Source organism: Actibacterium lipolyticum (assembly GCF_900184935.1).
Classification (GTDB): domain Bacteria; phylum Pseudomonadota; class Alphaproteobacteria; order Rhodobacterales; family Rhodobacteraceae; genus Actibacterium_A; species Actibacterium_A lipolyticum.
Window position 1 is genome coordinate 1,242,219 of record NZ_FXYE01000001.1, and the last position, 113,302, is coordinate 1,355,520.

General features: G+C 57.8%; 109 protein-coding genes (2 of these 109 only partly in view). 45 read left to right on the forward strand and 64 right to left on the reverse strand.

Features of this window, described 5'->3' with window-relative positions:
- The 15 genes from COL8621_RS06215 to COL8621_RS06285 form a co-directional block, all read right to left on the reverse strand.
- A protein-coding gene (locus tag COL8621_RS06215; RefSeq protein ID WP_093966402.1) for a protein tyrosine phosphatase family protein crosses the window boundary here: on the reverse strand, window positions 1-19 show its 5' portion. The gene continues 410 nt to the left of window position 1, outside the view; only the first 19 of its 429 coding nucleotides appear in the window; it begins with the start codon at window positions 17-19; its stop codon lies beyond the left edge, outside the window.
- 120 nt (window positions 20-139) lie between these two features.
- The gene (locus COL8621_RS06220) at window positions 140-823 is read right to left on the reverse strand and encodes an HAD-IA family hydrolase (protein ID WP_093966403.1); all 684 of its coding nucleotides are present in this window, start codon (window positions 821-823) and stop codon (window positions 140-142) included.
- A complete protein-coding gene (gene gph / locus COL8621_RS06225; RefSeq protein ID WP_093966950.1) occupies window positions 820-1,479 on the reverse strand; it encodes a phosphoglycolate phosphatase in 660 nt (219 codons plus the stop codon). Before gph ends, COL8621_RS06220 begins: the two co-directional genes overlap by 4 nt.
- Window positions 1,476-2,033 (reverse strand): thioredoxin family protein, encoded by a 558-nt coding sequence (locus COL8621_RS06230; protein ID WP_093966404.1) that lies wholly within the window; start codon window positions 2,031-2,033, stop codon window positions 1,476-1,478. Before COL8621_RS06230 ends, gph begins: the two co-directional genes overlap by 4 nt.
- On the reverse strand, window positions 2,033-2,977 hold the full coding sequence (locus COL8621_RS06235; RefSeq protein WP_176438439.1) for an MBL fold metallo-hydrolase: 945 nt from the start codon (window positions 2,975-2,977) through the stop codon (window positions 2,033-2,035). Before COL8621_RS06235 ends, COL8621_RS06230 begins: the two co-directional genes overlap by 1 nt.
- Window positions 2,978-3,046: 69 nt before the next feature.
- On the reverse strand, window positions 3,047-3,745 hold the full coding sequence (rpe, locus tag COL8621_RS06240) for a ribulose-phosphate 3-epimerase (RefSeq protein ID WP_093966405.1): 699 nt from the start codon (window positions 3,743-3,745) through the stop codon (window positions 3,047-3,049).
- Entirely contained in the window at window positions 3,742-4,671 is a 930-nt protein-coding gene (cbbX, locus tag COL8621_RS06245; RefSeq protein WP_093966406.1) for a CbbX protein, read from the reverse strand. The genes rpe and cbbX overlap by 4 nt, the downstream gene beginning before the upstream one ends.
- A gap of 68 nt (window positions 4,672-4,739) precedes the next feature.
- Window positions 4,740-5,159: a ribulose bisphosphate carboxylase small subunit gene (locus COL8621_RS06250; RefSeq protein WP_093966407.1), complete on the reverse strand. Its 420-nt coding sequence runs from the start codon at window positions 5,157-5,159 to the stop codon at window positions 4,740-4,742.
- Window positions 5,160-5,183: 24 nt separating this feature from the next.
- The gene (locus tag COL8621_RS06255; protein ID WP_093966408.1) at window positions 5,184-6,641 is read right to left on the reverse strand and encodes a form I ribulose bisphosphate carboxylase large subunit; all 1,458 of its coding nucleotides are present in this window, start codon (window positions 6,639-6,641) and stop codon (window positions 5,184-5,186) included.
- 26 nt (window positions 6,642-6,667) lie between these two features.
- A complete protein-coding gene (gene fba / locus COL8621_RS06260) occupies window positions 6,668-7,747 on the reverse strand; it encodes a class II fructose-bisphosphate aldolase (RefSeq protein WP_093966409.1) in 1,080 nt (359 codons plus the stop codon).
- An 11-nt stretch (window positions 7,748-7,758) separates the two neighbouring features.
- Entirely contained in the window at window positions 7,759-8,964 is a 1,206-nt protein-coding gene (locus COL8621_RS06265; RefSeq protein ID WP_093966410.1) for a phosphoglycerate kinase, read from the reverse strand.
- The gene (gene gap / locus COL8621_RS06270) at window positions 8,964-9,965 is read right to left on the reverse strand and encodes a type I glyceraldehyde-3-phosphate dehydrogenase (protein WP_093966411.1); all 1,002 of its coding nucleotides are present in this window, start codon (window positions 9,963-9,965) and stop codon (window positions 8,964-8,966) included. The genes COL8621_RS06265 and gap overlap by 1 nt, the downstream gene beginning before the upstream one ends.
- Before the next feature lie 21 nt (window positions 9,966-9,986).
- A complete protein-coding gene (tkt, locus tag COL8621_RS06275; RefSeq protein ID WP_093966412.1) occupies window positions 9,987-11,972 on the reverse strand; it encodes a transketolase in 1,986 nt (661 codons plus the stop codon).
- 12 nt (window positions 11,973-11,984) lie between these two features.
- A complete protein-coding gene (locus COL8621_RS06280) occupies window positions 11,985-12,857 on the reverse strand; it encodes a phosphoribulokinase (RefSeq protein ID WP_093966413.1) in 873 nt (290 codons plus the stop codon).
- 15 nt (window positions 12,858-12,872) lie between these two features.
- Entirely contained in the window at window positions 12,873-13,880 is a 1,008-nt protein-coding gene (locus COL8621_RS06285; RefSeq protein WP_093966414.1) for a class 1 fructose-bisphosphatase, read from the reverse strand.
- A gap of 104 nt (window positions 13,881-13,984) precedes the next feature.
- Here COL8621_RS06285 and cbbR point away from each other — a divergent pair, with 104 nt between their 5' ends.
- Complete coding sequence (gene cbbR, locus COL8621_RS06290) at window positions 13,985-14,905, forward strand: LysR family regulator CbbR (RefSeq protein WP_093966415.1); 921 nt, start codon at window positions 13,985-13,987, stop codon at window positions 14,903-14,905.
- Window positions 14,906-14,908: 3 nt separating this feature from the next.
- On the opposite strand, the gene COL8621_RS06295 is transcribed toward cbbR, so the two are convergent.
- The 8 genes from COL8621_RS06295 to COL8621_RS06335 all read right to left on the reverse strand — a co-directional run bounded on the left by COL8621_RS06295 (window position 14,909) and on the right by COL8621_RS06335 (window position 20,579).
- Window positions 14,909-15,397 (reverse strand): hypothetical protein, encoded by a 489-nt coding sequence (locus COL8621_RS06295; RefSeq protein WP_093966416.1) that lies wholly within the window; start codon window positions 15,395-15,397, stop codon window positions 14,909-14,911.
- Complete coding sequence (locus tag COL8621_RS06300) at window positions 15,394-15,945, reverse strand: permease (RefSeq protein ID WP_093966417.1); 552 nt, start codon at window positions 15,943-15,945, stop codon at window positions 15,394-15,396. The genes COL8621_RS06295 and COL8621_RS06300 overlap by 4 nt, the downstream gene beginning before the upstream one ends.
- 46 nt (window positions 15,946-15,991) lie before the next feature.
- Window positions 15,992-16,885: a LysR family transcriptional regulator gene (locus COL8621_RS06305; RefSeq protein ID WP_093966418.1), complete on the reverse strand. Its 894-nt coding sequence runs from the start codon at window positions 16,883-16,885 to the stop codon at window positions 15,992-15,994.
- Between the two features lie 625 nt (window positions 16,886-17,510).
- Window positions 17,511-18,119, reverse strand: coding sequence for a hypothetical protein (locus COL8621_RS06310; RefSeq protein ID WP_141137845.1), 609 nt, complete (start codon window positions 18,117-18,119; stop codon window positions 17,511-17,513).
- 11 nt (window positions 18,120-18,130) lie between these two features.
- Window positions 18,131-19,003 (reverse strand): DUF4747 family protein, encoded by an 873-nt coding sequence (locus COL8621_RS06315; RefSeq protein ID WP_093966420.1) that lies wholly within the window; start codon window positions 19,001-19,003, stop codon window positions 18,131-18,133.
- Between the two features lie 548 nt (window positions 19,004-19,551).
- On the reverse strand, window positions 19,552-19,809 hold the full coding sequence (locus COL8621_RS06325; protein WP_141137846.1) for an ATP-dependent DNA helicase RecQ: 258 nt from the start codon (window positions 19,807-19,809) through the stop codon (window positions 19,552-19,554).
- Window positions 19,810-19,819: 10 nt separating this feature from the next.
- Complete coding sequence (locus COL8621_RS06330; RefSeq protein ID WP_093966423.1) at window positions 19,820-20,056, reverse strand: pyocin activator PrtN family protein; 237 nt, start codon at window positions 20,054-20,056, stop codon at window positions 19,820-19,822.
- Window positions 20,057-20,216: 160 nt separating this feature from the next.
- Entirely contained in the window at window positions 20,217-20,579 is a 363-nt protein-coding gene (locus tag COL8621_RS06335) for a hypothetical protein (RefSeq protein ID WP_093966424.1), read from the reverse strand.
- Window positions 20,580-21,334: 755 nt separating this feature from the next.
- Here COL8621_RS06335 and COL8621_RS06340 point away from each other — a divergent pair.
- On the forward strand, window positions 21,335-22,969 hold the full coding sequence (locus COL8621_RS06340; protein WP_141137847.1) for a plasmid recombination protein: 1,635 nt from the start codon (window positions 21,335-21,337) through the stop codon (window positions 22,967-22,969).
- A gap of 21 nt (window positions 22,970-22,990) precedes the next feature.
- Here the strand turns inward: COL8621_RS06340 and COL8621_RS06345 are convergent, their stop codons facing one another.
- Entirely contained in the window at window positions 22,991-23,623 is a 633-nt protein-coding gene (locus tag COL8621_RS06345; RefSeq protein ID WP_093966426.1) for a DNA-binding protein, read from the reverse strand.
- Between the two features lie 189 nt (window positions 23,624-23,812).
- The gene (locus tag COL8621_RS06350; protein WP_093966427.1) at window positions 23,813-24,631 is read right to left on the reverse strand and encodes a hypothetical protein; all 819 of its coding nucleotides are present in this window, start codon (window positions 24,629-24,631) and stop codon (window positions 23,813-23,815) included.
- 478 nt (window positions 24,632-25,109) lie between these two features.
- On the opposite strand from COL8621_RS06350, the gene COL8621_RS06355 reads away from it, so the two are divergent.
- From COL8621_RS06355 to COL8621_RS06365, 3 genes are read left to right on the forward strand one after another with little or no spacing between them, the layout of a single operon-like run.
- On the forward strand, window positions 25,110-26,666 hold the full coding sequence (locus COL8621_RS06355; RefSeq protein ID WP_093966428.1) for a type I restriction-modification system subunit M: 1,557 nt from the start codon (window positions 25,110-25,112) through the stop codon (window positions 26,664-26,666).
- Entirely contained in the window at window positions 26,663-27,847 is a 1,185-nt protein-coding gene (locus COL8621_RS06360; protein ID WP_093966429.1) for a restriction endonuclease subunit S, read from the forward strand. Before COL8621_RS06355 ends, COL8621_RS06360 begins: the two co-directional genes overlap by 4 nt.
- Before the next feature lie 9 nt (window positions 27,848-27,856).
- Window positions 27,857-30,742 carry a type I restriction endonuclease subunit R gene (locus COL8621_RS06365; protein WP_093966430.1) on the forward strand — a complete coding sequence of 962 codons (2,886 nt, stop codon included), beginning with the start codon at window positions 27,857-27,859 and terminating at the stop codon, window positions 30,740-30,742.
- 118 nt (window positions 30,743-30,860) lie between these two features.
- On the opposite strand, the gene COL8621_RS06370 is transcribed toward COL8621_RS06365, so the two are convergent.
- Window positions 30,861-32,015, reverse strand: a complete 1,155-nt coding sequence (locus COL8621_RS06370; RefSeq protein WP_093966431.1) for a tyrosine-type recombinase/integrase — start codon at window positions 32,013-32,015, stop codon at window positions 30,861-30,863.
- A 264-nt stretch (window positions 32,016-32,279) separates the two neighbouring features.
- Here COL8621_RS06370 and dusA point away from each other — a divergent pair, with 264 nt between their 5' ends.
- Window positions 32,280-33,308 carry a tRNA dihydrouridine(20/20a) synthase DusA gene (gene dusA, locus COL8621_RS06375; protein ID WP_093966432.1) on the forward strand — a complete coding sequence of 343 codons (1,029 nt, stop codon included), beginning with the start codon at window positions 32,280-32,282 and terminating at the stop codon, window positions 33,306-33,308.
- Window positions 33,309-33,310: 2 nt separating this feature from the next.
- Here the strand turns inward: dusA and COL8621_RS06380 are convergent, their stop codons facing one another.
- Window positions 33,311-34,504, reverse strand: a complete 1,194-nt coding sequence (locus tag COL8621_RS06380) for a multidrug effflux MFS transporter (RefSeq protein ID WP_093966433.1) — start codon at window positions 34,502-34,504, stop codon at window positions 33,311-33,313.
- A gap of 177 nt (window positions 34,505-34,681) precedes the next feature.
- Between COL8621_RS06380 and COL8621_RS06385 the strand changes: the two genes are divergently transcribed.
- A complete protein-coding gene (locus tag COL8621_RS06385; RefSeq protein WP_093966434.1) occupies window positions 34,682-35,506 on the forward strand; it encodes a sulfite exporter TauE/SafE family protein in 825 nt (274 codons plus the stop codon).
- Here COL8621_RS06385 and COL8621_RS06390 read toward each other — a convergent pair.
- From COL8621_RS06390 to ccmI, 3 genes are read right to left on the reverse strand one after another with little or no spacing between them, the layout of a single operon-like run.
- Window positions 35,503-35,736 (reverse strand): DUF1289 domain-containing protein, encoded by a 234-nt coding sequence (locus COL8621_RS06390; protein ID WP_093966435.1) that lies wholly within the window; start codon window positions 35,734-35,736, stop codon window positions 35,503-35,505. The two genes, COL8621_RS06385 and COL8621_RS06390, sit on opposite strands and share 4 nt — an antisense overlap.
- Entirely contained in the window at window positions 35,733-36,212 is a 480-nt protein-coding gene (ruvX, locus tag COL8621_RS06395; RefSeq protein WP_093966436.1) for a Holliday junction resolvase RuvX, read from the reverse strand. The genes COL8621_RS06390 and ruvX overlap by 4 nt, the downstream gene beginning before the upstream one ends.
- Window positions 36,209-37,444, reverse strand: a complete 1,236-nt coding sequence (gene ccmI, locus COL8621_RS06400) for a c-type cytochrome biogenesis protein CcmI (RefSeq protein WP_093966437.1) — start codon at window positions 37,442-37,444, stop codon at window positions 36,209-36,211. The genes ruvX and ccmI overlap by 4 nt, the downstream gene beginning before the upstream one ends.
- Before the next feature lie 203 nt (window positions 37,445-37,647).
- Here ccmI and COL8621_RS06405 point away from each other — a divergent pair, with 203 nt between their 5' ends.
- Window positions 37,648-38,895 carry a sarcosine oxidase subunit beta family protein gene (locus tag COL8621_RS06405; protein WP_093966952.1) on the forward strand — a complete coding sequence of 416 codons (1,248 nt, stop codon included), beginning with the start codon at window positions 37,648-37,650 and terminating at the stop codon, window positions 38,893-38,895.
- 101 nt (window positions 38,896-38,996) lie between these two features.
- Here the strand turns inward: COL8621_RS06405 and COL8621_RS19105 are convergent, their stop codons facing one another.
- Complete coding sequence (locus COL8621_RS19105; RefSeq protein WP_176438441.1) at window positions 38,997-39,173, reverse strand: hypothetical protein; 177 nt, start codon at window positions 39,171-39,173, stop codon at window positions 38,997-38,999.
- A 32-nt stretch (window positions 39,174-39,205) separates the two neighbouring features.
- Between COL8621_RS19105 and COL8621_RS06410 the strand changes: the two genes are divergently transcribed.
- From COL8621_RS06410 to rarD, 7 genes are all read left to right on the forward strand, one after another.
- A complete protein-coding gene (locus tag COL8621_RS06410; protein ID WP_093966438.1) occupies window positions 39,206-39,535 on the forward strand; it encodes a sarcosine oxidase subunit delta in 330 nt (109 codons plus the stop codon).
- Window positions 39,532-42,543 (forward strand): sarcosine oxidase subunit alpha family protein, encoded by a 3,012-nt coding sequence (locus COL8621_RS06415; RefSeq protein WP_093966439.1) that lies wholly within the window; start codon window positions 39,532-39,534, stop codon window positions 42,541-42,543. Before COL8621_RS06410 ends, COL8621_RS06415 begins: the two co-directional genes overlap by 4 nt.
- Window positions 42,536-43,102, forward strand: a complete 567-nt coding sequence (locus COL8621_RS06420) for a sarcosine oxidase subunit gamma (RefSeq protein ID WP_093966440.1) — start codon at window positions 42,536-42,538, stop codon at window positions 43,100-43,102. Before COL8621_RS06415 ends, COL8621_RS06420 begins: the two co-directional genes overlap by 8 nt.
- A 74-nt stretch (window positions 43,103-43,176) precedes the next feature.
- Window positions 43,177-43,887 (forward strand): methyltransferase domain-containing protein, encoded by a 711-nt coding sequence (locus tag COL8621_RS06425; RefSeq protein WP_093966441.1) that lies wholly within the window; start codon window positions 43,177-43,179, stop codon window positions 43,885-43,887.
- 175 nt (window positions 43,888-44,062) lie between these two features.
- Window positions 44,063-44,671: a superoxide dismutase gene (locus COL8621_RS06430; protein ID WP_093966442.1), complete on the forward strand. Its 609-nt coding sequence runs from the start codon at window positions 44,063-44,065 to the stop codon at window positions 44,669-44,671.
- A 69-nt stretch (window positions 44,672-44,740) separates the two neighbouring features.
- Window positions 44,741-45,559, forward strand: coding sequence for a hypothetical protein (locus COL8621_RS06435; protein ID WP_093966443.1), 819 nt, complete (start codon window positions 44,741-44,743; stop codon window positions 45,557-45,559).
- Window positions 45,560-45,665: 106 nt separating this feature from the next.
- Complete coding sequence (gene rarD, locus COL8621_RS06440; protein ID WP_093966444.1) at window positions 45,666-46,610, forward strand: EamA family transporter RarD; 945 nt, start codon at window positions 45,666-45,668, stop codon at window positions 46,608-46,610.
- Here the strand turns inward: rarD and COL8621_RS06445 are convergent.
- A complete protein-coding gene (locus tag COL8621_RS06445) occupies window positions 46,547-47,104 on the reverse strand; it encodes an LOG family protein (RefSeq protein WP_093966445.1) in 558 nt (185 codons plus the stop codon). The two genes, rarD and COL8621_RS06445, sit on opposite strands and share 64 nt — an antisense overlap.
- 99 nt (window positions 47,105-47,203) lie before the next feature.
- On the opposite strand from COL8621_RS06445, the gene COL8621_RS06450 reads away from it, so the two are divergent.
- Together COL8621_RS06450 and COL8621_RS06455 are read left to right on the forward strand one after the other, a co-directional pair.
- Entirely contained in the window at window positions 47,204-48,568 is a 1,365-nt protein-coding gene (locus COL8621_RS06450) for a LysM peptidoglycan-binding domain-containing protein (protein ID WP_141137848.1), read from the forward strand.
- A gap of 62 nt (window positions 48,569-48,630) precedes the next feature.
- A complete protein-coding gene (locus tag COL8621_RS06455) occupies window positions 48,631-50,463 on the forward strand; it encodes an ABCB family ABC transporter ATP-binding protein/permease (RefSeq protein WP_093966447.1) in 1,833 nt (610 codons plus the stop codon).
- Window positions 50,464-50,478: 15 nt separating this feature from the next.
- Here the strand turns inward: COL8621_RS06455 and COL8621_RS06460 are convergent, their stop codons facing one another.
- Complete coding sequence (locus COL8621_RS06460) at window positions 50,479-54,066, reverse strand: efflux RND transporter permease subunit (RefSeq protein WP_093966448.1); 3,588 nt, start codon at window positions 54,064-54,066, stop codon at window positions 50,479-50,481.
- On the reverse strand, window positions 54,063-55,295 hold the full coding sequence (locus COL8621_RS06465; RefSeq protein ID WP_093966449.1) for an efflux RND transporter periplasmic adaptor subunit: 1,233 nt from the start codon (window positions 55,293-55,295) through the stop codon (window positions 54,063-54,065). The genes COL8621_RS06460 and COL8621_RS06465 overlap by 4 nt, the downstream gene beginning before the upstream one ends.
- Before the next feature lie 234 nt (window positions 55,296-55,529).
- Here COL8621_RS06465 and COL8621_RS06470 point away from each other — a divergent pair, with 234 nt between their 5' ends.
- From COL8621_RS06470 to der, 3 genes are all read left to right on the forward strand, one after another.
- Window positions 55,530-56,183: a tetratricopeptide repeat protein gene (locus tag COL8621_RS06470; RefSeq protein ID WP_093966450.1), complete on the forward strand. Its 654-nt coding sequence runs from the start codon at window positions 55,530-55,532 to the stop codon at window positions 56,181-56,183.
- Between the two features lie 79 nt (window positions 56,184-56,262).
- A complete protein-coding gene (locus COL8621_RS06475; protein ID WP_093966451.1) occupies window positions 56,263-57,588 on the forward strand; it encodes a PQQ-like beta-propeller repeat protein in 1,326 nt (441 codons plus the stop codon).
- A 48-nt stretch (window positions 57,589-57,636) separates the two neighbouring features.
- Window positions 57,637-59,091 (forward strand): ribosome biogenesis GTPase Der, encoded by a 1,455-nt coding sequence (gene der, locus COL8621_RS06480; RefSeq protein ID WP_093966452.1) that lies wholly within the window; start codon window positions 57,637-57,639, stop codon window positions 59,089-59,091.
- Between the two features lie 180 nt (window positions 59,092-59,271).
- On the opposite strand, the gene edd is transcribed toward der, so the two are convergent.
- Window positions 59,272-61,077 (reverse strand): phosphogluconate dehydratase, encoded by a 1,806-nt coding sequence (gene edd / locus COL8621_RS06485; RefSeq protein WP_093966453.1) that lies wholly within the window; start codon window positions 61,075-61,077, stop codon window positions 59,272-59,274.
- 343 nt (window positions 61,078-61,420) lie between these two features.
- Between edd and COL8621_RS06490 the strand changes: the two genes are divergently transcribed.
- The 3 genes from COL8621_RS06490 to COL8621_RS06500 all read left to right on the forward strand — a co-directional run bounded on the left by COL8621_RS06490 (window position 61,421) and on the right by COL8621_RS06500 (window position 63,853).
- Complete coding sequence (locus tag COL8621_RS06490; RefSeq protein ID WP_141137849.1) at window positions 61,421-62,014, forward strand: DUF6778 family protein; 594 nt, start codon at window positions 61,421-61,423, stop codon at window positions 62,012-62,014.
- A gap of 103 nt (window positions 62,015-62,117) precedes the next feature.
- Window positions 62,118-63,317, forward strand: coding sequence for an RSP_2647 family RNA methyltransferase (locus COL8621_RS06495; protein ID WP_093966455.1), 1,200 nt, complete (start codon window positions 62,118-62,120; stop codon window positions 63,315-63,317).
- Entirely contained in the window at window positions 63,314-63,853 is a 540-nt protein-coding gene (locus COL8621_RS06500; protein ID WP_093966456.1) for an RSP_2648 family PIN domain-containing protein, read from the forward strand. The genes COL8621_RS06495 and COL8621_RS06500 overlap by 4 nt, the downstream gene beginning before the upstream one ends.
- Here the strand turns inward: COL8621_RS06500 and COL8621_RS06505 are convergent.
- The 7 genes from COL8621_RS06505 to COL8621_RS06535 all read right to left on the reverse strand — a co-directional run bounded on the left by COL8621_RS06505 (window position 63,850) and on the right by COL8621_RS06535 (window position 69,381).
- Window positions 63,850-64,539, reverse strand: coding sequence for a M48 family metallopeptidase (locus tag COL8621_RS06505; RefSeq protein ID WP_093966457.1), 690 nt, complete (start codon window positions 64,537-64,539; stop codon window positions 63,850-63,852). The genes COL8621_RS06500 and COL8621_RS06505 overlap by 4 nt on opposite strands.
- A 105-nt stretch (window positions 64,540-64,644) precedes the next feature.
- The gene (locus tag COL8621_RS06510; RefSeq protein WP_093966458.1) at window positions 64,645-65,181 is read right to left on the reverse strand and encodes a DUF3592 domain-containing protein; all 537 of its coding nucleotides are present in this window, start codon (window positions 65,179-65,181) and stop codon (window positions 64,645-64,647) included.
- Between the two features lie 96 nt (window positions 65,182-65,277).
- Window positions 65,278-66,462: a vWA domain-containing protein gene (locus COL8621_RS06515; protein WP_093966459.1), complete on the reverse strand. Its 1,185-nt coding sequence runs from the start codon at window positions 66,460-66,462 to the stop codon at window positions 65,278-65,280.
- A gap of 4 nt (window positions 66,463-66,466) precedes the next feature.
- Window positions 66,467-66,631 (reverse strand): apolipoprotein acyltransferase, encoded by a 165-nt coding sequence (locus COL8621_RS06520; RefSeq protein ID WP_093966460.1) that lies wholly within the window; start codon window positions 66,629-66,631, stop codon window positions 66,467-66,469.
- The gene (locus COL8621_RS06525) at window positions 66,628-67,992 is read right to left on the reverse strand and encodes a DUF2927 domain-containing protein (protein ID WP_093966461.1); all 1,365 of its coding nucleotides are present in this window, start codon (window positions 67,990-67,992) and stop codon (window positions 66,628-66,630) included. The genes COL8621_RS06520 and COL8621_RS06525 overlap by 4 nt, the downstream gene beginning before the upstream one ends.
- A 4-nt stretch (window positions 67,993-67,996) precedes the next feature.
- The gene (locus COL8621_RS06530) at window positions 67,997-68,443 is read right to left on the reverse strand and encodes a GNAT family N-acetyltransferase (RefSeq protein ID WP_093966462.1); all 447 of its coding nucleotides are present in this window, start codon (window positions 68,441-68,443) and stop codon (window positions 67,997-67,999) included.
- 95 nt (window positions 68,444-68,538) lie between these two features.
- A complete protein-coding gene (locus tag COL8621_RS06535; RefSeq protein ID WP_093966953.1) occupies window positions 68,539-69,381 on the reverse strand; it encodes an AAA family ATPase in 843 nt (280 codons plus the stop codon).
- Between the two features lie 178 nt (window positions 69,382-69,559).
- Here COL8621_RS06535 and dksA point away from each other — a divergent pair, with 178 nt between their 5' ends.
- The 7 genes from dksA (at window position 69,560) to COL8621_RS06570 (ending at window position 75,668) form a co-directional block, all read left to right on the forward strand.
- Window positions 69,560-69,982, forward strand: coding sequence for an RNA polymerase-binding protein DksA (gene dksA, locus COL8621_RS06540; RefSeq protein ID WP_093966463.1), 423 nt, complete (start codon window positions 69,560-69,562; stop codon window positions 69,980-69,982).
- A 70-nt stretch (window positions 69,983-70,052) separates the two neighbouring features.
- Window positions 70,053-71,228, forward strand: a complete 1,176-nt coding sequence (locus COL8621_RS06545; RefSeq protein WP_093966464.1) for an FAD-dependent monooxygenase — start codon at window positions 70,053-70,055, stop codon at window positions 71,226-71,228.
- A gap of 102 nt (window positions 71,229-71,330) precedes the next feature.
- Complete coding sequence (speB, locus tag COL8621_RS06550; protein WP_093966465.1) at window positions 71,331-72,320, forward strand: agmatinase; 990 nt, start codon at window positions 71,331-71,333, stop codon at window positions 72,318-72,320.
- A gap of 62 nt (window positions 72,321-72,382) precedes the next feature.
- Window positions 72,383-72,847, forward strand: coding sequence for a DUF1499 domain-containing protein (locus COL8621_RS06555; RefSeq protein ID WP_093966466.1), 465 nt, complete (start codon window positions 72,383-72,385; stop codon window positions 72,845-72,847).
- A 112-nt stretch (window positions 72,848-72,959) separates the two neighbouring features.
- Window positions 72,960-74,012 carry a peptide chain release factor 1 gene (gene prfA, locus COL8621_RS06560; RefSeq protein ID WP_093966467.1) on the forward strand — a complete coding sequence of 351 codons (1,053 nt, stop codon included), beginning with the start codon at window positions 72,960-72,962 and terminating at the stop codon, window positions 74,010-74,012.
- Window positions 74,009-74,845 carry a peptide chain release factor N(5)-glutamine methyltransferase gene (prmC, locus tag COL8621_RS06565; RefSeq protein WP_093966468.1) on the forward strand — a complete coding sequence of 279 codons (837 nt, stop codon included), beginning with the start codon at window positions 74,009-74,011 and terminating at the stop codon, window positions 74,843-74,845. The genes prfA and prmC overlap by 4 nt, the downstream gene beginning before the upstream one ends.
- 226 nt (window positions 74,846-75,071) lie before the next feature.
- Entirely contained in the window at window positions 75,072-75,668 is a 597-nt protein-coding gene (locus COL8621_RS06570) for a DUF4167 domain-containing protein (protein WP_093966469.1), read from the forward strand.
- Between the two features lie 12 nt (window positions 75,669-75,680).
- On the opposite strand, the gene rsmA is transcribed toward COL8621_RS06570, so the two are convergent.
- The 6 genes from rsmA to lptF are packed head-to-tail and all read right to left on the reverse strand — an operon-like array spanning window position 75,681 to window position 83,108.
- A complete protein-coding gene (gene rsmA / locus COL8621_RS06575) occupies window positions 75,681-76,526 on the reverse strand; it encodes a 16S rRNA (adenine(1518)-N(6)/adenine(1519)-N(6))-dimethyltransferase RsmA (protein ID WP_093966470.1) in 846 nt (281 codons plus the stop codon).
- A 40-nt stretch (window positions 76,527-76,566) separates the two neighbouring features.
- A complete protein-coding gene (gene pdxA / locus COL8621_RS06580) occupies window positions 76,567-77,541 on the reverse strand; it encodes a 4-hydroxythreonine-4-phosphate dehydrogenase PdxA (RefSeq protein WP_093966471.1) in 975 nt (324 codons plus the stop codon).
- Complete coding sequence (locus COL8621_RS06585; RefSeq protein ID WP_093966472.1) at window positions 77,538-78,746, reverse strand: peptidylprolyl isomerase; 1,209 nt, start codon at window positions 78,744-78,746, stop codon at window positions 77,538-77,540. The genes pdxA and COL8621_RS06585 overlap by 4 nt, the downstream gene beginning before the upstream one ends.
- A gap of 26 nt (window positions 78,747-78,772) precedes the next feature.
- Window positions 78,773-80,890 (reverse strand): LPS-assembly protein LptD, encoded by a 2,118-nt coding sequence (locus tag COL8621_RS06590; protein ID WP_093966473.1) that lies wholly within the window; start codon window positions 80,888-80,890, stop codon window positions 78,773-78,775.
- A complete protein-coding gene (gene lptG / locus COL8621_RS06595; protein WP_093966474.1) occupies window positions 80,890-81,990 on the reverse strand; it encodes an LPS export ABC transporter permease LptG in 1,101 nt (366 codons plus the stop codon). Before lptG ends, COL8621_RS06590 begins: the two co-directional genes overlap by 1 nt.
- On the reverse strand, window positions 81,987-83,108 hold the full coding sequence (gene lptF, locus COL8621_RS06600; RefSeq protein ID WP_093966475.1) for an LPS export ABC transporter permease LptF: 1,122 nt from the start codon (window positions 83,106-83,108) through the stop codon (window positions 81,987-81,989). Before lptF ends, lptG begins: the two co-directional genes overlap by 4 nt.
- 128 nt (window positions 83,109-83,236) lie before the next feature.
- On the opposite strand from lptF, the gene COL8621_RS06605 reads away from it, so the two are divergent.
- Window positions 83,237-84,706 carry a leucyl aminopeptidase gene (locus COL8621_RS06605; RefSeq protein ID WP_093966476.1) on the forward strand — a complete coding sequence of 490 codons (1,470 nt, stop codon included), beginning with the start codon at window positions 83,237-83,239 and terminating at the stop codon, window positions 84,704-84,706.
- Window positions 84,706-85,179 (forward strand): DNA polymerase III subunit chi, encoded by a 474-nt coding sequence (locus tag COL8621_RS06610; RefSeq protein WP_093966477.1) that lies wholly within the window; start codon window positions 84,706-84,708, stop codon window positions 85,177-85,179. The genes COL8621_RS06605 and COL8621_RS06610 overlap by 1 nt, the downstream gene beginning before the upstream one ends.
- Here the strand turns inward: COL8621_RS06610 and COL8621_RS06615 are convergent.
- The 3 genes from COL8621_RS06615 to COL8621_RS06625 are packed head-to-tail and all read right to left on the reverse strand — an operon-like array spanning window position 85,168 to window position 88,281.
- Window positions 85,168-85,749, reverse strand: coding sequence for a retropepsin-like aspartic protease family protein (locus COL8621_RS06615; protein WP_093966478.1), 582 nt, complete (start codon window positions 85,747-85,749; stop codon window positions 85,168-85,170). The two genes, COL8621_RS06610 and COL8621_RS06615, sit on opposite strands and share 12 nt — an antisense overlap.
- Window positions 85,750-85,809: 60 nt before the next feature.
- A complete protein-coding gene (locus COL8621_RS06620; RefSeq protein WP_093966479.1) occupies window positions 85,810-86,430 on the reverse strand; it encodes a MarC family protein in 621 nt (206 codons plus the stop codon).
- Between the two features lie 3 nt (window positions 86,431-86,433).
- Window positions 86,434-88,281 carry an ABC-F family ATP-binding cassette domain-containing protein gene (locus COL8621_RS06625; RefSeq protein ID WP_093966954.1) on the reverse strand — a complete coding sequence of 616 codons (1,848 nt, stop codon included), beginning with the start codon at window positions 88,279-88,281 and terminating at the stop codon, window positions 86,434-86,436.
- 118 nt (window positions 88,282-88,399) lie between these two features.
- On the opposite strand from COL8621_RS06625, the gene ndk reads away from it, so the two are divergent.
- Complete coding sequence (gene ndk / locus COL8621_RS06630; RefSeq protein ID WP_093966955.1) at window positions 88,400-88,822, forward strand: nucleoside-diphosphate kinase; 423 nt, start codon at window positions 88,400-88,402, stop codon at window positions 88,820-88,822.
- Here the strand turns inward: ndk and COL8621_RS06635 are convergent.
- Window positions 88,819-89,217: a DUF4112 domain-containing protein gene (locus tag COL8621_RS06635; protein ID WP_093966480.1), complete on the reverse strand. Its 399-nt coding sequence runs from the start codon at window positions 89,215-89,217 to the stop codon at window positions 88,819-88,821. The two genes, ndk and COL8621_RS06635, sit on opposite strands and share 4 nt — an antisense overlap.
- A gap of 192 nt (window positions 89,218-89,409) precedes the next feature.
- On the opposite strand from COL8621_RS06635, the gene COL8621_RS06640 reads away from it, so the two are divergent.
- Entirely contained in the window at window positions 89,410-89,820 is a 411-nt protein-coding gene (locus tag COL8621_RS06640) for a hypothetical protein (protein WP_093966481.1), read from the forward strand.
- 76 nt (window positions 89,821-89,896) lie between these two features.
- Here the strand turns inward: COL8621_RS06640 and COL8621_RS06645 are convergent, their stop codons facing one another.
- Window positions 89,897-90,220, reverse strand: coding sequence for a TfoX/Sxy family DNA transformation protein (locus tag COL8621_RS06645; RefSeq protein WP_093966482.1), 324 nt, complete (start codon window positions 90,218-90,220; stop codon window positions 89,897-89,899).
- A gap of 63 nt (window positions 90,221-90,283) precedes the next feature.
- Window positions 90,284-90,424 (reverse strand): hypothetical protein, encoded by a 141-nt coding sequence (locus COL8621_RS19110; RefSeq protein ID WP_176438442.1) that lies wholly within the window; start codon window positions 90,422-90,424, stop codon window positions 90,284-90,286.
- Between the two features lie 284 nt (window positions 90,425-90,708).
- Here COL8621_RS19110 and COL8621_RS06650 point away from each other — a divergent pair, with 284 nt between their 5' ends.
- From COL8621_RS06650 to arsJ, 3 genes are read left to right on the forward strand one after another with little or no spacing between them, the layout of a single operon-like run.
- A complete protein-coding gene (locus COL8621_RS06650) occupies window positions 90,709-91,557 on the forward strand; it encodes an arsenate reductase/protein-tyrosine-phosphatase family protein (RefSeq protein WP_093966483.1) in 849 nt (282 codons plus the stop codon).
- A gap of 25 nt (window positions 91,558-91,582) precedes the next feature.
- Window positions 91,583-92,593 carry an ArsJ-associated glyceraldehyde-3-phosphate dehydrogenase gene (locus COL8621_RS06655; protein ID WP_093966484.1) on the forward strand — a complete coding sequence of 337 codons (1,011 nt, stop codon included), beginning with the start codon at window positions 91,583-91,585 and terminating at the stop codon, window positions 92,591-92,593.
- Entirely contained in the window at window positions 92,593-93,846 is a 1,254-nt protein-coding gene (gene arsJ / locus COL8621_RS06660) for an organoarsenical effux MFS transporter ArsJ (RefSeq protein ID WP_093966485.1), read from the forward strand. Before COL8621_RS06655 ends, arsJ begins: the two co-directional genes overlap by 1 nt.
- Here arsJ and COL8621_RS06665 read toward each other — a convergent pair.
- Window positions 93,843-94,814: an MBL fold metallo-hydrolase gene (locus COL8621_RS06665; protein WP_093966486.1), complete on the reverse strand. Its 972-nt coding sequence runs from the start codon at window positions 94,812-94,814 to the stop codon at window positions 93,843-93,845. The two genes, arsJ and COL8621_RS06665, sit on opposite strands and share 4 nt — an antisense overlap.
- 189 nt (window positions 94,815-95,003) lie before the next feature.
- Between COL8621_RS06665 and COL8621_RS06670 the strand changes: the two genes are divergently transcribed.
- Genes COL8621_RS06670 through COL8621_RS19405 form a run of 4 tightly spaced genes read left to right on the forward strand, consistent with a single transcriptional unit; the run spans window position 95,004 to window position 99,755 of the window.
- On the forward strand, window positions 95,004-95,915 hold the full coding sequence (locus COL8621_RS06670) for an AAA family ATPase (RefSeq protein ID WP_093966487.1): 912 nt from the start codon (window positions 95,004-95,006) through the stop codon (window positions 95,913-95,915).
- On the forward strand, window positions 95,915-97,168 hold the full coding sequence (locus COL8621_RS06675) for a vWA domain-containing protein (RefSeq protein ID WP_093966488.1): 1,254 nt from the start codon (window positions 95,915-95,917) through the stop codon (window positions 97,166-97,168). The genes COL8621_RS06670 and COL8621_RS06675 overlap by 1 nt, the downstream gene beginning before the upstream one ends.
- The gene (locus COL8621_RS06680; protein WP_093966489.1) at window positions 97,165-98,157 is read left to right on the forward strand and encodes an XdhC family protein; all 993 of its coding nucleotides are present in this window, start codon (window positions 97,165-97,167) and stop codon (window positions 98,155-98,157) included. Before COL8621_RS06675 ends, COL8621_RS06680 begins: the two co-directional genes overlap by 4 nt.
- Window positions 98,154-99,755 carry an NTP transferase domain-containing protein gene (locus COL8621_RS19405; RefSeq protein WP_093966490.1) on the forward strand — a complete coding sequence of 534 codons (1,602 nt, stop codon included), beginning with the start codon at window positions 98,154-98,156 and terminating at the stop codon, window positions 99,753-99,755. The genes COL8621_RS06680 and COL8621_RS19405 overlap by 4 nt, the downstream gene beginning before the upstream one ends.
- A 30-nt stretch (window positions 99,756-99,785) precedes the next feature.
- Here the strand turns inward: COL8621_RS19405 and COL8621_RS06690 are convergent, their stop codons facing one another.
- From COL8621_RS06690 to COL8621_RS06705, 4 genes are all read right to left on the reverse strand, one after another.
- A complete protein-coding gene (locus COL8621_RS06690) occupies window positions 99,786-101,993 on the reverse strand; it encodes a hybrid sensor histidine kinase/response regulator (RefSeq protein WP_093966491.1) in 2,208 nt (735 codons plus the stop codon).
- Window position 101,994: 1 nt separating this feature from the next.
- A complete protein-coding gene (locus tag COL8621_RS06695) occupies window positions 101,995-103,167 on the reverse strand; it encodes an FIST N-terminal domain-containing protein (protein ID WP_093966492.1) in 1,173 nt (390 codons plus the stop codon).
- A 42-nt stretch (window positions 103,168-103,209) separates the two neighbouring features.
- Window positions 103,210-103,905 (reverse strand): response regulator, encoded by a 696-nt coding sequence (locus COL8621_RS06700; protein WP_093966493.1) that lies wholly within the window; start codon window positions 103,903-103,905, stop codon window positions 103,210-103,212.
- Window positions 103,906-104,046: 141 nt separating this feature from the next.
- Window positions 104,047-105,813 (reverse strand): PQQ-dependent methanol/ethanol family dehydrogenase, encoded by a 1,767-nt coding sequence (locus COL8621_RS06705; protein WP_093966494.1) that lies wholly within the window; start codon window positions 105,811-105,813, stop codon window positions 104,047-104,049.
- Between the two features lie 263 nt (window positions 105,814-106,076).
- On the opposite strand from COL8621_RS06705, the gene COL8621_RS06710 reads away from it, so the two are divergent.
- A complete protein-coding gene (locus COL8621_RS06710; protein ID WP_093966495.1) occupies window positions 106,077-107,051 on the forward strand; it encodes an ABC transporter substrate-binding protein in 975 nt (324 codons plus the stop codon).
- An 8-nt stretch (window positions 107,052-107,059) separates the two neighbouring features.
- Window positions 107,060-107,761 (forward strand): ATP-binding cassette domain-containing protein, encoded by a 702-nt coding sequence (locus COL8621_RS06715; RefSeq protein WP_093966496.1) that lies wholly within the window; start codon window positions 107,060-107,062, stop codon window positions 107,759-107,761.
- Here COL8621_RS06715 and COL8621_RS06720 read toward each other — a convergent pair.
- The 5 genes from COL8621_RS06720 to COL8621_RS06740 form a co-directional block, all read right to left on the reverse strand.
- On the reverse strand, window positions 107,701-108,231 hold the full coding sequence (locus COL8621_RS06720; RefSeq protein WP_093966497.1) for a tetratricopeptide repeat protein: 531 nt from the start codon (window positions 108,229-108,231) through the stop codon (window positions 107,701-107,703). The genes COL8621_RS06715 and COL8621_RS06720 overlap by 61 nt on opposite strands.
- A 73-nt stretch (window positions 108,232-108,304) precedes the next feature.
- Window positions 108,305-109,096, reverse strand: coding sequence for a lanthanide ABC transporter permease protein PedC (locus COL8621_RS06725; protein ID WP_093966498.1), 792 nt, complete (start codon window positions 109,094-109,096; stop codon window positions 108,305-108,307).
- Window positions 109,093-109,812, reverse strand: a complete 720-nt coding sequence (locus COL8621_RS06730) for a lanthanide ABC transporter ATP-binding protein PedB/LutE (protein ID WP_093966956.1) — start codon at window positions 109,810-109,812, stop codon at window positions 109,093-109,095. The genes COL8621_RS06725 and COL8621_RS06730 overlap by 4 nt, the downstream gene beginning before the upstream one ends.
- 109 nt (window positions 109,813-109,921) lie before the next feature.
- A complete protein-coding gene (locus tag COL8621_RS06735) occupies window positions 109,922-110,878 on the reverse strand; it encodes a YVTN family beta-propeller repeat protein (RefSeq protein ID WP_093966499.1) in 957 nt (318 codons plus the stop codon).
- A 2-nt stretch (window positions 110,879-110,880) separates the two neighbouring features.
- Window positions 110,881-112,056: a lanthanide ABC transporter ABC transporter substrate-binding protein PedA1 gene (locus COL8621_RS06740; RefSeq protein ID WP_306345712.1), complete on the reverse strand. Its 1,176-nt coding sequence runs from the start codon at window positions 112,054-112,056 to the stop codon at window positions 110,881-110,883.
- Between the two features lie 154 nt (window positions 112,057-112,210).
- Here COL8621_RS06740 and pedF point away from each other — a divergent pair, with 154 nt between their 5' ends.
- The gene (gene pedF / locus COL8621_RS06745; protein WP_093966500.1) at window positions 112,211-112,897 is read left to right on the forward strand and encodes a cytochrome c-550 PedF; all 687 of its coding nucleotides are present in this window, start codon (window positions 112,211-112,213) and stop codon (window positions 112,895-112,897) included.
- 15 nt (window positions 112,898-112,912) lie between these two features.
- Window positions 112,913-113,302: the beginning of a substrate-binding periplasmic protein gene (locus tag COL8621_RS06750; protein ID WP_093966501.1), read on the forward strand. It continues 513 nt past the right edge of the window; 390 of the gene's 903 nt are visible here — the first part of the coding sequence; the start codon lies at window positions 112,913-112,915; its stop codon lies beyond the right edge, outside the window.

Genomic DNA, 113,302 nt, shown 5'->3' on the forward strand with positions numbered 1-113,302 from the left:
TGATCTGGCGTATTTCCATTTTATCCTCCAACGGAAGCCGTTTGGCGGCGCAGAAGCGGGGCGTCGCAAAACATACATATTAAATTATGAATGCATTGCAAGCCGATGCGCGCACCGGGCATCGATATCATTTACCGTCTTACGGCGTTAGCGCGTCTTTTAGAAGCGTTGGAAGACATTGAAATCGCAAAGAGGGACATTCCCAGTCGGCCGTGCTGTGATCTTCGTCGTCGGTATAGGCGCTGGCGGTCATAAGAACGCGCAACCCGGCGGCTTTTGCTGACTTCAAACCGTTAAGGCTGTCTTCGAAGGCAAGGCATTGTTCTGCCTTTAAATTCAGCCGTTTAAGGGCCAGTTGAAATACATCCGGCGCGGGCTTCTTGGCGGCAACCTCATCCCCTGCGGCGATCACGTCGAAGATGGCATCGGCTGTTTTGCCCCAACAGGCTTGGGCCAACGCTTCGACATTTGGGCGGTTGGTGGTTGTGGCCACGGCAAGTTTCAGGCCAGCGGCGCGTGCGTCAGAAATCAGGTCGCGCACACCGGGGCGCAGCACCAAATCGTTCAGCTTTTCGGCGTAGAGCGCGGTTTTTTCGCGATGCAGCTGCGCGATTTCATCGGGGCTTAGCCGTGGTGCGCCGGCTTGCCAAACGGCGATGCGTTCCTTGCCGCCAGTAGTTTTCAGCAATTGGCGATAGGTGTCTTGCGTCCAATGCCAATCCAGCCCCCACCGCGCGAAACTTTCGTTAAACGCGGCGCGGTGGGCCTCTTCGGTTTCGGCTAGTGTGCCGTCGACGTCGAAAATCAGGGCAGACAGGGTCATGCGGGCAGGGCGGCCAAACGGTTCACGATGCCGGGCAGCTCTGCGAAATCGGCGAATTTGGCGTCATGGGCCAAGGCTGACACTGGCGATTTTCGGTACCCTTCGGTGAACAGGGCAAAGGGCAGGCCCGCGCGTGTGGCGGTTTCGGCGTCTACCTCGCTATCGCCGACATAGATCGTGATGCTTTGATCAAGGGCCTTTACGGCCGCGTTAAGTGGCGCCGGGTCGGGCTTTTTCACGGGCAGGGTGTCGCCACCGATGACAACATCGAACATGCCATCGATGCCGAAGGCCGCAAGGATGGCACGTGTCGGGGCTTCGGGCTTATTGGTGCAGATGCCCATTCGAAACCCTTCGGCCGCGAAATCGGTGATCACCTTTTCCGCGTTCGGATACAGCGTGGTCAGTGTGGCCGGATCGGCATCATAGTGGCGCATGAACATCGCCAGAAGGGTGGCGTGATCGTCCATCGCCAACCCATGGGCGCCGATTACCCGTTCGATCAGCTTGGGCACGCCGTTGCCAATGAAAGAGCGGACAGTGTCCAGCGTCAGTTCGCTTTGCCCCACCTCGGCAAGCATTTTGTTGACGGCGGCGTGGATGTCTGGCGCGCTGTCGATAAGCGTTCCGTCCAAATCAAAAATAATCGCTTTCACGCCGCATCCTTCCATTTGATAGAGCATCCCATCGATGGGATTTGTTCCGCTGGCCCGTTGCCGGTTTCAGCCACCTGTTTCATCGCCTCGAACAGATCGCGGCGCAGATCAGTTGGCCCGGCTTCTTTGCGTGATCCATCTAGGCGACCGCGATATTGCAGGCCCAGATCAGCGTCGAAGCCAAAGAAATCGGGTGTGCAGACCGCGTCATAGGCGCGGGCGACGGTTTGGGTCTCGTCGTATAGATAAGGGAAGGGCAGCGCGAATTGGGCCGCCACTTCCGTCATCTTGTCGAACCCATCCTGCGGATAGGCGGTTGCGTCGTTCGAACTGATCGCGACCACCCCGATGCCCATTTCCATCAGCTCTTTTGCGTCGCGGATGATCCGGTCGCGCACAGCGATGACATAGGGGCAGTGATTACAGATGAACATCACCAGCGTTCCTTTGGGCCCGGCGATATCAGCAAGCGTATAGGTCTTGCCGTCCGTGCCGGGCAGGGAAAAGTCAGGTGCCTTCCATCCGAAATCACAAACGGGGGGTGTAACTGCCATTATTCAAACTCCATCTCCGCGAAAACAACGCCAGCGTTTTTGGTTGCCAGCTCTTCAAAAGTATCCAGATGCGCATAGGGCGACTGGTCTACGTAATAGGCATCGTCCAAGGTGCCGCCGTTTTCCAGATGTTCGCCAATCTTGCCGCGCAAATAAGTCAGGTAGTCGTGGGTATAGCGGCGGACCTGATCCATATTTGTCGGGTGCCCGTGGCCGGGGATGACATAAAGCGCGCCCATGGGTTCAAACTTGTTTTCCCATGTCTCCACCCAGCAGCTTGTGCAGGTTTCGGTGAAGATTGGCGGCATGCGTTCGTGAAAGGCCAAGTCGCCCGCCAGCATCAGTTTCTGTTCGGGCAGCCACACCTGAATGTCGCCGGGGCTGTGGGCGGGGCCAAGGTGCAGCACCTCGATATGCATGTCGCCCATGTCGATGATGTATTCGTCTTCAAACGTGATCGTCGGGCCTTGTGCCACCGTGCCTTCGCTGTTTTCGCGGGCGTAGCGTTTCATGCCTTCGAGGATCTGATAGGAGTATTCTTCGAACTCTTCCGCGGCGTCCACATGGGCCAGCACGTCGATGCCTTGTTCCACCCAATAGGAATTGCCAAGCATGGCGTGGCCTTGGCCGTTTTCATTGATCACCAGCTTTACCGGCTGGTCGGTCACGGCCTTGATTTCATCATGCAGGGCACGGGACAGGGCGACATTCGCGCCCGCGTTAACAACGATCACCCCATCGCCCGTAATAATGAACGACAAGTTATTGTTATGCCCGGCGTTTTCGTAAGTGGGCGGGGCCGTGGCGCCGATGGCCGAAAAGACGTTGGGGATCACCTCAACCGGTTTTTCATAAAGGACCGATTGAGGGTATTGATCGGGGATATCCTCGCTGGCCACGGCGGGCGCGGCCAGAAGGGTGCAAAGAATGGCTGAACGGATCATATGTGTTTCCTCCCAAATGGAATATGAAAGCATATTCACATTTGAATATGATCCGCCAGCGCCATAGCGTCACGCCGCCTTTGCGACTGCTTCGGCAGCGGAACGGATGGCGCGGATGTTTTCGCCGTAAGGGGCGGGGTTTTGAACCGAACCACCTTTGAACACGGCAGAACCTGCCACCAGAACGTCGGCACCAGCGGCCGCAACCAAAGGTGCGGTTTCAGGCGTTACGCCACCGTCGATTTCAATGTGGATCGGGCGGTCGCCGATCATGGCGCGCAGCTTGGCGACCTTTTCGATCTGGCTGTGAATGAACTTTTGTCCGCCAAAGCCGGGGTTCACCGTCATCACACAGATCAGATCGACCATATCCAGAAGGTATTCCACATCATCAACGCCGGTGCCGGGGTTGATCGCCAGCCCAGCTTTGGCACCGCTTGCACGGATTGCCTGCATGGTGCGGTGCGTGTGATTACCAGCCTCAAGATGCGCGGTGATGTAATCCGCGCCGGCCTCGGCATAGGCTTCGATATACTGATCAACGGGCGAGATCATCAGATGCACATCCATCACCGTCTTGATGTGCGGACGGATGGCGGCGCAAAGGGGCGGGCCGAATGTCAGGTTCGGCACGAAATGCCCATCCATCACGTCAACATGGACCCAGTCACAGCCCTGAGCCTCAATGGCCTGAATTTCTTGGCCGAAATTGGCGAAATCGGCGGAAAGGATCGATGGGGCGATCTTGATGGAACGGTCAAAGCTCATGCTCTGTCTCCTTCGGGGCGGCGGTCCACATCCAGCCCTCCACGGAACACGCGGCTGGGGCGAATGTCTTCCTCGCCGATTGTGCTAAGCTGCTCTGCGTTGAGCGGCCCTTTGGCGGTTTTAAACAGGCGGTTCGCCTGACGTAGCCGCGCACGGTCCAACGCATTGCGGATCGAGCGGGCATTGGCGAAATGCGGCTGTTTGCGTCTGAGGTCAATATATTCCTTCAGCGCAGCCTTGGCACCCTTGCTAAGAACGTAATTTTGATCGTCCAGCATCTTTTCGGAAATCTGCACAAGTTCGTCGTCTGAATAGTCGGGAAATTCGATGTGGTGGGCGATGCGGGAACGGAAACCGGGGTTCGACTGAAAGAACCTGTCCATGCGGTCGCCATACCCGGCAAGGATCACGACAAGGTCGTCGCGGTTGTTTTCCATCACCTGTAGCAAAATCTCGATCGCTTCTTGACCATAGTCGCGTTCGTTTTCGGGACGGTAAAGGTAATAGGCCTCGTCGATGAACAGCACGCCGCCCATCGCTTTTTTCAGCACCTCTTTGGTTTTAGGCGCGGTGTGGCCGATGTATTGGCCCACAAGGTCATCCCGCGTGACCGTCACCAGATGCCCTTTACGGACATAGCCCAGCCGGTGCAACAGGTCGGCCATCTTCAGCGCGACGGTCGTCTTGCCGGTGCCGGGGTTGCCGGTAAAGCTCATGTGGAGGGTGGGGGTCTCGGTCGCCAACCCCATGTCACGGCGGGCCTGATCCACCAGCAAAAGCGCGGCGGTTTCGCGGATACGGTCCTTGACGGGGGCCAGCCCGATCAGTTCTTCGTCCAGTTCCCGCAGGACGTCCTGCACGCCGCTTTCCTTGAATACTTCGGCAAGATCGACGGTCGATGACACGGTGGTGTCCTTGGCACTCATGGGTACGCTCCTGGATATCAATTCATTGCGGTGCCCGGGCCAGCGCGGCCCGGGCAAGCGTTATCGCCTTAGGCGTAGCGGTGCCCTTCGGGGCGGTCAGACGCGTAAGACTGGATGGTGTAGCGCACGGTGCGGCCTTCGCATTCCTGACGGATCAGCTTAAACCCGGGCTCTTCGGCAGGGCGGTTTGCGATGAACGACATCCGGATGGATTCCCAGCCCGGGGTTGAATCAAACGCGATGACCCGGATGTACTTACCGCCATGTTCCTTGCGGCATTCGTTCACCTCGAACACCACGGCGGCGGCGTCGGGGTTATCGAACATCGGGTGGCCCCACATTTCCCAATAGCTGTTTTTGGGGTGCGGATCGTCGGTGTATTCCACCGAAACGGCCCAGCCTTGGTCGATGGCGTATTGTGCCTGCAGGCGGATGTCTTCATCCGTGAAATCCGGCAGGAAGCTGAAGGTGCCTTGTGTAAGACGCATCTTAAATCTCCTTGAATGGTTGGATCAGGCCGAAACTTCGGGCGTCGGCGCAAAGTCGGGCGCGTCGGTCGAGGCGTAATCGAACGTGACGTCTTTCCAGACCTCAAGCGCCTGTTCCAGCGGGGTGCAGGTTTTGGCCGCATCGCGAAGGATATCCGGGCCTTCGTTCCAGATGTCGCGGCCTGCGTTGCGGGCATAGACCATCGCCTCAAGCGCGACGCGGTTGGCGGTTGCGCCTGCCGCGATGCCGTGGGGGTGGCCGATCGTGCCGCCACCGAATTGAAGAACCACGTCTTCGCCCAGATAGGTCAGCAGCTGGTGCATCTGGCCGGCATGAATACCGCCGGACGCAACCGGCATCATTTTGTTCAGCGATGCCCAGTCCTGATCGAAGAAGATGCCGTTTTCCAGCGCCATCGGGTTATATTCCTCGCGGAAGATGTCGTAGTAACCCTTGGTCGTGGCGGGATCACCTTCCAGCTTGCCGACAACGGTACCTGCGTGCAGGTGGTCAACACCGGCAAGGCGCATCCACTTGGCGATCACGCGGAAGCTGACACCGTGCGAACGCTGGCGGGTATAGGTCGAATGGCCAGCCCGGTGCAGGTGCAGGATCATGTCGTTATCACGCGCCCATTTGGCCATCGATTGGATCGCGGTGTACCCGATCACGAGGTCGATCATGATGATGACAGAGCCGAGCGATTTGGCGAATTCGGCCCGCTCGTACATCTCTTCCATCGTACCGGCTGTGACGTTCAGATAGGTGCCTTTCACCTCGCCAGTCGCGGCCGATGCACGGTTCACAGCTTCCATGCAGTAAAGGAAGCGGTCACGCCAATGCATGAAGGGCTGACTGTTGATGTTTTCGTCATCCTTGGTGAAGTCCAAGCCGCCTTTCAGCGCCTCGTAGACCACGCGGCCATAGTTGCGGCCCGACAGGCCCAGCTTTGGCTTAACAGTCGCGCCTAGCAGAGGGCGGCCGTAACAGTTCAGGCGTTCGCGTTCGACGACAATACCTGTCGCCGGACCTTGGAAGGTTTTAATATAGGCCACGGGCAGGCGCATATCTTCCAGACGCAGGGCCTTGAGCGGTTTAAAGCCAAACACGTTCCCAATGATCGAGGCCGTCAGGTTAGCGATGGAGCCTTCTTCGAACAGGTCCAGATCATAGGCGATATAGGCAAAATACTCGCCTTCGGCATTGGGGACAGGATCAACCCGATAGGCTTTGGCGCGATATTTGTCACAAGCCGTCAGACGGTCGGTCCAGACCACGGTCCACGTCGCGGTGGAGCTTTCACCGGCGACCGCTGCGGCGGCTTCGATTGCGTCAACGCCATCCTGCGGAGTGATGCGGAACAGCGCGATTACGTCCGTGTCCTTGGGCACATAATCCGGTTCCCAGTAACCCATTTGCGCATATTTCATGACGCCAGCCGCGTAACGCTTGGCCCCCGTCACTGTCTTTGCATCGGTCATCTTGTTCATTTTACTCTCCTTCTGGGTCAGGCAGCTGCGGCAGCAGCTGTGTGTGGGTCGAGCGTGCCCGCGCTGTAGCGGGCGGCCATATCATCCAGCGGGATCGCCTTGATCTTGGCGGCATGGCCTGCGGTTCCGAACCGCTCGAACCGGTCGCGGACAAGCGTCTTCATCTCGTCCATTGCGGGGATCAGGAACTTGCGCGGGTCGAATTCCTGCGGCTTTTCCTGAGCGATCTTGCGGAATTGGCCTGTCATGGCCATTCGGCAATCTGTGTCGATGTTCACCTTGCGCACGCCCATTTTGATGCCGCGTTCGATCTCTTCGACGGGCACGCCATAGGTCTGCGGCATCTCACCGCCCGAGGCGTTGATCAGGTCCTGCAACTGCTGCGGCACCGAGGAAGACCCGTGCATCACCAGATGCGTATTGGGCAGCTTGTGGTGGATCGCCTCGATCGTAGACATGGCAAGGATGTCGCCAGTCGGCTTGCGGGTGAACTTATAGGCGCCGTGGCTGGTGCCGCAGGCGATAGCCAACGCATCGCATTTGGTTTTCAGCACGAAATCGACGGCCTGATCGGGGTCAGTCAGAAGTTGATCGTGGGTCAGTTTGCCAACCGCGCCAGAACCGTCTTCCTCGCCGGCCTCGCCGGTTTCAAGGCTGCCCAGCACACCCAGTTCACCTTCGACCGATGCGCCAACCCAATGGGCGGATTCGGTCACGCGGCGGGTGATATCAACGTTATAGTCATACGAGGCGGGGGTTTTCATATCCGCCTCTAACGAACCGTCCATCATCACGGATGTGAACCCGTGGCGGATCGCGGTCAGGCAGGTCGCTTCGTTGTTGCCGTGGTCCTGATGCATACAGACGGGAATGTCTGGGTACATTTCGGCCAGAGCCTGAACCATGTGGCGCAGCATAACGTCGCCCGCATAGGACCGCGCGCCGCGGCTTGCCTGAAGGATTACGGGGGCGTCCACGGCTTTCGCCGCTTCCATGATCGCCAGCCCTTGTTCCATATTATTGATGTTGAAGGCAGGAACGCCGTAGCCGTTTTCGGCTGCGTGATCCAACAACTGCCTTAGTGTGATAAGCGCCATGATATCCTCCGTCAGGCTGCTTGATCGGCGCGTTGCAGCGCCGCGATGCCGGGGAGGACGCGCCCCTCCAGCCATTCCAGAAAGGCCCCACCAGCGGTGGAGACATAGGTGAAATCGCCCGCCACTCCGGCCGCGTTCAGCGCCGCCACGGTGTCGCCGCCACCGGCAACCGAAACGCACAGCTTGGCGCGGGTCAGCTCTGCCGCCGTTTCGGCAAGGGCCATGGTCGAATGATCAAAGGGCGGAATTTCGAACGCGCCCAGCGGGCCGTTCCACAGGATCGTTTGCGCGCTAGCCAGAACGCCTTGGAACTGGCGCAGGGCAGCGGTGCCCGCATCAAGGATCATCGCGTCTTTAGGGCAGCGATCCCACTGCACGATCTTCTTGCGCGCGCCTTCCTTGAACTCTTTCGCGACAACCACGTCTTCGGGCAAAAGGATTTCGCATTTGGCGGCTTTGGCCAGCAGCAGGATCTCTTTCACCGTTTCAACCTGATCGGCCTCGTGCAGGGATTTGCCCATCGGCGCGCCCTTGGCGAACAGGAAGGTGTTGGCCATCCCGCCGCCCACGATCACGGCATCCAGCTTTTGTACCAGATGTTTCAACACGGCGATTTTGCTGGAAACCTTCGCGCCGCCGACAATTGCCACCGACGGTCGCTTGGGGGCCTCTAACGCGCGGGTCAGCGCGTCCATTTCTTCGATCATCAGGGGGCCCGCGGTTGCGGGCATCAGATCGGCAATCGCAGCGGTTGAGGCGTGCGCGCGGTGTGCGCAGGAAAACGCATCGTTCACATAGATGTCGCCAAGGGCCGCGAATTGACGGGCGAGGTTGGTGTCGTTCACCTCTTCTCCGCGTTCAAAGCGCACGTTTTCGCACAACAGAACCTCGCCATCCTGCAACTGTGCAGCTGCGTTTTCGGCAACCGGCCCGGCGCAGGTTTCGTTGAAAGTCACGGGGCGACCCAGCGCTTCAGCCAGCGCTGGCTTAATCTGACGCAGGGAAAAGGCCGGGTTCAATTCGCCGGAAGGGCGGCCCAAATGGCTGAGAATGACCAGCCGCGCGCCTTGGGCCAGAAGGGGTTTCATCCCTTCGGCAAAGCGGGTGATACGGGTGGCATCGGCAACCTTGCCATCTGCCAGCGGAACATTCAGATCCGCCCGCACGACAAGCCGCTTACCAGCCACATTCATGTCAGTGATGGGTGTAATGGTCATCAGATCAGCGCCCCCATCGCGACAGCGGTGTCTGCCATCCGGTTGGAAAAGCCCCATTCGTTGTCATACCAAGACAGGATGCGGACCATGTTACCGTCCATCACCTTGGTCTGATCCGTGTGGAAGACGGATGAATGTGGATCGTGGTTGAAATCGATTGAAACGTTGGCCTCGTCCGTAAAGCCAAGCACGCCGTTCAGTGGCCCGTTGGCGGCGACGCGGATGGCCTCGTTCACCTCATCGACCGAGGTGTCGCGCGCGGCCTCAAAGACCAGATCGACGACCGAAACGTTCGGCGTCGGCACGCGGATCGCGACTCCATCCAGTTTGCCGTTCAATTCGGGCAGAACCAGACCAACGGCCTTGGCCGCACCGGTAGAGGTGGGGATCATGCTGCTGGCCGCAGCGCGGGCGCGGTACAGATCGGAATGCATCGTATCCAACGTCGGCTGATCGCCGGTATAGCTGTGGATCGTTGTCATGAACCCGCGATTTAGGCCGATGGCATCGTTCAGCACTTTGGCAACGGGTGACAGGCAGTTCGTTGTGCAGGATGCGTTGGAAACGACGGTGTCATCCGCCGTTAGCGTGTCGTGGTTCACGCCGAAAACGATCGTCTTATCCGCACCCGAAGCAGGGGCAGAAACCAACACCCGCTTGGACCCGTTTTTCAGATGCAGCGCGGCCTTGTCGCGGGCGGTAAAAATGCCGGTGCATTCCATCGCGACGTCAACGCCATCCCATGGCAGGTCTGCGGGGTTGCGTTCTGCTGTAACGGTAATCGGGCCACGGCCCACGTCGATTGTGTTGCCCGAAACTTTTACATCGCCGGGAAAGCGGCCATGCACGCTGTCGTAACGCACCAAATGCGCGTTGGTTTCGACCGGCCCCAGATCGTTGATCGCGACGACCTCGATGTCCGTGCGGCCCGATTCAATAATCCCGCGCAGCACGTTGCGCCCGATGCGCCCGAAGCCGTTGATTGCAACTTTTACAGTCATGTCCCGTCCCTTATTCGTGTCTTAAAGAAGTGCCTTGGCCGCTTTGGCCACGGCGTCGGCTGTGATGCCGAAATGCGTGTAAAGATCATTGATGGGGGCCGACGCGCCGAAGCTGCTCATCCCCACAAAGGCGCTGTTTTCACCCAAAATTTCACACCAACCTTGGCGCACGGCGGCCTCGACCCCGACGCGCGGCGCGGTGCCAAGGACCGTGGCGCGATAGTTATCGCTTTGCGCCGCAAACAGCTCAAAGCAGGGGGCAGAGATCACGGCGGCCTTGATGCCTTCGGCCGCCAATAGGCCGGCGGCGACAACGGCCAGTTCCACCTCGGACCCGGTGGCGATCAGGGTCACGTCGCGTTCGCCCGAAACCTCGCGCAGGACATAGGCACCGCGGGCGACCATATTGGCGTCAGTATGCGCGTCGCGCAGGGTTGGCAGCCCCTGACGGGACAGCGCCAAAATGCTGGGGGTCTTGTCGGCGGTCGCGGCAACCTCCCACGCTTCTGCGGTTTCGACGGCGTCGCAGGGGCGGATCACGTTCAGGTTCGGCATCGCGCGCAGGCTGGCGATATGTTCGACGGGCTGGTGGGTTGGCCCGTCTTCGCCAAGGCCGATGCTGTCATGGGTCATCACATGGGCGACGGGCACCTCCATCAGCGCGGAAAGGCGGATGGCGGGTCGGCAATAGTCGGTGAACACAAGGAACGTGCCGCCATATGGCAGGAACCCACCATGCAGCGCGATGCCGTTCATCGCAGCGGCCATGCCGTGTTCACGGATGCCATAGTGGATGTAATTCCCGCCGTAATTGTCGCGGCTTACAGGCTCCATCCCTTTGGTGCGGGTGTTGTTGGAGCCGGTCAGGTCGGCTGATCCGCCGATGGTGTTGGGCAGGGTGGCATTCACAACCTCAAGCGCCATTTCGCTGGCCTTGCGGGTGGCGACCTTGGGCGCATCAGAAGAAAGCCGGGCCTTATATCCATTGATCGCATCGCGCAGCGCCTTGGCGTCCGGCGCGGCAAGCGAGGCGTTAAATGCATCGCGGTCAGATGCAGCGGCAAGCCGACCCTCCCACGCGTTACGTGCGGCTTTGCCACGGGCGGCGACAGCGCGCCATGCGCTGTACGCTTCTTCGGGCAATTCAAACGGCGGGTGGTTCCAGCCAAGGGCGGCGCGGGTTGCGGCGATTTCTTCGTCGCCCAAAGGCGCACCATGCGTGGCCGAGGTGCCCTGTTTGTTCGGCGCGCCATAGCCGATGACGGTTTTACAGGCGATCAGGGTCGGGCGGGGGTCTTTGCGTGCCTCTTCAATCGCGTCTGCGACTTCCTGAGTGTTGTGCCCATCGACGGCCAGCACGTGCCAGCCCGATGCCGCAAAACGCGCGGCTTGATCGGTAGAGGTCGACAGCGCCGTAGAGCCATCAATCGTGATTTCATTGTCATCCCACAGCACGATCAGGCGGCCAAGGCCCCAGTGACCGGCCATGTCGATGGCCTCGTGGCTGATGCCTTCCATCAGGCAACCGTCGCCCGCGATGACATAGGTGAAGTGATCGACCAGATCGTCGCCAAACCGGGCGTTGTGCATGCGTTCGGCCAAGGCCATGCCAACCGCGGTGGTGATGCCCTGACCCAACGGGCCAGTGGTCGTTTCGATGCCGTCAGCATGGCCGTATTCCGGGTGGCCCGCAGTGCGGTATCCCATCTGGCGAAAGTTGCGGATTTGGTCCATGCCCATGTCGGCATAGCCCAGCATGTGGTTCATCGCGTAGATCAGCATCGATCCATGCCCGGCGGACAGAACGAACCGGTCCCTGTCGGGCCACTTGGGCGCGCTTGGATCGATCTGCATGAAGCGGTTGAACAAGACGGCGGCAACATCGGCCATGCCCATGGGCATGCCGGGATGGCCAGAATTGGCGGCCTGAACGGCGTCCATCGTCAAGGCGCGGATGGCGTTTGCCATGATCGCCTCGTTGGCGGTTGATACACTCATCTGGTTCATCTCGGCTCCTCCTCAGGCGCGCTTGGATTCGTGAACAAGGCGATCAATCATCGGGGTGAAAATTAGCTGCATCGCCAGATCCATCTTGCCGCCGGGAATGACGATGGAGTTGGCGCGGCTCATCCAGCTGTTTTGGATCATCGACGTCAGGTAGCTGAAATCGATCCCGCGCGGATTGGCGAAGCGGATGACCACAAGGCTTTCATCCGGGGTAGGGATCCAGCGGGCGATAAACGGGTTGGATGTATCGACGACCGGCACGCGCTGGAAATTCACATCCGTTTGGGTGAACTGTGGTGTGATGCAGTGCACATAGGCGTGCATCCGGCGCAGGATCACGTCGGTCACGGCCTCGGTCGTGTAGCCGCGCTTTTCCTTGTCGCGGTGGATTTTCTGGATCCACTCAAGGTTCACCACGGGCACCACGCCAACCTTCAGGTCCGCGTGTTTGGCCAGGTTCACCTCGTCATTCACAACGGCGCCGTGCAGCCCTTCGTAGAACAACAGGTCGCTGCCATCCTCAAAGTCGGCCCAGCCGGTAAATTCACCGGGCGGCACGCCGTAACGGGCGGATTCATCATCATCGTGAACGTAGTGGCGGGTCTTGCCAGTGCCGGTTTTGCCGTAGTCGCGGAACACACGCTCCAGCTCGCTCAGCTCGTTTGCTTCATAGCTGAAATGGCTGAAGGTGGTGTCGCCCGCCGCATATCGGCGTTCCAGTTCGGCCTTCATTTCGGCGCGGTTATAGCGGTGAAAGGCGTCCCCTTCGATCGATACCGCCTTGATCCCCTCGCGGCGGAAAATCTGATCGAACGTGTGTTTTACGGTCGATGTGCCCGCGCCGGACGAACCTGTGACAGAAATGATCGGGTGCTTTTTGCTCATTGGTTGAATGCTTTCTTAGGCGCGGAACAGGCCGCGATTGCCAAACAGGGCAGAGACTTCTTGTTCGGGCAGGTCAAAATAGGCCGCCACGCGGCTGACCTTGTCGGTCGAGCCGAAAACGAAGGGCGTGCGGGCGTGTAGTTCGGGGGCGGTTTTGCCCATGATCGGGTCGTGGCCATCGGTGGCCCCGCCACCCGCCTGTTCGATCAGGAATGCGATCGGCGCACATTCATAGACCATGCGCAGGCGGCCCATTTCGTACCCTTTGCGCCCATCGCCGGGATAAAGAAACACGCCGCCACGGGTCAGGATGCGGTGCGTTTCAGCCACCAGAGACGCCACCCAGCGCATGTTGAAATTGGCGTTGCGGGGGCCTTCTTCGCCGGCAAGGCAATCGTCGATATAGGCGCGCACGGGTTGCGGCCAGTGGCGATAGTTCGACGCGTTGATCGCAAACTCGCGCGAGGTTTCCGGCACCTTCACCGCCGAATTGACCAGCACCCAATCGCGATTGTCAGGTTCCAGCAAATATTGCTGTGTGCCTTGCCCAAAGGTGACCACCAGCATCGTCTGCGGGCCATAGATGATATAACCACCCGCCAGCTGTTCCGATGCTGGGCGCAGAACGCTTGCGTTTGCGCCGTCCTTGGCGTCAAAGATTGAAAATATCGTACCAATAGAAACGTTTACGTCGATATTGGATGACCCATCTAGCGGATCAATGGCCAGTGCGTACTGGCCTTTTGGGTTCAGCTCGATCACCTCGTCTTGTTCTTCGGAGGCGTACCAGCGCACCGACGTGTGCTTCAACTTTGCCGCAAACGCATCATCCGCCATGATGTCGAGCGCCTTTTGACCGTCGCCCCCCATGTTGGTGCCGACCTCGGCCCCAAGTGACCCGCCAAGCGGGCCGCGCTGTATGGTCCGCGCCAATTCCGCGCCCACCTCTGCCAGTGCCAGCATCAATGGCCGCAGGGCGTCAGGGATCAGCGCCGATTTTTCAATCGGTTCGACCGTTTGCATGATTTCCTCCCGAGTTGGCACCGAGGTGCGCAATACCCTTGCTATCTCAGAGGGGGAGGGATTATAGAATTTAATAAGATGGAAATCGGCTTTAGGAAAATTTAATGAGCAGGCCCGATGCCGTTACTTTCAAACAGTTACGTGCTCTTTCTGCGGTTGCAGCGTGCGGCTCGATAACGCATGCGGCGAACGAACTTGGTTTGACGCCGCCGGCTGTGCATACGCAGCTTCGCCAACTAGAAGAGAATTTCGAGGCCAAGTTGCTGCATCGGGGCGCCAGTGGTGGGGCAACGTTGACCCGTCAGGGCAAGGTCGTGCTGTCCGCGACGCAAAGTATCGACGCCACATTGCATGCCTGCGCCGACCATGTACGGGCGCTGAACCGTGGGATGGAAGGCTTGGTCGTGCTTGGCATCGTGTCCACGGGCAAATACTTCGCCCCGGGGTTGGTGGCGCAGTTACAGAAGGTTTACCCCAAAATCGAAGTTCAGATGAAAGTCGGCAACCGCGACAGCGTGGTGGCGTGGCTTCAGAATGGTTCGATCGATATGGCGGTCATGGGGCGGCCGCCGCGTGCGCCTGCGGTGGTGTCCATTCCCCTTGGGCCGCATCCGCACGTGATGATCGCGCCCCCCGATCATCCGCTTGCAGGGCTGGACCTTGTTCCCCCAGAGGAGCTGATCAAAGAAACGTTCCTTGCCCGCGAAGAAGGGTCTGGCACGCGAATCTTGATGGTGCGCCACCTTGACCGGCTGGGGCAGGGCAAAACCTATACGTCTGTGGAAATGGGGTCGAACGAAACGATCAAGCAGGCCGTCATTGCGGGGCTTGGGATCGCGTTGATTTCTAGGCACACAGTGACCGAAGAATTGCACTCTGGCCGTTTGGTAGAGTTGAAAGCAGAAGGATTGCCCATTTTGCGCCAATGGTTCCTGATCCATCGCGCCGATACTGAATTAAGCGCCGCAGGGGCACGCGTAGAAACGTTCATTTCGGAACAGCATGGTGCGTTTTTACCGTCATAGCTGTTAAAACAGCAGCATCAGCCCGCCAAGAATAAGCGGAAGCGGCAGGGAAACCGCGCTGCGCAGCAATAGAAACTGCCGTCCCATCAGAGGAAGTTCGTAAGCGAAAGCACGGTTCAGGTTCATAACAGACCAAGCGGTGATATAGGCGATCAATGGGGGCAGCCCTGCGCCAGCTTTCAAGCAGGCCGCACCGATTGCAAACGCCACAAACGGGCCACCGGGGGTTATCGCGCCAAGCGCCGTTGCCAGTATGATCCCATAAAAACCGGAACCTTCGCCAAAATATTGCTCGATCTGATCAACTGGTAACAGTTCCGCCATAAATCCCGCGCCAACAAGGCCAACGAAAACGCGCGGGATCATGAAGGCCATCGTGGTTCGCGTGCGGGCAAAAACGTCTGGCAATTCGCCCTTAGCTTGGCGCGTCATTCGGCGCAACGTGATCAGGGCAAGCCCCCACAGCAGCAAAGTACCGATCAATATGTTCATTGCGCGCCTCGGTTCATAAAGCGCCGGACGGCCCAACCCATGATGATTGGCGCAGGAAGGGACAGCGCCACGCGAAGCGCGACAACTTCTGGCGGTAGGAAGCTAAGCTCCCAAATCAATGTACGGTTCAGCCCGATCAAGACCCATCCAGATACCAAGGCGACGCCAGCACCCAAATCTGCACCGGCTGTCATCAAGCCTATCGTCAGAGGGAAAGTGACACTTGGCCCACCGGGGATGATAACCCCGGCAAGGGTCGCAATCGCCAAACCGCGAAGCCCACTGTCAGGACCAATCAGCGCCTGAATGCGTTCGCGCGAAATCAAAAAGGGCAGGGACGAAGCGATAAAGACGCCCGCAAGTATTTTGGGGGTAAGTGCTATGGTGAACCACGTTTCATGGGCGAAAATTTCCCAAAAACGCGCGCTGCCTTTTTGTATCCAAACAGCCACGCCGGCGATGACGGCAATCAGCGTGATGAAAATTAGGCTTCCATCAATCAATTTCCGCGGAGTGCTTGAGCCGGGCGGCGGGCTTTCAGTTTGCATGGAAAATATGTGTCACGCCCCACGCGGGGACGCAATTGGCCTTGGTTCAATTTGGGGGATCGTATGAAAGTTTGCGTGCCGCGTTCAAAAGCGCTTCTAGCACAGGGGTATAGGGTTCACGATGAGGGGCGACGAGGCCGACCAGATGCTTTGCCTCTGGCTGCTTGATCGGAACCGCCGAAAGTTCGCCGGATCGCATGAAAAACTCGGCTGATTTCAGCGGCAGGATGGTCGCCCAATTGTCGGTCAAAACATGTGACGTCAGTGTGATGACGGAATTGGACTCTAGGCGCGGTTCAACCTCTGCGCCGTTTTGCGCAAGGTGTTCATTGACGATCCGGCGATTTTGCATGTCTGGGGTCAGCAGGCAAAGCGGCAGCTTGGCAACCTCGGACCATGTAACAAAAGGCTGTTCGCACAGATGCGTTCCAGCGCGTGCGACAAGGTAATACTGTTCAGAATAAAGGGGAACGGTCGTTAAGCGGCCCAGCGGTTCGTTATCAAGATAGGTGATCCCTGCGTCAATCTCGAGGTTCTCAATCAAGTGCAAGATGTCGGCCGATGTGCGCGAAAGCACGGTAAAACGCAGGTTCGGATGTCGTGACGAAAGCGGGGTGGTCAGATCGGATACCATCGAAAGGGCGGTGGGGATCACGGCAAGGCGAAGCTTGCCGGACAGGCCTTGTTTCACGGCGCGCATTTCTTCGCGCATGGTGCGGGTATCGCCCACAATACGCCGCGCCCATTCCAGCACGCGCGCCCCTTCCGGGGTCAGCCCGCGAAAGCGGGAACCGCGCCAGACAAGCATCACGCCAAGCTGTTCTTCAAGCTGTTTGATCGCGGCTGAAAGGGTCGGCTGTGTCACGCCGCATTCTTCGGCGGCCCGGCCAAAATGCTCTGCCTTGGCGAGCGCGATGAACATTTCCAGCTTGTCGATCATGTTTTGGATACTTGCACTGAACCTTGACCAAGGGAAAGAGCATTGCGCCTGCTTTTGTTTCTTGAGGGACCTTGGGAAATGTTGCGCGTGGGAGACCCGTTTCCTTGCGGTCGGACTGTGCTAAACCCAAGCGCAATCGAATCCCGACACCTCGTCGAGGAACAGGACGTCAGAAATCGTGCCCCGCGCACAGTGAACTTGGTCTGGAGGCAAACCCTTGGAACCTAGCGCTAAACAATCCGCGAAGTTGAGCGTTGCGCCCATGATGGATGGTGCAGAGGGAGCCTAAGGGGCTTTGTTTTATTGGCAAAAACGCTGGCAGATGGAATTTGTTGCACTGAATGTTGCACCTTAATTCACGTCACCAACTTCGAATGCATGCAGGCAATAACATAGTGCGCTCTGGACAAACACCTCCTTTGCTCCATTGGCCGACGAGTTTGGGCGGGAAGCGGACTTTCCCTGCCTATGACATCGACGGCTGAAGTGAGCAGCAACTCGACATTCGAGCTGGCGATTGGGACGTCTATTGAGCGCAGGAAGCGGCATCTGTATTGCGGTGTTTCAAATTGCGGATTTGCGGGCCCGAAGGCTTTAGAAGGCCCCAAAATGTCTCCCCGCTTGGTTATTGAGACGGCGGTGGGGATGGCGTTGAGGGTTTCTTAGTTGGTTTGGCGGGTTTGCTTTTCGTTGCAGCTGCCACAATTAACTGCATTCGGACTATTGAAAGGATTGCAGCCAGAACGAGCATCACGCCATAATACGTGAAGAAAAGCCCTATTGCAGAAAAAGAAAACGCCAACCAGTCAATCGCACAAACAAATATCTTTGGCGAATAACCCTTGGAGCAAATCCAGTCTGCGGCGGTGATGACTGCCGTGTTTAGGTCAACGAGTTTCGACGAAATTGCGATGATCATCGCAGAAACTTGAATAAATACTGCATGACCAATTGACGCGGCAATCTCCGCTATAGGCGAGCGACCCTGATCGTCTGCGGCCACAAGCTTTCGCAACATTTCCGGATCCAAAATAGCAAAAATAATGGCGAAAGCTGCAATAGTGAATCCCGTGAGCGAAGGCATTACGCTCACAGCTTTGTCCGTCCACTCGTAGCTTGCAATGGATTGGTAGGATAGCACTGCCAAAAGGACCGAAACCCAGAAATAGCTGGACTTCACAATGGCCTTCATGCCGCCATAGTGGACATATAGCTTCCTGAGATTTTCAAACAACTTCAGCTACCTCATGTTGAAGCGCGGCGCTGCTTGATTGATTCTATCATCCTGCCCGCCAGCTTCCTAAACATCGTGCGCGTATCGACTTCTTCCTTGTTATAGGTATCGACAATTTTCTCAGGCTTTTCTTTAGTAGTATGAGGTACTTGTACCCCGTTAACGATACTCTTCCCAGAGACCTCCCCGTTCTCCGCACCAACGATGGCGAGCTTCTTCGTGCGCTCGTTCGGCTTGAGGCCGTCGGTGTCCTTGGAGCGTGTCACCTCTTCATATTCTTCGCCGTTTTGTTCGCGCAAGCGCTCCTCAATTCGCGCAGCAAAATCTCCGGACAAATCGTCCGGGTTCGGGCGGCGGATCACGATCCTGAGTTCTTTGAGGTTTGGGAGGTTGATGATCCTCTCGACTTCACCGTAGCTCTTAACTACATCAGCTTCTACCCAACCAAACTCTTCGATGATTGCGTCGTCCGAAAGCGCCTCCTTAAAGTAGCGCTCCACAGAGCGCGCGCTAAGCCCCTTGGACTCCGAATAGGATTCAAAGGAGAGAACATGGCTTTCGTCGTCGAGCTCAAAGTAAAAAGCAGAGAAGTTTGGGCGCAATGTTTCTGGAATAGAAACCTCGTCAACCTTCTCCGGATCTGCTGGCCCGAAATCTTCGATGTCAAACCAATCTCCGTCAATATCAATTTCGGAATACTTTGAAAAAACGCCTAAGCCAGATTTCGCATTGTATTGGGTAATGGCCACAAAGCTATCGCCGTAAACCTTTACTGCAACTCGTTTGTCGAAAATTCTCTTAATCAGGTCTGAGTAATTTCGCGGTTTGTCTGCTGGTATCCGAAGGTTGATCGCTGAAACTTCAATTTTTGAAGGGCGTGGCATCTTGGAGCCTCTTATCAAATGCAACTTATGCCCGATACGTATGCACAAAACGGGGGGAAAGGCTACAGCGACTCGACGCAAAACGGCCTATGAGCCATCGGGCTCATGCCCGCGACCTACTGGCTTCCATGCTGAGGTGATACCTGCGTCCGCGCGGCAACATACAGTTGCCATAGCAGGCTAAGTTGTCGTCTGGCGTCAACCGCGTTGGGATGGAAGTGCCCAGCTGTAGCGCCAGGTTTGAAGGTCAGTTCCGGGCCATTACCTGCCTCGCCACCGTTGAATTGTTCTCACAAGGTCAGGACCTGCGCTCCACCCCCAAGCGGCTCCTATGGCCGTGAAGACCAGAACACCTGCAACCGCGCCGAAGATCCCTCCTACAATGCCGGTGCCACCGCCAATCATGAATCCCACCGCGGCCCCGGTAAGGCTCCCAAATATCCTTGATTTCATCTAACCCTCGAACTTTTTGTTTCAGCTGTCGCAAAGGCCGCTATCGGGAAAATCACGCGTCAAAATGATGGCACTACATTGTTCATGCCACCGCACTACTTGTGCCGGCTCCACCTCTGCATCTGCTCTATCGCTTGATTGCGACGGCCCTCAATCATTTCATTGATCCAGGAGACGGGAAAGCCCTCGCGTTTTAAGCGCTCTGGGCTTGCGCCGAGAGTGTCGATCTTGCCGGCTCTCAGTCGCTTGTAAAGGTTTTCAGGTGTGGTCTGGTAAAAGTCTTGCGCGACAGCCGAGAACGGGAGGTTCGGCTGGGCTCCATAGGCTGCGAGCAGTATCATAGAAGTTGACATGCTATCAGCCTCACTTGGACGCAGCGCCGCGGCGCTGGTCTATGTATGAGGCAAGATCGAGGATATGCACGCCCCTTGGGCTTTTCTGGCTGTCTTCCATCGACATAAGTGGCAGTTGTATTTCACCGCTGCGGATTTTTTCGTGAAACTTGGCCTTGGTAAGGTCGAACCAGTCCCGTGCGACCTGCTCGGACGGGATCATCACGCGTGCGTTGTACATGCTCATCAACATAAATGCGGTGTTCATTGGGGTCTCCGTGTCTGAAACGGCGCAATCGTCATGGCGCCTGCAGGGGAGGTGCGTTTGAACATCTCTGGGCGGAGGAGTTTTTGATCAGGGTTTAATATCCCTTGAGGTTCGCGGTGCAGTGGCCCTGAACAGGTTTTCTGAACAGGGCCGCGACACTTCACATGGTGCGTACCGCACGAGAGAGATCATGCAAGCGAGCAGCATACCAGCGAAGGCCTACGTCGACATTCAGGCGACGGCCTGCGTCGACCGGTAAGGCAGTGATGATTTCACCCTGAAGCGAAAGTAGGGTATCGACCGCCTCATCCAGCGCAAGAGCGAGCTCCATGGATGCTTCGCCTGGTTTCAGATGTACTTCGAGCGCCTGACGGAATGCAGTCCCGGAAATCATTGGAAAGCGGCGGAGGAGGTCATCGAGACCAGCCCCGTGGCGGTCCATGAAGCTCCTAACAAGACGTTGCCCAGTGGCGCGCGGTACGCCGGTTGCGCGATCGATAACGATGGTTTGTTGTTTTCCCATTCCGGGTCTCCTTGGCAACCGCTGGGCAACACCATGCTGCCCGGAACATTCGGTGCCATATTTCAAGGCCCATCGGCAGGAGGACCGATGGGTGCGCTGGAGCAAGAAAAAGGCCAGTGCGTCTACATTGCAGAGAGGTTGTTCCGGTCCGTCTGAGCTGTCTGCCATGTAGTTCTTTTTGAACCCGTGCTGCTTTCGAAGCGGGTCTCGCAACAAAGACCTGCTTCGAAAACAGCACTGGGTCGTCAGGGAGAAGTTTCGAGTCTTGCGACGATCTCCCTATCGATCTTGCTGTGTAGCCCGGCGTTTTCGGGGCACGCCTCACAAGGAAGGCGAGGATCGAAAGCGGCGGCCCGTCGCCTCTACTTGCGAGGGATTCTGACCGTGTTCGTTCGTTCCTGCATCGCCATGGGAGAGGTCCTGGAGAGGGGCACCCTTTCCAGGCCGCGCGGGGCGCGAGCAGGATGGGGTATCGGGGAAGGAGTGCGGAACGACCTTGCCTGACCCGTCGGAGACGCCAGGGGGTGCAGGGGGAGTGGCGAACGATGACCCTGCCGCTCTCCGCGCAGGAGGCCCCGCGGCAGCGGCCCTCGGAGAGCCGACGGTGTATGGAGCCAGCGTAGCGCGCAATACACATAGTCGGTCCCTATATGTACCGAGGACGCTTCGCGCCCATCGTACTTCCGTTTCGGGACGCCCGACCGTGTCACTAATTCCGCTCCACCCAACCAACAAAAACAAGGAGGTGGAGCAGCATGCAAGGCTATCAATTCGCACACATGGAAGTCTGGTCGAACAAGGGCAGAACCGGCGCGGGCGGGGACGATGCCATGTATCGCAAGAACGGTCAGAGGGCCTGGACGGCGCAGCAGATATTCGACGAGCTCGAGCGTCTTCCCGGGGCTTCCGAACATGTCATCAATGAACGTCCCGGGCCTCAGATCCTCCCCGGCGTCGCTGCGACTTTCCAAGAGATGAGGGACCAGCACGAGGCTGCGTCATCAATACAGGAGGCGTATGGGAAGAAAGGCTTGCGGCGCAAACTCCGGTCCGACGCGTCGTCGCTCTATGTCAGCGTTTTTTCTTTGCCAGTCCGGACAGAAGATGCCCTCGCAGATGAAGCGGTCAAGGCGGAGTGCATGGACGTCCTCGAACAAGCCCTCCAATTCGAAACCGATAGAATTTCTGAAGCCGGCGGGCGGGTGTTAGGTGGTGTCCTCCACTTGGATGAGGAACACCTTCACCTCCATATCGTGGCCGTTGATCCGGTTCGGGGGCGCGTCGACAATCTCCACCCGGGACGAGTGGCGAAGAAAGCTGTGAATGACGGTCCTTTGCCCAAGGGAGAGGTTCGTACAAAATTGGCGAGCCGAGCTTACAGGGATGCCATGGTAAAATGGCAGGACGACGTTCACCGCGAAGTGTTCGGACCCGCCGGGCTTCTCAGGCTCGGTCCTGGACGAAGCAGGTACAGCCGAGCGGAGTACCAGAGGGTGAAAACGGCTCAGGAAGAACTGGCGAGCTACGAAGCGCGTGAAGGTGGCTACGCGGCTTGGGACAGCGCGCAAGAGCAACGGCAGGAGATCCTTGACGCGCGGGAGATGGAGTTGGACCGGAGGGTTGCCGACACCGAAGCCCGTGAGGCGGCGGCAAGGGCAACAGTCGCTGCGGCGGAGAAGAGCAAAGCTGAAGCTGATGCGCTGTGCCACGCAATGCATGTTGGAAGTAACGCGATTGCAACCCGCGCGCTCGACTACCGCGTGCCTACAGCGGAACACGAAGAAGGGCTGGAATTCGGACCGGCCGCCCCGAAGTCAAAGAAGGAGCGTCGAACCCTGATGGACATCGTTCGGCCCGCATATGGCATTCTCACAGGGCTGGCGAAGAAAGTCTTCAATTTGCGGAAGCGGCAACACGTCGTCCAACGGCAGGCGGCTGAAAACTTGCAGGCCGCGGCCGATATTGCGAAGGCCTATATCGAGCAAGATCGCAAGCCACCTGAAGCTATGAACAATATCATCGATGGTGAGCCATTGCCGCTGGGTCGCGAGGCATTTCCCGATGCGCTCTTCATTCAGAAGGGCACAGACGCCGAGGCTCTTCAGAAGCAGATCGACGAGCTCCCAAATTTGACGCTGCGGAAAATGTGGGTGGCGACATGGCAGTCACAGCACCTATGTGATGAACGGCCGGACTTGGCGGCAGAACTTGGTCGAGGCGTAGATGTCCTTGAGTTCGCCGCCACCCTGAGAGGGTTTGATCTCGAGGTCGGCAAACATGAACCCAAAAACGCGAAAGACCCGCATAGGGCTCGACTCCATGTTGACACAGAGCGGGAGCCGATGCGGGTCTTCAGGATTGAACGTCAGCGGGTGCTGGTCCGGGCATAATGATGGTTCGCCGGTTTGCTGTCACTTGGCGGCTACAGGCGGTTGTCTCTCTTTGCTCTGAGCTGGGGAGGGGAACATGTCAGGCTGCTCTTCCTTGTTGATAGGTGCCTTGTTCATCTTCGCTCGCTTGATTTCCGTGGGCGACGCTTTGGTTCGCTGAACAACATCACTATGGCGTTCGGCCAGACGGCCCTTGAGTTCTGCGACTTGCAGTTGTGTTTCTTGGAGCTTCTCCGAGAGTTCCGCATTCTTGGCCTCTGCAACCTCGGCTCGCTTTTCAGCTTGGTCGCGCTCGGCCTCCACGATTTCCACGGCTTCTTCCTGTTCGACGACCTCAGCTTTCAGCTTGTCGATTTCGACAGCATGGCCTCGTCGTTCGGCTGCTGCGGTCTCGTCAGCGCGCGCCCATGCCAGGGTCCATAGCTCTGTGACTGCGTCCAAGACGTCTTCGGGCATGTCGGGTGTAGCCCGTTCGACCCTGGCCTTTTCCTCCAGTTCGGCTTTGAGCTTCTTCACGACTGGGCTGACGTCCCTGAAAGAACCGCCGGTGAGCGCGCGAACCTTCGCGTTTGTTATGTCTTCGCCCTTTTCCTCGAGCTTTTTGATGGCCTCGCGTACACGCGTTTCCATGGACTTGTTGGACTTCTGGGCCATGTTGGGCTCCCATTTCTGGTATTGGTAAGCACCGGTATTACCGTTACCAAGCGCTACCACCCCGACGGGGCGGTACTCAGAAGATGGTTCTTTTCAAGTAGGGACAAAAACGCAGGATGAAAAAAGGCGACCCCTTCGAGGGCCGCCTTCAAAAGTGCCGCAAGGAAGCCAGCAGTCTCTTCGAGCGTGTCAGGTTTTCGGAAGATTGCGGCGCAGGTTTTTCTCTACGCTGCCAGGCGCTTCCCCAGGAATCGCATAGTCGGGAAAGTGGCGGTTGCGGATCTCGCGGAGCTCTTCGGAATTCAGTTTGAAAACGCGCGCGTCGGTGCCCCATTGTCGCAACTTGTCCGGGTACCATGTCGTTCCGTGATGTCTGAGCCGAATGCGAAGCTGCTGTTTGCGGTCCGCCCGGTATATCCATTCCAAGCCGACAAAAAAGGTCGTATCGACCATTTTCGAGACCTGTTGCAGGCTCGTGAAAAGCCCTCTGCGATGGGTGCTCCATGGCTTCGATAGAGGTATAACGTACTCAGGTAGCGGATGGTTTCGAAGGTTCTTCGCGCCGCAATACAAGCTTAAAGTCAGATGACTGCGGCAGGCTGCGACATCCCTGAGGTCGAGCAGGGCAAAGCTTTCTTCGAAGAACCTTCGAGCCATCCAGTTGTGCACATGGGAGCTAAACTGCCAATAGATGGTCTTGTGGTCTTCGCTTAACCTTAGGTCATCAAACAGCCAAGTCTGCGACACCTGTTCGACCATGGTGACGAGAGACTTGGCAGTGTTAGCGCTTTTGGGTCCGACGAGATCTCGAAGGGCCTTGCACGGTGCCCATGTCCGGGCTTGTTCTGGGTTCTTCACGTAGGTGTCGTATCGGCTCCAGAGGTCGTTGAAGTCTTGCCATGCGAACAAGGCTATGAGCAGCCGGGTCGTTGATATCCGCAATTCTGTGTCAAGTATGGCCTTCAGGAGGTTATAGGGGATGCTTACTTGGTTGTTGTGTTTTCTCATGGATTCCTCTTTCAAACATCGTGTCAGAAAGAGGTGGGACCCTGCTGGTGCGCCCGGAAACGTCGCCCGCATTTTTGAGGAGGCAAACAGCCTGTTTTTCTGAACGTCCCGTCAAAAATGTAATCTGCCCGAACTCTTGGCTGATGAGCCCGTAAAAGAGTCCGCCTTGCCAAGAGAAAATATTGGAAATTCGTGGCAAGTGGATGATCTTATTTCTTTATTTCCAGGCAGGCATTTAAGCAATATTAGGCAATTAAGCACTGAACCATGGTGAACCATGACGGTGTTCTTGATTTCAAGGCGATGCCCCCACCGAGTCCGTGCGCCGTGAGGCTTGGAGGTTCCTGGGCAGTGGATCTCGGAATTTTGCCGTTTCGGTGAAACCGGTACCTGGGCTCACGACATCCTGGAAGCCGTCCTTCCATTGCCGGGGCCAACTTTCATCGTTATCGATGTATCAAGATTAGGAGCCATAGTATTGACGAACGAGCAAAAAAAGGACCTTGAGCGCACACTCTGGGCCATCGCCAATGCCCTCCGGGGCAAGATGAACGCTGACGAATTCCGGGACTACATTCTTGGCTTCATCTTCTACAAATATCTGTCCGAGCGGTTGTTCCTCTACGCCAACGAGGTGTTGGAGCAGGACAAGATCACCTTCGACAAGGTCGACGAGACCACGAAGGATGGACAAGAGATCCTCGAGGCAGTCGAGGAAGCCGCGATTGGCGCGCTGGGGTATTTCCTGAAGCCGACCGAGCTGTTCAGCGCGATCGCCAAGCGGGGCGCGCAGCCAGGGCAGTTCATCCTGTCCGACCTGGCCGAAGTGCTGAACCACATCCAGGAATCTACCCTTGGCACCGAGTCCGAGGATGACTTCGACAACCTGTTCGAGGACCTCGACCTGACCTCGTCGAAGCTGGGCCGCACCGAGCAGGCCAAGAATGACCTCGTGGTCAAGATCCTGGCCGCCCTCGACAAGATCGACTTCGGCCTGCACGACAGCGACAGCGACATCCTGGGTGATGCCTACGAATACCTCATTGGCCAGTTCGCGGCCGGGGCGGGGAAGAAGGCGGGGGAGTTCTATACGCCCCAGCAGGTCTCGACCATCCTGGCGCGCATCGTCACCACCGGGAAGACGCGGCTGAAGTCGGTCTATGACCCGACCTGCGGGTCGGGATCGCTACTGCTGCGCGTCGCCCGTGAGGTCGAAAACGTGGAGGACTTCCACGGGCAGGAACTGAACCGCACGACCTACAACCTTGCGCGCATGAACATGATCCTGCACGGGGTGCACTACCGCAACTTCGACATCCGTCAGGCGGATACGCTCGAAGAGCCGCAGCACGAGGGGCAACTGTTCGAGGCCATCGTGGCCAACCCGCCGTTTTCTGCGAAATGGTCGGCGAACAGCATCTTCCAAGGCGATGACCGCTTTGCCGAGTATCCCAAGCTCGCGCCCGCCTCAAAAGCCGATTTCGCCTTTGTCCAGCACATGCTGCATCATCTGGACGAGAACGGCACCATGGCCGTGGTGCTGCCGCATGGGGTGCTGTTCAGGGGCGCGGCCGAGGGGGCTATCCGCCGCTTCCTGATCGAGGAAAAGAACTGGCTCGATGCGGTCATTGGCCTGCCAGCCAACATCTTCTACGGCACCGGCATTCCCACCTGTATCCTTGTGTTCAAGAAATGCCGCGAGACGGACGATATCCTGTTCGTCGATGCCTCGACCTGTTTCGAGAAGGGCAAGAACCAAAACAACATGAGCGGCGGTGACGTCGACCGCATCGTTCAGGGCTACCGCACGCGGACCGAGGTGGATCGGTTCAGCCACCGCGCCTCCCGCGCCGAGATCGCCGAGAATGGCTATAACCTGAACATCCCGCGCTATGTCGACACTTTCGTGCCGCCGCCGCCGGTGGACATGCAAGCGACGGCCAAGGCATTGAAGGTGCTTCGCGATGACATGGGGCCGGTGGACGACCAGATCCGCGCCTTCTGCGCCGAACTGGGGCTGGAGAGCCCAGTATGAACGAAATCGTGCATACTTTCCCGCTGTCTGTGCAGCCGGGAATACCCAAGATAGGACAGACGCCTGAAGGATGGACCCGGACCCGTCTGGGCAAGTTGTTCGAGGTGGTCTCCCGTCCTGTGAAGATGCTGGATCACGCCGAATATGATCTGATCACAGTCAAGCGGTCACGCGGCGGGATCGAACGGCGGGCCCGGATGAAGGGGCGCGAGATTTCGGTGAAATCGCAGTTCGAAATCCGCGAAGGCGACTTCGTAATTTCGAAACGTCAGATCGTCCACGGGGCCTGCGCCATCGTTCCGGCGGAGTTCTCGGGGTCGATTGTGTCGAACGAGTATTCGGTGCTGCGCTGCCGCCCTGTGCTTGACCCCGAATACCTGCGCTGGCTGGTGCACGCGATCTATGTTCAGCAGACCTTCTTTCATTCCAGCATCGGCGTTCACGTCGAGAAGATGATTTTCAAGCTGGACGAGTGGTTTCGCTGGAAGATCGATCTGCCACCGCTTGCCGAGCAACAGCGCAGGGCTGGCAGCCTGAATGCGCTGCATACGCGGCTGGAGGGGTTGCGGCGGGAGAAGGCGCTCTTGTCAGAGTACAAGACCGGGCTCATGCAGAAGATATTCTCCCAGGACATCCGCTTCCGCGCCGACGACGGCAGCGCGTTTCCGGATTGGCAAACAACACGCCTCGGAAGAATCTGTCAAATGAAGGCCGGACAGTTTTTGCAAGCTGCGGAAATTTCGGATGAAAATACAGATACCAACTTCCCGTGTTACGGTGGAAATGGCCTTCGCGGTTTTTCACTGAAATTCAATAAGAACGGACAGTTTCCTTTGATCGGTCGTCAGGGCGCGCTTTGCGGTAATGTGCATTTCGCTGAGGGTCAATTCTACGCGACAGAACATGCTATTGTGGCCGAACCAGCGGATAATGTTGTAGCCAAATGGCTGTTCTACAAGTTGGTCGACATGCGGCTCGTCCAATTTGCCACGGGACTTGCTCAGCCGGGATTGGCTGTCGACACTCTCGCATATCTAAAACTGCAAGTTCCCCACCCCGATGAACAACGCAAAATCGCCGATGCCCTCGGCGCCATTGACGCCAAAATCAACAGCGTGGCGGCGCAGATCGAGAAACTCGATGCCTTTCGCCAGGGTTTGTTACAGAAGATGTTCGTATAAGAGGTTTCCATGACGGCCACGATCCAGTCCGAGGCGCAACTCGAAGCTCAGCTTGTTTCCCGCCTGGGCGGGCTTGGCTGGACCAAGGTCACAATCCCCGACACCGCGGCGCTGGAGGCCAACCTCAAGGCGCAGTTGGAGGCGCATAACGGCACGACGTTCTCGGACGCGGAGTTCCACCGCATCCTGTCGCACCTGGGCAAGGGCAGCCCGTTCGAGAAGGCCAAGACCCTGCGCGACCGCTTTCACCTGCCGCGCGATGACGGATCATCCTTTTGGGTCGAGTTTTTCAACACCACCGACTGGTGCCGCAACCGCTATCAGGTGACGACGCAGGTCACGCAGGTCGGCAGCTACAAGAACCGCTTTGACGTCACGCTGCTGATCAACGGTCTGCCTCTGGTTCAGATCGAACTGAAGCGGCGGGGAATGGAATTGAAGGAGGCCTTCAACCAGATCAACCGCTATCACAAGCATTCCTTCTGGGCGGGTACGGCGCTGTTCCAGTACGTGCAGATCTTTGTCATCTCGAACGGGATGAACACGCGGTACTTTGCCAACAACCGCCACCAGGATTTCAAGCAAACCTTCCCCTGGGCGAATTTCGAGAACGAGCCGGTGAACAAGCTGGACGCCTTTGCGGACGCGTTCCTGGAGAAGTGCCACATCTCGAAGATGATTGCGAAATATGTGGTGCTGCACGAAAGCGACCGCATCCTGATGGTGCTGCGCCCCTACCAGTATCACGCGGTCGAGGCGATCGTGGAGCGGGTGAAGGGCGGCCGCAAGAACGGCTATGTCTGGCACACCACCGGGTCGGGAAAGACCCTGACGAGCTTCAAGGCGGCGCAGGTTGTGGTTGAGAACCCGAAGGTCGAGAAGGTGGTCTTTGTCGTCGACCGCGCCGACCTGGATTACCAGACCACGAAGGAGTTCAATCACTTCTCGCCGGGGTCTATCGATGGCACGGACAACACCGCCGCCCTGGTGAAGCAACTGACGGACGACACCAAGGTTATCGTCACGACCATCCAGAAGCTGAACACCGCGATCAGCCGCGACCGCTACTCCGGCAAGTTGGATGAGGTGAAGGACAAGCGGATGGTGTTCATTTTCGACGAATGCCACCGGTCACAGTTCGGAGAGACGCACAAGAACATCGTCGGGTATTTCACTCGCGCACAGCTGTTCGGATTCACAGGCACACCGATCTTCGCTGACAATAAGGTGGGAAGACGGACGACGAAGGATCTCTTCGGTGAGCGCCTGCACCGCTACGTCATCACTGACGCAATCCGCGACGACAACGTTCTGAAGTTCTCGGTGGAGTACTGGGGGAAACTGAAGCGCAAGGACGGTACTATGCCGACCGACGAAGAGGTCGCAGGGCTGAACCTAAAGGAGTTCTACGAAAACCCGGATCGCATTGAGGGGATCGTAGACTGGATCCTCGAACATCATGACAAGAAGACCCAGAAGCGGGCTTTTAGTGCCATCCTCTGCGTAAGCTCGGTCGAGGTGCTTCTGAAGTATTACGAGCTTTTTCAGCGCAAGCGAGCAGAGGGCAAACACGACCTGAAGGTAGCCACGGTCTTTACCTTTACCGCAAACGAGGATGATTCAGACGCCGATGGCCTGATTGGAGAACCGGATATCGGCGGCGAGGGCGGGGTCGCGAACCCGCACACCCGCGACAAGCTCCAGGCCTGCGTGGATGACTACAATGCGCTCTATGGCACCGGCCACAGTGTGAAGGACGGCAAGGCGTTCTACGCTTACTACAAGGCTGTGGCGAAGCGGATGAAGTCCCGCGATCGCAAGGACTTTCAAACGGGGAAGGGCATCGACATCCTGCTCGTTGTAAACATGTTCCTAACAGGCTTCGACGCGAAGACACTGAACAGCCTCTACGTCGATAAGAACCTGCGCTACCACGGCCTTATCCAAGCTTTCTCGCGGACAAACCGGATCCTCGGACAACGCAAGAGCCAAGGCAACATCGTCTGCTTCAGGAACTTGAAGCCGAAGGTGGATGAGGCGATCACGCTCTTTTCTAACAAGGAGGCTCGTGAGACGATCTTGGTTGAGCCTTACGACGACGTCGTCAATGAGTTCAACTCAGTCGTCCAGGACCTGAAGAAGATAGTTGCGAAGCCAGATGACGTGGATGGTCTCGCCTCCGAAGACGACATTCTTGCCTTCGTCACGACGTTTCGGAAACTCATCCGGCTGATGAATGTACTCAACAGTTTCGTCGAGTTTGACTCTGATGACTTGGAAATGTCTCCGCAGAGGTTCGAAGACTTCAAGAGCAAGTATCTGGACATCCATGACCGGACGAAGTCGGATGCGGCCGACGAGAGGGAGTCGATCATCGACGAGATCGATTTCGAGCTTGAGTTGATCCGGCGCGACGAGATCAACGTCGCCTACATTCTCGCATTGCTTGCGGCCATCGTTGAAGCGCCCGAAGACGATGAGGATGCCGAGGAAACACGCAAAGGCAAAACGAAGGCAGTTCTCGACATATTGGGCTCCGAACCGCGACTGCGTAGCAAGAAGGACCTGATCGAGGAGTTCATGGCGACCTATCTTATTGGGCGCCGCAGCGCGGACGAGTTGAAAGAGGCTTTCGAAGGATATTGGTCCGGAAAGAAGTCGGATGCCTTCCAGCGGATCTGCAAAGAAGAAGATTTGGACCCCGAGGCGTTTTCACAGCTAATGCAAGCATACACGTTTTCTGACAAGGAGCCGTTGGCGGATGATGTGGTCGCTACCCTGAAGACGAAGCCGGGCATTCGTGAGAGGGCGAAACGCGTCAAGCAGATCATCGCGAGAATGATCGGATTCATCGAAACATACGATGAGAATTTGGGCGACCTCGATTCTGCATGAGTCGGCAGTTTTTTAGGGCTGCAGCGGGTGTCTCTGACTTCCGCGGGAGTAGGTCGTCGAACAATGGATGCCCTCCGCGAAAACAACGCGAAGGGCTTCATGGACACGGGAGTAGCAATCAGAGGGAGGCAAACAAGATCGGCCACCACTCCCAATTTTTGTATTTGTCGCTCTTGTGCTCAATGTTGATATAGCGCGAGAGGCTACCGTCCGGGGTGTGACCCGTGAATTTGAGGATCTTATCACGGGTGCCACCTTCGAGGTCCATTTCAAAGAAACGCGATATGGCATCGTGCCGCAGATCATGGAAACGTAGGTCCTCGATCCCAAGTATTTCACACGCTTGAGTGAAGAGTCGGCTGACTGTGTCTGAGTGATACGGAAACACTCGGTCCTTGCGGTGGGGCATCGACTGAATAATTTTCATCCCCTCGTCAGTAACCCAAAGCTCCTTGTCGTTTCCCGCGGATCCTTTCGGGCTCTTCATATCTCGGAGGGTCAATTTCATAGCGCCTTCATCAACGTCATTCCACTTTAACTTGCAAAGATCGGCTTGCCGGTGCGCGAGCGTGATGGCAGCGCCAACGATTTTGTGCATCGGAACGCGACGTTGATCAGCTGTGTAGTTAGCATGGAAATGGCTAAGGAGCCGGTTCATTTCTTCGACCGTTGGTCGGCGAGTACGTTTTTCTGATCGCTTGACCAATTTGTGGTGCTTCAGTGAAGCTATAGCCTTATGAAATTCACCGATCGGCATTTCAACTTTGCTGGATGTGCCACCATAAGTGACCACGGCGCTAAGTGTCGCCATGTACGACTGCACTGTTTGCGGTAGGCGTGGTTTCAGTGCGTAATGCTCGGGGCAATCCTTCTCCTTATCAGAAGGGCAGGCCTGAACTCCCCTCAGAAGATCCTGCGCCAGTTTGAAGAAATCATGGTCGGTCGTTTCTTCGACGGCGAGCTTTCCGAAATCGAGACGTTGCAAATAGGTGAGGTTGGCACTTTTGGTTTTGCCGAACTTTTCCCTTGCAGCACCGATGTAGTCTTCGATGGCATCGGACCAAGTCTTGTTGGCAGTCTTAGCCATAACTCGTTCGAGACCGTTAGGTGCGTTGAGTTCGCGCTCTCGCTGTTTCATCCAGCGCTGAGCGGATCGCTGATTTTGGAATGTTTCGGTCAGCGTGAGAACGACCTTGCCTTTTTGTTTCTTGCGGATCACAGCCGTGAAGCTTTGCGAACCGTCTTTCTTCTTGCGCGTCATGATGGTACCCATCCGGGTCTCCTTTTCGGGAATTCGTTGTCGATGTGAGGGAGATCGATCCGCTACCGCGCGACCGGTCGGAAATTTGATCAGGGTTTAATATCTCGGGCTGGGGTGGCCGTCCCGAGAGCTGATCGAGACGCGTCGGCGGGCCCCTTGGGTTGCCCTGCCGAGAGGCGAAAAACCGGTGCAACAATTCCGGGTCGGTGCAACATTTTGTTGCACTCATCCCAAAAATGGGGGCAAACGGCCCCAAAACCGAGGAAAACCGAGCCGATGTCCGATCGCGCAGAGCCAGTAAAACAAGGGAATTCAGATGTTCGCCGGGCAGCGAGCCTCTCTGTTGCGCCGATGATGGATTGGACCGACCGTCATTGCCGTTATTTGCACCGTCTGATGTCTTCGCAGGCTCTTCTTTATACTGAAATGGTAACGGCACCGGCGTTGGTACGGGGCGGGGCGCGGCATTTGTTGGCGTTTGACGCGGCAGAGCATCCCGTTGCGGTTCAGCTTGGCGGATCCGATCCTGCAGAATTGGCCGAAGCAACGCGCATGTGTTGCGACGAAGGGTATGACGAGGTGAACCTTAACGTCGGCTGCCCGTCTGACCGTGTTCAGTCCGGCAGCTTTGGGGCCATCTTGATGGAAAAGCCCGATCTGGTTGCGGAATGTGTGGCCGCGATGGCGGAGGCCGCAGACGTAGAGGTGACAGTGAAATGCCGGATCGGCGTGGATGATCAGGTGCCAGAAAAGGTGCTTCCGGCCTTTCTGGAAACTGTCAGCGCCGCCGGTGTGCAGCGTTTCACTATTCACGCCCGCAAGGCGTGGCTTCAAGGGCTTAGCCCGAAGGAAAACCGGGACATTCCGCCGCTGGACTATGACCTGGTTAAACAGATGAAAGCGGCGTTTCCGGAGCTGCATATCAGCATTAACGGCGGCATTGATAACCTTGAAACTGCACGGGAAATGCTTGATGCGGGGCTGGATGGTGTGATGATTGGGCGGGCTGCTTATCACACGCCTTCGGATATCCTATTGGCAGCTGACGAGTTGATCTTTGGCCTGTCTGGCCGAAAGACGGCCGTGCAGGTGGTGGATGAGATGCGCCCCTATATCGCCCGCCACTTGGAAGGTGGCGGACGGATTCACAACATCACCCGCCACATGCTTGGCCTGTTCGCGGGGCGACCCGGTGCGCGTGGGTGGCGGCGGACCCTGTCTGAAGGGTCGCATCGCCCGGACGCAGGGTTGGATTTGATCGACGCCGCATTGGCACATGTTCAGCAGGATCGGCTGGCAAGTTAAGGTCACGCAGCGGCGGGGTTCGCGCGCCGGAACGTCAGCAATGTACAGGCCAACGCCAACAGTCCGCACAACGCAATGCCCATCGACATCGGAGCAATCGTGCCGTCAAAGAACGGGCTCATTGCGACGATCATAATGCCGCCCGATATCATTTGCAGCGTTCCGCCAAGGGATGAGGCAAGGCCTGCTATCTCACCATGTTCTTCCAGGGCCATGACCATTGTGGTTGGAATCACGACGCCAAGACCCGCGTTCGCCAAGAACAAGAGCGCCACGACGATGTGAAGGCTGGCCAAGCCCAGCAGTGCGACCGTTGCCAGTGCAGCAGAGAAAAGCGCGAACAAGCCGACGCCGCACAGGATCACGCGGTTCAACCCGAACTTCGCGGCCAATGGCCCAGCCATTTGCGAGGCTGAAAAGAACCCGATCGCGTTGATGGCAAAAGCAATCGAAAAGCCCGTGGGGGACAGGCCGTATTGCCCTGTGTAAACGAATGCCGCCGACGCGATGAAGACGAAAAAGCTGGCCATGCCAAACCCGCCGATGAACGTCAGCCCCATAAAGTTGGCGTCGGTCAAAAGAATGCGACCACCTTTGATCATATTGCGCAGATTGACCTTCACTCTGTGTTCGGGGGCCAAAGTTTCAGGTTGCATGGTGGCGGTTAGGGCCAGACTAAGAAGGGCGGTTGCGGCAAGGACCAAGAAGATCGCGCGCCAGTCTGCGATGGCCAGAATGGCACTGCCCGCCAAAGGCGCAAGCATTGGCGAGATCGAGATGACAAGCATGATCATCGCCATCAGTTTCGTTGCCTGAACGCCGGTATGGGTGTCGCGGATGATTGCGCGTGGCACGACCATGACAACCGCGCCGCCAAGCCCTTGAAACGCGCGCCATGCGCAAAGGCTGACCATTGTGTCGGCCATCGCGGCCCCGACAGAAGCGATCAGAAATATCCCGACGCCGATGAATAGGGGCCAGCGGCGCCCAACCTGATCGGCCAGCGGGCCATAAACCAGCTGCGCAATGCCATAGGCGATGAAATATGCTGTGATCGTGGTTTGTGTCGCGGCCTCGGTCGCGCCAAGATCGCTCGCGATTTCGGGCATCGCGGGCAGGTACATGTCGATCGCAAAGGGCCCGACCATGGACAAAAGCCCAAGCACAATCGCAGACCGGAACAGGCCGCTAGACATCAGATTTCCTTTCAATGGATGCGCCAGCGCGTTCGAATAAGGGCGGGGCGCAAGGGCAAATTATCATCGTCTTTGCAAAACGCCAGCGCGTTCACCCCAAGACGAGCGAAGTTTTTTGCGTTGAGCATCCGGCGCAGCCGGGGTTATGTGGCCTCCTGAAACAGCCGGAGGCCACCGATGACCGACCCAGCCACACTTGCTCTTCTTGCCGTATTGCTTTTGGCCATTGGGGCCTTTGCCGGGCTTATCGCGGGCCTTCTTGGCGTCGGGGGCGGCATCGTACTGGTGCCCGCGTTCCTTTACACGTTTTCCGCGCTTGGCTTTGACAGCCCGTATTTGATGCAGGTGTGCCTTGCGACATCGCTTGCGACCATCATCGTGACCTCGCTTCGTTCGGTGGCCAGCCACAACAAAAAGGGCGCAGTAGATTGGGACGTGCTGCGTGCGTGGGCGCCCGGCATCATCATCGGGGCGATTGTCGGGGGGCTTGTGGCGTCAAGCCTGCGTTCGGTCGTGCTTCAGGGGATTTTCGGGTTCTTCGGTATCTTCATCGGTCTGTACTTGGCCTTTGGGAAACCGACGTGGCGGGTATCCGATGAGATGCCAGCGGGGCCAGTTCGTGCTGCGCTGTCCAGCATTGTTGGGTTCTTGTCGGTCTTGATGGGCGTTGGTGGCGGTTCGTTCGCGGTGCCCACGATGACGCTTTATGGTCAGCCGATCCATCGCGCGGTTGCGACCGCCGCAGGCTTTGGCCTTGCCATCGCGGTGCCGTCGGTCATCGTGTTCTTCTTCACCCAAATCCCGGCAGACGTGCGCCCGCCTTTCACCATCGGGGCAGTGAACATTCCGGCGTTCCTGTTGGTGATTTCGATGACGATGATTACGGCACCCATCGGCGCGAACCTTGCGCATTCGATGAACCCGAAACCTTTGAAACGCGTCTTTGCCGCGTTCCTGATCCTTGTCGCGCTGAATATGCTTCGCAAGGTTGCGGGGCTTTAACCCTTTACCCGTGCGGCCCGGCCACCGCGCCGCTGTTTCAAACGCGGCGCGCGGGCGGGCAGGTCTTCCATCACCTCAGCCCGTTGGGCGTTATCCATGCGGGACCATTGGGTGATCTCATCGATGCTGCGCAAGCAGCCCGTGCACAGCCGTTCCTGCGGATGGATCACGCAGATACGCACACAGGGCGATTGAATTTCATCGCGCGTCCAGATGGTGTCGTCTTTCAATTGGCATTCCTCAAGTGGCGTATCCGATCCAGTGCCCCTTGCAGGATATAGCCAGCCGCGACGTGATCGATAACCTCTGCGCGACGCTTACGTGACGTATCCGCCTCTAACAGTGCTCTTTCTGCCGCAACTGTGGACAGGCGCTCGTCCCAGAACCCGATCGGAATTTCCGTCAGGCGCGACAGGTTTCGGGCAAATGCACGCGTCGATTGGCAACGCGGCCCTTCCGATCCGTCCATGTTACGTGGCAGGCCAAGGATAAGGCCGCCAACTTCGCGTTCTGCGATGATTTCCAGCAGGCGGGCTGCATCCACGCCGAATTTCTTGCGGCGAATGGTTTCCAAAGGGCTGGCGACGGACAAAAGCCTGTCTGAGATCGAAACCCCGATCGTCTTGTCGCCAAGGTCCAACCCGATCAACGCGCGGTGCGCGGGCAGGGCGGCCAGCAGCTCTTCGATGTCTTCGTGGATGCTCATTCGGTCACCCCGGCGCTTTGTGCTGCCGCGCGGATCGCTTCCAGATCATTGGGCCGGTCAAAGAACACTTTTTTCGCTTCGTCCCAGATGTCAGCGGCGCGATCTGTTTCGCCCAAGGTTCCAAGCGCGCGGATCAGCTGTGCCCATTCGGTTGCGTTGCCCCCTTCGCTGGCAAGGCGTTGGGACAGGCCGTCAACCATGCCACGGATCATGTCCATCCGCTGTTCCGGCGTCATGTCTGCGGCGGCTTCCACATCCTCGGCCGAAGGGCCGCGCAGGGCCGGGACCGATGCAAGGGGCGGCAGCGCATATTCAACACCCGCGCGAAAGGCGAGTTCTTCGATACTGGCGCGGATCGGGGCAACCCATGGTTCGTCCGCCCCGCTTTCGGCAAGCAAGCTGCGCCAAATTCGGAAGGCGATGTCGGGCCGCCCGGTCTGGGTATAAAGCAGGCCAAGGTAATAGCGCGCGGTGCCGTTACGCTCATCCCGGCGCAGGGCCTGTTCCAGTGCGGCTTCCGCCTCTGGAGAGATGTAGCCGCCAGCGGCAAGCACCATCATATCGGCCAGCGTGGCGAAATCTTCGCCGGTGGCCTCGTCACCCTTAAGCGCGATCATTTTGGACTGCGCAATGTAGCCCGCGCGGAAATTGCCCAACGCGGCTTCGTTACGCGCCAACAGCATCAACCCCTGTGGGTCATCGTCACGTTGCGCCACAACGGCGCGCAGCTTTTCGACCATATCAACATGGCGCGGATCGGGCGTCGTTAGGCTTGGCATTGCCGGGGCCTGTTCTTCGGCAGCGGCTTGGCGGGGGCGGTTTTTGCGGGCTTCTTCGGCGGCGTCTTTACGGGCCTGAAGCGGAAGGTCGCGATACCCCGGTGCGCCGATGGTCGCATAAAGCGCCAAGGCCCCGACGATCAACACGGCGCTTCCTGCAAGACCACCCACGATGGTCGCCGCGCGCGGAGCCTTTGCCCCATTGGCGTCTTGTTGCAGGGCACGGTCAGCTTCCAAAATGCGGCGGGACACCTCAAGTCGGGTGCGCTCTGCGTCTTCGGGGCCGATCACGCCACGGGCAAGATCTTTGTCCACCTCTTTCAGTTGGTCTTGATAGACCTTCAGATCATACGCCGCTGGGGGCGCATCACCGGCCCGCCCGCGTAGCATGGTGATAACCAGTACCACCGCGATGACGACGGCCAAAAGAAAGGCGACCAGCCAGAAAATCATGATCTCTCCTGCATAAGCTTCCCAAGGGATGTATTACCTCTAAGCCGTTCGGGGAAGGGGCAAACCCCTTAGGTGCGACACAGCGCACACGCACGATGTCGTGTTTTTTTCACATTGCGCCGCTCATGGTCGTGGGGCAAATCTTTGATCGGTCCATTACAAACCGTGCCCGCCGCGCGATGAAGGGGATTCGCCGTATGTCCATGAAACGTTATTCTGTATTCGCAATTGCACGCGAAGCCGCCCGATATCATTCCGGGTGGGAACGCGCGTGGAAGTCCCCCCAGCCCAAGAAACGCTATGACGCTATTATTATCGGGGCAGGCGGGCACGGACTGGCGACGGCCTATTACCTTGGAAAGAACCACGGCATTACCAATGTGGCCATTCTGGAAAAGGGCTGGCTTGGCGGCGGCAATACCGGGCGTAACACGACGATCATCCGCTCCAACTACCTTCAGGATCCATCGGCGGCGATCTATGAAAAGGCGCGCTCGCTTTACGAAACGATGAGCCAGGATTTGAACATGAACGTCATGTTCAGCCCGCGCGGCGTGATCATGCTGGCCCAAACAGAACACGAGGTGCGCGGATACGAACGAACCGCCCATGCCAATGCCCTGCAAGGGGTGAAAACCGAATTCATCGGGCCAGAGCGCGTGAAAGAGCTGGTGCCGATCATCAACATCGACGGCCCGCGCTATCCCGTTCTTGGTGGCTTGTGGCAGGCCCGCGGCGGCACCGCGCGCCACGACGCGGTGGCGTGGGGCTATGCCCGTGCCTGTTCCGCGATGGGCATGGACATCATCCAACAATGCGAGGTCACGGGCGTGCGTCGCGACGGCGGCAAGGTCGTTGGCGTCGATACAACCAAGGGCGCGATTGAATGTAACAAGCTGGGCGTTGTCGTGGCGGGGCATTCCGGCGTGATCTCTGAAATGGCGGGCTTCCGCCTTCCCATCGAATCCGTCGCGCTTCAGGCGCTTGTGTCAGAGCCGATCAAACCCTGCATGGATGTAGTTGTGATGGCCAACACCGTGCATGGTTACATGAGCCAGTCCGACAAGGGCGAGATGGTCATCGGCGGCGGCACCGACGGGTTCAACAACTACACCCAACGCGGCAGTTTTCATCATGTCGAAGAAACCGTGCGCGCCCTGATCGAAACCTTTCCGATCATCAGCCGCCTGAAGATGCTGCGCCAATGGGGCGGGATCGTGGATGTGACGGGGGACCGGTCGCCCATCATCTCCAAAACCCCAGTGGATGGGATGTTCATCAACTGCGGCTGGGGCACCGGCGGGTTCAAAGCGATCCCCGGTTCCGGCTGGGCCATGGCCGAGATGATCGCAAAAGGCGAACCCGGCGCCCTTGCAGCCGAGTTCGGAATGGACCGCTTCGTCGAAGGCCGCTTCATCGACGAAAGCGTAGCAGCGGGGGTGGCGCATTGATGCATTCACACGTTAGCCCCGTGCGGTTCCTTGTATTTCGCTTTGAAATTGTGCCCGGCACCGCAGGCGAACCGCTTCGTATTCTGGGATCTAGGCTCGGGTCAATCAAGCCCAGTGCTTCCGCTGTCCGGCGGATTGTCGCCATGGGGCTTAGGGTTACGGCCAAGCCGAATGAACACAATAGCCAGCAGGACGACCAAAACCAGCGGCCATGCTTTCACGACATACATCAAATATTCCATGCCCTGATTTTGCGTGCCAATGGCCGATTGGGTCAAGCGCTTCGCGCTATCAGATCGGAGGCCGCACCATGCTGATCCTAACCTGCCCATACTGCGGCGTCTCAGGCGAAGAAACCGAATTCCACGCGGGTGGAGAGGCGCATCTGAAACGCTTCGGCCCCGGCTCTTCGGATGCCGATTTCGAAAGCTATCTGTTCCACCGGGAAAACCCCAAGGGGGTGCATTTCGAACGCTGGCGTCACGTTTCGGGCTGTGGAAAATGGTTCCACGCCGCCCGCTGCACCACCACGCTTGAAGTGTTCGGCACTTACACCGCCCAAACCTCGGAACCGCCGCAAAGCATCAAGGATGCCATCACCGCCAAACGCCCCGGCTGGACATGGAGGGATTTCGCATGAGCACGCGCCTGCAAACTGGTGGTCGTCTGATCGACCGGTCCCACCGCGAAGGTTTCAGCTTTAACGGTAAACGCCTGACGGGCTATGCGGGCGATACGCTTGCGTCGGCCTTGTTGGCGAACGATCAGATGTTGGTCGGCCGGTCGTTCAAATACCACCGCCCGCGCGGCTTCGTTGCCGCCGGCGGGGAAGAGCCGAACGGGCTGGTCAACCTTGGCAAAGGCGGCCAGTTCGAACCCAACCAACGCGCCACCACGACTGAACTGTTCGACGGGCTGACGGCGGAAAGTCAGAACCACTGGCCCAGCCTTGAATTCGACATCGGAGCGATCAACGCCAAATTCTCGCGGTTCTTGCCGGCGGGGTTCTATTACAAGATGTTCATTCATCCCCGTCCGCTGTGGAAACACGTGTACGAGCCATTCATCCGCAATTCCGCCGGTTTGGGAAAGGCTCCGCAGGACCGTGACAGTGACCGGTACGAGCATTTCTATGCCTTCGCCGATCTGGTGATCATCGGTGGCGGTATCGCGGGGCTTCAGGCTGCGCTGACGGCCGGGCAGGCGGGTGCAAAGGTTATTCTGATGGAACAGACCGCCCATTGGGGTGGTCGCGCGCCGGTGGATGGTGTGACCATCGACGGTGCCCCCGCAGATGACTGGATCGCCAAAACCGTCACCACGCTTGAGGGGATGGAAAACGTCACCCTACGCACCCGGATGATGGGAGCAGGGGTTTACGATCACGGCTATGTTCTGGGGTATGAACGCGTGGCTGACCATTGCCCCGGCCTTGGCCTGCCGCGCCATCGGCTGTGGCGTATCCGCGCCAAGCAGATCATTACGGCCACGGGGGCGATTGAACGCCCGCTGTCCTTCGCAGGAAACGACGTGCCGGGCGTGATGCTGGCATCTGCCATTCGCGATTACGCGGTGAACTGGGCGGTGTCGCCCGGCGACCGCACGGTTGTGGTCACCAACAACGATGATGCATATCGCACGGCGATCTGCCTGAAACAGGCGGGGCTAGAGGTTCCGGTGATCATCGATGCCCGCCCCGAAGCTTCCGGCGCCTTGCCCGAAGCCGCGCGCGCCCTTGGTATTCGGGTCGAAACCGGCAAAGGCATAGCCAAAGTGCTGGGTGGCAAGCGCGTTACGGGCGTTGCCCTGTGCGCCCAAGCCGGTGAAGGCGCGGAACTGGAACAGGTGCCCTGTGACGCGGTCGCCATGTCCGGCGGCTGGTCGCCGGTGGTGCATCTGTGGTCCCATTGCGGTGGCAAGTTGAACTGGGATGACGCCCAAGCCCATTTCCGACCCGATGCGAACCGCGCGCCCACCTCTCACGATGGGTTGCCATTTGTCATCTCCGCCGGGTCTGCGAACGGCGAACTGCACGCTGCCGCCACGCTTGGCGATGGCGATGCGGCAGGCAAGACTGCGATCAGGGCACTTGGCCTTTCCGCCACCGCCGGAGGCGTTGCCAAGGCAGAGGCCGAGGCTGAGGAACCCATGACCCCGGTCTGGATCATGCCCCAAGGCGCGGGCGTAAAGCTGCGCAGCAAGATGTGGCTGGATTATCAGAACGACGTGAAGGTCAGCGATGTTCAACTGGCCGCTCAGGAAGGCTATGAAAGCGTTGAACATGCCAAGCGTTACACCACGCTGGGCATGGCGACCGATCAGGGTAAGTTGAGCAATATCAACGGCCTGGCGGTTCTTTCTCAGTCTTTGGGTGCGGATATCCCGCAGGTTGGGACCACTACGTTCCGCCCGCCCTATACCCCCATCTCGATGGGTGCGATTGCGGGCGAAGCGCGGGGAGAGGTGTTCCAACCGCTGCGCCGCACGCCGATCCACGAATGGAACGACGCCAACGGCGCTGATTTTGAACCTGTCGGCCAATGGCGCCGCCCGTACACTTATCTGCGCAACGGTGAAAACCGCGCCGATGCGGTGAAGCGCGAGGTGCTGAACACCCGGAACAATCTGGGCCTGCTGGATGCCTCGACCCTTGGCAAACTGATCGTCAAAGGGCCGGATGCGGGCAAGTTCCTTGATTTGCTTTACACCAACATGATGTCCACGCTGAAACCGGGCCGCTGCCGTTATGGTTTGATGTGCAGCGAAAACGGTTTCCTGATGGATGACGGCGTGGTCGCGCGGATCGATGACGAGACGTTCCTGTGCCACACGACCACCGGCGGGGCCGACCATATCTTTGCGCATATGGAAGAATGGCTTCAGACCGAATGGTGGGACATGCAGGTTTACGTCGCCAACGCGACTGAACAGTTCGCGCAGATCGCCGTGGTTGGCCCGAACGCCCGCAAGCTGTTGGAAAAGCTGGGCGGCATGGATGTCAGCGCAGAGGCGTTGCCGTTTATGGCGTGGGCCGATGGTGAATTGGCGGGGATCAAGGTGCGCGCCTATCGCATCTCATTCTCGGGCGAGCTGAGTTATGAGATTGCCGTTCCTGCCTCCCAAGGGCGCGCGTTCTGGGATGCCTGCATTGCAGCAGGGGCGGAATTCGGCCTGATGCCCTATGGGACTGAGGCGCTTCATGTGATGCGCGCCGAAAAGGGCTTCATCATGATCGGCGACGAAACCGACGGTACCGTGATCCCGCAAGATCTGGGGCTGAACTGGGCGATTTCCAAGAAGAAGGAAGACTATCTTGGTAAACGCGCGCAGCAGCGCAGCCATATGACTGATCCGAAACGGTGGAAGCTGGTTGGGTTGGAAACTGTGGACGGCTCGGTCATTCCTGACGGGTCATATGGCGTTGCAGATGGCATCAACGCCAACGGTCAGCGCAACACGCAGGGGCGCGTTACCTCGACCTATTATTCGCCAACGCTGGATCGTGGCATCGCCATGGGGCTGGTTTTGAACGGGCCTGACCGGATGGGCGAGGTGGTCGAATTCAACAAGGTCGATGGCACCACCGTCGCCGCCAAGATCGTTGATCCGGTCTTCTATGACAAAGAAGGGGAGAAGCAGAATGTCTGATCCTGTAAGCGCCCTGAACCGCGTCACATTTGACGGGTTCGTTAAGGTCGAAGAAATGGGCCCGCGTGGCATGATCACCCTGCGCGGTGATCACGCTTTGCCAGAGGTAAAAAACGCCGCCACCGGTGTGGCTGGCGTGAATTTCCCCGGCCAGCGAGAATGCCGCGTTGTTGAAGAACGCGGCCTTGCGTGGATGTCCCCGGACGAACTGTTGGTGATGGTCCCCCATGGCGAAGCTGACACCGCCGTTGCGTCGATGGAGAGCGATCTGGACGGCACACACAGCCTTGCCGTGAACGTGTCCGACGCCCGTGCGGTGTTCCGCATTATCGGCCCCGGCGCGCGCGAGGTCTTGGCCAAACTCTGCCCCGTCGATCTGTCGCCTGAGGCGTTTGTACCGGGCACGATCCGCCGTACCCGCGCCGCACAGGTGCCGGTGGCCTTTTGGATGGTGGAAGAGGACGTGTTCGAACTGGTCTGCTTCCGTTCGGTCGCGGCTTACGTCTTTGACCTGCTGAAAACCGCAGCGATACCGGGGAGCGAGGTTGGGTACTTTTAGGACCCGCCGCAAAGCTGTGTTGGTCTGCTTCGTGCCCGTTGTGTCGCAAGGAAACCTTGGCATAGACTGCCAGTATGGACATTTTCGGCACCGCACTTTTGGGATTTTTCCGAGAGCAATCTGACGCTCTTATCAAAGTCATTCGTGACGATGGCTGGGAAGACGAACATAGCCCTAGCCTTTATTTTGAACGCGAACCCTTCGACTTTGAAAAGCCTGCGTTGCACCTTGTCGATGGGCCAACGGTTGACGTCGGTTGCGGTGCCGGGCGCCATATCAGGTGGCTTGGCGCGAATGGACACAAAGCTTTTGGGCTGGATTGTTCTACTGGTGCTGTCGAAGTCTGCCGCGCACAGGGTTTGGATAATGTTGAGCTGTTTGACGTGATGTCAGATGGCATCCCCAAAATTCCGTTTAGTGTCAGAAATATAAGCCTGTTTGGAAATAACGTCGGGATCGGAGGCACGTTTGACGGAAGCAAAGCTCTTTTTAAGACGTTGAATGACACTTGCAGCGCGGGGGGACAGCTTGTTCTGACGGGGATCAATGTCAGAGAGACAGACAACCCCCAACACATTGCGTACCAAGAAAAGAACGTTGCTGAAGGCCGACGACGAGGGGAAATGCGGATCCGAATAAGCTATCGCGGTGAAATTGGCCCTGAATTTCAGTGGTTTCACCCAGAAGCCGATGAAATTGAAGAGCTTGGATCGCTTACCGGTTGGAAGGTCCAGAAAATGGAACGGATCGGCGGTTTCTTCTGGGCATCTTTGATCCGCAGCTAAGGCGTACTTAGTCCCGCACACTCGTTTCAAGGAAAGTGCACGTTGGGGCGGAGTGGTTCGCATGGAACTCTTTCGCGGCTAGGCAGTTACACTAAGACAGGGGTTGACGATATCGCCTGTGCGGATCAGGTATGATCCGAAGAATTTATTTCCGCGAACGAAGAGGGGCTGACCCATGGCTTTTGAACTTCCTGACCTCCCATATGCTCATGATGCGCTTGCCGATGCAGGTATGTCGAAAGAGACGTTGGAGTACCACCACGACCTGCACCACAAGGCGTATGTCGACAACGGCAACAAGCTGATCGCCGGCACCGAGTGGGAAGGCAAAACACTGGAAGAGATCGTAAAGGGCACATACCAGTCCGGCGCGGTTGCCCAGAACGGCATCTTCAACAACGCCTCGCAGCACTGGAACCACGCGCAGTTCTGGGAAATGATGGGCCCAGGCAAGGGCGCGATGCCCGGCGAATTGGAAGCACGCATCGTTGATGGCTTCGGTTCGGTTGACGCGTTCAAAGAGCAATTCGCGGCTGCTGGCGCTGGTCAGTTTGGTTCGGGTTGGGCTTGGCTGGTGGTTGACACCGACGGCACGCTGAAGGTCACGAAAACCGAAAACGGCGTTAACCCGCTGTGCTTTAACCAGACCGCGCTGCTGGGCTGCGACGTGTGGGAACATTCCTACTACATCGACTTCCGCAACAAGCGTCCGGCTTACCTGACCAACTTCTTGGACAACCTGGTAAACTGGGAAAACGTAGCAGAGCGTCTTGCCTCGGCCTAATCGCCGCTATCGTTTATGAATTTGGGCCGTCCCGTTTGGGGCGGTCCTTTTTTGCGGTGGGGTCCATAAATGAAGCAACTCGAAGTCGAAAAAATTGCGTCGACTAGGCCGGTCCCGAATGGCACCAATCGTTCCATTAATTTTGATGCACAGGGACAGCTTGTCCTTTCATGGGTCGATGACCGAGGGCGGATCTGCATAGAAGGTTTTGGAAAACATCCCGCCTATGCCGAGATTGAGGCCGATGAAATTCGGTTTCCAGAGGTGCAGAGGTTCAGGGATGGGCGGTGGCTTGTTACGGGTTCCCGCTGCGCAGATCATGTCAAAAATTCACGACTGTATTCTCCGAACTTTGAATTTTTAAGTAGTTTTCACAGCGGTGATGCGGTTGCACAGACCATAATCGACCTGAACGATAATATCTGGATTGGCTATTTCGATGAAAACCCTATTGGGTTGCGAAGGTTTTCAGGTGCCGGAAATCTTACATACGATTTCAACAACTCGTCTGGTCATGACATTTTTGACCTTTATGCGATGCACCTACGCGTGAATGGCGATGTTTGGGTCTACGCCTACGACGACTTTTACCTTGCCAAAATCTCGGGTGATATGGTCGAAATTGTATTGAAAACATGCCCAGTAGAGGGTGCGCGAGCCATTCTGGTTGATGGAAATCACGTTGCGTTTTTTGGCAGCTATCAGGGCAATGGAGTGACTGTGCATGATATCCAAACTGGTGTTTCCACTTTGCTGAACCTGACAGCAAATGGAAACGTGATCGGGCGGACGACAATTGCCACACATGGCGACAAGGTTGCTTTTCTGTGGCAGGATGACATCTATTTTACGCACCTGCGGAAATTGGTTAGGGCGGCCCAGAAGTAGGTGTTGCAAGAAATGTTCAGCGATCAATTGTCGGCAGATTGGGCGCAACTCTTCCACCGGTTTCTGTGATGCGATACGCCAACCGGGCGGCATATAGGGGACATCGATGAGCGAAGCGGTAAAGGGGATGCTGGCCGTGATGGCATCCTACACGATTTGGGGCTTGTCGCCGATTTACTACAAGCTTGTCGATCACGTCCCCGCGTTAGAGGTTCTTGCGCATCGCACGATCTGGACCTTGGTGATGTTTGCAATCGTGCTGGCCATTCAGGGGCGGCTGGGCGTGTTGCGGGCGGCGCTGTCCAATGGGCCGCAATTGGGGTTTGTCGCGCTGGCCTCTGGGTTGATTTCGCTGAACTGGTTGCTGTTTATCTTTGCCATCCAGTCGGGGCAGACGGTTCAGGCAAGCATTGGGTATTACATCTTTCCACTGATCGCCGTTCTTTTCGGCGTGTTCTTTTTTAAAGAGCATTTGAATGCGGTGCGCGGCCTGTCAGTCGCGATCGCGGCCGGGGCGGTGCTTGTCTTGTCGGTTGGTCTGGGCAGCGCGCCTTGGCTTTCGCTGGCGTTGGCGGTCAGCTTTGCGCTGTATGGTGTGGTCAAAAAGAAGGTCGCAGCCGGGCCGGTCGTTTCCGTCACCGCCGAGGTGGTCTTGGTCGCGCCGCTTGCACTTGTTTGGCTGGTCGGGGCCGCAACGCAGGGCTGGTCTGGCATGGCGGGTGTTCAGGGCGGTCTGTTTGGTGCAAGCCTAAGTGATACGCTGTTGCTGCCACTGTCAGGTTTGTTGACGGGGGTGCCATTGATGCTGTTTGCCTATGCCTCCAAGCGGATCACGCTGACGACAATCGGGCTGGGCCAGTATTACAATTCCAGCATGCAGTTCGCCGTGGCCGTTTTGGTGTTCGGCGAGGTCGTGACCCGTTGGCACGCCATCGCGTTGCCCGCCATTTGGCTTGCACTGGCGATCTACTTTTACGATGTGGTTCGTCAGGAAAGGGCGGTGCGCAGGGCATCCGTCAATGCGGGTACATCATCAACCACGGTGACATAGGCCTTCAGGCTTTCCTCGGCGAACCCTTCACCAATAAAATGATCCATCAGCCCGGTTAGCGGGTTCCAAAACCCATCGACGTTCAACAGATAGATGGGCTTTTCATGCAGGCCAAGCTGGCGCCATGTCAGCACCTCAAAGAATTCATCCAAGGACCCTGCGCCGCCGGGCATAACCACGATCGCGTCAGAGTTCATGTACATGACCTTTTTGCGCTCGTGCATGTTTTCTGTCACAATAAACGTTGAAAGGTCGCGCTTGCCGACTTCACGTTCGAACAAATGCACCGGAATAACCCCGAAGGTTGCGCCGCCTGCGGCCTGCGTGGATCGGGCGATCCGCCCCATAAGCCCAACATCGCCCGCGCCATATACCAGCCGCCAGCCTTCTTGCGCGATGGCGCGGCCGGTTTCTTCGGCGGCCAAGGCATAGCTTTCGCGGCCTCCGTCGCGTGAGCCGCAAAAGACACAGATCGAACGTTGGTAAGATGTCATAGGAGGCCTCTGATGCAGGGTTCTGGACCCGTGATAGCTGGGTTGCTATGGTCTCGCAAGCGTGGCCGTGGGGAGCAGTCGCGCAGGGGGATGAGATGAATGTCGATATGGGCTAATATGGGCGCGCTGATGAAAAGTGCTGCTGTTGGAACATTGGCGGTTACGGTCGCCGGTGCCGGTTATCTGGTTTACGAAAACGGGCGCACAGGCACCGTGTCAGAGGTGCCCGCCGCGCTGCCTGTGGCGCAGATTGCTGCACCTGACGATAACGTGAAAAATGTCGCAGAACCGGTTGATTCAAATGTGGTTTCCAAGGAAGACACGCCTTCCGAAGTGACCCCGCCCAGCTTTGACGTTGTCCGGGTGGAGCCAACGGGCGGCGCCCTTATTGCAGGGCTTGCCGCACCGGGTACGGATGTAACCGTTCTGATCGATGGCCAGCCTGCGGCCACTGCGACCTCTGATCGGCGGGGGCAATTCGTCGCGATGTTTGACATGGCCCCAAGCGAGGTTGCCCGACTGGTTTCACTGGAAACGGCCACTGGCGATGGTGAAAAAGTTCTGTCCGAAGGTGTTGTTATCCTTGAACCAACACCAACGGGCGATGCCGTTGCCGAAGCCAACCCTGTTGTCGCGGAACCCGTTGTGGTGGCCGGGCCGAAAGAAGTACCAGCCGAGGAAAAGGTCGCCGCGCTTGACGTTCCCGCGGTAGAGGAACTGCAAAGCGAACCAGCGGCGGAAGATATCGCAGAACCGAAGGCGGTTATGATCGCGACACAAGACACCGAAGCGGTGGAAGACGTGGTCGAAACCGAAGCTGAAGTTGAAAGTGAACCCTCCGCGCCCGAAGTGGTGCAAGCCGATACCTCAACCCCTGCGATAGCCGCGCCTGCGCAAGTGGCCCGTGCGCCAGGTGTGCTGCTGGCCGATGAATCCGGTGTCCGCGTATTACAGCCACGTTCTGCGGAAACACCCGCGACGCCAGGCCAATCCATCGTGATTGATGCGATCTCATATCGCGCAGATGGGGCTGTGGTACTGTCTGGCCGCGCCGCGCCGGGCGCGATTGTCCGTGTTTACCTGAACAATAAGGCAGTCGGCGACGCCCGGGTTGGTGCCAGTGGCCAGTGGACGAGCACACAGGAAGACGTGGCAGCGGGCCTTTACACTCTGCGCGCTGATCAGTTGAATGCGGATGGCAAAGTTTCGGGGCGCTTTGAAACGCCCTTCAAGCGCGAGGCCGAGGCTGAACTGCTGGCCGCGTCAAATTCTGACACGTTGAAGGCGGGCACCGGGCTGCAGGCGGTCACTGTCCAGCCGGGCTTTACCCTGTGGGGGATCGCGCGGGAAAACTTTGGCGATGGCACGCTCTACGTCAAAGTCTATGAGGCGAACCGCGATCTGATCCGCGACCCTGATCTGATCTATCCCGGTCAGGTGTTTGCGATGCCCTCTGACAACTAGTCCTCTGGTCTTTTCTGCGGGCGGGCAATACGGTCGTTCGGCCCCGCTAGGAAAGTCTCAGAATGCGCCCAGCCAGCTCCTCCGCCGAAATCGCCGCACTTGAACGTGGGCGTGCCCTGAAAACGATCCGACGGGTTGGCCCATACCTTTGGCCCGACGGGCAGGGTTGGGTGAAACGACGTGTCGTTCTGGCGCTTGCGATGCTTGTACTGGCCAAGGTCATCTCTGTCGCGATCCCATTTGTCTATAAAGAGGCTGTGGACACCCTTGCCGGAGAGGGCCAGTCACCCGCATGGATGCTGGGCGCGGGGGCGGTGGGTATCACCATCGCCTATGGCATGGCGCGGCTTCTGAACGTTGGGTTTCAACAGTTGCGCGATGCGGTGTTTGCCAAGGTAGGCCAACGGGCATTGCGAACCCTAGCGCTTGAGACGTTCACTCACATCCATCGCCTTTCCATGCGCTATCACATCACGCGCAAAACTGGCGGGCTAAGCCGCATTATCGAACGCGGGGTCAAGGGCGTCGAATTCCTGCTGCGGTTCCTTTTGTTCAGCATTGGGCCGCTTGTGCTGGAACTGCTGATGGTCGCCGTGATTTTCTATGTGGTGTTTGATGTGTGGTATCTGGCCATCGTGGTTCTGACCATCGCCGCCTATGTGACCTTCACCTTCCGCGTAACGGAATGGCGGGTGAAGATCCGCCGCCAGATGAACGATCAGGATACGGACGCCAACCAAAAGGCCATCGATAGTCTCCTAAACTTCGAAACGGTGAAATACTTCGGCGCAGAACGGCGCGAGGCAGAGCGTTACGACGCCGCGATGGTGGGATACGAGGCCGCGGCGATCAAGACGTCCTATTCGTTGGCGTTTCTGAACTTCGGGCAGTCTCTTTTGATCACGGCTGGCCTGATCGGCGTCATGATCTTGGCGGCCATGGGCGTTCAGGCAGGCGACTTGACGGTCGGGGATTTCGTGATGGTGAACGCCTATATGATGCAGATCACCACGCCGTTGAATTTCCTTGGAACCGTCTATCGCGAAATCCGTCAAAGCCTTGTTGATATGGGGGAAATGTTTGATCTGCTTGGTCAACCGGCCGAAGTTCAGACCAAACCCGACGCGCCCGCGCTAAAGGTGACTGGCGGCGCGGTTGAGTTGCGCGATGTTGCCTTTGGCTATGATGATGAGCGCCCCATTTTGAAAGGCGTCAGCATCTCGGTTCCCGTCGGCGGATCGGTTGCATTGGTGGGGCCATCCGGGTCTGGCAAATCAACCATCGGGCGGCTGTTGTTCCGCTTTTACGATGTGAACGATGGCGCGCTGCTGATTGATGGGCAAGACGTGCGCGATGTTACGCAGGAAAGCCTGCATGCGGCCATCGGCGTGGTGCCGCAGGACACGGTGCTGTTCAACGATACGATCTATTACAACATCGCCTATGGTCGCCCCGAAGCGAGCAAGGAAGAGGTTGAGGGCGCGGCCAAAGCGGCCAAGATACACGACTTCATCCAAAGCCTGCCGCACGGCTACAACACTTTGGTGGGCGAACGTGGCTTGAAACTGTCAGGCGGTGAAAAGCAGCGTGTTGGGATTGCGCGGACCTTGCTGAAGAACCCGCCGATCCTGTTGCTGGACGAGGCGACCTCGGCGCTGGACAGTGAGACAGAGGCCGAAATTCAGTCAGAGCTTAAGGCGATGGGCCACGGGCGCACCGTGCTGAGTATCGCGCACCGGCTATCTACGATCGTCGATGCGGATGAGATTGTGGTGCTTGAAAACGGTCTGGTCGCAGAGCGTGGCTGCCACGACGATCTGCTTGCGCTTGGCGGGCGTTACGCCGCGATGTGGCAGCGCCAGCAAGCCGGAGAGGAAGGGGAGGCCGCCGCCTGACGGCCTCCTATCTTGTCATTCTGCCGCGCGAAGCGGGCGCTTTGGTGTCTCGGCTTTGTCGTCCTCGTCCGAAGGCTTTGGCTTCGCGGGCATTGCCGTGAACTCCTCGTCCTGCCAGATGATTTCGGGGTGCTTCACTTTGCGGGCGGCGGATCGCAGGGCCATGTCTTGCGATGTTTGGCTGCCTTTGCCCAATGAAAGCGACGTAAGCAGGTCTGCCGTGCCATATGCGCCACGCCAGAACCAGATGCGAAGGGCCAGCATGGATGGAGTGAAGATCAGCGTCAGAACCGTCGCGATGCCAAGGCCAAACACAACCGCCGTTGCCAGCTGTTTCCACCACAGCGCCGTCGGGCTGTCGATGGAATAGCCCCCGTCAACAAAGTCAAAGCTAAGGCCGAACATCATCGACGCCAGGCCCGCCATCGTGGTGACTGTGGTCAACAGAACCGGGCGGATCCGCTGTTCGGCGGTGCGCACGATTGCCTCTAGCTTGGGCATGTATTGGCTGAATTCCTGATAGGTATCGATCAGAACAATGTTGTTGTTCACCACGATCCCCGCCAGCGCCACGATGCCCGTACCGGTCATGATGATAGAGAACGCTTGCCCCATCACCATCATCCCGATCAGAACGCCCGCCGTGGACAGCACCACCGCAAGCAGCACAAGGGCCGCGTTATAAAAGCTGTTGAACTGTGCCAGCAGGATGATGAACATCAGCCCCAGCGCCCCAGCGAAAGCCTGCTGCAGGAACGCGCCGGATTCTGCCTGATCTTCCTGATCGCCAGTCCATTCCCATTCAATACCTGCGGGCAGGGGGGATTCGCTTTGCAGCCAGTCGGTGATCACGGCGATGCGTTCGGTGGGGTTGATTGGGGTTCCGTCATCATTATTCAGACCTGCGTCAACGGCGGCTTTCACGTCAAAGTACCGTTTCTGGTCAACACGGGTGATACGACCCAGCTTTTTGACCGGCTCACGGGTGATGAAGTTCGACAGGGGAACAAGCCCATCAGCCGTGCGCACCTTTAGGGTGTCCAGCGTTGACAGCACACGATCATCTTCGGGCAGGCGGACGCGAATTTCGATCTCTTCATCCGAAGAGGGCACGCGCATCGTGTCCAGCAACAGCCCGCGGGTAACCAGCTGAACCATGCCACCAACCGTGGTCACGTCAGCGCCATAGCGGCCCGCCTGTTCGACATCCACGTCGATCTGCCAATCAATACCGGGCAGGGGCAGCGTGTCTTCGATATCGGCCAGACCAGTTGTTTCTTCGAATTTGGCGGAAACGGTTTCAGTGGCCTCAACCAAGGCATCCCAGTCGTCGCCCTTCAGGCGCAAGTGGACAGGCTTCGCAGAGGCGGGCCCGCGCGATTGTGAAAGGATCTCTGTCTTGATGCCGGGAATTTTTGCAAGCTCGGCTTCGATTTCGTTCAACACGACATCGCCATCAAGGTTGTCATCGTCTTTGCGATCTTCCCACGGCAGCAATTCGATCTGCACTTGTCCAACGGTATCCAGCGGAGCTTCGGCGCCGCCGTTGTTCTGGTTCAAGCCACCGTCACCGGCAAAGGCAAAGACGCTTTCGATTGCCGGGTGGTTAATGATCGCATCCTCAACTTTGCTAACCAGCGCGTCCTTTTGTTCAAGCGATAGGTTGCCCCGCGCACGGACATAAACGATGGCTTGCTCGGGTTCGGATTCAACAAAGAATTCGACGCCTTTGTTGTTCGCGCCATAGGCACCAAACACCATGACAACGAAGGCGATCACGCCAACGATCGAAACCAGCGGCATGATCGGGTTGCCGGTAATAAACTTGATGAAGTGTCCAAACAGCGTGCGGCGATATCCACCGCGGATGCGTTTTGGTCCGCTTTCGATCTTCACCGCCGTAATCGCGATAGAGCTTAGGGCCGCGCCGAAACAGAAAATCAATGCGCCGGGCAAGATGCGAACCGCGCTTGGCAAGTCTTTCGACATGTCCAGAATGTACTGAGGGTTCAGCGTCTGCATCGCGCCGACAAACACGACATAAAGCGCGACAACAACCAGCAGGGCGCGCGCAATCCATGGAAGCGGGCGCACAAGCGCAGCAGCATTATCCAGCATCCGCGAGAACCGGCCTGAAACACCGCCCATGACCGGAAGATAGATCAGCGCCACGACCAATGATGCCGACAGAACAAAGATCAGCGTGACCGGCAACATGCCCATGAATTCGCCCGGAACGCCGGGCCAGAACAGCATCGGAAGGAAGGCGCACAGCGTGGTGGCCGTTGAACTGACGATGGGCCAGAACATGCGTTTCGCGGCTTCGGTAAAGGCCGCCATCGGGCCTGCGCCCTCGTCGATGCGGCGGTCCGCGTATTCGACGACAACGATCGCGCCATCCACCAGCATCCCAACGGCCAAGATCAGGCCGAACATAACGATGTTGGAAATCGCGACATCCATCAGGCCCAACAGCACAAAGCACAACAGGAAAGATGTCGGAATGGCAAAGCCCACCAGCAGCGCAGAGCGGCTGCCGAGGAAGGCCAGAACAACGATCATCACCAAGGCAATCGCAGTCAGAACAGAACCCTGAAGTTGTTCAACCATCGACGCAACGGTGCGTGATTGATCTAGCGATGTGCCAACGGTGACGGATTGTTGAAGGTCCAGCGGCCAGTCAGCGCGCGCTTTTTCAACCGTTTCACGCACCAGATCGGCGGTGTCGATGATGTTAAAGCCTTTGCGCTTAACCACCTGAAGGGCAACGGTCGTTTCGCCGTTGTAGCGCGCGGTGCCCAGCCGGTCTTCAAACGTCAGTCGGATGTCGGCCAGATCGCCCAGCGTTACGACGCTGTCGCCATTGCGTTTTACGGGCAGTGCATAGACATCCAGCGTGTTATCGAACGAGGCCGGGATTTTTACCGAAAACGCACCGGTGGGCGTTTCAACTTCGCCTGCTGCGATCAGTTGGTTGTTGTTGACCACAACATTGATCAGGTCGGCGGCGGTGACGTTATATGCCTCTAGGCGAAGAGGGTCGATCACGACCTCAAGCATCTCGTCGCGGTGGCCGGCAAGGCCAGCTTCCAGAACGGGGTCTAGCGACTCCAACTCATCCTGAAGGTCTTTGGCGACGCGCAGAAGCGTGCGTTCGGGCACCTTGCCCGACAGGGTCACGATAATGATCGGGAATTCGGAAAAGTTGATCTCGTTGATCGAATATTTCTCGGCGCCTTCGGGAAAGTTTGCCTCGGCGGTGTTCATTGAATCGCGGATGTCGGCGATGATTTTGGTCTTGTCCCAACCAAATTCGAATTCCAGCGCGACCCCGGCATAGCCTTCTTGGGCGGTTCCGCTCATGGATTTCAGGCCGTCCAGATCGGACAGTTCTGTTTCCATGGGTTTGATCAACAGCTTTTCGGAATCTTCCGCCGAAATGCCGGGGAAGGGGACCGACACAAAGATGGCCGGAATTTCGATGTCCGGCTCGCCTTCTTTGGGCAGGCCTGTATAGGCCATCGCACCCGCAAGGATCGACAAAACGATAAAGGCGACGACCATTCGCGCATGGCTGGCGGCCCAGTCAATTATGCCCGTCATTGTTCGCCCCCTTCATAGGTCGCAAGCACGGGAACCCCGTCGACCACATATTCCTGACCAACGACAATAACGTCTGCGGCATCGGGCAACCCGGTCAACCAAATCCCGTCCACGGTGTCGCGCAGAACGTCAACGGCGGCGAATGCGGCGCGGTTTTCACCGTCCACCAAACGTACGCCAACGCGGCCCGTGTCGTTCAGCGTCAGTGCGGACTGCGGCAGCAGGTGCGCCTGTGTGGCACCGGAAGACAGCGCCATTTCAACGGTCTGACCGTCGCGAATGGCAAGGTCGCGGTTAGGAATTTCAACTTCTACGCGGAAGGTGCGTGTGGCTGGATCTGCCGCGCGGCTTAGGAACGTCACGCGTCCTTCAACGGCGCGGCCCGTGGCCAGTCGCCCACCAGCACGTGCCCCGACCGAGACTTTTTCAACTTCGGTTTCGGGCACAAAACCAACCAGTTTGATGGGGTCAAGCTGGATCACGGTTGCGCAAAGCGACCCGGGCTGAAGAAGCTCGCCCAATTCCGCGCTATCGGATTCCAGCAGGCCCGCGAAGGGCGCGACGATCGTCAGGCGCTCGATCTCTTTTTTGGCGGTTGCGACGGCCGCTTCGGCGGCGGACACCCCAGAGTTGGCCGCATCAAGCCCCGACTTCGCCGCCTCGACAGAGGCCATGGCCGAAGAAACCGCAGCGGTTGTTGCAGCCGCGCGCGATTCCGACGCATAGCCATCCGCCTGCAGCTTTACGGCGGCGCGATTGTTGATTTCAGCTTCGGACAGCATGGATTTGGCTTCTTCGACGCGCGCGCTGGCCACTGGAAGGTTTGCCTTTGCTTCGGCCAATTGTGCTTCGGCTTGGGCAACATTGGACGCCCGCGTGCCCGGATCAATCTGACAGATCATCTGACCTTCGTTCACAAACGCACCTTTACGCAGCGGTTCGGAAATGACGCGGCCAGTGGTTTCAGCCCGCACATCGACCTGCCGGGCGGCTTCGGTTAGGCCACGCACCAGAACAGCGGCGTCGATTGGGCGCGCGGTCGAATGGACGGCAACAACAGACACTGTGCGTTCGTCCGTTTCAACGGTTTCGGTGGGTGCCTCGGCTGTTGTCTCTGCCACAGCTTCATCATCGCGTCCGGCGAAGGACAGTACGCGATCACGCTCCATCACAACTAGGTACAACACTACTGCAACGATCAAAGCCGTCAGAAAAGAGATGATCCGCATATGTTCCTCAATGTTTTCGTTGCCTGTAGCGCGCCTAAATTGGCACTACTGCCAGTATGTCAGTGTGTAGAGTTGTGATTGCAATGGTCGCTCCTGAACCGACCAGTTCAGAATAAACTTTTCTGCAACGCGGCGCAAGATGGGCATGCCCCAAGGCCGGGCAGGGCTTGGCAAGTGGCCGGGGCATGGGGTAAGACGTGGCCGGTCAAGCCCTGTAAGGCTAGAGAGAGGCACATGAGCAATCCCGAAAACTTTATCGAAGAAGTGACCGAAGAAGTCCGCCGCGATCAGCTTTTTATGCTTTTCCGCCGTTACGGATGGATCGCGGTTGTAGCCGTCCTTTTGTTGGTGGGCGGTGCCGCGTTTAATGAATGGCGCAAGGCGAAAACCGTTGCCGCCTCGCAAGAGCTTGGCGATGCCATGCTTGCCGCGCTAGAGGCGAATGAACCCGCCGAACGCGTGACAGCCCTGGAAGCGATCGAAGCATCAGGAAACGCCGAAGCCTTGGTTGAGTTTTTGGCCGCTGGCGAAGAACTTGCTGGCGAAGATCCGGCTGCGGCCGCTGCGCGTTTTGCTGTGATTGCTGAAAACAACGATCTGCCGTTGGCCTATCGCCAGCTTGCGACGCTGAAGCAGGTGTTTGCGCAAGGCGCGACCGTGGCTGGCGAAGAACGCCTTGCCACGCTCAGCCCTTTGACCGCGCCGGGTCAGCCCTTCCGTGCCTTGGCTGAAGAACAGTCCGCGCTTATCGAAGCAGAGCTGGGTCAGACAGACGCCGCGATCGAACGCTTGCGCGAGCTGTTGACCGCCAGTGATGCGACGGCGGGGTTGCGTCAGCGGGCCTCTCAGTTGATTGTGGCATTGGGTGGGTCGCTTGAGGGCCTGTAATCGGTTGTCGATACAGGCCTTTTCATAGCGACTGAGGTGCGGCATAGATCGTACCGACAAGTAAAAGGGACATTGGGCGTTGAAACTTTCCCAAGGTATCGGAATTCTGACGTTGGTGTCGGCGCTTGGTGCGTGTGGCGAACGCGAGCTTATCCTTGATGGGGAGCGGTTCGGCGTGCGCGATGCGCTTTTAGCTGAAGGTGCCGAGGGTGCAGAAGCGGTTTCCGCCAATGTCGTGCGCCCGATCAGCCTTCCTGCACAGCAGTCACAGACCGATTGGTTGCAGACACGGGGCAACGCTGCGCACCGGGTTGTGCATCCAGCGCTGGGAACGTCCCTGACAAGCACGTGGAGCGTGAACATCGGTGCGGGCGACAGCCGTAAGCACAAGATCACGGCGGAACCGGTTATCGCTGGCGGCCGTGTGTTCACTTTGGATTCTCAAAGCCGCGTGATGGCGCATTCGACATCTGGCGCGGTTCTGTGGTCGGCCGACCTGACCCCAGCGACAGAGCGCGCAGAAGATGCCTCTGGTGGCGGGCTTGCCTTTGGGGATGGCCGTTTGTTCGTGACCACCGGTTTTGGGGCGCTTGTGGCGCTTGATCCGGCCACCGGCCAAGAACTGTGGGAGCAAAAAACCGAAGCCGCAGTAAGCGGCGCGCCATCTTACCGCGATGGTTTGGTTTATGTCGTTTCGCGTGACAACCGCGCATGGGCGATTACCGCCGACGATGGCCGCGTTCAGTGGCAATTGCCGGGCACACCATCCGAATCCGGCATGGTGGGCGGCGCTGCACCTGCGGTGACTGATCGTCTGGCGGTATTCCCGTTCGGATCATCCGAAATGGTGGCGACCCTGCGCAAAAGCGGTGTGCGGGTATGGGCCTCGTCCATCTCGGGGCAGCGGCGCGGCCGGGTTTATACGACCATCAGTGACATCACGGGTGATCCGGTGGTGGATGGAAACGTAATTTATGTTGGCAACCAGTCCGGCCGTACGGTGGCGATCAGCGCCTCAAGCGGCGAGCGGTTGTGGACAGCGAATGACGGTGCCTACAGCCCGGTTTTCCCGGCTGGCGACTCTGTCTTCCTTGTGTCGGATCAGGCCGAACTGGTGCGCCTTGATGCGGCAACTGGCGAACGTGTCTGGGCGGTAGAGCTGCCTTACTTCGTCAAGGAAAAGACAAAACGGCGCAAATCAATCTATGCCCATTACGGCCCGGTGCTGGCTGGTGGGCGGCTTGTTGTTGCGTCCGATGATGGGCTTGTGCGCTTTTTCTCTCCTGAAAGTGGCGCGCTTGTCGGAACGTTGGAATTGCCCTCTGGCGCATCGGCAGAGCCGGTCGTGGCGGGCAGCACACTTTACCTTGTGACCTCGAACGGCCAATTGCACGCTTTCCGCTGACGCGAGAATGGTGTAGGCGGGCGGCTTGGAATCGCTTCGGAGCTTCAGATGAGCTTTACGCTGGCCATTGTTGGCCGCCCCAATGTGGGGAAATCAACGCTATTTAACCGCCTGGTTGGCAAACGCCTGGCGCTGGTCGACGACCAGCCCGGCGTCACGCGCGACTTGCGCGAAGGCGAAGCGCGCCTTGCCGATCTGCGGTTCACCGTGATCGACACCGCCGGTCTGGAAGAGGCGACGGATGAATCGCTTCAGGGTCGGATGCGGCGTTTGACTGAACGCGCGGTTGAAATGGCAGACATCTGTCTGTTCATGATCGACGCGCGCGCGGGTGTCTTGCCTGCCGACGAAGTGTTCGCCGAAATCCTGCGCAAGAAATCCGCGCATGTCATTCTGGCCGCGAACAAGGGCGAAGGGGCCGCTGCCGACGCTGGCGTGATCGAAGCTTATTCTCTTGGCCTTGGGGAGCCTTTGCGTCTGTCCGCCGAACACGGCGAAGGCATGAACGAGCTTTACACGATGCTTCTGCCCCTGGCCGATGAGTTCGCTGAAAAAGCTGCGATGAACGCGCCGGAAACGGACGTCGACGTTGATGAAGACGACGAAGGCCCGCGCGTTCCGACAAAAGCACGGCCCTTGCAAGTTGCTGTTGTTGGTCGCCCGAATGCGGGCAAATCGACTTTGATCAACCAGATCATCGGCGAAGACCGGCTTTTGACCGGCCCCGAGGCCGGGATCACCCGCGACGCCATCTCGACCCAGTTTGAATGGGAAGGCACACCGGTGCGTATCTGGGACACCGCCGGGATGCGCAAGAAAGCCAAGGTTCAGGAAAAGCTTGAAAAGCTATCCGTGTCTGATGGCCTGCGTGCGGTTAAGTTCGCCGAAGTCGTTGTGGTGCTGCTGGATGTTGGCATCCCCTTCGAACAACAGGATCTGCGCATCGCCGATCTGGCCGAACGCGAAGGTCGTGCCGTTGTTATTGCCGTCAACAAGTGGGACCTTGAAGACGAAAAGCAGGACAAGCTTAAAGAACTGCGCGAGGAATTCGCGCGTTTGCTGCCCCAGCTGAAAGGTGCGCCTTTGGTGACCGTTTCTGCGAAGACGGGCAGGGGCATGGACAGACTTCACGCCGCGATCATGAAATCGCACGAAGTTTGGAACCGTCGCGTTTCAACGGCGCGCCTGAACCGCTGGCTGACTGGTATGCTAGAGGTGCATCCGCCCCCCGCACCGGGCGGCAAGCGCATCAAGCTGCGGTATATGACACAGGTAAAAACCCGCCCGCCGGGCTTTGTTGTGATGTGTTCGCATCCTGAAAAGCTGCCGGAAAGCTATAAGCGGTATCTGGTAAACGGGTTGCGCACGGACTTTGACATGCCGGGTACGCCGATCCGACTGACGATGCGCAGTCAGGCGGATAAGAACCCCTATAAGGGCAAGAAAAAGTCGACCCCGTCGCGGTTGCGCAAGCATTTGGATAAGAAGCCGCACGGCGAATAATCGATTGGCATCGCGGGTGGTTCAGCTGCCCGCGATACTTTGCGCGCTGGTGTGAATTCTTGGAAATCGTCCGCGATCACGCGCCCCATATCCAAGCATTTTCTAATCATAGCTTGTCATAAGAACGCCGACGCAATCGAGTTGCGCCGGCGTTTTGATCGTCAGATTTTTGGCCGGTCTTTAGATGACGACGGCAGCGCCTTCCGTGGCAATGCCGACATTCTGGCGGAAGCTTTCAAACATCTCGCGTCCAAGGCCCTGACGGTTCGCAGTCAGATCAACGGTGATTGCCTCGCGCGTGTCAAAGTCGGCTTCCAGCACGGCAAGCGTGCCTTCGACCGCGTCCAAGCGGATCAAATCGCCATCGCGCACTTTGGCCAGCGGGCCACCTTGCGCAGCTTCGGGGCAAACGTGGATGGCGGCAGGAACTTTGCCCGACGCGCCCGACATGCGCCCATCCGTTACCAGCGCAACCTTTAGGCCGCGATCTTGCAACACAGCAAGAGTAGGGGTCAGCGAGTGAAGTTCGGGCATCCCGTTCGCCTTTGGCCCTTGGAAGCGGACCACAACGATGGTGTCTTCGGTGAATTCCCCGGCTTTGAAGGCTGTTTTCACATCTTCTTGGTCGTGGAAGACGCGCGCTTTGGCTTCGATCACATGGCGTTCTGGTGCGACAGCAGACACTTTGATCATGCCGCGGCCCAAGTTCCCGTTCAGGCTTTTCAACCCGCCCGATTTCTGGAACGCGTCCGACGCCGGGCGCAGGATTTTTTCGTTCAGCGATTTGCCAGCACCGTCTTGCCATTTAACCGCGCCGTCGATCAGCTTTGGCTCTTTCGTATAAAGCGCAAGACCATCGCCCGCGACGGTGACGGTATCAGGGTGCAGGTGGCCACCGTCCAGCAGCTCTCCGATCATATAGCCAAGCCCACCGGCGGCGTGGAAATGGTTCACGTCGGCTAGGCCGTTCGGGTAAACTTTGGCCATCAATGGGGTCACTTCGGACAGGGCGGCGAAATCGTCGATGTCGATGATAACGCCAGCGGCACGGGCCATCGCGGGCAGGTGCAGCACAAGGTTGGTCGAACCACCGGTGGCCATCAGGCCAACGATACCGTTCACAAACGCTTTTTCGTCAAGCACTTGGCTGGCCGGGCGGAAGTCGTTGCCAAGGGCCGTGATCGCCAATGCCCGTTCCGCACCCGCCGCAGTCAGTGCATCGCGCAGCGGTGTGTTCGGGTTCACGAAAGACGCGCCGGGCAGGTGAAGCCCCATGAACTCCATCAGCATCTGGTTAGAGTTCGCGGTGCCGTAGAACGTACAGGTGCCGGGGCCGTGGTAAGAGGCCATCTCGGCCTCCATCAACTTGTCGCGGCCCACTTCGCCGGTCGCGAATTGTTGGCGGACTTTGGCTTTTTCGTCGTTGGGCAGGCCGCTGACCATCGGGCCAGCGGGCAGGAACACCGCCGGGATGTGGCCAAAGCTGGCGGCGGCCATCACAAGGCCGGGCACGATCTTATCGCACACCCCAAGGAACACGGCCGCATCGAATGTGTTGTGCGACAGGCCCACGCCCGCCGCCAATGCGATCACGTCGCGGGAAAACAGCGAAAGCTCCATCCCGGTCTGGCCTTGGGTCACGCCATCACACATGGCCGGAACGCCGCCCGCAACTTGGGCAGTGCCGCCAGCCTTGCGTACGGCTTGCTTGATTAGGTTGGGATATGTCTCAAATGGCTGGTGCGCCGAAAGCATATCGTTATAAGCAGTGATGATGCCAAGGTTCGGCGCGCGGCCATCGGCCAACGTGCTTTTGTCATCGCCCATTGCCGCATATGCGTGGGCTTGGTTGCCGCATGTCAGGTGGGCGCGGGCGGTTCCCGCGTCTGTTGCGCGGGCCATACGGTCAAGATACGCCGACCGGCTATCGCGGGATCGTTCGATGATCTGGTCGGTGACCTTGGCGACGGTGCTGTTAAGGGCCATGATTTTGTTCCTTCCGAAGCGCGGTGTGCCTTGGGCGCAGATATAACGGTTAGCGCTAACAAGGCCAAGTGCAATTGTCGGCGCTCTCCCTATGGTAGTGTAGATAGTGATATTTGGCGATAAACGCCCGCATTTGCTTGATTTATCTAACTATTGCCTCATTTTCGTTGCTTGAAATGCAAATTCTAATGTTGCAAGTAGCTTAAGAACACATCTCAGAGAGTTTAACGGGTGCTTTGAGGGTGGCGCTAACATTCGTAGCCTCGCAAGGGCGATGCGCGAATGTTTGTGGTGCGGTATAGATTAGAACATCGGGTGCGGTTCACCCACAATGGAGTGTACAATGCGGAAATTCAGACTTGGTGTCGTACTTATCGCGGCGATGAGCCTTTCAGCCTGTGAAGAGTTCGTTAGTGCGGCCTCTGGTAGCTTGACGGGTGAAGCACACGAAGGCCTTCCCCTTCCACTGATGGAAGAACCGGTGAACGTCACGCGCAGTGCCGTGGTTGTTCCTGAGCGGCTAGAGGTGAACCACGCCAATACCTATTTCCCGAACGCCGACATTGTTTGGCGTGAAGATCCGTTTGGCGACCGTCGCGCTCAGGTTAAGGCTATTATCGAAAACGCGCTGGCACAAGGTGTTGCAACGCACAAATCTGGCCGCCGGGTAGCCGTTGAGATTCAGATCGAGCGGTTCCACTCGCTGACCGAAAAAACCCGGTACTCGGTTGGTGGAACACACGACATTCATTTCTTCATCACGGTTCGCGATGCGCGTACCGGCGACGTTATTGCCGGCCCACAGTTCGTTACGTCCGAGCTGGAAGCATTCGGCGGTGATCGCGCGCTGGAAGCGATGAGCCGTGGTCAGACCCAGAAAGTGCGTATCACAGAATACATGACGCGCGTCTTTGACCGCCTTCTCGACGAGAAGTAATCAACCAAGATACCGTTTGATGGGGAGGGCTTTGCCCTCCCTTTTTCTTTGCGTAACGAACTGGCCTCTTTCTAAGCCATTCGGAACGGAGTAGGAGGGCGCTATGACAACATCTGATCTTCCCATTGTGCGGCTTCGCCCCAAGGCCAACGCCCGCGCCATTCGTCACGGTTTCCCGTGGGTTTTCGCAAATGAGCTTGTGACCGATCGCCGGACACAAGGCTTGGCGCCCGGTGCGCTGGCCGTGCTGGAAGACGCCGACCGCCACCCCATGGGGGTCGTAACGGTTAATACCGGCTCAAAGATCATCTGTCGGATGCTTGACCGTGATCCGACCGCCAAAATCGACGAGGCTTGGTTCGCCGACCGTTTGACCCGCGCGCTGGACATGCGTTCGCGTTTGTTCACCGACCCATTCTATCGTCTGGTTCACGCCGAGGCTGACGGAATGCCCGGTGTCGTGATCGACCGGTTTGGCGACTGTGCCGTTATTCAGCCCAACGCAGCTTGGGCCGACGTGATGATCGAGCCGCTAAGTGCGGCCCTTGCATCGGTGACGGGCGTGACAACCATCGTGAAAAACGGCACAGGCCGCGCACGGTCTTTGGAGGGGTTAACGGAAGAAACGGTGACCCTTCGTGGTGCAGTTGATGGGCCGATCCCGGTGCCGATGAATGGCGCGACCTATATGGCCGACATTCTTGGCGGGCAGAAGACCGGGCTGTTCTTTGATCAACGCCCCAACCATGCGTTCGCGGCCCGCCTGTCACAAGGCGCGCGCGTACTTGATGTATTTTCGCACGTTGGCGGCTTTTCCCTTGCGGCATTGGCTGCGGGCGCGGCCGAAGGGCTTGCCGTTGACGGCTCGGCCCCCGCGCTGGCGCTGGCCGAACAAGGCGCGCAGGCGATGGGCGTATCCGACAAGTTTGCGACCCGTAAGGGCGATGCATTTGATGTGATGGCCGCGCTTGCTGAAGAGGGGCAGCAATTCGATGTGGTAGTCTGTGACCCGCCAGCCTTCGCACCTTCAAAACCATCGCTTGAGGCAGGTCTGCGGGCCTATGAACGTGTGGCGCGCATGGCTGCGCCCTTGGTGGCCGAAGGCGGTTATCTGGCTCTGTGTTCGTGTTCACACGCTGCGGATTTGTCAAAGTTCCGCACGGCGTCCGCGCGTGGCATTGGCCGGGCGGGGCGGACCGCGCAGATTATCCAAACAGGGTTTGCTGGGCCGGATCATCCTCTTCTGCCGCAACTTGCCGAAAGCGGCTATCTTAAGTCGTTGTTTTTCCGGCTTGATCCATGAAGGTTCTGTTGGACGCCTGCGTTCTTTATCCCACGGTTTTGCGGGAAATCTTGCTAGGCGTCGCAGCAAAAGGGCTTTTTACGCCGCTGTGGTCTGAACGCATTTTGGAAGAATGGGCACGCGCGGCGCGCAAGATTGGCCCAACAGGAGAGGCGCAGGCCCGCGGCGAAATCGCGCTGTTGCGTGCGTCGTGGCCCGCCGCAAGCGTTCAGCCACACGCGAAGGATGAGGCGCGGCTGTGGCTTCCAGATCCGGCTGATGTACATGTGTTGGCAGCGGCCATTGCGGGGTCGGCTGACACGCTGCTTACCTTCAACGCGGTGGATTTTCCACGCAACACCCTGGCCGACGAAGGGTTGGAGCGCAAAGCACCGGATGAGTTCCTGTATGCGCTTTGGTGTGACGCGCCGGACGAAATCGAAGCCGCGATCAAAACAGTTCACGCCGAGGCAGAGCGGTTGTCAGGCGAAACGCTGAGCCTTCGGGCGTTGCTGAAGCGCGCGAAACTACCCCGTTTGGGCAAAGCGCTGGGTTAGGGGGCAACGCCCCATTTTGCCTCCAACGCCTCAATCGCGCGAATGCGTTCTTTGGTTTTGGGATGGCTCATCAACCATGCGGGTGCTGTTCCGCCATGGCTTGCTGTCAGCGCCTCTAGCTTTTCAAAAAGCGATTTTTGCGCGGCCGTGCCGATGCCCGCCTTGGCCAATAGGGCAGAGGCATATTCATCCGCCTCATATTCATCCTGACGGGACAGTCGCGCGGCCAGAAGGGTGGTCAACATGTTCGCGATATAGATGCCAATGCCGGGCAAGATGCGTGATAGAAACGCGCCAAGCGCCACGCGCATCGCGTTCTGCCCGGAAAAGTCGATCATCCGGCGGCGCGAATGGCCAAGGGCAACGTGGCCCAGTTCGTGCGCGATGACGGATGAAATCTCTTCGGCGGTGACGGCGCCGTCGCGGTATTTCTGGTAAAACCCGCGCGTGATGAAAATCCGCCCATCCGGGGCGGCAAGGCCGTTCACGGGGTCAATTTCATAAATGTGAACCTTGATCCGCGGCAGATCGAGCGCTTTCGCCATGCGATCTGTCAGCTTTTTCAACGTTGCATCGGCAAGTTCAGTTGACTTCGCGTCCAACTCTTTCGTCGTGCGCCATACCGAAAACCGGTACATCGCAAGGGCGTAGAGGACTGCCAGAAGGATCGGAGTAAGTTTCAACATAAGAAAGATATGGCGTCAGCCTTAGGGTTCGACAAGGTTATTTCAGCTCTGCTGAAGAAGTGCCTGTTGCGACTTTGATAGGCGAAGGATGATCGGTTGGGCATTCTAACGACCAGTTGCCCAAGACATGACTTTGGGACCGACGCCGGCCCAGAACATCCCCACCAATACAAAAGTAAGCGAAGACCAGATTGCAAAGAAAAATAAATTGGCACCGAATTTGTCCCACCTGATATGACGGTATATCACGGCCTGTTCCGGTTTTTGGGGGTTTATCCAAATCTGAATGGGCTTGTCTTCATCCAGATGTCGCAACAATTCGCGATTTGTGTTGTGGTAATAATTACGACGAACGCCGACAGTATTATCAAAGAAGACTTGGTCTGAGCGGTGTTCTTGATCATTCCAATCGTACCGATATTGCGTGACAAGTTTGTATTGTCGGCGTTCTGCCACATCAACATAGCTGGAAATGACCACGGCATCGGCGACCTCCCAGTCAGTCGCGTTCAGTGAATCCAAAACAGGTTTGAACGTCATGCTGGCCAATGGGAAAAGAGCAACCACAAACCCTAAGGCGATCAGGGTGATGATCGCGTTCCCTAAAAAAGAACCATCCTTGCCAGTGTCTTCGTCTTCCAAAACGTGTTTGTCCTATGCGGAGCTGACCACTATCGCACCTTAGGAGAAATGCCTCTGTCGTCGCAATTCTAATGGATACCGGGCGCAAAGCAGCCCTTAGCGCCCCAGTTCTTTCATCCCGCGTTCGATCCCTTCTAGGGTCATGGGCACCATTCGATCATCAAAAATCTCGCGGATCATCTGAACGGATTGGGTGTAGTGCCAGTATTTTTCGGGCAGGGGGTTTAGCCACAGGTTGGCGGACCATTTGTCCCGGGCGCGGCGCAGCCAGTCTTCGCCGGCTTCGGGGTTCCAGTGTTCGTTTGCGCCGCCGGGAAAGGCGATCTCGTAGGGGGACATGGATGCATCGCCCACGAAAATGCACTTATAGTCTGGGCCATAGGTGTTCAGCACTTCCCAAGTGGGGGTCTGCGCTTCCCACCGGCGCCGGTTGTCGCGCCAGACACCTTCGTACAGGCAGTTGTGGAAGTAATAGTATTCCAGATGCTTGAATTCCGCCCGCGCGGCGGAAAACAGTTCTTCCACCAGTTTGATGTAAGGGTCCATCGATCCGCCCACATCAAGGAACAGCAGCACCTTTACGGCATTGCGTCGTTCGGGGCGGGTTTTCACATCCAGATAGCCGTGGTCGGCGGTAGCTTTGATCGTGCCGTCAAGGTCCAGCTCTTCGGCCGCGCCGTCACGCGCCCATCGGCGCAGGCGTTTCAGCGCGACTTTGATGTTGCGCGTGCCAAGTTCCACGCTGTCATCAAGGTTCTTGAATTCGCGTTTGTCCCAAACTTTCACCGCGCGCTGGTGGCGGCTTTCTTTCTGGCCGATGCGCACGCCTTCGGGGTTGTACCCATAAGCGCCAAAAGGGGACGTGCCAGCGGTGCCGATCCATTTATTCCCACCCTGATGGCGGCCTTGCTGTTCTTTCAGCCGCTCTTTCAGGGTTTCCATCAACTTGTCGAACCCGCCAAGCGCGTCAATTTCGGCTTTTTCTTCGTCGCTTAGATGCTTTTCGGCCATCTTTTCCAGCCAGTCGGCGGGAAGGTCCACGGCCTCTAGCACGTCGTCGAACGAGATGCTTTCAAGCCCTTCAAAGCTGGCCGCGAAGGCGCGATCGAATTTATCAAGGTTCCGCTCGTCCTTCACCATTGCGGTGCGGGCAAGGTAATAGAAACCTTCGATGTCATATGTGACCAGCCCGGCCTTTACCCCTTCCAGAAATGCCAAATATTCGCGCAGGGAAACGGGCACCCCGCCGTCGCGCAAATTTTGGAAAAACGGCAGGAACATGAGCTTAGACCAAACGCTCCAGAATGACAGTCAGGACCATGCCAAGAAGGGCAAAGGCAATACCATAACCCACCGCGTATTGAGCAATATCAAACCCTTTGCCCTTGCGCCGTTTGGCCTGCAAACCACCCCAAATTGCGCCGATGACTAGGCCTGCGATAACGATCATTGTGTCTGGTCCCCTGGGCTGAGTACGGCAATTTCAGTAAGCCGCGTGCGCACCTCTTTATCCGAGCCGAAGCCATAACGCGCCCAGCCCAAACTGTCGAGCCGTACAGCCTGTGCTTCGCCGGGGCGTTGTAGCAGGTCAAGCGCTTCGGCTTTTATCATCAGCATGGTCGCCAGAAGTGCCGCGTTTTGCGAGGCGACGACCGGGGGAAGGTGAACATTGATGATTGTCAGCGCAGCGTCGGGTTGCCCTGCTGAAAGTGCGAAGGCGGCCAGATGCATGGCAACATGGGCCTCTTGCACCTTAGTTTCGGGGGTTTCTGAATAGATGTTCCCGGCTTGCAAGAACGCGGTTAACGCGGCTTCGCCATCAACTGGCAGGCTTAAACGCCCCAAGACAAACAGCGTAAAGGCCAAGCGGTTACCGCCAATGCCTTGGCTTTGGGCGATGTTCAGGGCCCTTTGAGCCGCCGCCCGCCTGCGCGAGTTTGACGCGCCCGGCCCAAGGGCTGTTTCCATTGCGTCAATCCAAGACCGTGGGGTCGGAACAACGTTAGAATACGAAACACGTTGGCCCCGCGGATTTAGGCGGGCCAGCAGGGCAGGCAGGCGTGCCTCAACCTGATCGCGGGTCATGCCGTTGCGCAGTTCGGGCGCGTAGTACATGCGCAAGATCAGCATATCAAAGCCGGTTAAGACCGTATGGAAATTGTCATCGTTAAAGATGCTGTCGGGCAGGCGATAAAGGTCATTCAAAGGACCAAGGGCCTGTGCCAGCTCTTCGTGTAGGCAATCGCGAACTTCTTGTGGGCTTACATCGTTGGGCAGAAAAACGGCCACGGTTTCGCGGCTGTCCAGGGTGGTCCAGTCAACTGCACTGCTGCGCCGAAGGCGCCGGTATTCGGCCCAGCTTGAAATGCGTGGCACCACAAAGCAGGCGGCCTGTGGAACAAGGCGCTGAAGCTGCGTGCGGGGCAGGGTTTCGATGGTGATGTTGGCCTGCGCATTGGTTGGGACACGACGGATATCGATGCCCGCTTCGTTGCGCAGCCTAGACATCAGTGCCGCCAAGTCAGGGCCAAGGCTGGCAGGCGCACCGGCGGTCACGCGCACGGTCACGGGTTCGGCAAAGCGTGTCAGCTGAGGCACCTCGCGCCCGCTTTCCATTCGAAAGGTCAGATCCATGAAGTCTTGGGCGATTTCCGTGTTCGACCGCGAGGGGGGCGTTACCTGCTGGCGTTCGAAAGTTTTCATGGGTGGAAGGTCAAAGGCAGGCGCACGACGCTTGGGCAAATCGGACGTGGGCGGCGCAGCGCAGGCACCCAGCACCAAGCAAGCCAAAAGGGTAAGGCGAAGCTTCAAATACTTAGCTCCTGACGTATTTCAAGAAAGGGGTCAGCACACCCACACGGTCATAAAGCTGCCGGGCGGTCTTGTTCGTGTCTTGGGTGTTCCAATAGACCTGAGGCGCGCCTTCGGCCTCTGCGGCGGCATAGACGGCTTCGATCAAGGCGCGCCCAACGCCGCTGCCACGCACGTCAGGGTCTGCATACAGATCTTGCAAGTAACAGACGTTTTCGACTTTCCAGCCATGCCGGTGAAACAGGTAATGCACCAACCCAACCGCACGCCCATCTTTCACCGCCAGCAACCCGTGAAAGTCCTGCGGGTCGTCGCCAAGTAGCCGCGCGAAGGAAGACTGATAAACCTCTTCGCTGAGAGAGGTTTCATAGAATGCCAGATAGTCCCCCCAAAGGCGGCGCCAGTCTTGTTCGTCAGCCGATGTGAGTGGGCGAATCGTGAGTTCTGTCACAGCGATCCTCGATTCAGGACAATTACTGGTCACGTTACAATCAATACGCGGGCGAAGGAAACGCCCGCGCTGTCACTTCGGCGCGACTGATCGGCTTAGCGTTGTTGGCGCCGCGCCATGAACGCAAGGCGTTCGAAAAGCTGCACATCCTGTTCGTTCTTCAACAGCGCGCCGTAAAGCTTGGGCAGGGCGTTACTGCCTTCGCGTTTCAGATCTTCGGGCGAAAGGTCTTCGGCAAGAAGAAGCTTCAGCCAATCCAGAACTTCCGACGTCGATGGCTTTTTCTTAAGCCCCTGCGTTTCGCGGATTTCATAGAATTGCGTCAAAGCAGCAGTCAAAAGCTGGGGCTTAAGGCCGGGGTGGTGGACCTCGACGATCTTTTTCATCACATCCATGTCGGGGAATCCGATGTAGTGGAAGAAACAGCGCCGCAAGAAGGCGTCTGGCAGCTCTTTTTCGTTATTCGAGGTGATGATCACGATGGGGCGCGTTTCCGCACGGACTGTCTCGCCGGTTTCGTAAACGTGGAACTCCATCCGGTCGAGTTCCTGCAAAAGGTCGTTGGGGAATTCGATGTCGGCCTTGTCGATCTCATCAATCAGCAGAACGGTTTTGTGCTTTGCCTCGAACGCCTGCCACAACTTCCCTTTGCGAATATAGTTTTTGACGTCGTTCACACGTTCATCGCCCAACTGGCTATCACGCAAACGGCTTACGGCATCATATTCATAAAGCCCCTGCGCCGCACGCGTGGTCGACTTGATGTGCCATTCGATCATGGGCAGATTAAGCGAGGCCGCAACCTGCCGGGCAAGCTCTGTTTTACCTGTTCCAGGTTCGCCCTTAACCAGCAGTGGCCGCTCCAGCGCGACGGCGGCGTTCACTGCCACAGAAAGGTCTTCGGTGGCTACGTAAGTTTCCGTTCCGGCAAATTTCATCTTTTTTCCCATGACGTGGCGGCGCATTGTGCAACCATTTTAACTAGGCTACAAAAAGCCTTAAAGCGGACTATATGCTAGTGACAAGCATGACGCATTCCGATAAAGCCTGCCGGAGGAGAGCCGGGTGACTGACGTTCCGACGACATTCGGGCCCGGCCTGCGAGAAGGAGCAGGTATGAAAGCCGAAGTTTTCTTGCCCGACGATTACCGCCCGGCAGAAGACGAGCCGTTTATGAACGACCGTCAGCTGGAGTATTTTCGCCGCAAGTTGATTAACTGGAAGAACGATCTTCTGAATGAAAGCCGTGAGACCATTGAGGGTCTCCAAGATAGCACCCGAAACATTCCCGATGTTGCAGACCGTGCATCTGAAGAAACCGATCGCGCATTAGAACTGCGTACTCGGGATCGTCAGCGTAAGCTCGTTGCGAAAATCGACTCGGCATTGCGCCGGATTGATGAAGGGGAATATGGGTACTGCGAAGACACCGGAGAGCCAATTTCCCTGAAGCGTCTGGATGCACGTCCGATTGCGACCATGAGCCTTGAAGCTCAGGAGCGTCACGAGCGGCGTGAAAAAGTTCACCGCGACGATTAATCGTCACGGGGATTGAAGGAAATACCAGCACCGGGGCAATTTGCCCCGGTGTTTCATTAAGGAAGACACGATGCTGATCGGGCGGAAGTTTACCGTTCTTGGGGGCGGTATTGGCGGGCTTGCTGCGGCGACCGCACTGGCTCAAAGGGGCGCGCAGGTTACCGTTCTGGAACAGGCGGACGCAATCCGCGAAGTCGGTGCAGGGATGCAGATCAGCCCGAACGGCGCCGCAGTTTTGCGCGGCCTTGGGCTTGGCCCGATGCTGGAAGATATGGGTGTGCGGGCGCGCGCTGTGCGTTTGGTGGATTTCCGAAAAAGCAGCAAGGTTCTGGAACTGGACTTGTCCAAAACCGATGGCGCTTATTATTTCGTACATCGCGCCGACCTTCATAACTTACTGGCAACCGCGGCCCGCGAGGCGGGCGTAAAGCTGCGCCTGCTGCAAAAAATCACCAACGTAGAGCTGTGCGGTGAAGAGGGGGTCCGCGTTACCTCGGCCCAAGGGGCAGAGCGTAAGGCGCAATTCCTGATTGGTGCAGACGGGCTTCATTCTGTGCTGCGCGATGTTGTAAACGGCCCCTCAACGCCTGAATTCACAGGGCAGGTGGCATGGCGCGCAACCGTACCAGTGGATGAATCGCGTGAGCCTGTCGTTACCGTACACATGGGCCCCGGACGCCACATCGTCAGCTATCCACTGCGCGGTGGGAAGGCGATGAATTTCGTCGCCGTCGAGGAACGCGACATCTGGGCCGAAGAAAGCTGGTCACACACGGATGACCCCGAAAACTTGCGGGCGGCTTTTGCGGGGTTTGCCCCTGACATTCGCGCACTGTTAGACCGCGTGGAAAGCGTGCATCTGTGGGGCCTGTTCCGGCATCCGGTTGCTGAAACCTGGTTCAAGGGAAACGCTGCGCTTATTGGCGATGCCGCCCACCCAACGCTGCCGTTCCTTGCCCAAGGTGCGAATATGGCGCTTGAGGATGCGTGGGCTTTGACCTCTGCGTTGGCAAATAATGATGACACACAACAAGCTCTTGCCGCTTATCAGGCGGTTCGCCGGAAGCGGTGCGAAAAGATCGTTGATGCGGCGTCCAAGAACGCGCGGAATTACCACCTTAGCTTTCCACCGCTACGTTTCGCAGCACACACCGCGCTGCGCGTCGGTGGGGCGCTTGCGCCAAGTGTTATGTTGGGCAAATTCGACTGGCTTTACGGATATGACGTTACCCAAACCTGTCCGTGATTGTGGGGCTGGTGTTCGGCAAATCCTCAGCTAATCTGTTGCAAACGAAGCGGTGTGTTGCCGCTTTCCAAGTTATCTAATCGTCAGCAAGGAACAATAGAAATGGCGCTGGAAGATGCTTCAAAAGAGGTCGATAACGCATTCACACGAAAAGGTTTTCGTGGATTGGCGTTTGAAAATGCCTTTGCCGGTGCGACCAGTTTCCTGCGGCGGACATACACAAAAGACCTGACCGGCGTTGATCTGGCGATAACGGGTATTCCGTTTGATCAGGCCGTCACCAACCGCCCCGGCACGCGGCTTGGCCCCCGCGCCATCCGCGAGGCGTCGGCGCTTCAGGCGTTTGATCCGCCCTATGGTTGGGGGTTTGACCCGTTGGAAGAGTTCAACATCGCTGATTACGGCGATATGGCGTTTGACTATGCGAACACCTCGGCCTTTCCGGCGGCACTTACGGCGCATATCGCGGGTATCCTGGATGCAGGCGCGGGCAGCATCACATTGGGCGGCGATCACTATATATCGTTCCCGATCCTGAAGGCCTATGCCGACAAATTCGGCCCGCTTTCGCTTTTGCATTTTGATGCGCATTCCGACACATGGGCCGATGACGACATGGATCGGATCGATCACGGAACGATGTTCTATAAGGCCGTTAAGCTTGGCCTGATTGATCCAAAGCGTTCAATGCAGGTGGGCATTCGCACGGAAAACCCCGACACCTTGGGCGTAAACATCATTGATGCCCGTGAAGTGCACGAAAAAGGCCCGCAGGCCGCCGTGGCAAAGATCAAAGAGATTTTGGGCGACCGTCCGACCTACCTGACCTTCGACATCGATGCGCTTGACCCGGCCTATGCTCCGGGGACGGGTACGCCGGTTTGGGGCGGGCTGACCAGTGCGCAAGCCGCGATTATGCTGCGTGATCTGGCAGGGATAAACATGGTCGGCGGTGACGTGGTTGAGGTTTCGCCGCCCTTTGACACCACAGGTGCTACAGCCGTCGCAGGGGCGCATGTCGCGATGGAGCTTCTGTGCCTATGGTGCTGGAACAAAAGAGAAAACAAAGATCGGACTGATAGTTCAAAATGATCTTGGGCAGCCATGCGCCCGTCCAGTGAATGAATGATCAGCCGAGATTGGAGAGACGCTGCATGAGCGGTTATTTGGTCAACACAGTCGCGGTCGTTGCTGTGATTTTGGTTTTAGCGTCAGCTTACGTCCGCTTTGTGCCGACTGTTCCTGATCGTTGGCATATCGATCCGCTGACGGCCGCTTCGCCCGGTCAGGCCGGCGTTTTGGCGCGTGTCAACGGCGGGGATATCGTGCCAATAGGCTATGATGAGGGTTCGGCAGAATTGCTTGCCCGTTTGGACAAGATCATTCGTGCGACACCGCGAACAAAGCATATCGCTGGCAGTATCGAAGACGGGCGTTTGACTTATCTAACCCGCTCGCGTGGGTTCGGATTTCCAGACTTTGCAACGGTCACAGTTGAACAGGTGGATGGGCAAAGCTTTCCGGTAATTTTGTCGCGCCTTCGGTTTGGAAAATCGGACCTAGGCGTCAACCGCCGCCGCGTTTCTGGCTGGTTGTCCGCGTTGGAACAGCGCGGGTGAGGCTGGCCATTGCGGCTATGGCGAGCCACGAAGAGTAGGCGAACCTCGTTCCAATCCATCGCGGCGGGCGACGCCCCCTTGACCACGCGGTCGTGGTGCGCAAAAGAACACCATGGTTCCCTTTGATAAATTAGATCAGATCACCCAACGCTTTCAGTTCCTTGAGGCAAAGCTTGCCACGGGGGCGATGGATGATTTTGCCCAGATCAGCCGTGAATACGCTGAGCTTAAGCCCGTCGCGGATCAGATCGCGGAATATCGCCAACTTCTGGATGACATCGCAGAGTCCGAGCTGATGCTTGAAGACCCTGAGATGAAAGAATTGGCCGAGGATGAGCTGCAAACGCTTCAATCCCGTGTCCCCGAAGCGGAAGAGGCGCTGCAACTTGCGCTTTTGCCCAAAGATGCGGCTGACGCGCGTGCGGCGATCATCGAAATTCGCCCCGGTACAGGCGGCGACGAAGCCGCGCTTTTCGCGGGTGACCTTTTGCGGATGTACCAGCGTTATGCGGAAAAGCAGGGCTGGAAGTTCGAGATTATCGAAGAATCGCAAAGTGAACTTGGCGGGATCAAAGAGGTCGTTGCCAATGTTCTGGGGCAGGGCGTGTTCGCGCGTCTGAAATACGAATCCGGCGTTCACCGCGTTCAGCGCGTGCCAACGACAGAGTCGGGCGGGCGCGTTCATACCTCGGCTGCGACGGTCGCTGTTTTGCCCGAGGCGGAAGAGGTCGACATCGACATTCCTGCCGGTGACATCCGAATTGATACAATGCGTGCAAGTGGTGCGGGCGGCCAGCACGTTAACACCACGGATTCGGCTGTTAGGATTACTCACCTGCCAACCGGGCTGATTGTCACCAGTTCTGAAAAGTCGCAGCACCGGAACCGTGAAATCGCGATGCAGGTTCTGCGAAGCCGTCTTTACGATCTTGAACGCCAACGGGTGGACAACGAACGTTCAGCCGACCGTAAGGCACAAGTGGGCAGCGGGGACCGTTCCGAACGGATCAGAACCTATAATTTCCCGCAGGGCCGCATGACGGACCACCGTATCAACCTGACGCTTTATAAGCTGGATCAGGTGATGCAGGGCGATCTGGACGAGGTAATCGACGCGCTGATCTCGGACGATCAGGCCCGCAAACTGGCCGAGATGGAAGGATGAGCCGCACCGTCGGTGCCGCGATGAAAGATGCCGCCGAGGCGCTTTCGCGTGCAGGTGTGGAAAGCGCGGCAAAAGATGCGCGGCTGTTGATGGCGCGCACGCTTGGCCGGTCAATCCCGGACCCAACCGACCAGTTGAACGAAGCCGATGAACAGCTTTTCGCAGACTTGGTTGACCGGCGTATTGCGCGCGAACCTCTGTCGCACATCCTTGGTCAGCGCGCTTTCTTTAAGCACGAGTTTCACGTCTCAAAAGATGTTCTTGATCCACGGCCCGAAACCGAGGCGCTGGTGGTTGAGGCGCTTTCGCATCCCTTCGAAACTGTGGTCGATCTTGGCGTAGGGTCTGGTGCGATCCTTTTGTCATTGTTGGCAGAGCGGCCCACCGCGCGCGGGCTTGGCACCGATAAATCACAGGCTGCGCTGGCGGTTGCTCAGCAGAACGCTCAACGTCTTGGTGTCGCGGAACGTTGCGAATTCAAGTGTTCGGATTGGTTCGAAGACGTGGATGGCCGGTTTGATCTGATCGTATCGAACCCGCCATATATCGCCGCCGATGAAATGCCCGCCCTTGCGCCCGAGCTTTCTTACGAACCGGAAATGGCGCTGACCGATCATGCCGATGGGCTGTCCGCGTATCGCGCGATTGCGGCCGGTGCGTTAGGGCACCTGACCCCCGGTGGCGCGCTGATGGTAGAGATCGGGCCAACCCAAGCCGCCGATGTGCGCGCGATTTTTCAGGCGGCGGGGCTTGAAAATGTGGTTGTCCGTCCCGACCTTGATGGCAGGGACCGCGTTGTTTCTGCGCGGGCCCCGGCAACCAAACCGTTCTAAACAGTTGCCTGCTGCGCATAGATTTTGCCAAAATAGCATCTCTTGCGCATTTTTTGCTTGTCTTGCTGCGAATGCCATGGTTATTCGAACAAGCGAGCGGCGGGATGCTACATGCGGTCCCCCTCGTGGTATAAGCCAGACAATCGCCCGGACCCGGTGAGGACTGCGCAAAAGGCGCAGCACGGGTTCGAAGAAGCCACTATAAGGCTGGAACCAGATAAAAAACATGAGATCATCTAAGTCACGTTCGCGGTCGAAATCGAACCGCTCGCGCTCTATGGGCAACATCGTCAACCGTGTGTTTGACAGTTCTGGCCCCGAGGGCAAGGTGCGCGGTACACCGCAACAAATCATTGAAAAATACAATCAACTGGCACGTGATGCGCAGCTGAGTAATGACCGCGTCGCGGCTGAAAACTTTCAGCAACACGCCGAACATTACACAAGGCTTCTAAGCGAAGCGCAGCGTGAACAAGACGCACGTCGCGAACAGCAAGAACAGCAACAGCAGGGCCGTGATCGTCAGCGCGACAATCGTGATCAGCGCAACGATCAGCAAAACCAACAGCCCGAAGTGGTTAACGCTGACTCGCAGCCTCAGCCCCAAGGGCAACCCCAGCCTGAACTTGAGCAGAAGCCAAAAGAGCCTTCTAAGCCGGTCGTTTCTGATGTGATCGACATCAACGAAGGCGATGCTGACAGCGGCTTGGTGGAAACACCCGAAGAAAAGCCAGCACCGCGCAAGCGCACGCGCAAAAAGCCGGTTGCTAAGCCTGTAGAAGATACAGGCGAAGAAGCGCCACAGGCACCCGCTGCCGAATAAGTCGGACTGAATTCAGCCCTTGCCCGCCACCGCGCGGGCAAGCGCGCAAAACCCTTCGATTGAAACCTGTTCGGCGCGCAACGTGGGCTCCAACCCGGCTTCTTTCAAAACCTCTTCGATATTTGGCGCAACGCCCTTCAGGCTGGCCCGCAGCATTTTGCGGCGCTGATTGAACGCGGCTGCGACAACGCGGCTAAGCACTTTGTAATCCGCTGGAAATAGGGGCGTTTCACGGCGTGTGAGATGTACCACCGCAGAATGGATCTTTGGGGGCGGCGTGAAGGCTTCTGGCGGCAGCGTCATTACGATCTTCGCCTCGGCCCGCCACTGAGACAGGATCGCCAAGCGCCCATAGGTTTTCGACCCGGGTTGAGCGACGATCCGTTCGGCCACTTCTTTTTGAAACATCAGGGTCAGGCTGTCCCAGAAGGGGGGCCACTGTGCTGGGGTCAACCAGCGCACCAAAAGTTCCGTGCCGACGTTATACGGCAGGTTTGCCACAACGCGGATTGGTGGGGTTAGGTGGGCTGTAACGTCTAGGTCCAGCGCGTCGGCGTTTATCACCTCTAACCGGTCGGGATATTCGGCTGAAATCTCTGCTAGGGCCGCCATGCAGCGTGGATCTTTTTCAACCGCCAGGACGCGGCGCGCACCTTCGGCCAACAGACCGCGGGTCAGGCCGCCGGGGCCGGGGCCCACTTCCAGCACATCACAGCCGGTCAAATCGCCTGCTTGCCGTGCGATTTTGGCTGTAAGGTTTAGATCCAGCAAGAAATTCTGCCCAAGCGACTTTTTCGCCGAAAGCTCGTGCGTGGCGATGACTTCTCGCAGGGGCGGCAATCTGTCAATCGCGCTCATTTAGCTTTCTTTCTTTGTTGTTAGACCGGCGGATGGAACCCTAGTCGCCACGCGCCTTGGCCATATAGTCCGCCATTTGCAGGGCTTCAATCAGGCTGCCAGCATCTGCGATACCTTTGCCCGCAATATCAAACGCTGTCCCATGATCCGGAGAGGTGCGGATAAACGGCAAGCCCAGCGTGACGTTCACGCCGCCTGCGAAATCCAACGTCTTGATCGGGATCAGTGCCTGATCGTGGTACATCCCGATGGCGGCGTCGTACCGGGCGCGTGCCGGGGCGTGGAACATCGTGTCGGCGGGAAAGGGGCCCGTCAGGTTCATCCCTTCGGCGCGCAGCTTTTCCAAAACCGGAGTGATCAGCGTAATCTCTTCCGTTCCCATTTTGCCGCCTTCGCCCGCGTGCGGGTTCAGCCCAGCCACCGCGATGCGTGGGGTTTCGATGCCAAAGTCGTGGATCAACGCGGCATGGGTGATACGCACCGTGCTTTCCAACAGCTCTTCGGTCAGCGCGGCTGGGACTTCTGACAGGGGAATGTGGATGGTCGTTGGCACGACCTTAAGCGCGTCACAGGCCAGCATCATAACCACACGTTCGACACCAGCCAAAGCGGCCAGATATTCTGTGTGGCCGGGATAGGCAAAGCCCGCGCCATCTTGCAGCGCCTGTTTGTTGATCGGGTTCGTGCAAACGGCAGATGCGTGGCCTTCTTGGGTCAGCTCGACGGCGCGCGCGATGCCGGAAATGACTGCGGCTGCATTTTCTGCCGCCGGAGCGCCGGGCGTTGCGGGCGCTGGATAGGTCTGACGCAATACGGGCAGGGCGGTTGCAGAAACATGCACAGCCTCGGCTGGATCATGAATTTCGTGATGCGGTGTCCCAGAGGGCAAATGCGCCGGGTCACCGATCCAGAAAAACGGCAACCGAGCGCCCAGTTCTTCCCACGATTTTACCGTGATCTCTGGTCCAACACCGGCGGGTTCGCCCGCCGTTAGGGCGATTGGTGCACGGGTCATGGGTTGCGGATGATAGCGTCTGCCTTCAACTCGGCCAGATAGCTATCGGCATAGGACGTCAGTCGCTGGTTGAACAGACGTTGGCGGATGGCTTCACGATCCACGTCTTCGCCCAATTCAGCGGTGCGGCCACAAAGCATTAGAACCGACAGCACATTGCCCCGGTCCACCGTAACGCTTTCGCCTTCGTCCAGCTTGGCCAGTTCCAGCGCAAGGTCTTGGGGAAGCTCTGTCAAAGCAAGTGCCTGACGCACCAAGCGATCATCAGGAAGGCCCAAGGCGACGCCGTAAAGGTCATCACAGGTATCAACCTGATTACGCACATTTTCGGCCTCGGCCGTGTCACCAGCGGTCAAGAAGAACTGAGCGTATTCGATTGAAAGAGTTTCAGGCGCGGGCGCATCGGTTTCTTCAATCGCGCGCAGTTGGAACAGGGCAATCGCGTTTGGAACCGAAATTGGGTCCGTCACTTCGCCGGGGCCAAGCGACAGGACTTGTGATGCGATCGAAGGGGGCAGGTTGCCCAGATCAAGCCATTCGATACGGCCACCTTGTCCGCGCGACCCTGAAAGGGAATACTGGCGCGCTGCCGCAGCAAAGGCCTGAGGTGTTTTGATTTGTCTGCTAAGGCGCTCTGCCAAGGCTTTGCTTTGTGCTTCGAATGCGGGGGTGTCTGCCCGTAGAATGATTTCAGAAAGCAACACACGCGCTGATCCCTGACGCGAGGACAGCGCAAGGGCGCGGTCAATCTCTGCTTCGGAAATCTGGGCGCGTGGGCCGAACCGTGCGCGCACAACTTCGCGCCAAGCGATGCCAGCGTGCACAAAGTCACGGAAGGTTTCTTGGGCGACACCGGCATTGCCGATCGCGGCGGTGAATTCCTCTAGCGAAAGATTTGCGCGTCCGGCAAATTCGCTCATCCCGGCAAGAATTTGTTCTTCTGGGGGCTGCACACCAATATCTTTTGCCGCATCAAGGCGCAGGCGATCTTCGATCAACCCGTCCAATGCGGCATCTTCCGTGCTGCCCGGGCTGTTCAGCAATTTCATGAACAGGATGCGCTGTTGCACCTCGTAATTCGTGACCGCGCGGTCATTCACGATCACACGCGGTGCGAAGGCGCCACTGTTTTGCGCCGCCGCAGGGCCGGAAAAGGAAACGAGGCCAACGCAAAGGGCACTCAGTAAGCGGGTCAGTCGGGTCATTCTTGTGCCGTCCGTTCTGCTCTGTCTTATCGGGTGCAGCTGCGGGTGTAGGCGGTGTTGTCGCCCCCTGTGCCGAACCCGTTGAGGGATATTGTCAGACCGAAATCTGTCGTCGGCCTTACACTAGTCGAGGATGTGAAGCGGCGCGAGAGGGAAAGATCGACCGTAACGCATTCATTACGATACTCTAACCCAAGTCCTGCGCGTGCCGCACGTTCTGTCACGAAGTCATAGCGCCAGTCTATGTTTCCGGTCCAGTTTCGTTTCAGTCGATAAGAGGCATCCAAGAGCAACGCAGAGCTGTCCACGGTGCGATCTTCGGTAAAATTGGCCTCTTGCCAAACATAGCTGGAGGCAAGGTCCAACCGCTTGTAATCCCAATCGACGCGAAATTCGTTTCGGGTGAAGTTGAAAGCGTCATCAAAAACCGCGCGGTTTGTCAGCGACAGGTTTTCGGCTGTGTTCAGGTGCACCGCCGCCATCCAGTCGGAATTGATGCCGTCAAGGCCTGACCCAATGGAAAATTGGCTTAGGTTGCTTTCACGGAAAATGCGCCCGGCCGTTACCCCAACGGACCAGCCGGTTGGGTCATAACGCGTCCAACCGACACCGATATTGGCGCGCAGGCCTTGTTCATAGGCATCTGTCCCCGGAAAGCGGTTCAGCGCGAAAAGGTTCCCTTCGTCAAACTCAACACTCAGGCTGTCCTCGTTGGGAATGCCGGTTGTGTCGGTCTTGCTCCAGACAAGTTGCGCGATGGGTTCCAGAATATGGGACGCGCCACTTGCGGTTTGCTTGGCCATTGGCCAACGCATTTCGACGCCTGCGAATGGCGCGCTGCGAAAGATCGGGTCGCTGTGCGCGCTGTCATCTTGAATGCCGTAATAGTCCAGCGACAGTTCACCCATCGCCCCCAGCAGCAATCCATTTGGCGCCACCCAGTCGCGGCGCCAATTCACATTGCCGGAAAGCCGGGTAACGTCCCGCCCAACTATGTCTTCGCCGGATCGGCGGTTGAAGCCAAAGAACTCCAATTCCGTTTCGACGATCCCGCCAAGCGCGGTTGGTTCAAACCGACGCTGCCACGTTGCGTTGGTCACAAGGCCCGGCAAGGTGTTGTCGGCTTCGTCATCGCGCAATGAGGTGTAGTAAACCAAACCTGCGCCGATGTATTCGTCGCGTCGTGTCCGCGAAACGCGAAGAGGGCTGGCAAGCCTGTCAGCGTCAGAAATTCCATAATCCAACAAATAGGCAGGATCGCTTACCGATTTTATCGCGAAGTCCAGCTTGAAGTCGCGGGGCAGGTCGAAGCTGCCTTCGGCAAACACGTACCGGCGAATTTCGCCTTTCACCAGATCATCGCGTGAGAACGCGCCATTCAGCTCTATCTCGCCACGCCGAAACGCTTTGCGAAATCGCAGCTCGACGGTTCGGGTCTGGCTTGTTGAAAAATAGGGGGTGACAGTCAAATCGGCGTGCTGGCCGAGTGTGATGAAATACGGAACCTTCAGCCCCGGTCCGAGGCTGTCTGTGATGCGAAGGCTGGGGATCAGAAAGCCGTTTGCCCGTTTCAGCGATGGGTCGGGCAGGCGCAGGCGCGGCAGATAGAAAACCGGCAGGCCCAGCAGTTCAAGGCGCGCATGATCGAAATAAAGCTGCTGCTCGTCCTCGTCATGGATGATGCGACTGGCGCGGATCTGCCAAAGCGGAATCTGACTGCCGTCACAGACCTTGCATGACGATGCCACCGTCTTTTGCAGGACGGAATAGCGCCCGCCGACACGGTGAATCTCAGCGGCGGCAAGCTGCAATTGCTGATCAAGTACCAACCGGGCGGAACGTAAGATGCCATCGGTAAGGTCCGGTGCGAGGTCCGCGCTGGACGCCAGAAGGTAGGTGCCGTCTGCGGTCACGATTGTCATGGGGCCGTCGATCAACAACCGGTCATTCGACTGATCGTATGTGATACGCGTCGCCTTTAGGCGATAGCCTTCGTACAGAACCTCAACATTGCCTTCGGCGATCAGTCGGTCGTTGCCGTCGACTGCGACGCGGTCAGCGATCAGCGTCGCGGGGACCTCTTGTGCCGTTGTCGCCATCGGCGCGAGCAGCATGAAAAGCGTTAGGGCAAGACGGCGAAACATTAACCGTCCTCCAGGTGCAGAAGCAGGCCCAGTGACATCAGAATGCCGACAAAGGGCGGGCTCCACGCGGCAAGAGCAACGGGAATCTGGCCGTTTTCGCCCATCACCTGCGCAAAGTTACGTAGGAAGAACAGCGAAAGCCCAAGCCCAAGGGCAAACATAACCATGGTGCCGGTTTTGCCAAATCGAGTGTGACGCATCGTGAACCCTGCCGCAATCAGTACCATCGCGACATAGACCATCGGAACGGCCAATTCCATCTGGAACCAGACCCGGTGCTTCAATGCGGAAAACCCAGCGCGTTCAAGGCTGTTGATGAAATCTGGAAGCTCCCAGATTGGGATCGCAGCGGGTGTACCAAAACTGTCGCGAATGCGATCCGCCGTAAGATCAGAGGGCAGGGACAGCGTGTCATAAAGCGTCGCATCGCGTTCGGGGTTCGCATCGGGGTCCGACAGAATCCAGCGTTTTGCTTTGATAATTTGCCACGCCCCATTCACCAGTTCCGCGCTTTCCGCCTCGATCCTGAAAATCGGACCAGAGGAAAGGCTGAACGCGATAAAGCTGACATCAAAAAGTTCGGTGCCATCCAAATTCGCGCGATCCGCGCGGATCACCATCTGCGCGCCTTCACCACCTTGGCGCAGCCACAGCCCCTCGCGGCTGATTGACAAAACGCTGCTGGTGCCGCGTTTGTAGGTGTTCGAAAGGCTTTCGTATTTCTTTGCCGTTGCCGCGACCAGTGGGTTCAGCACGGCAATGGTAAGGCACCCAGCAATCAGCGCGGTAATCACGGGCGCGATCAAACTGCGCAATGCCGAACGACCCGACGCACGCGTCACCACAAGTTCCGAAGTGCGCGCAAGACCAAGGAACAGCATCAACGTGGAAAGCATCACGATCAGCGGCAAAATGCGATAGATCCCGGAAGGCGCGTTTAACGCTGCCAAGCCAAGGGCCTGTGTGAATGTGATCGTCCCGATTTCGAATTTGCGGATCTGATCAACCACATCCAGCAACAGCATGATTGTTAGGAACAGCGCAAATACTGCAAACAGGGAAAAGGCGAACTTGCGCGCAAAATAGATGTGCAACCTCATGCGGCTGTCTCCTTCCGGCGGAACAGACCGGGATAGTTGCTGATCCACAAAAGGCCCATCGCAAACAATACGCCAGCGATAGGGGGGATATAGACGGCGGGCCACAAGGTTGGGCCTTTGCGCGCAACATCAGCCATCGCATTGTCCAGCAGCTGAAGAACAATCAGCAAAAACACCGCCAACAAGACCTGCCGCCACACGCCAAATCGGCTGAACCCGCCAAGAATCAAGGCGGCGAATCCGATAAGCGGGCCTGCCACCGCAAGAAACGGCTGCGCAATACGGGCGTGTGCTTCGTAAAGGAAACTTGCCGGGGTTTCGCGGGTTTCGGTCAACAACTCGGGCGCGACGCTAAGCAGTTCGGGTGTTGAAAGCTCTTCGATCGCACGACGCCCGCCGCCGCGCGAAATGATAAGCCCAGCAATGTCATAGACCGAATCTTTAAACCGTGTGGTCGACAACTGCTGCCCCTCATAGCGAAGGGTTTGCGCCATGCCGTCAAACATCACCAGTTTCGGCCCCTCATCGTCGGGCACCAACAAAGAGCGTTCGGCGGTATAAGTGGTGCGCCGTGCCGGATCACGCGCATCCGAAAGGAAGATATCCAACAGTTCACCGTCGGCCGTGATTTCGCGAATATAAAAGGTGATCCCGGTGGCAGGATGAAGGAACTGCCCCTCGGTCAATAGGCGCGAGGTGATGTTTTCAGCGATCTCTGCCTTTTTCGATGAAAGCTCTGCCCGGCTGGCGGGAACCAGAAAATGGTTCAGCAACGCGACCAAAAGGGCCACCATCAGGCCAAAAACAAACACGGGCCGTGCCAAGCGGAACCCGGAATATCCCATCGCCTGAACAACAACCAATTCGCTTTCAGAGGTCAGGCGGTTGATCACATAGACGGTCGCCGCGAATGCCGACACCGGCAGGACAAGCCGGATGACATTGGGCAGGGCAAGTGCGGTGATTTCTAGGAACACAGATGCGCTTTGCCCGTCACCGATCAATTGGTCGAACAAAAGCACCGCCCGGTTCACCCAATAGATGGATACCAGCACAAGCGAAAAAAAGCCGAAAAGCACTGTCAGTTGCGACAGCAGGTATCGGTCGAATTTTGACACGCAGTCCCCCCAAGGGCCCTATGAAACGCAACCGACCGTAGACCAATTGTCGGGCGCCGAAAACTGCTATCTGGTCAAGTGAGCGGGCAAGGGCTAGGTAAGTTGCTAAATGTCAAAGGAGAGCGCCAATGACCACGCCGACAGGGATCACCTTTTCCGAAACTGATTTGGATGCGATTGCGACCGCTGAAGGGCGCGTTGCAGTTCTTGTCACAGAGGATGGCAAACTTGATCCGTCGGGGCGTCGTGTGAACAAACTGGCCCGCGGTGCGGTGGCGCGGTTCGTTGAAAGCGATGCGTTCGGCAAGATGAAATCGGGTGATGTAAAGCCATTGGCCTATCCAGTAGGGATGGCCGCGGAGGCGATCGACGTGGTGCGCCTTGAACGCCGCCCAAGCGTTGAAAATGCGCGCAAGGCCGGCGCAGCACTTGCCAAGCTGCAAGGGGCGGCGAACCATCTTGTTCTTGCTGGCAGCAACACGCGGGCCGCGGATGTTTCCTTTGGTTATGCGCTGCGCTGCTATGATTTCAACATCCACAAGACCAGTGAAAAGACGGTGCCGGGCAGCGTCACATTCATGGCTACAAAGCCAGAAGAGGTCGCTGCGGCCGCCTCTCCGATGGCTGCAGTTGCAGAGGGCGTCTTCTTTACCCGCGACCTGACAAACGAGCCTGCGAACGTGCTAACGACCGATGATTTCGCCGCACGGCTTGCCGCGATGCAAGAGCTTGGTCTGGAGGTCGAAATCTTGGAAGAGGCCGATCTTGAAAAGCTTGGCATGGGGATGCTGCTGTCCGTCGGCCAAGGGTCCGTCAGCCCGTCAAAGGTTGTCGTCATGCATTGGAATGGCGGCAAAAAAGGCGATGCGCCTTTCGCGCTGGTTGGCAAAGGCGTGGTCTTTGATACCGGCGGTATCTCGCTGAAACCTTCGCTGGGCATGGAAGACATGACGATGGACATGGGCGGGGCTGGCGTGGTTGCCGGTGTGATGCGCACTTTGGCTTTGCGTAAGGCTAAGGCCAATGTGGTTGGCTTGGTCGGCCTTGTCGAAAACATGCCTTCGGGCGAAGCGACGCGGCCCGGCGACATCGTCACCTCGATGAAGGGGGACACTGTTGAGGTGATTAACACCGACGCAGAAGGGCGTTTGGTTCTGGGCGATGTCCTTTGGTACACGCAAGAGCGGTTCAAGCCTGCTGCGATGGTAAACCTTGCCACGCTGACCGGTGCCGTGATCATCGGGCTGGGCCACGAAAACGCCGGCGTCTTTTCCAACGATGACGACATCTGCGACGCCTTCCTGAACGCCGCCAGTGCCGAGGGAGAGGGCGCATGGCGTCTGCCGCTGTCGCCAGCCTATGAAAAGCTGATTGATAGCAAGATCGCCGACATCAAAAATTCTGGCGGTCGCACGGCTGGGTCGATCACAGCGGCGCAGTTCCTAAAGCGGTTCGTGAAAGAGGACTGCCCATGGATCCATCTGGACATCGCGGGTGTCGCAAGTGTCAAAACCGATCTGACCCTGTCCCCCAAAGGTGCGACTGGCTGGGGTGTTATGGCATTGGATCGTTTGGTTCGTGATCGTTTCGAAGGCTGATGGGCAACGCGCTATTTTATCACCTAACACGTCACCCGTTAGAGGTGACGCTGCCCATGCTGCTAGAGAAATCTTTGGCGGCGGGGTGGCGGGTGGCTGTGCGCGGTACGTCTGATCAACGGCTTAAGTGGCTTGATGAACGTCTTTGGCTTGGCCCGGAAGAGGGGTTTCTGCCCCACGGTGTTTCTGGGTCGGGCTTTGATGCCGATCAGCCCATTTTGCTAACCAAAGAGGCCGAAATTCCCAACGCAGCGGCCTGTCTGATGGCCGTCGATGGCGCAGAGGTTACTTCGGAAGAGGTAAGCGCACTGGAACGCGTTTGTATTCTGTTTGATGGGAATGACGAAGGCGCTGTGAACCGGGCGCGTGGCCAATGGAAGGCGCTGACTGGCGCGGGCGTTGCGGCGCAGTATTGGTCCGAAGAAACTGGTCGGTGGGCGAAAAAGGCCGAAAGCGGGGCGTCAGCGGGTTAGAACCAGCAGGTCCCGCGTGATCTCCATCTTTTCGAACCGCTGAAGATAGCTCATCCCCAACAGGGATGTATCCATTTCGCCGCCGTTCACCCAAGCCCGCACATTTACATCAACCAAAGCGCCAAGTTGAACGTCGCGCAGTTTGACGCGCGCGGTTTTCACAACGCCATTCGCGGTGCGTGCTTCGCTGGTGAATGCAAGGTCAGAGGTATCAAGCCCGGCTTTCTTTGCGTCTTCTGGTGTCAGGACCACTTCGCTTGCGCCGGTATCGACGACAAACCGAAGCGGCGCGTCGTTGACGGAAAGCGTAAGATAGAAATGCCCGTCCGGGGCGCGGGGAACCTCTACGCGGCCTTGTTCTGCAAAGACGGCCTGTCGCGGAATGACCGTGTTGCGAATGTCTGACCACAGGCCGATACCCGCGATCACGCCCACAAAGATCAGGCCCCACACGGCGGCCTGCTGTACGACTTTGCCAAGCCGGTCACGGTTCTGCACAAGGAAATAGCCAAGGATGGCCCCAAGCAGCAGCACCAGATAAATCATTCGGCCGTAATCATCGCCCTGCATGTGTCACCCGTTTTCGCGTTCTGCTGTTAATGTAGGGAGTTTGTCGCGAATTGGGAGGGGTCAAACCGGCGCTAGGCCAAGATCAGCCAAGCCATCCAGCACGAATTGAACCGACAAGGCCGCCAGCAACATGCCCAACAGGCGCGTTACAACGTTGATACCGGTCTTTCCCAAGGCGCGCTCCAAAAGGCCTGCGGTCAGGAACATGACCAAGACCAGACCGATCACCACCGCCATGATCAAATGAATGAACACGATTGCCGCGAAATCGCCCTGAACTTCGCCAGTCAGCAGGATCATCGTCGCCATTGAACCGGGCCCAGCGATCAGCGGGGTCGCAAGTGGAAAAACAGAGGGGTCGGGGCGTTCTTCTTCGGTTTGATCCTCGCGCCGCTTGCTGCGGCGTTCGAACAACATATCAAGCGCGGTCAGGAACAACAGGATGCCCCCCGCGATGCGGAAGGCCGGCATAGAGATGCCGACAAACCCAAGCACAGCTTCGCCCAACACGCCGAACAAGGTCAGCAGGCCAATGGCAATGCCCGCCGCCCGCATTGCCACAGCGCGTCGTTCGTGACTGGTCATCCCATGGGTGATGGCAACGAAAAGCGGCGCAAGCCCGATCGGGTCGATGATCACGAACAGCGTGACAAAAGCGCTGATATAGAAGGTAAGTTCCATTGCTTAAGCTTCTGCTTTTTCTAACTTTTCAATTGCCGTCATCCACATGGCCTCTGCGCGGTCCAACCCGTTCATCACCTCGGCGTACTTCTTTTGCCAAACCTGTGCTTCGCTCAGGTTTTCAGGTTCGTACATTTCTGGCGCGGCCAGCTTTACTGCCAGCTTGTCACGCATCTCGTTCAGCTTTTCGACGCGCGCCTCGCATTTGCGAACCTCGGCGCGCAGCGACTGAACTTCATCTTTGCTGGCACGTTTGGGTTTTTCAACAGGTGCGGCGGTTTTGACAGGCTTATCGACTGTCAAAAGCAGCTTGCGATAAGATTCCAGATCATCCTCATAAGGGGCGACCTGACCATCCTTTACCAACCACAACCGGTCCGCCACCATGCTAAGAAGGTGCATGTCGTGCGATACCAGAATGACCGCGCCGGTATAGGCGGTCAGCGCCTCGACCAGTGCTTCGCGGCTTTGGATATCAAGGTGGTTGGTCGGCTCATCCAAGATCAAAAGGTGCGGCGCGTCCAGCGTTGCAAGCAACAGCGAAAGCCGCGCCTTTTGCCCACCTGACAGACGTCCAACTTCGGTTTCGGCCTGATCCGCGCCAAGGCCAAACCCGGCCAGTTTTGCACGAAGTTTTGATTGCATTACGCCGGGGCGCTCGCGCTGAAGGTGCTGCAGCGGAGTTTCGTCGATGTTCAACTCGTCCACCTGATGCTGCGCGAAGAAACCAATCCGCAACTTGTTAGAGGACGTCATGCGCCCACCCATCGGGTCAAGTCGGCCAGACAGCAGTTTGGACAGCGTGGATTTACCCTGACCGTTCTTACCCAGCAGCGCGATCCGGTCGTCTTGGTCAATCCGCAGGTTCAGCTTTTTCAGAACGGCCGTGTCGTCATAGCCAACCGATACGCTTTCCAGCGCGATGATCGGGGGCGACAGCTCTTCTGGGTCGGGAAAGGTGAAAACCGTGCGCGCCGCATCTTCGGGTGCGGTGATGGGTTGCATCTTTTCCAGCATCTTCACGCGGCTTTGCGCCTGCTTGGCCTTCGATGCTTTCGCCTTGAAGCGGTCCACAAAGCTTTGAAGGTGCGCGCGACGTGCGTCTTGCTTTTTGGCCTGCGCGGCCTGAACAGCGCGCTGTTCGGCACGTTGGCGGGCAAACTGGTCGTAGGGGCCTTGGTAAAAGGCCAGCTTCTTATCCTCCAGATGCAGAATCGCGCCCACCGCACGGTTCAACAGGCCGCGGTCGTGGCTAATAATAAGAACGGTGTGGGGGTATTTCGCCAAATAGGCCTCAAGCCAAAGCGCGCCTTCAAGGTCAAGGTAGTTGGTCGGTTCGTCCAACAACAGCAAGTCGGGCTGCGCAAACAGAACTGCCGCCAGCGCCACGCGCATACGCCAACCGCCCGAAAACGCCGAACAGGGCATTTGCTGTTCTTCGTCGTCAAAACCAAGGCCTTTCAGGATCGACGCGGCGCGCCCTTCGGCGGACCAGGCATCAATGTCTGCCAGACGCGTCTGTACTTCGGCGATGCGTGTTGGGTCGGTGGCTGTTTCGGCCTCGGCCAAAAGCTCGGCCCGTTCGGTGTCGGCGGCAAGGACCGTGTCCAACAACGTGGTCGAAGAAGAGGGGACCTCTTGCGCGACGCCCCCAATACGAGAGCGCGAGGGCAGGGAGATTCCGCCACCCTCCAGCGTCAGCTCGCCTTTGATCAGGCGAAAGAGCGTTGTCTTGCCTGTGCCGTTGCGGCCGACAAGGCCCACCTTATGGCCAGTTGGAATTACGGCAGAGGCCCCTTCGAAAAGGGGGCGGCCTTCGACTGAATATGATATATCGCTGATACGGAGCATGCGGCCCATGTGCCCCATGCCGCAGCGCCCGTCAATCGCCGCTTTTCAAGCGCATCGCCCCATGTTAGCAGGGCCGCGATTTGAAACACCGAAACTTCGAAGCGAAAGAGGGACCGACATGGCCATTCAGCGCACCTTTAGCATCATCAAACCCGACGCAACCAAGCGTAACCTGACTGGCGCGATCAACGCCAAGCTGGAAGCCGCTGGCCTGCGCATCATCGCGCAAAAGCGTATCCACCTGACACCAGCACAAGCTGGCGTTTTCTACGAAGTCCACAAAGAGCGCCCATTCTACGGCGAACTGTGTGAATTCATGGCGTCCGAGCCAATCGTAGTTCAGGTTCTGGAAGGCGAAAACGCCATCGCGAAAAACCGCGAAGTTATGGGCGCAACCAACCCAGCCGAAGCTGACGAAGGCACGATCCGCAAAGAATTCGCCCTGTCGATCGGCGAAAACTCGGTTCACGGTTCCGACGCTGAAGAAACCGCAGCGGTTGAAATCGCTTACTTCTTCTCGGGTCTTGAACTGGTCGGCTAAGCCGGTTCAGCCTCGAACGTAACAGCCGCCCGCGCCCATTCGGCGTGGGCGGTTTGCGTTTCAAGATAGCCGCGCAAAAGGGTTACATTCTTTGTGTTAGCATTCCATGCGATGTCGAACGCGTCACCGATCAGCGGAACAAAGCCGATGATCAAATCGACGCCAACATTCAGCCCCATCCGGATAAGCATACGACGCGGCGCGCCCATCGTATGGGCCGATCGGATGATATAAGCGGCCGGAATCAGCGCCAAACTGTCGCCGACCACAGGGACAAACCCCAACATCGCGTCCAGTCCAAGCCGCAGTCCGGTCCCCGGCAGAGGAACCAGATTTTCCATGCGGTAGGCTAGTTTCTCTAGCGTAATCAATCTCTTTTCAATGTTATGATCCATAACATTGATATGGGGCTTCCGGCAGCGATTTAAAGAGCCGCGGATGGTCGTCGCGCGGATGAACTGGAAATGGCTGGCTCGCACTCAAGTGGTTTGGGTGAAGTTTTTGCCTAACTAATGTCCAGTTTGCCGCCTATTCAGAGTTCGGGCAGGCACCCTTAGTTTTTTTAACAAATAGCAGAAAGTCATAAGATGAAGAGATTTTTCGCCGCAATAGGGTATTTCTGCGGTTCGTATTTGATTGGGAGTTTGTTCCTACTGGTTGCAACTATTTTGTTAGGTCGGCCTTTTGCAGTCGGCGGTTTGTTGGTCGCTTTTATCGCGGCCTATATCGCTGGTGATGCCTTTCAGAAACGCAGTGCTACGCGTCCCAATCGCCTTGTTTCCGCGGGTCTTACCGCAGTCATGGGGGCCTTCATAATTGCGGTGCCTTTGCTGCGCTTGCGAATCCTTAATACGTTGGAACAACCTGTTGAGATGCCACTGTGGATGCAGTCGGAATCCGTCTTCATCACGTCATTCATTACCTATTTCGTGGCGTTGCAGTTTGGCTTTTGGTTGGGGGCTAGAGGGATCGCCAAACGCCAAAAGGCCGTGGGATAACGCCAGTCGTAATCAGGCTTTGGGCGAAGCTTGCATTCAGAGCGATGGATGCAAGCTCGTTACTACGGGTGTCGTTTCACCGCCGAACCCCGATTTCGTCTAAAATTTTTTCTAGCTCGCTCAACCCCACATCCATGTGTGCGGCTTTCAACGCATCAAACCGCTTTCGCAGGGCTTTCTTTTCTTCGCCCTTACAGTCATTCCACGGACGGCCCTGAAGGCCCATGACGATCACGTAATATCCGATGAAATGGGGCCGCTGGCCGTTTTCCAGCAGTCGGGCATAGGCGGCATCAGCGCCGAGGTCGCGCAACTCTTCCGCGGAATTGATATCAACGCGGGCAAACGCAGCCTCCATCGCGGGGCCAAGGTTGCGGATGGTTGAAACGGGGCTGGGCATGGGCGCCTACACTGCGGTTTTCACCAACTTAGCGGGGCGCCCATGAATTTGGAACCGTTCGGTTCAGATGCTGGCCCAGTCACTGATCAGCGTCGGCTTCGGCGCGGGCGCCGGTTTTGTCGCTGCGGACGTCGCACGGACCTGTTCATTGGTCTGCGATTGCCCGATGGGCTGCTTGGGTTTGGGTGGAAGGCGATTAGCCATTTCCATTGCTCCTGTTACAAAACGGGCGTCACGCAACGCCATGATTACTGATACAAACGCCCATCCCGGCAGCCAGATGAGTGCGTATTTAGTAGAACACAATGATTATGTTCTCCCAATGGCGCACGGGGAAAATTTGATGACATGCAACAAATTGCGAGAATGCGTGATTGATCTCAAATTGTGAACAATTGTGAGGCTGGGGTGGTGACTGGGCGCTTTTGTGGTCAGATCGAAAGAAATAACGCCTTTTCAGAATCAAATGATTCCAGTATTCATGAATTATGGAATTATATAGCGCCTCTCAAATTCTGACGACACTTGGCCACGAAGGTCGACTTTCGGTCTTTCGTTTGCTGGCACGGCGGGCCCCGGATGGTGTGCGCCCGTCTGAAATCGCCGCTGCGTTGACGATGAAACCCAACACATTGTCGGTCTACCTGTCCGCGTTAGAGCGGGCAGGGCTTGTTTCATCAGAACGGCAGGGGAAGTCGGTTTTCTATTTCGCTCAGGTCGCTCAAATGGGCGCATTGGTCGACTTTCTTGTCGCCGATTGTTGCCGGGGCCGCCCTGATCTGTGCGCGCCAAAGGCCGCCGCAGTGCTTGGCGATGTCGCGCCAGCGTTGGGGCCGGTTTATAACGTGCTGTTTATCTGCACTGGCAATTCGGCCCGGTCCATCTTTGCCGAAGCGATATTGAGGGCCGAAGGCGCGGGGCGGTTCAACGTATATTCGGCGGGCGTAAAGCCTTATTCAGAGCTGAACAGCTTTGCCGTTGAGGTGTTGGAGCGCCTTGGCCACGATGTTTCGGGCCTGCGATCAAAGAATATCGCAGAGTTTCAGGCGGACGGCTCCCCCAAGATGGATTTCGTTTTTACTGTTTGCGACGGTGCCGCGAACGAAGAATGCCCACCTTGGCCGGGGCAGCCCATCACCGCGCATTGGGGATTACCCGATCCGGTGAAGGCGGTCGGCACCGATGCCGAAAAAGCATACGCCTTTGCCAACACCTATTCACAAATGTTGCGAAGAGTTCAGGCATTTGTCGCCTTACCCATCGCCCAGTTGGACAAAATCTCTCTTCAGTCAAAGTTGGACGATATCGGCCAGTTCAAAGACACAAACCCCGAGTGATCGGCAGAATACCAAAGGGAATACCATGACGAATATCGCGATCAACGGCTTGGGCCGTATGGGCAAACTTGTGCTGCGGGCCATGTTTGATCAGGGCTTGCCGGGCAATATCGTGCTGTTGAACGACATCGCGGGAAACCCCGAACAGCACGCGCTGTTGGTGGAGTTTGACACCGTCCACGGGCGCTGGCCTGCTGAGATTTCCCATGATGCAGACAGCCTGACGATCAACGGCACGAAGATGCGGATGGTCAGCGAAAAGCGGATCGAGGATTTGCCGCTGAAAGAGCTTGGCGTTGATCTGGTCATCGACTGCACGGGTGTATTCAAAACCGCCGAAAAGATCGCGCCCTATTATGCGGCGGGCGTGAAAAAGGTTGTCGTTTCGGCGCCGGTCAAAGATGGCGGTGCACTGAACCTTGTCTATGGGGTGAATGACGACCTGTATGATGCTGAAAAGCATGATCTAATTACCGCTGCGTCCTGCACCACCAACTGCCTTGCGCCGGTGGTTAAGGTCATCCACGAAGAGCTGGGGATTGAACACGGCAGCATCACAACGATCCATGATGTGACCAACACTCAAACCATCGTGGACCGCCCCGCAAAGGACATGCGTCGCGCCCGGTCTGCGCTGAATTCGCTTATCCCAACCTCCACAGGATCGGCCACCGCGATCACGCTGATCTACCCTGAGCTGACGGGTCGTCTGAACGGCCACGCGGTGCGGGTGCCGTTGTTGAATGCCTCGCTTACCGACTGCGTGTTTGAGGTGAAAAAAACGACCTCGGCCGAAGAGGTGAACGCCCTGTTCAAGAAATACGCCGAAGGTCCGCTGAAGGGCATTCTTGGATACGAAGAGCGCCCGCTGGTGTCGTGCGATTATGTGAACGATCCACGCTCGTCGATCATTGATGCGCAATCGACCATGGTGATCAACGGCACGCAGGTCAAAATCTATGCGTGGTATGACAATGAGTGGGGCTATTGCTGCCGCCTGGCGGATGTGGCCCGCATGGTTGCAGGTCAGATGTAATGGAAACCACGGCGAAAAAGCCCGACGGGATGGTGGCCTATATGGCCGTCACGGCGGCCTATTGGGCGTTCATGCTGACCGATGGCGCGCTGCGGATGCTGGTGCTGCTGCACTTTCACACGCTGGGCTTTTCGCCGATCCAACTGGCCTATCTGTTCTTGCTTTACGAATTCATGGGCATGGTCACCAACCTGTCGGCAGGGTGGATCGCGGCGCGGTTCGGGCTGACCTCTACGCTTTATGCGGGGTTGTCCATTCAGATCGTGGCGTTGGTCGCGTTGGCGCAGCTTGATCCGGGATGGTCGGTTGTCACGTCTGTCATCTTCGTCATGGCAGTGCAGGGCGCATCGGGCGTGGCGAAAGACCTGGCCAAGATGAGTTCCAAGTCCGCGGTAAAGCTGCTGGCCCCGGAAGGGGATGGCGCGTTGTTTCGCTGGGTTGCTGTGCTGACCGGATCAAAGAACGCGGTTAAAGGGTTCGGGTTCCTTTTGGGCGCGGCGCTTTTGGGGGTGTTCGGATTCACGACATCCATCATCGCTATGGCGGTGGTTCTGGCCGTGATCCTTGCCGGGGTCGCATCGTTTATGCCAAGCGGCCTGCCGCGCGGCAAGAAAAGCGCGAAGTTCCGCGAGGTGTTTTCCAAAGACCCGAACATCAACCGCCTTTCTGCGGCGCGCATGTTCCTGTTCGGCGCACGGGATGTTTGGTTCGTGGTCGGCATCCCGATCTATTTTCATTCGGTCCTGTCTGACGGCACCCACGCGGGCGACCGCGCGGCGTTCTTTCAGATCGGCACGTTCATGGCGCTGTGGATCATCGCCTATGGCGCGGTGCAGGCGTGGGCGCCAAAGCTGTTGGGGGCCAAGGGCAAGCCTTTGTCGCAGATCACCGGCTTGGCGTCTGTCTGGGTGGGGATGCTGACGCTGATCCCATTCGCGCTGGCCGGTGCTGCCTTCATCGCCGAAGAGCCGCAGACGTGGCTAACCTTAGTGCTGGTGGCCGGATTGTTGGTGTTCGGCTTTGTGTTTGCCGTGAATTCATCGCTGCATTCCTATCTGATCCTTGCGTTCACACAGGCCGATAGGGTGACGATGGATGTGGGGTTTTATTACATGTCGAACGCAGCCGGGCGTCTGCTGGGTACGTTGCTGTCTGGGCTCAGCTATCAGATCGGCGGGCTGCCGCTGTGCCTTGCCACCGCAGGCACGATGGCAGGGCTTAGTTTTGTGATTGTAAGAAAGCTCGGGCGTTAGCCCCAGTTCCAGATCGCCGGAACAAAGCGATAGGCATCCCCCATCGGCATTACATGCCCAACACCGGGGAAAGGGAAGTGATAGCCGACGACCGGTATCTTGTCGGTGGCCGCCATATCCAACAGCCGCTTGCGGGTTTTGACGGCAAGGTCGGGGTCGGTGTCGGTGTTGCCGACCCAATCTGGTCGCTCCATCGCGATATAGGCATGGGTCATCGTATCGCCTAGGGCGATCAGTTGCTGCCCATCACTTTCGATCCGCAGGGACATGTGGCCAAGCGTGTGGCCCGGCGTAAACATCAGCGAAACACCCGGCGCAACCTCGTACCCGTCCTGCGCCATCGTCCATTCCAACCCTTCGGTGGAAAGAGAGTTGACGGCACCAACAACAAATTGCTGCATCTCTGGCGTGACCGAATTCACCAGCCCATCTTGCATCCAATAGGCGTATTCATCGGCACCAATAATGTATTCGGCGTCTGGAAAGACCGGCTCGTCAAAATCGTCACGCACGCCCCAAACGTGATCTGGATGTGCGTGGGTGATGACGACATGGGTGATCGAGCTGTGGTCGATCCCTGCGTTGGTCAGATTGTCCAGCAACCGCCCAGCGGTGGGCAGGAACCGATCCCCCGATCCAACATCGACCAAAACCACGGCATCGCCGGTTTCGATCACCACGTGGTTTGTGTGGGAATAATTCTGTTCGGTGGACAGGCGGTGTTCTTCAAGAAAGGCGATAACCTCGGCCGGGTCCGCGTTCACGCCAAGCCCGGACACTGGCAGGCCAAGGTGGCCGTCCGACACGATGGTGACCTTGGCAGAACCTACGTTGAACCGGAAATGGGCAGGGTTCACCCGACCTGTTGCCGGCGAAATCTGCGCCCGGGCGGGCGTGGTCAGGGCAAGCGCGGGCGCAACAGCCGCTGCTTTCAGCAAAGCGCGACGGGTAGGGGTAAGGCGTTTCATCGGATCCTCCCTGAATCTGAACCGGTGTTTGGCATAGTGACCGCCGCCTCAGATAAATTCAAGGCTTCGAATGTGATCCGAGGTTCAAACCCATTGCATATTTGCCCCGGTAGTCCGAAAGTCGCATAGCCCCACTGGCCCAAATGGGGGAAAACGACCAATACCAATGGGTTCAGGAAGGCAGAAACCGTGACCAAACTTCCAAGTTCGATTGACGATGTGCAAACCCTTTTGGAAGGACAGAATTATGTCTGTGGCCGCGCCCTGGCCACGGTTGTGTTTCTGGGCCTGAAACTGGGTCGCCCGCTTTTCTTGGAAGGTGAGGCAGGCGTCGGCAAGACAGAGATCGCGAAAGCCATCGCCGCCGCCTTGGGCCGCCGCCTGATCCGGCTGCAATGTTACGAAGGGCTTGATGCGTCTTCGGCTGTTTATGAATGGAACTTTGCGGCGCAGATGGTTGGCATTCGTTCTGCCGAAGCTGTCGAAGGGTCTGACCGTGACGCGCTGGTGGATGAGCTGTTTTCCGACAAATACCTGATCCGTCGACCGCTGCTAGAAGCGATGAGCCCACAACCCGGCGGCGCGCCTGTTCTGTTGATCGACGAACTTGACCGGACTGACGAACCGTTTGAGGCATTCCTGTTGGAGGCCCTGTCCGATTTTCAGGTCACAATCCCCGAACTTGGCACGGTGAAGGCCGAAGAGCCGCCGATCGTCATCCTAACATCCAACCGCACGCGTGAAGTGCACGACGCGCTGAAACGCCGCTGCCTTTATCACTGGGTTGATTTTCCGACTTTCGATCGTGAAATCGAAATCCTAGAGGCACGTGCCCCCGAAGCGGCAGAGGGGTTGAGCCGCGAGGTTGTGGCCTTTGTTCAGAAACTGCGTACCGAAGATTTGTTCAAAAAACCCGGCGTGGCCGAAACCATCGACTGGGCCAAATGCCTGTTGGCGCTGGACGTGATCGACCTGTCGCCCGAGGTGATCGCCGACACGATCGGCGCGGTGCTGAAGTATCAGGATGACATCCAGAAAATCGAAGGCTCCGAAGCGAAGCGGCTTTTGGAAGAGGTGCGGGCAGAACTGGGGCCTGCCTGATGGTGGAACTCCCCGCGCTCGACATTCCCGAAGATGGGAAGCTGACGCATAACATCGTTCACTTCGCGCGGGCGCTGCGCAAGGCCGGGCTGCCGGTTGGGCCGGGCCGGGTGGTCGATGCCATCCGCGCGGTCGAAGTTGCGGGGTTTACCGAACGCACCGATTTTTACTGGATTCTGCACGCCTGTTTCGTGTCGCGCCCCGAACAGCGCACCGTGTTTTCGCAGGTCTTTCGCCTTTATTGGCGCGACCCGCGTTACATGGAACATATGATGAGCATGATGCTGCCCGCGATCCGGGGTGTGTCAGAGGAACGCACGGCCAAGCCCGCCGAAAAACGCGCGGCAGAGGCTTTGCTGGACGGCGTCGAACAAGACCCGCCCGAGATGCCCGAAAGCGAAGAAGAGAGCGAGATTGAGATCGACGCCTCGCGCACTATGTCGGGCACCGAACGGCTGAAGACCCTTGATTTCGAACAGATGAGCACGGATGAAATTGCCGAAGCCAAGCGAATGCTGGCGCGGCTGTCGCTGCCCGTGAAGCCGTTGCAATCGCGGCGCACCAAGGCCGATTTGCGCGGCCGTATCCCCGATTGGCGCCGCACCATGCGCGATGCGATGCGCAGCGGGGGCGACATTCAAGGCTTCGCCACCAAGCAAAAGCGCAAGCGTTGGCCGAACCTTGTGGTGCTGTGCGATATCTCAGGCTCCATGTCGCAATACAGCCGGATGGTGCTGCATTTCTTACATGCAGTGGCCAATGAAAAGGGGGCTGGTTGGGCCAAGGTTCACGCCTTCACTTTCGGCACCCGCCTGACGAACATCACCCGCCATCTTGCCACCCGCGATGTTGATGCCGCGCTAAGGGCCGCCGGGGCCGAAGCGCAAGATTGGGAGGGCGGTACCCGCATCGGCGCGGCGCTGCACGACTTTAACCGCGACTGGTCCCGCCGCGTTCTGGGTAGTGGTGCGGTGGTGCTGCTGATCACCGATGGCCTGGATCGGGACGACACTAACCTGTTGGAAAAAGAGGTAGAACGGCTTCATCTGTCCGCTCGTCGGCTTATCTGGATCAATCCGTTGTTACGTTGGGACGGGTTTGCGCCTAAAGCTTCTGGCATACGTGTGATGCTGCCCCATGTTGATACTTTCCGCGCGGGACATAACATTACATCGTTGGAGGAACTGGCCCGTGCGATCTCGCGCCCTGATGACACCGGGGAAAAGGCCAGACTGATGGGGATGATCGAATGACGACTGCTTTGCATGATCAAATTCCCGAAGCGGCTTTGGCGTTTCTGGATTCCGGTAAACCTGCGGCCATCGCAACGGTGGTTGAAACTTGGGGCTCTGCGCCGCGCCCGGTTGGCGCGCAACTGGCCATCAGCGCCGAGGGCGACATGGTTGGTTCGGTTTCGGGCGGGTGCGTCGAAGGGGCAGTCGTTGCCGAGGCGTTAGAGCTGTTGGAAAGCGGCGATTGCACGGTTTTGGAATTCGGCGTCGCGGATGAGGATGCCTTTGCCGTCGGGCTGGCCTGTGGCGGGCGGATCCGCGTGATGGTGGAACCCGTCGGCGTGGGCAAAGGCCCAACCGTCGATCTGTTGCGTGACCTTGTCGCCAAACGGGCCGCGCGCGTTCCTGTCGCCTATGTTGTGGATACAGAAACCTGGGAACGCGGGCTGGTTGGCCCCGACGCGGAAACCGTTGCGGATATCTTTCGGTCCGAAAAATCACTCATGGAGGGCGCGCGGTTTGTCGGCCTTCACAACCCACCATTGCGGATGGTGATCGTGGGGGCGGTTCACATCGCACAGGCGTTGGTGCAAATCGCGACGCTGGCCGGGTATGACGTGACGGTGGTTGACCCGCGTGAAAGCTTTGGTTCGACCTCTCGGTTTCCGGACAATACCTTGGTTAACGATTGGCCGGACGAGGCGCTTTCGGCCCACGGGCTGGACGCGCGGACGGCTGTTGTCACTCTGACCCACGATCCCAAGCTGGATAACCCCGCCATCGAAACCGCGCTGAAGGCTGATGTGTTTTACCTTGGCTGTCTTGGATCGGTCAGAACCCATGCCAAACGTGTGGCCCATCTAACAGATGCGGGGTTCACCAAAGCCCAGATCGCGAAAATCCATGGTCCTGTTGGGCTTGATATCGGCGCGAAATCCCCGGCCGAGATTGCAATCTCGATCATGGCAGAGGTCACACTGCGCCTACGTAAACCGGAAAGCCGCCCATGAAGTTTGGCCCCGTCGCCATCGCCGAGGCTGCTGGCTGCGTGCTGGCCCATTCTTTGCATCTTGAAGGGCGCTCCCTGCGCAAAGGGCAAGTGCTGTCCGCCGAAGATGTCGTTGCGATTGCCGAGGCCGGGATAAACGACATTACCGTCGCGCGCATTGCCGAGGACGACCTTGATGAAAACACTGCGGCTTCGAAAATCGCCGATGCGTTGGTCGCCGATGGCCTGACGGCCACGTCACCTTTCACGGGGCGGGTTAACCTGACGGCTTCGCATGCGGGATTATTCCGCGTTGACGTCGCCGCCGTTCACGCTCTGAACCGTGTGGACGAGGCGATAACCCTTGCCACGCTGGCCGATAACAGCCGGGTGGACGAAGGCGCGTTGTTGGCCACGATTAAGGTCATCCCCTATGCGGTGCCCGAACGCGCGGTCAGCGATGCGTTGGGCGCGATCACCTCTGTGGTTTTTCGATTGCTGCCAAACGCGGTCAAAACCGCCGATCTGGTGTTGACCGAGACGCCCGGCATGAAGCCGACGTTGAACCGAAAGGCGGAAACTGTCACCCGTGCGCGGCTGACTTCGCTTGGTGTTTCGCTGGACGCGGTGCATGTGGTTGCCCATGACGAACGGTCGGTGGTGCGGGCGCTTAAGGCGAGCAAGTCGGACATTGTGCTTTTACTTGGCGCTTCGGCCACATCGGACCGGGCGGATGTTATGCCTGCGGCGTTGGTCGATGCGGGCGGGGCGCTTCACCGGTTCGGGATGCCTGTGGACCCAGGCAACCTGTTGTTCACCGGCGCACTTGTTGGCCGGCCCGTGGTCGGTTTACCCGGTTGTGCGCGATCGCCAGCGTTGAACGGGGCCGATTGGGTGCTGGAACGGCTGGTCGCGGGGCAAGCGGTTGATGACGAAGACATTGCACAGATGGGTGTAGGTGGCCTGCTGAAAGAGATCCCACAGCGCAAACAGCCACGCACGGCCCGCGCAACGCGCGTGAAAAAGGTCGAACTGATTATGCTTGCCGCTGGTTCCTCCAGCCGGATGCGGGGCGAGGATAAGTTGCTGCGCCATGTAGATGGCGTTCCACTGGTGCGCCGTTCTGCCGAAGTCGCGTTGGGCGCGAAGGTCAGCGCGGTCCATGTCGTGCTGCCTGAGGGAAACGCAGATCGGCTGGGCGCGTTGGACGGGCTGGCCGTCAACACGGTTCAGGCGACTGATTGGCAAGAAGGTATGGCCGCATCCCTTCGTGCCGGGATGAAAGCCATATCAGACGACGCCGCAGCCGTGATCGTCGCGCTGGCCGATATGCCCGAGGTGACAGCCGAACACATTAACCGCCTGATCGCCGCGTTTGACCCCGCCGAAGACCGTGAAATCTGCCGGTCTGAAACCGCAGACGGAACGCCGGGCCACCCGGTTCTCTTCTCGCGCCGGTTCTTTGAAAACCTGTCTGACCTAACGGGGGATCGCGGGGCGAAGGACATTCTGAAACAGTCTTCGGAATTGGTTACATCCGTGCCGACGCCGGGGCAGGGCGCCGTGGTTGACCTTGATACACCCGAAGCATGGCGCGAATGGGAGCTGGCCAAAGGTTAGCGTGGTCAGTCTATTTCGCTTCTTCGGCCGCTAGACCGCGCCCACCTTGGAAAGATAGCTGCGCAGGCTGTTCGGATCGATCGGCTTGTGCATCAGGTGCAACCCCTTCGAGGTGCAGGCATCCACCACCTCGTTCGACCGGTTGGCAGTGATGATACAGGCGGGAATGTTGCCAAAACGCTGGGTGATTTGTGTCACCACATTCGTGCCCAATTCGCCATGGTCCAGCTGATAATCCGCAAGGATCACATCCGGGGCGACGCCAATTTCCTCTAGCAGGGCCATTGCCTCTTGGCCGCTGGGGGAACTGATGACATCGACGGCCCATTTTTCAAGGGAAATGGTTAGGGCGTTGCGAAGCTCCACATCGTTTTCGATCAGCAGAACGATCAGGTTGCGCAGGTCTTTCTGCTTTACGCGTGCGCTGCCCAGGTTGGATTTTACCGGCGTGAACTCTTTGGTGGCCAGCGGCAGTTCAACCAGAAACCCGGTGCCCTTGCCGACAGTCGAAACCAACCGCAACGGGTGGCTTAGCAGGGCACAGGCACGTTCGACGATGGCAAGGCCAAGGCCCATGCCTTCGGCGGCACTGGCGGTGGCGTTTAGGCGCTGGAATTCGCGAAAGATCAGGTCTTGTTGTTCTTCGGGGATGCCGGGGCCGGTGTCCCATACCTCTAGCCTGACAGAGTTCTCGCGCCAGCGGGCCCCCACGACGACCTTACCGCTTTCGGTATAGCGGATGGCGTTTGTGATCAGGTTTTGAAGGATACGTCGCAGGTAGGTCGCGTCGCTCGACACGACGGCCTTGGTTGGAACAATCCGCAAATCCAGCCCCTTTTGGCGGGCGACGGGCGCCAACTCATCGCGTAGCTGTTGCAGCACGATGTTCACCGGCACAGGCGTAATGTGAACAGAGGCTTGCCCCGAGTCCAACTTCGAGATGTCCAGCAATGCTTCGAGGATATTTTCAACACTCAGCAGGGCGCGGTTGGCTTTGTCCAAAATGGTTTTCGTCTGGGCGTTGTTCTCGTCCGCCTCGACCGACGAAACGTAAAGCTTCGCCGCGGACAAGGGTTGCAGCAGGTCGTGGCTGGCAGCAGCAACAAAGCGCGATTTTGAATCGTTTGCGCGCTCTGCCTCGGACAGGGCGTCTTCCAGTTCCAGCGTGCGTTCCATGACGCGCTGTTCCAAGGTTTCGTTCGCATGATAAATTGCGCGGACGGCGGCGCGTTCTGCGGACACGTCGGTAAAGCTGATCACAAAGCCTTTGTCAGGCATTTCTTCGGCAAAGACGGCCAGAGTTTTCGACGGGCCTTGCATCATCTCAAACGACAACGGGGGGCGCGCGTGTTGGCTGGCGACCCAGTCTTCGATTTTTTGTGGGGTCACTTCTGGGGTGAACGTGATCTCGTCCCGGAAACGTTCGAACAGGGCGTTAAAGCCAATCCCGATGCGAAACCGCCCAATCGGGATAGATAGCATCGCGCCGACACGTTGGTTCCAACCGACAAGCCGCGCGCGGCTGTCGAAAATACACACGCCTTGGTTCAGATGTTCCAGCGTCGCGCGGATCAGGCGGGCCTGATCATCCAGCATCCGTTCGCGTTCTTGCCGTTCAAGCCGCATGATGTCGGTGACATCCGTTTGCAGGATCACGGTACCGCCGTCAGGGGTGCGGTGTTCGCTGACCTGCACCCAGCGGTTCCATGTCATACGGACGTTAAAGATAACGTGGTCGTCTTTGTGCCGCTCCATCCTGCGTTGCGCCCAATGGTCTGGCGTTTCGGCGTCGGGAAGGGACAGGAACCGGCTTTGGCTGACTTGGTTGACGTATTGGGTGAACGGCAGGCCCGGCTTTAGGCTGGATCGAATGTCGGGCATGTGCATGCCGAAACGGCTGTTACACATCACCAGCTGATCGTCGGTGTTGAACAAGGCGAAGCCTTCTTGAACCGTTTCAATCGCGTTGGCGAGGTTGGATCGCGCGGCTTCGGTTTCTGCGTTGGCTTCGGCCAGTTTCGCATTGGATTCATTTAACAAATCCAAAGCGCGCTCAAGGTCGCGGGTGCGGGCGCGGACCTCTTCCTCCAACAATGCGGCGCGCTGGAACTGCGCATATGCTGCGCCCGAGGCATCGGTGGATTGTTCGACCCGGCGCATCAACGCTTCGCTGATTTTCAGAAGCTTTTCGTTTTGCCGTTCAAGAGGGTCGTTCGGGTTGATCAGTGATTGGGCCACGTCACGCGCTTTCTTCTGGCGGGTAAATCGCCACACCTGTCAAAGTTTGGTTCACATGCATCGAATTCAACTGCTCGCCATAGGTCGAAAAGCCGACGACTCTGTTTTTTGACAGTATGTCAGATATGGCACCCGTCATCTGTTTTTGCTGCGCTTCAGTGCGCCGCAGCAAGCAATCGCATGCCAAAATGGCATCCGGTGTTGCGTCTGCTGAAAGCGCGGCCATTTCACGCTTTAGATGGCTGACCATGTTCTGGGGTTCGGCAAGCGTCAGGACCAAACCTTCGTCGATGGCGGAAAAAAAGATCAAGTCGCCGTTATCCGCCACCCGCTGAATAGAGCGGACGTGATGCTGCCCTCCGATACGGACCACGACAGGGTGGGCGGCAAAGGTAAAGGTGGTCAGCTGTTCGGGGTCTTTGCCCAAAATGCGCGCGTATTCCCGAGCCGCGGGTTCTGCGTTGATTTCATGCACAGTGCGGGTTTCAGGATCGGCCCCGGTGACAACCATGCGCTGTTCGGTCGGGATCAGGTGGTCGGTACGGAACACCTTAACCGGGCAGTTGGTGCGTACCTGAGTGAGCACCGCAGCGTTGGAATATGCGATGCCTTCGTGCAGGACGAATGTCTTGCCAAAACTATCGCCATCACCGGCAGAGCCGCCAAACAGGGGCACGGGGCCAAGGCCAACGGCCAATTCTGATGTCAGCTTGTCCTCTTTCGTGGACAGGCCGTCGATCACCATGAAGTTAAACTCGTTCTCCCAATCGGGCTTTTCACGGATCAGATCGTTGCGCGCACAGATCATTCGGTCGATCAGAGCCTGACTGTCGAAGTTGCTGACATCTTCGACAAGCATCGTGCGGGCGCGAAAATGGGTGCGGGGCAGGCCGACCGCTACGATTTCGCCGTCGGAATAGCCGTGCCGCGATATTTCCCCGGCAGTGGTGCAGCCGATGACCTTTGCATTCCCAAAAAGCGTTTTGGCCCTTTGGATGGTTTCCGTGATCTGCGCTTGAGGGGAGACAAACAGAATGACCACCTCAAGCGGTTCATCGCCAAGGCCCTCGGCAAGCTGCGCCAAAGGGTCTGGTGCGTCGTGTGGTGCATAGGCTGTGCGCACAATGCCCGCCGCACCAAATGGTGTGGCCGGCTGCGCGATGGACTGGTCCATCGCAGTTCCTCCCGTTGTCTTCCGGAAACGAACTCTGGCGCTTTACTGCGTGTCTTGCAAGACGCTTGAAAAGCTCGCTTCCTTGGCGATCAGTACCGCTTGCGTGCGGCTTTGAACGCCCAGTTTTCGCATGATCGCAGTCACATGTGCTTTGACTGTGGTTTCCGCGATCGTCAGGTCATAGGCGATTTGTTTGTTCAGCTTACCTTCGCAGATCAACTGAAGGATGCGCGCCTGTTGGCGGGTCAGGGTGGCAAGCCGGGTCAGCGCAACGTCATGGTTCATGGCCTTGTCGCTGCTTTCATCAAGCGCGACAAAACCGTTGGGCGTGAACACGTCCCCTGCGCGCAGGGCCTCAAACGCGGCGCGGAAGACTTCGCGCTGACTGTGCTTGGGAATAAAGCCAGCGGCGCCTGCGCGAATGGTACTGCTGATCACCCGGTCATCCGCCATCGACGAGACGACGATAACGGGCACCTGCGCGGCAGTTTTCAGCCGGACAAGGCCATCAAGCCCGTCGACATCGGGCAGGTTCAGGTCCAGCACAACCATATCGGGGCTACCATGTTCGGCGACATGGTTCAGCGCCTGTTCTAGGCTGGCGGCGGTTTGAATTTCACGGATATCGGCGACGGCCTGCAGGGTCATGGACAGCGCATCGCAAAAGAGCGGATGATCATCCACGATAAGAGCGGATGTGAACTCTTTATCTTGTGAACCTGTCGAGGGGTCGTTCATTTCTACTCCAAAAATGGGAATTACCGATACAGTCATCTAGCGTAGCAGTGGACCCAACTTAAGAACACTTGCCCTTTGGTAGTAGACGCAAAACGCGCGCCCGGTAAGGGGCGCGCGCAATTTTAGCAACGTTCGTTCGTCTTAGTTGGCGGATGCCAACGCTTTAGGAAGCTTGAACGTCCAGACCATGCCACCCTGGTTCAGGTAGTTGACCTTCTTGGCAACTTCACCACCCCAAAGTGGAACAGCACCGCCCCAGCCAGAGATGACCGAAACATACTGCTCGCCGTCCTGTTCCCACGTCACAGGCTGACCAACGATGCCCGAACCCGTCTGGAACGACCACAGCTCTTCGCCGGTTTCATCGTCAAACGCGATAAAGCGACCTTCAGGTGTGCCGGTGAACACAAGACCGCCAGCAGTGGTCATAACGCCACCCCAAAGTGGGGCATCGTTTTTGAATTCCCACTTCACTTCGCCGGAAACCGGGTCAAGCGCTTTCAGGCTGCCGATATAGTCTTCGAACAGTGGCTTGATGGTAAAGCCCGCACCAAGATAGGCCGCGCCTTTCTTATAGGTGATCGGCTCGTTCCAGATGTCCATGCCCCATTCGTTGGATGGAACGTAGAACAGGCCGGTTTTCGGGCTGTGCGCCATTGGCATCCAGTTTTTGCCGCCAAGGAAGGATGGAACAGCAAAGATGGTTTCACCCTTGTTGCCATCAGCCGCAGCAGCAGGGTTACCCGGACGGTTTTCTTCGTTGAAGATTGGGCGACCGTTTTCATCGATGCCAGCTGCCCAGCTGATGTCTTTTACGAATGGGTGCGCGGCAACGAATTTACCGTCTTCGCGATTCAGAACGTAGAAGAAGCCGTTACGGTCAGCCGTACCAAAGCGTTTGTTGCCTTCGGGATCGGTGTAAGCAACGACTTCGTTCACACCGTCAAAGTCCCAGCCTTCGCGCGGTGTGGTCTGGAAGTGCCACTTGATTTCGCCCGTCGCGGGATCGATGCCGATACGCGATGCGGCGTAAAGGTTATCACCTTTGTTGCCTTCCATCGGCGTACCAGCGTCACGCAGGTGACTGTTCCAAGGGGCAGGGTTACCTGTACCGAAAATCAGCGTGTCTGTGTCAGCGTCGTAAGAGCCACCCAACCAGGTCGCGCCGCCGCCAGTTTTCCACATGTCACCGGGCCAAGTTGCGTTCAGGGTACCGGTCATGGTGGATTCTTCACCATTCAGGGTGCCCATGTGGCCTTCGATCACCGGACGTGTCCAAACTACTTCGCCGGTTTCGGCGTCACGTGCCTGAACTTCGCCAACGATACCGAATTCACCGCCAGAGTTACCGGTAATGATCAAGCCATTCACGATCAGCGGAGCAGCCGTGTAGGAATAGCCTGCCTTGTAGTCGGCAATTTTCTTGTTCCAAACCACGTCGCCGGTTTTCAGGTCTAGCGCAACGATGCGTGCATCCAACGTACCGAAGTAGATGTTGTTGCCATAGATTGCGCCGCCACGGTTGATAACGTCACAGCAGGGCAGGATGCCTTCGGGCAGGCGGGCATCGTACTGCCAAACTTCTGCGCCGGTTTTCAGGTCGATCGCGTACATGCGCGAATAGGACCCGGTGATGTACATCATGCCGTCATAAATAAGCGGCTGAGTTTCCTGACCACGCTGCTTTTCGCCACCCAGCGAAAAGGCCCAAGCGGGGACAAGGTTGTCCACGTTGTCTTTGTTCAGCGTTTCCAGCGGGCTGAAGCGTTGCAAATGCCGCCCCATACCGTTTGTAACGATCTGGTTTGTGATTGACTGGTCGTTACGCAGGTCATCTTCTGTCACTTCAGCGTGTGCAACACCTGTTGCCAGTACGCTTGCCGCAACAGCTATAATAAACCGGTTCATCGGTTTCCTCCCTATGCTGTCTTCTTAGCCGCCTGAACACCCGCGTGGGCGGGACCCTCGGCTGGGTCGCATTATCAAGTGAGCGATGCGCCCGCGAAATTGCACAAAGGTAGTAGAGGGCCCGAGGGGCTCGCATTACATAAGATGCTGCCTGTCTTTGACCGGTGCAGGCGGCTGGCTAAAACTTGTTCGCAGAACCAATCCTTTGGTCCTATTCATGTTGCCGCGCATGGTGGTATTCTAAAAGAAATGGGAGGAATATCATGACGTCACTCAAGTCACTGTTGGGGGCGGCCGTTGCTGTTGGAATTTCCGCAGTATCGGCTTTTGCTGAAACGCCTGTGCTGCGGGCGGCTGTGCTGGAATACGGCACGGTGAACTGGGAACTGGACACCATTAAGCATTATGGTCTGGATGCCGAAAATGGCTTCACTTTGGATGTTCAGGGTGTCGCGGGTGGTTCGGCCGCTCAGGTCGCGTTCCAAGGCGGCACTGCAGATGTGATCGTGTCTGATTGGCTGTGGGTGGCGCGTCAGCGCGCGGCGGGCAAAGACTTTGTGTTTATCCCGTATTCCAAGGCCGTGGGTGGCGTTTTGGTGCCCGAAAACAGCAGCGCCCAATCGCTGAGCGATCTTAAGGGCGGCAAAATTGGTATTGCAGGTGGCCCGCTTGATAAAAGCTGGCTGATCCTTCGTGCTTATGCGCAGCAAGAATACGGAATGGATCTGGCCGCGCAGACTGAACAGGTATTTGGCGCGCCGCCGCTGATCTTCAAAACGGCACTGTCTGGTGACTTGGATGGCGCGATCAATTTCTGGCACTTCATGGCCAAGATGGAAGCAGCAGGCATGCGTAAGCTGGTTGATGTTGCGGATGCTGCGGCTGCCCTTGGGCTTGATCCGGAAACCCCGCTGTTGGGCTATGTCGTGAAGGGCGAACTGCTGCGCGACAATCCCGATCTGATCCACGGTCTGGCCAAAGCTTCGCGTGGGGCGAAAGACCTGTTGGCAAGCGACGATGCGGCGTGGGAGCGTTTGCGCGAGCGGATGAAAGCCAGCAACGAGGCGCAGTTTGACGGGCTGAAGGCTGGGTTCCGCGCTGGTATTCCAGCGGCCGGTCCCGTTGATGAAGCTGCGGCGGATCGTATGCTGCAACTGATGGCGCGTCTGGGCGGTGCTGACCTTGTTGGAGAGGCGACGACTCTGCCTGACGGTCTGTTCGTTCAGCCGGGTAGCTGATCAAAACGATGAACGGCGCAGTCGCTAATACTCAGTCAAAGGACAGCGGCAACGCTGTCCTTTCGCTTGATCTGCAAGGGATGTCGTTCAAGGACACGCCGATTTTGGGCGCGCTTTCGTTTCAGGTTTTTCCGCATGAAACGCTTGCAATTACCGGCCCTTCGGGTGTCGGTAAGTCAACGCTGCTTAGGATAATTGCCGGGCTAGAACGTCGGTTTAAAGGTGACGTGCAAGCCCCTGATAATATTGGATTTGTATTTCAAGAGCCAACGCTTTTGCCGTGGCGAAATGCGCGGCAGAACATCTGCCTGACGGCACATGTAGACGCCACCATAGCTGAGGCCGCCCTTGGCGAAGTTGGGCTGGGCGGGCTGGGGGATCGGTTCCCGATGCAGCTGTCACTTGGTCAACAACGCCGCCTGTCTTTGGCGCGGGCCTTTGCCAGCAGACCTGCGGTTTTGTTGATGGATGAACCCTTTGTCTCTCTCGACCCGGCACTATCGGATGAGATGATGAGCGTCTTCGAAGATTTGCGCGCCCGCACCGACGTCGCAACCGTTCTTGTCACCCATGTAGAGGCCGAGGCGAACAGGCTTGCTTCGCGTATCATAACGCTGGAAGGCACACCTGCGCAGATCGTAGATGAACGTCAGAATGCTGGGGCGTATTTCCAGTTGTCGGCGTCGGGTGTGACCTCATCCAGATCATAATCGGCGGCCTTTAACCGCCGGGCGATCTTTAGGCCATCTTCGGCGGCTTCATCGACCAGTTGGCGGCCGCGCGTTTCGTCTTGGGCGACGCCATGCCCACGCATCAGATCAATCCCATAGTTGAACTTGCCAACAGGGTCGCCCGATTCAGCGGCCTTACGGTCCCATTCTGCCGCGGCCTCTGGGTTGTATTCGCCGCCTAAGCCGTTGTTATCAAGCTGGCTCATCCAGGTCATTGCGCCTGAATACCCGGCTTCGGCGCAGACTTCGAATAGCTCGCGCGCCATTTCGTGGCGACCGCTTTTGGTGATCAGATATCCAGCCGCGCAGGTGGTCATGTCGGGCTTTCCCCGGCGGATGTTTTCCATCACACGGCCCATGGTCATTTCCTCGGGGTTTAGCGTGCCGCCCGTGTCAGCCATTGCAGGCGAAACCAGAAATGCCGACAGAATTAATGTGCGTTTGAACATTGCAACCTCCGTAATGGGTGGAGTTTAGCAAATCGCGTGTGCCGTTTCATCGGCGCTATGGTCGTAGAACAGGTCAGCCTTTACGCCGTATCATCCCACGCGCTGGATCATAGCCCCACAGGGCAAGGGCAAGGAAGAACACGGTGGCCAGCAACGTCCACAGTAACGCCCATGGGTTCCACTGCTGATACAGCGCGAAACGGATCAGTTCGACCGCATGTGTGAACGGGTTCACTGCGCAGATATCGCGCAACAGGGTGGAGCTTTCGGCCATTTTCCACAGCGGATAAAGCGCGGATGACATGAAGAACATCGGGAAGATCACGAAGTTCATGACGCCTGCAAAATTTTCTAGCTGCTTAATGAAAGACGACAGCGCCAGCCCGAGCGCGCCCAGCATGACGCCCGCAATCACCAGTGCGGGCAGGGCAAGCACGTATCCAAGCCATGGAACCGTAATCCCCAACATCGCAGCGATCGCCAGAAAAGCGTAAACCTGAAGGATCGAAATCGCAGTGCTGCCGATCAGGCGGCACAGCAAAAGCCACCATCGTGGCAGGGGGCTTGTTAGCAAAAGCCGCATCGACCCCATTTCGCGGTCATAGACCAGCGACAGCGACGATTGCATCCCGTTGAACAGCAGGATCATGCCGCAAAGGCCGGGCACGATGTAGATCTCGTAGGTGATATAGGTCTGATATGGCGGGATGATCGAAAGGCCCAGTGCTGCGCGAAACCCCGCAGCAAAGACCAAAAGCCAGACCAACGGACGCACGAGAGCGGCAAGGAAGCGTTCGCGTTGATGCACAAAGCGCAGGGCCTCTCGCAGGACAATGGCGCGCAGTGCCGTAAGCCAACCGCTCATGATTTGGTGCCTGTCATATCAAGGAAGACATCCGCGACGGGCCGGTCTTGGGCGATATCGGACGTGATGCCGTCCGCCAGAATTTGGCCGCGATGCAGAATGACCAGCCGATCATCCGGGTAAATCTCATCCGTCAGATGGGTGGCCCATAGGACAGTCAGGTTTTCGGATTGCGACAGGGAATGCACATGTTCGGTGATCGCCCGGCGCGCGGCGGCGTCAAGACCGACGGTGGGTTCGTCCAGTAACAAAACCTCGGGCGCGTGGATAAGGCTGCGGGCGATTTCGGTGCGACGGCGGTGCCCGCCGTTCAGGTTGCGGGTCACTTCGTCTGCGCGTTCCAGCATATCAAGCTTTTCCAGCGCGGCGTCGATCCGCACCGCCGCGTCGCGCCCGGAAATGCCGTGAAGGGCTGCGAAATAGAACAGGTTGCGGCGCACTGTCAGGTCCAGATCAAGCGTCGTTTGCTGAAACACGACCCCGATTTTCGCAAGGGCAGCGCGCGGTTCGCGCGACAGATCATGACCGGCAACTGTGATCGAACCTTCAGACGATGTGAACAGGCGCGTCAGCAAGCCAAACAAGGTGGATTTGCCCGCGCCATTTGGCCCAAGCAGTGCGCAGAAGTCGCCGCGCGCGATGTCGAAACTGACACCGTTCAGCGCGCGTTTGGTTCCATAGGAAAACCCAAGCTTCTGGACAGTAAGCCCGGTCACGTCGATCCGCTCCGCAAAACTGTATCCTCCCCCAAGGCCCATCCATCTTGGTCGTAGTATTCACGGGCTGGGCGCATAAGCAAACCCTTTATGCAGGAAAATAGGGCACTTACGGGCGCAGTGCGGCCCCCCAAGGGAAACGTCCGACTTTGACCGACTTAATCGGTTTGCGCTTTGCCACATCAATAACGGTGACGTCGCCTGACACGCCATTCGTTGTGAACAGCAGGCTTTTGTCAGCGGAAAACGCCATGTGCCAGACGCGGCGACCGACCAGAATGTAGTCTTCGACTTCAAAGGTTTCGGCGTTCACGACGGCAACGTGGTTCGATGGGCCAAGCGCGACAAAGACGGTTTTTTCGTCGGCGGTGAATTCAAACCCAACCGGCTGGACGCGGTCAGGGTGGACGCCTTGCACCTCAAACTGGATTTTGCCTTTTTCGGCTTGGGTGGCCGTATCAAAAACAGAAACGGTTCCGCCGATTTCGGCACTGACCCACAATTCAGAGCCGCCTGCGGTGAATTCGGCGTGGCGTGGGCGCGAGTCGACCAATGTGTTGGCGAAAATCTCGCGCGTTTCCGTGTCGATCCAGTGGGCCATGTTGGTCGTTTCAGAGGTGGTGATAACAACGGCACCATCTGGCGACACGGCCATGCCTTCCGGTTCGATCCCGACGTTGATCTGGGCGATGACTTTGCGGGTTTCGGTGTCGACCACGGTTGTGACGGCATCATCTTCGTTGGCGATGTAAAGATGCTTGTCGTTGGGGTGCAGGATGAACTGTTCGGGGTCTTCGCCGGACGGAAGGTCGTGCAGGATGTCACCGGTTTCAGGGTCCATCACCTGTACCGTGTCGCTGTCCGAAGCGCAGATATAAACCCGGCTGTAATCCTTTGAAAACGTAATGCCACGCGGGCGTTCGCCGGTTGGAATCGTGCGAGTGACCTCTAATGTTTCCACATTGATCACGCTGATTGTGTCGTCTTTTTCATTGGTGACCCAGATTTCGGACGCTAAAGCAGGGGAGCTTAACATCAGGGCCACCGCGGTTACGGCACGTATCATGGTTATTCCTTAAATGCGGTGCATTTGCTTTCAGGGCGATCCAGACCCAGCGTATCAAGCTCGGTCATTTGGTGTAGATACCCATCGATGGGCGCCTGCGCGACAAGCGCGCGGTCTGTGACAATCGGGATGGGCTGGCGCAGTTGGCCGTTCCAGTCGCGATAATTCATTGGCCGCCCCTTAAATCCGCCCAACTCGAACGCGTCTGACAGGATGAAGCTGCGCAGGTCTTCGATCTGGTTGGAACCGGTGCGTGTCACGGCCTCGCCGATTGTGCGCAGGGCGGCCCAAGCGGCGTAGTCCTTTGAGCGCATGTCGCGCCCGGTGTGGTCATGGAACCTGCTTTGCAACTGCGCCGCGCCCCATTGTTCGACCACATGCGACCACGCTTGGGGGACCATGCCTTCCGATCCCGCGATGGGGCGGGGCAGCCATGTGTTATAGGCGATGTAACGCCCGAAATCACCGATCTCATCCGCGACCAACAGAACGTCGTGATCTTTGAAGTCCTGCGTGAACAGCGGAACCTCTTGTGCTGCGTTCCGGCGCATATCCGCATCGAAGACCCAGGTTTTTTCGTCCTGAATGGTCAGGCCGAACTTCCAGGCCGAGTATTTCAGGGCGTCGGAAAAACGGATGTCGCTTTCATGTGTGCCAGAGACGAGCGCAAGGTCGCTCCATTTTTTGCGGCCCAGAAACTGAATCAGCGCGTCGCTGCGCATCACGTCGGATGGAATGCTATGCAGCAGGTTCGCCCTGCACGCGTCGTTGCGCAGTTCCACATCTGGGGCGGCAACATTGAAGATCAGCGCGCCTTCGGCTTCGGGCAAATCCGCGACGCGCAAGATGTCGGCGGCAGGGGCATCCAACACAATGAAGGGCGACAGGTTCAGCGCCTCTTGGGCTGCACCCAACAGATCGCCACCAATTGGAACGTCCTGTAATTCCATTGAATAGTTGTGCCCAAGGAATTGGCCGGTTGTTTGGTTGTCTTTCAATCCAACTTCGGCACCAGCGGGCCCCAAGTTTTCGGGGATCGGGTCAAGGTTCGACAAGACGGGGGGCTGTTTCACCTGTTGGCGAAGATAGGTAACGAGAACATCCACATCAGCGCGCGCGTTTGAGCCGGTGATCACAAACAATGCAGCCGTGCTGGCCAAAAGACGCATTAGGCGCATTACTCATCCTCCCATTTGGCGCAGGCTATCAACCTTCGCCCGATATCCGCCATTGGACGAAAGTCGGATTCCACATTCATCTTAAACCAAGGTCGAATAGTCGCAGGTTTGATGGCGTTGTATCAGCGGCCGGAACCTTGAACGGGAGGATGATATGTTCTTGAGAAAGCAGTGGGCCGTGCTGGGTCTTGTGGCCGTCGCAGGTATGGCCAACGCACATGGCGATGTCACACCACAAGCCATCAACACCGACGCGTTGCCCGATGTTGGCGAAGAGTGGCTAACGGAAAACCCATATCGCGGTATGGAAGAAGACGTTTGGAAAACATCGATTGATATCGGTGACTCCGGCTATAACCAAAACTGTGCGCGTTGCCACGGCTTGGGCGGTGTGTCGGGCGGTCTTGCCCCCGATCTGCGTTACCTAGAGGCCGAAGAATACGGTGACGAATGGTACATTGAACGTTTTCGGACCGGCTATACCCAGAACGGGATCACCAAGATGCCAGCGTTCGGTGAATTGCTGGGTCAGAAAGCCGCTTGGGCGATCCGCACTTATATCGAAACACGCCCGGATGACGGTGCACTGGATGATTTCAGCGCGCGCCTGAAAGAAATCCGTGACGAATTAACTGTTTGGAGTGAAGCTGCCCCTGACGCAGCAGCAGTTGCCGCGGTTCAGGCTGAATTGGCAGAGATTGCCGGTCAGGTTGAAACCGGGTCCGGCGCGCCAATCGCCGACAGTGTGGCGCTTCGCGCTGCCAATCTTATCGCTGGGGATGCACCTAACTTTCACGGTGCAGCCGAAGCTTTGACAATCGGCCTGTCTGCAGCGCAGTAGGCCGGAAGGGGGCACATGTATCGGTCAGCCAAAAGCCTGATTTTCTCCCTGTTGGTGGGGGCCGTTGCTGGCGGTCCCGCTCTGGCCCGATGTGCCGATCATGTGCCCCAACCTAAACCGCAAAACGTGGCCCGCGATATCGTTGGGGCCGACCTTGATACCATTCAGGAACGAGGTTTCATGACGTTTGCGGCATACGAGGATTTCCCGCCGTGGTCGTATATGCACGACGGCAAACCGGCCGGCGTTGATATCGAAATCGGCAAGATCATCGCGGAAGAACTGGGCGTTGACGCGCGCTTTACCCTTGTGGGGGCGGGTGAAACGTTAGAGGCCGATTTGCGCAATTGGGTGTGGCGTGGCCCGATCGTTGGCGGGGCTGTGGCCAACGTGATGCTGCATGTT

Bases quoted from the DNA above. Each gene is read 5' to 3' on its own strand.
- COL8621_RS06220 (WP_093966403.1), bottom strand. From the start codon at position 823: ATGACCCTGTCTGCCCTGATTTTCGACGTCGACGGCACACTAGCCGAA.
- COL8621_RS06230 (WP_093966404.1), bottom strand. From the start codon at position 2,033: ATGGCAGTTACACCCCCCGTTTGTGATTTCGGATGGAAGGCACCTGAC.
- COL8621_RS06235 (WP_176438439.1), bottom strand. From the start codon at position 2,977: ATGATCCGTTCAGCCATTCTTTGCACCCTTCTGGCCGCGCCCGCCGTG.
- rpe (WP_093966405.1), bottom strand. From the start codon at position 3,745: ATGAGCTTTGACCGTTCCATCAAGATCGCCCCATCGATCCTTTCCGCC.
- cbbX (WP_093966406.1), bottom strand. From the start codon at position 4,671: ATGAGTGCCAAGGACACCACCGTGTCATCGACCGTCGATCTTGCCGAA.
- COL8621_RS06250 (WP_093966407.1), bottom strand. From the start codon at position 5,159: ATGCGTCTTACACAAGGCACCTTCAGCTTCCTGCCGGATTTCACGGAT.
- COL8621_RS06255 (WP_093966408.1), bottom strand. From the start codon at position 6,641: ATGACCGATGCAAAGACAGTGACGGGGGCCAAGCGTTACGCGGCTGGC.
- fba (WP_093966409.1), bottom strand. From the start codon at position 7,747: ATGGCGCTTATCACACTAAGGCAGTTGTTGGATCACGCAGCCGAAAAC.
- COL8621_RS06265 (WP_093966410.1), bottom strand. From the start codon at position 8,964: ATGACCATTACACCCATCACTGACATGAATGTGGCTGGTAAGCGGCTT.
- gap (WP_093966411.1), bottom strand. From the start codon at position 9,965: ATGACTGTAAAAGTTGCAATCAACGGCTTCGGGCGCATCGGGCGCAAC.
- tkt (WP_093966412.1), bottom strand. From the start codon at position 11,972: ATGAACCAGATGAGTGTATCAACCGCCAACGAGGCGATCATGGCAAAC.
- COL8621_RS06280 (WP_093966413.1), bottom strand. From the start codon at position 12,857: ATGAGCAAAAAGCACCCGATCATTTCTGTCACAGGTTCGTCCGGCGCG.
- COL8621_RS06285 (WP_093966414.1), bottom strand. From the start codon at position 13,880: ATGCAAACGGTCGAACCGATTGAAAAATCGGCGCTGATCCCTGACGCC.
- cbbR (WP_093966415.1), top strand. From the start codon at position 13,985: ATGAGCAGGCCCGATGCCGTTACTTTCAAACAGTTACGTGCTCTTTCT.
- COL8621_RS06295 (WP_093966416.1), bottom strand. From the start codon at position 15,397: ATGAACATATTGATCGGTACTTTGCTGCTGTGGGGGCTTGCCCTGATC.
- COL8621_RS06300 (WP_093966417.1), bottom strand. From the start codon at position 15,945: ATGCAAACTGAAAGCCCGCCGCCCGGCTCAAGCACTCCGCGGAAATTG.
- COL8621_RS06305 (WP_093966418.1), bottom strand. From the start codon at position 16,885: ATGATCGACAAGCTGGAAATGTTCATCGCGCTCGCCAAGGCAGAGCAT.
- COL8621_RS06315 (WP_093966420.1), bottom strand. From the start codon at position 19,003: ATGCCACGCCCTTCAAAAATTGAAGTTTCAGCGATCAACCTTCGGATA.
- COL8621_RS06325 (WP_141137846.1), bottom strand. From the start codon at position 19,809: ATGTCAACTTCTATGATACTGCTCGCAGCCTATGGAGCCCAGCCGAAC.
- COL8621_RS06330 (WP_093966423.1), bottom strand. From the start codon at position 20,056: ATGAACACCGCATTTATGTTGATGAGCATGTACAACGCACGCGTGATG.
- COL8621_RS06335 (WP_093966424.1), bottom strand. From the start codon at position 20,579: ATGGGAAAACAACAAACCATCGTTATCGATCGCGCAACCGGCGTACCG.
- COL8621_RS06340 (WP_141137847.1), top strand. From the start codon at position 21,335: ATGCAAGGCTATCAATTCGCACACATGGAAGTCTGGTCGAACAAGGGC.
- COL8621_RS06345 (WP_093966426.1), bottom strand. From the start codon at position 23,623: ATGGCCCAGAAGTCCAACAAGTCCATGGAAACGCGTGTACGCGAGGCC.
- COL8621_RS06350 (WP_093966427.1), bottom strand. From the start codon at position 24,631: ATGAGAAAACACAACAACCAAGTAAGCATCCCCTATAACCTCCTGAAG.
- COL8621_RS06360 (WP_093966429.1), top strand. From the start codon at position 26,663: ATGAACGAAATCGTGCATACTTTCCCGCTGTCTGTGCAGCCGGGAATA.
- COL8621_RS06365 (WP_093966430.1), top strand. From the start codon at position 27,857: ATGACGGCCACGATCCAGTCCGAGGCGCAACTCGAAGCTCAGCTTGTT.
- COL8621_RS06370 (WP_093966431.1), bottom strand. From the start codon at position 32,015: ATGGGTACCATCATGACGCGCAAGAAGAAAGACGGTTCGCAAAGCTTC.
- dusA (WP_093966432.1), top strand. From the start codon at position 32,280: ATGTCCGATCGCGCAGAGCCAGTAAAACAAGGGAATTCAGATGTTCGC.
- COL8621_RS06380 (WP_093966433.1), bottom strand. From the start codon at position 34,504: ATGTCTAGCGGCCTGTTCCGGTCTGCGATTGTGCTTGGGCTTTTGTCC.
- COL8621_RS06385 (WP_093966434.1), top strand. From the start codon at position 34,682: ATGACCGACCCAGCCACACTTGCTCTTCTTGCCGTATTGCTTTTGGCC.
- ruvX (WP_093966436.1), bottom strand. From the start codon at position 36,212: ATGAGCATCCACGAAGACATCGAAGAGCTGCTGGCCGCCCTGCCCGCG.
- ccmI (WP_093966437.1), bottom strand. From the start codon at position 37,444: ATGATTTTCTGGCTGGTCGCCTTTCTTTTGGCCGTCGTCATCGCGGTG.
- COL8621_RS06405 (WP_093966952.1), top strand. From the start codon at position 37,648: ATGAAACGTTATTCTGTATTCGCAATTGCACGCGAAGCCGCCCGATAT.
- COL8621_RS06410 (WP_093966438.1), top strand. From the start codon at position 39,206: ATGCTGATCCTAACCTGCCCATACTGCGGCGTCTCAGGCGAAGAAACC.
- COL8621_RS06415 (WP_093966439.1), top strand. From the start codon at position 39,532: ATGAGCACGCGCCTGCAAACTGGTGGTCGTCTGATCGACCGGTCCCAC.
- COL8621_RS06420 (WP_093966440.1), top strand. From the start codon at position 42,536: ATGTCTGATCCTGTAAGCGCCCTGAACCGCGTCACATTTGACGGGTTC.
- COL8621_RS06425 (WP_093966441.1), top strand. From the start codon at position 43,177: ATGGACATTTTCGGCACCGCACTTTTGGGATTTTTCCGAGAGCAATCT.
- COL8621_RS06430 (WP_093966442.1), top strand. From the start codon at position 44,063: ATGGCTTTTGAACTTCCTGACCTCCCATATGCTCATGATGCGCTTGCC.
- COL8621_RS06435 (WP_093966443.1), top strand. From the start codon at position 44,741: ATGAAGCAACTCGAAGTCGAAAAAATTGCGTCGACTAGGCCGGTCCCG.
- rarD (WP_093966444.1), top strand. From the start codon at position 45,666: ATGAGCGAAGCGGTAAAGGGGATGCTGGCCGTGATGGCATCCTACACG.
- COL8621_RS06445 (WP_093966445.1), bottom strand. From the start codon at position 47,104: ATGACATCTTACCAACGTTCGATCTGTGTCTTTTGCGGCTCACGCGAC.
- COL8621_RS06450 (WP_141137848.1), top strand. From the start codon at position 47,204: ATGTCGATATGGGCTAATATGGGCGCGCTGATGAAAAGTGCTGCTGTT.
- COL8621_RS06455 (WP_093966447.1), top strand. From the start codon at position 48,631: ATGCGCCCAGCCAGCTCCTCCGCCGAAATCGCCGCACTTGAACGTGGG.
- COL8621_RS06460 (WP_093966448.1), bottom strand. From the start codon at position 54,066: ATGACGGGCATAATTGACTGGGCCGCCAGCCATGCGCGAATGGTCGTC.
- COL8621_RS06465 (WP_093966449.1), bottom strand. From the start codon at position 55,295: ATGCGGATCATCTCTTTTCTGACGGCTTTGATCGTTGCAGTAGTGTTG.
- COL8621_RS06470 (WP_093966450.1), top strand. From the start codon at position 55,530: ATGAGCAATCCCGAAAACTTTATCGAAGAAGTGACCGAAGAAGTCCGC.
- der (WP_093966452.1), top strand. From the start codon at position 57,637: ATGAGCTTTACGCTGGCCATTGTTGGCCGCCCCAATGTGGGGAAATCA.
- edd (WP_093966453.1), bottom strand. From the start codon at position 61,077: ATGGCCCTTAACAGCACCGTCGCCAAGGTCACCGACCAGATCATCGAA.
- COL8621_RS06490 (WP_141137849.1), top strand. From the start codon at position 61,421: ATGCGGAAATTCAGACTTGGTGTCGTACTTATCGCGGCGATGAGCCTT.
- COL8621_RS06495 (WP_093966455.1), top strand. From the start codon at position 62,118: ATGACAACATCTGATCTTCCCATTGTGCGGCTTCGCCCCAAGGCCAAC.
- COL8621_RS06500 (WP_093966456.1), top strand. From the start codon at position 63,314: ATGAAGGTTCTGTTGGACGCCTGCGTTCTTTATCCCACGGTTTTGCGG.
- COL8621_RS06505 (WP_093966457.1), bottom strand. From the start codon at position 64,539: ATGTTGAAACTTACTCCGATCCTTCTGGCAGTCCTCTACGCCCTTGCG.
- COL8621_RS06515 (WP_093966459.1), bottom strand. From the start codon at position 66,462: ATGTTCCTGCCGTTTTTCCAAAATTTGCGCGACGGCGGGGTGCCCGTT.
- COL8621_RS06520 (WP_093966460.1), bottom strand. From the start codon at position 66,631: ATGATCGTTATCGCAGGCCTAGTCATCGGCGCAATTTGGGGTGGTTTG.
- COL8621_RS06535 (WP_093966953.1), bottom strand. From the start codon at position 69,381: ATGAAATTTGCCGGAACGGAAACTTACGTAGCCACCGAAGACCTTTCT.
- dksA (WP_093966463.1), top strand. From the start codon at position 69,560: ATGAAAGCCGAAGTTTTCTTGCCCGACGATTACCGCCCGGCAGAAGAC.
- COL8621_RS06545 (WP_093966464.1), top strand. From the start codon at position 70,053: ATGCTGATCGGGCGGAAGTTTACCGTTCTTGGGGGCGGTATTGGCGGG.
- speB (WP_093966465.1), top strand. From the start codon at position 71,331: ATGGCGCTGGAAGATGCTTCAAAAGAGGTCGATAACGCATTCACACGA.
- COL8621_RS06555 (WP_093966466.1), top strand. From the start codon at position 72,383: ATGAGCGGTTATTTGGTCAACACAGTCGCGGTCGTTGCTGTGATTTTG.
- prfA (WP_093966467.1), top strand. From the start codon at position 72,960: ATGGTTCCCTTTGATAAATTAGATCAGATCACCCAACGCTTTCAGTTC.
- prmC (WP_093966468.1), top strand. From the start codon at position 74,009: ATGAGCCGCACCGTCGGTGCCGCGATGAAAGATGCCGCCGAGGCGCTT.
- COL8621_RS06570 (WP_093966469.1), top strand. From the start codon at position 75,072: ATGAGATCATCTAAGTCACGTTCGCGGTCGAAATCGAACCGCTCGCGC.
- rsmA (WP_093966470.1), bottom strand. From the start codon at position 76,526: ATGAGCGCGATTGACAGATTGCCGCCCCTGCGAGAAGTCATCGCCACG.
- pdxA (WP_093966471.1), bottom strand. From the start codon at position 77,541: ATGACCCGTGCACCAATCGCCCTAACGGCGGGCGAACCCGCCGGTGTT.
- COL8621_RS06585 (WP_093966472.1), bottom strand. From the start codon at position 78,746: ATGACCCGACTGACCCGCTTACTGAGTGCCCTTTGCGTTGGCCTCGTT.
- COL8621_RS06590 (WP_093966473.1), bottom strand. From the start codon at position 80,890: ATGTTTCGCCGTCTTGCCCTAACGCTTTTCATGCTGCTCGCGCCGATG.
- lptG (WP_093966474.1), bottom strand. From the start codon at position 81,990: ATGAGGTTGCACATCTATTTTGCGCGCAAGTTCGCCTTTTCCCTGTTT.
- COL8621_RS06605 (WP_093966476.1), top strand. From the start codon at position 83,237: ATGACCACGCCGACAGGGATCACCTTTTCCGAAACTGATTTGGATGCG.
- COL8621_RS06610 (WP_093966477.1), top strand. From the start codon at position 84,706: ATGGGCAACGCGCTATTTTATCACCTAACACGTCACCCGTTAGAGGTG.
- COL8621_RS06615 (WP_093966478.1), bottom strand. From the start codon at position 85,749: ATGCAGGGCGATGATTACGGCCGAATGATTTATCTGGTGCTGCTGCTT.
- COL8621_RS06620 (WP_093966479.1), bottom strand. From the start codon at position 86,430: ATGGAACTTACCTTCTATATCAGCGCTTTTGTCACGCTGTTCGTGATC.
- COL8621_RS06625 (WP_093966954.1), bottom strand. From the start codon at position 88,281: ATGCTCCGTATCAGCGATATATCATATTCAGTCGAAGGCCGCCCCCTT.
- ndk (WP_093966955.1), top strand. From the start codon at position 88,400: ATGGCCATTCAGCGCACCTTTAGCATCATCAAACCCGACGCAACCAAG.
- COL8621_RS06635 (WP_093966480.1), bottom strand. From the start codon at position 89,217: ATGGATCATAACATTGAAAAGAGATTGATTACGCTAGAGAAACTAGCC.
- COL8621_RS06640 (WP_093966481.1), top strand. From the start codon at position 89,410: ATGAAGAGATTTTTCGCCGCAATAGGGTATTTCTGCGGTTCGTATTTG.
- COL8621_RS06645 (WP_093966482.1), bottom strand. From the start codon at position 90,220: ATGCCCAGCCCCGTTTCAACCATCCGCAACCTTGGCCCCGCGATGGAG.
- COL8621_RS19110 (WP_176438442.1), bottom strand. From the start codon at position 90,424: ATGGCTAATCGCCTTCCACCCAAACCCAAGCAGCCCATCGGGCAATCG.
- COL8621_RS06650 (WP_093966483.1), top strand. From the start codon at position 90,709: ATGGAATTATATAGCGCCTCTCAAATTCTGACGACACTTGGCCACGAA.
- COL8621_RS06655 (WP_093966484.1), top strand. From the start codon at position 91,583: ATGACGAATATCGCGATCAACGGCTTGGGCCGTATGGGCAAACTTGTG.
- arsJ (WP_093966485.1), top strand. From the start codon at position 92,593: ATGGAAACCACGGCGAAAAAGCCCGACGGGATGGTGGCCTATATGGCC.
- COL8621_RS06665 (WP_093966486.1), bottom strand. From the start codon at position 94,814: ATGAAACGCCTTACCCCTACCCGTCGCGCTTTGCTGAAAGCAGCGGCT.
- COL8621_RS06675 (WP_093966488.1), top strand. From the start codon at position 95,915: ATGGTGGAACTCCCCGCGCTCGACATTCCCGAAGATGGGAAGCTGACG.
- COL8621_RS06680 (WP_093966489.1), top strand. From the start codon at position 97,165: ATGACGACTGCTTTGCATGATCAAATTCCCGAAGCGGCTTTGGCGTTT.
- COL8621_RS19405 (WP_093966490.1), top strand. From the start codon at position 98,154: ATGAAGTTTGGCCCCGTCGCCATCGCCGAGGCTGCTGGCTGCGTGCTG.
- COL8621_RS06695 (WP_093966492.1), bottom strand. From the start codon at position 103,167: ATGGACCAGTCCATCGCGCAGCCGGCCACACCATTTGGTGCGGCGGGC.
- COL8621_RS06700 (WP_093966493.1), bottom strand. From the start codon at position 103,905: ATGAACGACCCCTCGACAGGTTCACAAGATAAAGAGTTCACATCCGCT.
- COL8621_RS06705 (WP_093966494.1), bottom strand. From the start codon at position 105,813: ATGAACCGGTTTATTATAGCTGTTGCGGCAAGCGTACTGGCAACAGGT.
- COL8621_RS06710 (WP_093966495.1), top strand. From the start codon at position 106,077: ATGACGTCACTCAAGTCACTGTTGGGGGCGGCCGTTGCTGTTGGAATT.
- COL8621_RS06715 (WP_093966496.1), top strand. From the start codon at position 107,060: ATGAACGGCGCAGTCGCTAATACTCAGTCAAAGGACAGCGGCAACGCT.
- COL8621_RS06720 (WP_093966497.1), bottom strand. From the start codon at position 108,231: ATGTTCAAACGCACATTAATTCTGTCGGCATTTCTGGTTTCGCCTGCA.
- COL8621_RS06725 (WP_093966498.1), bottom strand. From the start codon at position 109,096: ATGAGCGGTTGGCTTACGGCACTGCGCGCCATTGTCCTGCGAGAGGCC.
- COL8621_RS06735 (WP_093966499.1), bottom strand. From the start codon at position 110,878: ATGATACGTGCCGTAACCGCGGTGGCCCTGATGTTAAGCTCCCCTGCT.
- COL8621_RS06740 (WP_306345712.1), bottom strand. From the start codon at position 112,056: ATGCGCCTAATGCGTCTTTTGGCCAGCACGGCTGCATTGTTTGTGATC.
- pedF (WP_093966500.1), top strand. From the start codon at position 112,211: ATGTTCTTGAGAAAGCAGTGGGCCGTGCTGGGTCTTGTGGCCGTCGCA.